The sequence below is a fragment of the Sphingobium xanthum genome (assembly GCF_019737615.1).
Classification (GTDB): domain Bacteria; phylum Pseudomonadota; class Alphaproteobacteria; order Sphingomonadales; family Sphingomonadaceae; genus Sphingobium; species Sphingobium xanthum.
This window is the reverse complement of the sequence record NZ_JAHKKS010000001.1, coordinates 507,798-621,996: the sequence shown is the minus strand read 5'-3', so window position 1 is coordinate 621,996 and position 114,199 is coordinate 507,798. Positions and strand designations below refer to the sequence as shown.

Here is a 114,199-nt window from a genome sequence, read left to right as displayed (position 1 = left end):
GCGAAATCCATCTTGCCCGTGCGCGGATCGGCCGCGATGAAGAGCTGCATCTTCACCACATCGGACATCTTGTAGCCCTGCCGTTCGAGCAGGGTCTTGATCTTCTGCAAGGTGCTGATCGTCTGCGCCTTGGTGTCGCCCATATCCTCGATGCTCTTGACCTCGGTCATCGGCTTCTTGGGATCGACGGGCGACGGCAGCTGACCGGACAGGAAGAAGGTTTCCATGTCGCCGCTCACCAGCACGCCGTCGAGAATCCGCGCGTTCGGATCACTCTTGATCCGGGTGACACCCGCTTGTGCGGGAACGGCCGCTAGAGCGATTGTGCCTAAAAAAGTCAGGAACATCCTGCGGAGCGGAGAAATTGGCTGGTTCAAGCCATTGCGGGCGATGCTTTTCATACAAGTAGCTGGCTAGGGCGCGCACCCCACGCTCACCATACGACAAAATGCGTATGTCCGAATCCGGGCCGCTGCGATCTCCTCATGGTGCGTCGCAGCAAGGTGCCGGCGATCGGGTCGGTCGGCATAAAAAAAAGCGCAGTCGCGGCGCACCAGAAAAAAGCCCGCAGGGAGAGTGCCTAGAAACACAACAAGGGGGACTCTTGCATATGATTACGAACCGCAGGCTGTTTGCCGCCATGCTCCTCGCTTCAAGCGCCTTGCCGACGGCAAGCTATGCGCAGACCGAGGTTCCTCAAGATGCCGCCGTCGAAGAAGGCAGCGAAATCATCGTCACCGGCACGCGCGCAAGCGGTATGATGGCCGCCGAGAGCGCCGCGCCGATCCAACTGCTCAGCGAAGACGCGCTGTCCCGTGTCGGCCAGCCCAACCTCAATCAGGCACTCACGCAGCTCGTACCGAGCTTCCAGGCACAGACCCAGGGCACCGATATGGCGAGCTTCTCGCTCTCGGCGCGCCTGCGCGGCCTCAGCCCCAACCACACGCTTGTGATGGTCAACGGCAAGCGCCGTCATGCCAACGCGATCCTTCAGGTCATCAATGGCGCTTTCGGCGGTTCCGCCGCGCCGAGCATCGACCTCATCCCGCCGGACATCGTCCAGCGCATCGAAGTGCTGCAGGATGGCGCGGCCGCACAATACGGCTCGGACGCGATCGCCGGCGTCATCAACATCATCCTGAAGTCCGACACCGAAGGCGGCGCGATCAAGCTCAACGCCGGTCAGTATTACGACGGAGAGGGCACCAGCTACAGCGCCAGCGGCAATTTCGGCATGTCGATCGGCGACAGCGGTTTCTTCGACATCGCGCTCTACCATCGCCGCAATGAATGGACGACGATCGGCGACGGGCAGATGTCGGTGAAGAACTATAACGGCACGACCGTCACCAACGTGTCGGCCGCCTTCAAGCCGCTGCTCGACGCCTGCAACGCGATCAATTGCACGGCTAACGTCAATGGTGGCCAGCCGGCCTCGAAGCTGACCGTGGCCTTCTACAATTTCGGTTACGATTTCGGCGGCGTCGAACTCTACTCCTTCGGTGACGTGTCCTACCGCCATGGTGACGCGCTCCAGGGCTATCGTCATCCGACCCGTCTCTGCCGTACCTTCAACACGACCCAGAACAGATGGGTTTCCACGACCACCGATCCCACCAACTGCTTCGGCACCACGACCAAGACCGGCCTGATCCCGCATATCGAGGTGATGCAGGACGAATTCTCGATCACCGGCGGCCTGCGGGGCGAGATCGATGGCTGGAACTGGGATCTTGCCAGCAGCTATTCGGAAGACGTGGCGCGAGTTTACACGACACAATCGGTCAATGCGTCGATGTTCGTCGATACCGGCCAGTCGCCGAGCGATTTCTATGACGGCAAGTTCGAGTTCCGCCAGTATGTCGGCACGGCTGACCTGCGCAAGGAGTTCAACGTTGGCTTCGAGGATCCGCTGACCCTTGCCTTCGGTGCGGAATATCGCAGGGAAACCTACATCATTGGCGCGGGCGACGCCGGATCGCTCTACATCGAGGGCGGCCAGTCCTTCCCGGGCTATGCGTTGAGCGACGCCGGCAAGACCAAGCGCACCGCCAAGGCCGTCTATGCCAACATCATCGCCAATCCGGTGTCGGCATGGACCGTCGATCTCGCCGGCCGCTATGAGGACTATAGCGACTTCGGCGATACGCTGATCGGCAAGATCACCACGCGCTACGACTTCTCGGATGCCATCGCGATCCGCGGCACGGCCAGCACTGGTTTCCGCGCGCCGTCGCTTCAGGAAGGCGGCTATTCGGCTACCAACGTCGGCCCGACCGCCGCGACGCTCCAACTCGCACCCAGTTCGCCGGGCTCGGCGAGCGCGGGCTTCGGCGCTCTGGGGCCGGAGAAGTCGGTCAACCTGTCCGCCGGCATCGTGCTGCGCCCCATCCCACGCCTGACGGTGACGCTGGACGGCTACTATATCAAGATCAAGGATCGAATCGTGTCGTCGGGCGGCATCACTGGCCAGCGCTTCGTCAACATTACGTCCGATCCGATCCAGGTCCTGACTCCGCTAATCAATGGCCTGACCCCCTATCAGCTCGTCCAGAACGCTATTGCCGCAAGCGGCAAGCAGCTCGACCCGACAGTGCTGCAGCGGGGCACTCTCGCCATACAGACGTTCACCAACGGTATTGATACCCGCACGATGGGCCTGGAACTCGCGGCCCGCTATCCCGTCGAACTCGGCTTCGGCAAGGTCGATCTCTCGCTCGGTGCCAACTACAATGTGACGGAGGTCACCGACAGCAAGCTGGGCACGCTGTTCAGTCCGACCTCTCAACAGATCATCGAGAAGGCGAGTCCCGACTTCAAGCTGAACTTCGGTGCTCTTTTCACCAGCGGCAAGTTCAGCGCCAACGCGCGCGTCAACTACTACAGCAAGACCAACCAGTATGTTCAGCCGAACGGCGCCGGCACGCGGGGCCCCATTCTGCTGTCAAACGGCCAGTATTACTATAATGCGGAAGTCGCCGCTGCGGCGATAGTCGATCTCGAACTCGACTATGACATCACCGAATTCGCCAACATCGCGATCGGTGCGAATAACTTGTTCAACAAAATGCCTGAAGTTCCGCCGCTCGTCTCCAACTATGATCCGGCCACCTGGCCGACGACGGGCAACTCGCCCTACATCAACAATAGCGGCGCGATCAACGCACCTTATAACTTCGGCGCCTACGGCACGAACGGCGGCTATTACTACGCCCGCGTAAGTCTGAAGTTCTAAGCGCAATCAAGCACATGGCCGTTCCTGCCAGACACAAGGAGATGGATAAGATGACGACGAAGACCAAGAACAGGTTTGGCATGACTGCCGCCATCATCGCGGGAGCGCTGCTCGCAGCGCTCCCCTCCACTGCCGGCGCACAGACCGTCGAGCGCACCTACGGCAATCCCAACTCGCCTATCGCCTCGCTGGCCTTCGTGCCGGCCGGTGCCAACATCATGTTCGTCTCCGGCACGACGCCGTCGCCGCCCGATGCATCCAAGCCGGATGAACTGGGCGACACCAAGGCGCAGACGCTCAGCATTCTCACCAAGATGAAGGCTGCGCTGGAAGCCAAGGGCTGGGGGATGGGCGACATCGTCAAGATGACGGTCTTCCTGGTCGGCACGCCCGCAACGGGCGGCAAGATGGACAGCGCGGCGATGAACGAGGTGTTCCGCACCTTCTTCGGCACGGCCGAGCAGCCCAACAAGCCGACACGCTCGACGATCCAGATCGCCGCGCTCGGCCGGCCCACCATGTACGTCGAGATCGAGGCGATCGCGGCGAAAATGCCCTGACGAAGCGAGAGGCGCCGTTGGGGAACGGCGCCTCCGCACTGGCGGGGTGCAAGAGTTTCAAGGGGACGCAGCGACAATGACGCAGGATGCGGCGCCGACACGGCGCGATCTGCTGGCTATGATCGGCAAGGCGGGTGGCGCCATTGCCATGTATCAGGCGATGACCGCACTCGGCCACGCCGCCGAGACGCAGTTCACCGGCCCGCCCAATCTCACCGGCGCCCCAAAGGGCAAGAAGGTTCTGATCCTTGGCGCCGGACTCGCGGGGCTCGTCGCGGCCTATGAGTTGCAGAGGGCCGGCTACGCCGTCGAAATTCTCGAATATCAAGATCGCCCCGGCGGCCGGAACTATTCCCTGCGAGGCGGCGACAAGGTCGTGGAGGTCGGCGGCGCGACGCAGACCTGCGAATTCGCCCCCGGCAACTACGTCAATCCCGGCCCCTGGCGCATCCCGCATCATCACCGCACGCTGCTGCATTATTGCAAGGCGTTCGGCGTGGAGATGGAGCCGTTCATCCAGCTCAATCACAATGCCTTTGTCCACAACAGCAAGGCGTTCGGCGGCAAGCCCCAGCGCTACAAGGAGCTGGCGACGGACTTCAAAGGCCATGTCGCGGAGCTGCTCGGCAAGTCGCTCAATGCCGGCCAGCTCGATCAGACGGTCACCAGGGAAGACAAGGAAAAGCTGATCGAGGGTCTGCGCGCCTGGGGCGTGCTCGACGGCGACTTGAAATATACGAGCGGCCTTCGTGTTTCGGGTCAGCGCGGGTTCGATCGTCCGCCCGGCGGCGGCGTCAACGGCGCGCCCTCACCCTCCACCATCAATGCCCTCTCGGACGTGCTCGATTCCCGCATCTGGAATCAGATGTCTTTCTTTTTCAACTATGTGATGCAGACGACCATGTTCCAGCCCAAGGGCGGCATGGACATGATCGGCAAGGGCTTCGTCAAGCAGGTCGGCAAGGTCATCCGTCTCAACGCCAAGGTCACGCGCATCGCGCAGGACGACAGCGGCGTCACCGTGTTCTGGGAAGACCGGCAGAGCGGCAAGGCCGGCCAGAGCCGTGCCGACTGGTGCGTCAACACCATTCCGCCGTCGGTCCTCTCGCAGCTCGACATGCAGTGCGGCGCGCCGATGGCGGCGGCGATCAAGGCCGTGCCCCTCGGTCCCGCAGTCAAGATCGGCCTCGAGATGCGCAGCCGGTTCTGGGAAGAGAAATATGCGATCTATGGCGGCCACAGCTTCACCGATCAGGCGATCGGGCTGATCTCCTATCCCAACAACAACATGTTCAAGGATGGCCCGGCGGTTCTGCTCGGCGCTTTTGCCATTGGCGGCGCCGGCAGCCTCCAGCTCACCGGCATGACACCCGCGCAACGCATCGAGGCGGCACTGGCGCAGGGATCGGTCTTCCACCCCGCCGAGTATCGCGGCGCCTATATGAACGGTATTTCCGTCGCCTGGTCTCGCCTGCCCTGGATTCTGGGGTGTTCCTCTTCCTGGAGCGAAGCGAGCCGCGCCACCCACTATCAGAATCTGGTCGCGATGGACGGCCGCATCGTCCTCGCGGGCGAACATGCCTCTTATTATGGCGGCTGGATGGAGGGCTCGCTGCTCTCCGGGCTCGACGCAATTCGGCGCATCCATGAACGCGCCACGGGAGCCTGAAAGCCATGACTGCCAAGATTGTCCTGCCTTTTGCGCTTTCCGCTCTGCTCCTCGCGGGCACAGTCGCCGTCCGCGCGCAGGATGCGCCGGGCGGCGGCCCGTCCAGCGTCGAAGTCGGCGGTGCCGGCAAGGAAGTGTACGAGACCATTTGCCAGGCCTGTCACATGGCCGATGCCAAGGGTGGCGACGGCGCGGGCGCAGCTATCCCGGCGCTTGCCGGCAACGTCAATCTTTCCGACAAGGACATGGTCGTCGGCATCCTGCTCAAGGGCCGTGGCGGCATGCCCTGGTTCAACGACATGCTGACGACGGAGCAGATCGCGGCAGTCGCGACCTATGTCCGCAGTCATTTCAACACTTATTCCGATCCGGTGACGGTCTCCGATGTCGAGCGCGTGGCCGCCGGCGGCAAGGCGTCACCGCGGGATTGCGCCACATGCTGAGGCCGTTGGGGGACGGCACCGGCACTTCTTTCCTTTGGGGGAACAGACATGATTGAAGAGAAGAACGGCCCGTCGCGGCGCGAGCTGCTGACCATGATCGGCAAGGCGGGCGGCGCCGTCGCCATGTATCAGGCGATGACCGCGCTCGGCCATGCTGCCGAGACCCAGTTCACCGGCCCGCCGGCCCTCCGCGGCGCGCGCAAGGGCGCGAAAGTCCTCGTGCTCGGCGCGGGCCTTGCCGGCATGCTCGCCGCCTATGAGTTGCGCAAGGCCGGCTACTCCGTCCAACTGCTCGAATATCAGAACCGTCCCGGCGGCCGGAACTATTCGATCCGCGGCGGCGACAAGGTGGTCGAGGTTGGTGGCGCGACGCAGACCTGCGAGTTCGCGCCCGGCAACTACCTCAATCCCGGCCCATGGCGCATTCCGCACCACCACCGCACGCTGCTGCACTATTGCAAGGCGTTCGGCGTGGAGCTGGAGCCGTTCATCCAGCTCAATCACAATGCCTTCGTCCATCAGAGCAAGGCATTCGGCGGCAAGCCGCAACGTTACAAGGAGCTGGCGGTCGACTTCAAAGGCCATGTTTCCGAGCTGCTCTCCAAGTCGCTCAACGCCGGTCAGCTCGATCAGACGGTGAGCACGGAAGACAAGGAGAAGCTGATCGGCGCACTGCGCGAATGGGGCCTGCTCGACGGCGACCTCAAATATGCGAGCAGCCTCATGGTCTCAAGTGCGCGCGGTTTCGACCGGGCGCCTGGCGGCGGCGTCAATGGCGCCCCGACGCCCTCCACCGTCAATGGTCTCAGCGCGCTGCTTGACTCCAAGGTCTGGACGCAGATGGGCTTCTATTTCAGCCATGTCATGCAGACGACGATGTTCCAGCCCAAGGGCGGCATGGACATGATCGGCAAGGGCTTCGCCAAGCAGCTCGGCAACATGATCACCTATAATGCCAAGGTGACCAAGATCGCGCAGAACGATGCGGGCGTCGCGGTCACCTGGGAGGACATCGGCTCCGGCAAGGTGACCGAGGCGAAGGCGGACTATTGCGTCTGCACGATCCCGCTGGGCGTCCTCAAGCAGATCGATCCTCAGGTCAGTGCGCCGATGAAGGCCGCGATCGGTGCCGTTCCCTATAGCGGACAGGTTAAGATCGGCCTCGAGATGCGTCGCCGTTTCTGGGAGGAGGACTATTCCATCTATGGCGGCCATAGCTTCACGGATCAGGCGATCGGCCTCGTTTCCTACCCGAATTATGACTTCTTCAGCAACAAGCCCTCGGTGCTGCTCGGCGCCTTCGCGAGCGGCGCGGGCGGCTTCCAGCTCGCGGGCATGACGCCGGAACAACGCATCGAGACCGCGCTGGCGCAGGGATCGGTCTTTCACCCTGCCGAATATCGCAAGGAGTTCATGAACGGCACATCGTTCGCCTGGAGCCGCGCGCCATGGATTCTCGGCTGCTGCGGCAGCTGGAACGAAGCTTCGCGGGCGCAGCATTATCAGAATCTCGTCGCGATGGACGGTCGCATCGTCCTCGCGGGTGAACATGCGTCTTATTATGGATGCTGGATGGAAGGCGCCCTGCTCTCCGCGCTCGACGCCATTGAGCGGTTGCACAAAAGAGCGCTGGCGGCCTGAACCGATTTGTAGCAAACTTGTCAAGTTATCCGGGACTGTAGGTGACGAAGTGAGTCAAGAACGCCGGCATCGCTGGATCGCCGGAAATAGCCCCCGCATTGCGGGCTGGGCGGCGCTCCTCGCGCTCCCGGCGCTGGTACAGCTATCCGCCTGTTCCGAAGCGAAGACGCAGGAACAACGTCGCCCGCCGCCCCTGGTGACCGCAGTCAATGCGCAGCCCTATGTGTTTCGCGACGAGTTGCAGGCCGTAGGCTCGGCCCGCGCCAATGAACAGGTGACGCTCGCCGCGAACGTGACCGAGCGCATCGAGCGGCTGCTGTTCGACGACGGAATGTACGTGCGCCGTGGCCAGTTGCTCGCCGTGCTCTCCAACGCGCAGGAACAGGCCGCCCTTGCCGGCGCGCGCGCCAGTGCGAGCGAAGCGGCCTCGCAGCTCGAACGCATCAAGAGCCTCAGCAAGCAGGGCTTCGCCACGCGCTCCCTACTCGATCAGCAACGCGCAGCGCTCAGCGAAGCCAGGGCATCGGAGGAAAGCGTCCAGGCGCAGATCAGCGACCGGATGATCCGCGCGCCCTTCGCCGGCTATCTCTCGCTCCGCAACATCTCGGCAGGCGCCATCGTCAACACTGGCACGCCGCTCGTCACGGTGAGCGACATTTCGCGTATCAAGCTGGACTTCACGGTGCCCGAGACGCAGCTCGCCCAGCTGCGCCCCGGCCTGCCGATCAAGGCCTATGCATCCGCCTTTCCGGATCAGCCGATCGAGGGGACGATCAGCGTCATCGATCCGGTGATCGATCCGCAGAGCCGCGCCGTGATGGTGCGCGCAACTCTCCCCAATCCCGGTAATCGCATCAAGCCGGGCATGCTGCTGACCGTGCGCATCGAGACCGGTCGACGCAGCGCGCTGGCGCTCCCCGAGGCGGCGGTGCTGAGTGAGGGCGAAGACCGCTACGTCTATACGGTGGATCGGGAGCGCAAGGTGAAGCGCACGCCGATCCGAACCGGCTTGCGAGACAATGGCGTAATCGAGGTCAGCGGATTGCCCAAGGGCGCTTTGGTGGTCTCCGAAGGCGTCATCAAAGTATCCGAAGGCCGCACCGTGCGCCTGTCAGGCGAGGAAGGCGCGAAGGCCGATCGCGCAGGCGGAAGCGCACCGAAAGCCGCGGCGCCATGATCCTGTCGGACGTCTCGGTCCGGCGCCCTGTCGTCGCGGCGGTATTTGCGCTGCTGCTTGTCATCGTCGGCCTTGTCGGCTTCCTCAATCTCTCGGTGCGCGAGTATCCGGACACCGATCCGCCGATCGTATCCGTGGAAACGCGCTACACCGGCGCGAACGCCGGCGTGATCGAGAGCCGGATCACACAGCCGCTCGAACAGCGCCTTGCCGGCATCGAGGGCATCGAGACGATCAGTTCGAACTCACGCGACGGCGTCTCCAACATCAACATCGAGTTCCGCGCGGGCCGAGATGTCGATGCGGCCGCCAACGACGTGCGCGACCGTGTCTCGGCCGGCGCTGCTGATCGGCCCATCGATGCCTTCCCGCCCGAAGTGCGCAAGGTGGACAGCGATGCGCAGCCAATCATGTTCTTCGCCGTCATGGCGCCGGGGTGGGACAAGACCAAGCTCGGCGACTATGTCCAGCGTGTCATCATCGATCGGCTTTCGACCATCGACGGCGTCGCGCAGGTCCAGGCCATGGGCCTCGCCAAACCGTCCATGCGCGTCTGGCTGGATGCGGATCGGCTCGCCGCGCTGCGCCTCACACCGCGCGACGTGGAAAATGCGCTGCGCCGTCAGAATGTCGAGCTGCCCGCCGGCCGAATCGAGGCCCGCGCACAGAACCTCTCCTTGCGGGTGCAGCGCGGCTTCACGACGCCGGAGGACTTCAGGGGACTCGTGATCGGCCGTGGCGCCGACGGATACCAGGTCCGTCTCGGCGACGTCGCCCGGATCGAGGAAGGACCCGAAAATCCCTATTCGACCTTCCGCTACAATGGCGGCACCGGCGTCGGTCTCGGCATCGTGCGCCAGTCCGGGGCGAACACGCTCGCCGTCGCGCAGGCGGCCAAGGACACGATCGCGGAACTCAAGAAGGATCTGCCGCCCGGCATCGACATCATGGTCGGCATGGACAGCACCTTGTTCATCGAGCAGGCCATCAAGGGCGTGTGGACCACCTTGGCCGAGGCCGCGCTGCTGGTAACCGTCGTGGTGTTCCTGTTCCTCGGCAGCGCGCGGGCAACGATCATTCCGATGGTCACCGTGCCGATCTGCCTGCTGGCGACCTGCGCGGTCCTGTGGATGACCGGCTATTCGATCAATCTGCTGACGCTCCTCGCCTGTGTTCTGGCGATCGGCCTGGTCGTCGATGACGCCATCGTCGTGCTGGAGAATATCTATCACCGCATCGAGGAGGGCGAGCAGCCGCTCTACGCCGCTTATGCGGGCGCCAAGCAGGTGGGTTTCGCGGTGATGGCGACAACCCTCGTCGTGTGCGCGGTGTTCGTGCCGGTGATGTTCCTTTCCGGCCAGACGGGTCTGCTCTTCCGCGAACTCGCCGTCGCCATGATCGTCGCTCTCGCATGTTCGGGTATCCTCGCGCTGACGCTGACGCCGATGATGTGCTCGAAGCTGCTCAAGAACAGCAACCGGGGCGGCTTCACGGCGCGCATCGATCGGCTGATGACGCGCACCGAGAATGGCTATGCCGGCACGCTCGACCGTATGCTGCGGCGGCCGCTGCCCGTCATTCTCGCCGTGGTTGCGCTTATTGCCGTGGCGACGTTCCTGTTCAGGGGGCTGGATGCGGAGCTCGCCCCCGCCGAGGACGCCGGCCTAGTGCAGGTCCGCTTCAACGCGCCGGAAGGCACCAGCTTCGCGCAGGCCGACGCTTATGCTGGGCAGATGGAGAAGATGCTGCTGCCGATGGTCGGCAAGGGCCCGGTGCGCGGCATGAACGCGCGCGTTCCCATGAGCGGCGGACCGACGGAGGACTTCAACACCGGCCAGATCGCGATGTTCATGCGGCATTGGGATGAGCGCAGCGAAACGTCGGAGGACGTTGCGCGGCAAGTCAACGCGAAGCTCGCCAATCTGCCTTCCGTGCGCGGCAACGCCGTGGTCATGAATCGTCTCGCGCGCGGTAGTCAGCCGGTCAGCTTCGTCATTGCCGGCAACAGCTATGACGAACTGGCCAATGCGCGCGACCGCATCCTCGATGCCGCTCGCGACAATCCCGGGATCGTCAATCTCGACGCCGACTATGTGGAGAACAAGCCGCAGCTGGTCATCGAGGTCGATCGGCAGCGTGCAGGCGATCTTGGCGTGTCGGTGGATGATGTCAGCCAGGCGCTGCAGACGATGATGGGCTCGCGTCGCGTCTCGACCTATGTTCGCGACGGCGAGGAATATTATGTCGTCCTGCAGGCCGAGGCGTTCAATCGCAATGACGAGGCCGGTCTGTCGAAAGTCTATGTGCGCAGCGGCACCGGCGTACTCATTCCGCTCTCCAATCTGGTGATCGCGCGCCAGGCGGCGACGGCGCGCGAACTAGGCCGCTTCAACAAGATGCGCTCGATCACGCTGAACGGCGGCCTCTCGCCAGGCTATTCGCTGGGCAAGGCGCTCACCTTCCTGGAGGACGAGGCGGGGCGATCGCCCGAGGTGCAGGCGATCGGCTATCGCGGCCAGAGCCAATCGTTCAAGCAGACTGGCGCATCCATCTGGGTCGCCTTCGGCCTGACGGTGATCGTCATCTATCTGCTGCTTGCCGCGCAGTTCGAGAGCTTCATCCATCCGGCCGTGATCATCTCGGCCGTGCCGCTCGGCGTGGCGGGCGGCATCATCGGACTCGCGCTCACCGGCACGACGATCAATCTATTCAGCCAGATCGGCATCGTCATGTTGGTCGGCCTCGCCGTGAAGAACGGCATCCTGATCGTCGAATATGCCAATCAGCTGCGCGATCAGGGCAAGGATATCGAGACCGCCATTCGCGAAGCCTCCGCGCGCCGGCTCCGCCCGATCCTGATGACCTCGATCGCCACGGTCGCCGGCGCCTTCCCGCTCGCCTTGAGCCACGGCGCCGGCGCCGCTGCCCGCTCGTCGATCGGCTGGGTGATCGTGTTCGGCGTCAGCATCGCGACCGTCATCACGCTCTATGTCGTGCCGATCCTCTATCGCCGCATGGCGCGTGGCACCCAGTCGCCAGAGACGATCAGCCGCAAGCTGCGAGATCTCATCGCGAGCCGCGGCGCAGCGGCGGGCGGCGCCGCGCAGCCGGCGGAATAATCAGGCCCAAAAACAGTAGCGGCGCGCTGCTCGCCGAGCAACGCGCCGCCACGTGGGAACTGTTGGTTCGTCTTATTCGACGCCGATCTTATGCGAGCCCATCTTATTCGACGATAGCCATCGCCGCGTTCGACCTGGCCTGGAGCGCCGCGATGCGCGTCTCGCTCGTCTGCGCCATCGACTTGCGGCAAGCGAAGTCGGGCGCCATGTCGGCATTGACGCGGTCGCCCGGATTGCAGACGTCAGCTACGGCCCTGGCGACGCGCGCACGGAACTTGGCGACCGACTCTGCGTCGTTGAAATTGATACCCGCAGTCGAGACGCGGACTTCGACATTCTCGCGGGGCTTGGCGAGAGCGGGGGTCGCACCGGCGATCAGGGCGGCGGCGGCGAGGCTGGCGGCGAGGGTCTTCATGGACATGCTCCTACGGACTCTGGTTATTTCTAAGTGGCTGGCTCTTATCGGGCGCCGCCGTTTTCAGTCGGATCGCCCGTCAAGCTTTTTGTGTTGCGCTTGACGGCGCACATAAGGATCGGCCTGTTGCCCGACAAGGGACAATCGTCGCTGCATCGCAGAAATCAGCCATTTTTTGTATGTTGCGCCGCGGCAACAGGCTATGTTGCGCAACATTTTTTTAACGCGATTGCTCGCCTTGCAATCCAGCGCACCGTGCGCGTGCCGTCATACTATACTCAGAAAAAATCACTTGCAGTTCGTGGCGGATCGGACCTCCTTCGCGCATCTGGAACAGGGCCAGAATATTACGCTGAAAATCAATCAAGCCTCTATAAATAAAGGATTATGTGGCAATCAACGAAGTTTACCGCCCCGAGCAAGCGCCGTCGGGTAATACCGGCGAACTTGCCACCGGCCGGTGGCGCCTTCCGGACCGAGCCGATACTCCGCGACTTCATGACACATAGAAGACAGCATTGCCCGGCTTCCGCACCCGGATCGCTTGCATAACTTGCAGTCCGCAAAGGCAAAAAGAACGGAGCGAAAAAAATCCGCCGGCCATCGAGAAAAGATTGAGGAGAGGTGAATGAGCGCGACCCCCGCAGATCCCTGGACCCCGATCGCTGTGCCGAAACAGGCCTCCGCCAAGGAGGGTACCGCCAATATCGGCGCGGCAAAGCTCTGGTATTGGGACACCGGCGGCAACGGCGAGGTCGTGGTCCTCAATCACCCGGCGGCACAAGGCGCCGATTGCTGGAAATATCAGCAGCCCGTCCTGGCCAAGGCAGGCTATCGCGTGATCGGCTGGTCGCGGCGCGGCACCCATCGCAGCGAGCGCGGCCCGGAAGGCGACACGGGTACGGCCGCCAGTGACCTCGCCAGGCTGCTCGACGTCCTCAAGATCGACCGCGCCCATCTCGTCGGCTCGGCCGAGGGCGGCGCCGTCGTCACACATTTCGCGCTGGAAAACCCGAAGCGCGTCCGCGCGCTCATCCTCGCCGGCGCGCGTCTCGGCGTCGCCGAGGAGGATTATCGCGGCATGGACAAGCGCGTCTGGCTCCCCGCCAACCACAATACGCCGGTAACATTCGCCGATATCGGCCCCGGCTATCGCGGCGCCAATGCGGCCGGCGTCAAGGCCTGGGCCGAGATGGCCGGCGCGGCGCACCCGACTGCATCCGCCGTCACCCAGCCCGCCGGCGCACAACCGTTGACATGGGCGCGGCTGCGGACGCTCGATCTGCCCGTCATGCTGCTGACCGGCGATGCCGACCATTATTCGAGCGCCGCGCACAACCGTCTGGTCGCGCAATATCTCCCGAAACGCGAACTGGCCGTGATCGACGAGGCCGGCACCTCGGCCTATTGGGAACAGCCCGACGCCTTCAACGCGGTGCTGCTCGATTTCCTGCGCCGCAACCGTGGCGGCCGGTCGCTCCCCCCGCCCCCTGTCGTGCCGGCCAAACAGCCTTGGAACGTCCCGTCCTCATCCAGGGCGGCGATGCCCGCCATCGTGAGCGGTCCGGTCAAGGTCTGGGAGAAGGTGCCCGTGCCCGAGCAGGTGCCCGCCAAAGCCGGCTGGGCCGATACCAAGCCCGTGCCCATCTGGCACTGGGACACGGGTGGCGACGGTGAAACGATCGTGTTCTGCCATCCCTGGTCGCAGAGCAGCGAGTGCTGGGCCTATCAGCAGCCCTTCTTCGCCAAGAAAGGTTATCGCGTCATCGCCTGGTCGCAGCGCGGTTTCTTCAAGACCGAGAAAGGCCCGGCCGACGATCCGGGCTCGGCCGCCGACGATCTCAACAAGCTGCTCGACTATCTGAAGGTCGACAAGACGCACATCGTCGGCTGCGCGGCGGGCGGCTGCACGGCCATCGCTTACTCCATCGCGCACCCCGAGCGGCTCCACTCGGTGATCGTATCGGGCAGCATCCTGCTCCCCAGCGAACCGGACTATCTGCAATTCATGGCCAATCTCGGCCGCGGTCCCGCCGGCCAGACCAATGTGCCGGTCGAGTTCGGCGAGGTCGGCGCATCCTATCGTGCGGGCAATCCCGAGGGACTCGCAACCTGGCAATTACTGGAACATCTGGCTCACCCGAACGGCTGGCAGACGGGTCAACCCTGGGGGGCGGACCGCAACTGGAAGACCTTCGGCGCGATGACGCTGCCGATCCTCCTCCAGACCGGCGACACGGACATGGGGCCATCCCCGGCGCTCCAGCGCCTGTTCAGCAACAAATTCCCCAATTGGGAACTGCGCGTGATCGAGGAAGCCGGTCACGCGGCCTATTGGGAACAGCCCGATGCATTCAACGCCAGCGTCCTGGAATTCATTTCGCGCCACGGGCGGAAGAGGGTCTGAGGCTTCTCCGCAGCCGCTCGCCGTCATGCCCCCGCATGCGGTGAAGACGTGCATCCAGCAGTTGTCTTGCGCCCGTCACTGATGCAATGGACCGTCAGGTGCCAGTGACCAGGGAATGACGCGATGACTGCAACGGACAAGCCGGTAGTTATATTTGGCGGCGGCGGCTTCGTCGGCCGGCAGGTCGCGCAGGAACTTCTGTCCCGCGGCTATCGCGTGCGGATCGCTCAGCGCACGCCTCGCCTCGCCATGTCGGTGCGCTCGCTCGGCAATATGGGCCAAACGCAATTCGTCTCCGTCGATATCACTGATCCCGATCAGGTCGCCGCCGCGCTGCAGGGCGCGGCCGCCGCAGTCAATCTGGTCGGCCTGCTGAAGGGCGACTTCAGGGCGGCCCATGTCGTCGGCGCCGAAAACATCGCGCTCGCGGCCAGGGCCGCCGGCCTCGACGCGCTCGTGCAGATCTCGGCAATCGGTGCGGACATCGGCAGCCTCTCCGGCTATGGCAAGACCAAGGCGCAGGGCGAAGCGGCCGTGCGCGCGGCCTTCCCCAAGGCGACGATCATCCGGCCGTCGATCATCTTCGGCCGGGACGACGGCTTCACCAACCGCTTCGCCCAGCTGATCGCGACCGGCGCATCTGTGCCGCTCGTTCATATCGTGCCCGTCATTCGCGGGACAACGCGCTTCCAGCCGGTCCATGTCGGCGACGTTGCCAAGGCGATCGCCCTGGCTGTCGCCGAACCGGGCAAGCATGGCGGCGAGACATATGAATTGGGCGGCCCGGACGTGATCACGCTGGCCGAGATCAATAAGTGGATCGCAGCGCAGATCGGCCGCGAATGCAATTTCCTGCCGGTGCCGGATGGCGCGGCCAAGGCGCTCGCAACCGTCACCGGCTTCCTCCCCGGTGCGCCGATCACGCGCGATCAATTCTTCATGCTGCTGAGCGACAATGTCGTCTCGCCCGGCGCGAAGGGCTTCGACACATTCGGCATTCGCCCCGCGCCGATGGCCGCGCTCGCTCCGGCCTGGCTGGAGCAATATCAGCGTCACGGCCGTTTCGGATCGGCTGCGCGCGCCTGATTTGGCCCAACGGCCCCGCCCCCTCGCCTGTTTTCCTGACTCCAGCCGGAGGCTCCCCCGATGGATAGCCAAAGCCTGACTGCCATCCTCCTCGGCATCGTCGAAGGTGTGACGGAATATCTGCCGGTCTCTTCCACCGGCCATCTCATCCTCGCAACCGAGCTGCTCGGCTATGACGCCGCCAAGTGGGCGCTGTTCAACATCGCCATCCAGCCCGGCGCGATCCTCGCGATCGTCGTGCTCTACTGGCGCACCTTCATGGAGGTGCTGACCGGCCTGTTCCGGACCGATCCGCGCGCCCTCGCCTTCACGCGCAATCTCATCGTCGCGTTCATCCCCGCCGTCGTGCTGGGCCTTGCGTTCGGCGACGCGATCGAGCTGATGCTGGAGAACAGCGTCATCGTCGCCATCTCGCTCATCCTGGGTGGCATCGCGATCCTCGTCGTGGAGCGCTATGCCCGGCCGACCGAAAGCGGCGGCGTCGCGGGCGTTACCCTGCGCCAGTCCTGTCTCATCGGCCTCGTGCAATGCATTGCCATGATCCCGGGCGTCAGCCGTTCGGGCGCGACGATCCTGGGCGCCATGGCCTTCGGCGTCGATCGTAAGACCGCGGCGGAGTTCAGCTTCTTCCTTGCCGTGCCGACGCTCACCGGCGCGACCGTCCTCCAACTCGCCAAGCATGGGGGCGGCATGACGGCCGAGGACATGAAGCTCATCGCGATCGGTTTCACCGTCTCGTTCGTCGTGGCGATCGTGGTTGTGAAAGCCTTCGTCGCGGTGGTCAGCCGTATCGGCTTTGCACCCTTCGCCTGGTACCGAATCGCCGCGGGAATCGCCGCGCTGATATGGCTGGGAATTAGATAGGTCCGATACGGCCATTATTAATCGCTGCATTTGTTGCAAGCGCACAAAAATCCGTCATATTTGCACTCCGTTAAGGCAGCATAGCTGACTTAATTGCTGAGAATCGCGTGACTCAGCCGTTTTTTCGCCATAACCGAACGTTCTGCTGACTAGAGGAACGCTTCAATGGCCGAGAATCCAATGCTGAAGTTCGTTGTGCGACCGCAGTCCTATCCGGACAAGCGGGCGGTGAACGAGCGCGCCAGGGACTTCGCCGAAATCTCGAACAGCTTCGCGCCGGCGGGCGCCGAGGATCAGGCCGCACGCTGCTCGCAATGCGGCGTGCCCTATTGCTCGGTCCACTGCCCGCTGCACAACCATATCCCGGACTGGCTGCGACTGACGGCGGAAGGCCGCCTGCGCGAAGCCTATGAACTCAGCAACATGACGTCCACGATGCCAGAGATTTGCGGCCGCATCTGCCCGCAGGACCGGCTGTGTGAAGGCAATTGCGTCATCGAGTTCTCGGGCCATGGCGCCGTCACCATCGGTTCGGTCGAGAAGTTCATCACCGACACCGCCTGGAAGGAAGGCTGGGTCGAGCCCGTGCAGGTCGGCGCGCCCACCGGCTTCTCCATCGGCATCATCGGCGCCGGCCCCGGCGGCCTCACGGCGGCGGAATATCTGCGCATGGCAGGCCATGAAGTGCATATCTATGACCGCTATGACCGCGCCGGCGGCCTGCTGACCTATGGCATCCCTGGCTTCAAGCTGGAGAAGCATATCGTCATGCGCCGCGTCCAGCGCCTCGAGGAAGCGGGTATCCACTTCCATCTCGGCTTCGAGGTCGGCAAGGATGCGACGCTGGCCGAACTGCGCCAGAAGCATGAGGCCGTGCTGATCGCAACCGGCGTCTACAAGGCGCGCGACATGAAGATGCCGGGCGTCGGCACCAAGGGCGTCGTGAAGGCGCTCGATTTCCTCACCGCCTCCAACAAGGCCGGCTTCGGCGATGCCGTGCCGGAGCATGAGGATGGCTCGCTGCTCGCCACCGGCAAGGACGTCGTCGTCATCGGCGGCGGCGACACCGCGATGGACTGCGTGCGCACGTCGGTGCGTCAGGGTGCGCGTTCGGTGCGCTGCCTCTATCGCCGCGACCGGGAGAATATGCCTGGCTCGCAGCGCGAAGTGCAGAATGCCGAGGAGGAAGGCGTCGAGTTCGTCTGGCTTTCCGCGCCGATCGCCTTCGAAGGCACGGAGCATGTGACCGGCGTCAAACTGACGCGCATGCGCCTCGGCCAGCCCGACGCGTCCGGCCGCCGCGCGCCCGAGCCCGATCCCGGCAGCGAGGCGAGCATCCCGGCCGATCTCGTGATCAAGGCGCTCGGTTTCGATCCGGAGGAACTGCCGACGATGTTCGGCGAGCCCTCGCTGGCCGTCACCCGCTGGGGCACGCTGCGCGTCGATCACCGCTCGATGATGACCAGCATCGATGGCGTGTTCGCCGCCGGCGACATCGTGCGCGGCGCGAGCCTCGTCGTCTGGGCCATCCGCGACGGCCGCGACGTGGTCGATCATATCCAGAGCTACCTGACCGCCAAGGCCACTACGCGGTCGCGGGTGACGGCGTGATGCGCCGGATCGCTCTCTTATCTCGCAAGGCCAACGGCCTCGACTTTGCCGACACCGGCGCCGATTGAACGATGAACAGGACCCAGCCCATGCAGAGTCAGCCCCTGCCCGAAACCGAACGCGAGCGCATTGCGCGCGTGGGCATGTATCGCCCAGAGTTCGAGAGCGACGCCTGCGGCGTCGGCCTCGTCGCCGCGACGGACGGTAAGGCCTCGCGCCGCGTTGTCGCCAGCGCGATCGATGCGTTGAAGGCCGTGTGGCATCGCGGCGCGGTGGACGCGGACGGCAAGACCGGCGACGGCGCCGGCATCCATGTCGATCTGCCGGTCCGCTTCTTCGACGATGCGATCTCGGCCTCGGGCCACAAGCCGATGCCGAACCGCCTCGCCGTCGGCATGATCTTCCTGCCGCGCACGGACCTCGGCGCGCAGGAAAGCTGCCGCATGATCGTCGAGTCCGAGATCATCCAGGCAGGCTACAAGATCTATGGCTGGCGCCAGGTGCCGGTCGATGTCTCGGTGATCGGCGAGAAGGCGCAGCGTACCCGTCCCGAGATCGAGCAGATCCTCATCGCCGGGCCGATGCCCGAGGAGCAGGCCGTCGCCGAATTCGAGCGCGACCTCTACCTCGTTCGTCGCCGCATCGAGAAGAAGGTGATCGAGGCGCAGATCAACGATTTCTACGTCTGCTCGCTCAGCTGCCAGTCGATCATCTACAAGGGCCTGTTCCTCGCGGAGAGCCTGTCCGTCTTCTATCCGGACCTTGTCGATGAGCGCTTCGAGAGCCGCGTGGCGATCTTCCACCAGCGCTACTCGACCAACACCTTCCCGCAATGGTGGCTTGCCCAGCCCTTCCGCCAGCTTGCCCATAACGGTGAGATCAACACGATCCGCGGCAACAAGAACTGGATGAAGAGCCACGAGATCAAGATGGCAGCGCTGGCGTTCGGCGAGCAGTCGAGCGACATCAAGCCGGTAATCCCGGCCGGTGCGTCGGACACCGCCGCGCTCGACGCCGTGTTCGAGACGCTTTGCCGCGCGGGCCGCGATGCGCCGACCGCCAAGCTCATGCTCGTGCCCGAGGCCTGGCAGCACAATGACGATGTGCCCGACGCGCACCGGCATATGTACGATTATCTCGCCTCGGTCATGGAACCATGGGACGGCCCCGCCGCCCTCGCGATGACCGACGGACGCTGGGCTGTGGCGGGTATGGACCGCAACGCGCTGCGTCCGCTGCGCTACACGATCACGGCGGACAATCTGCTGATCGTCGGCTCGGAGACCGGCATGGTCGTCGTGCCCGAGAGCTCGGTCACCAAGAAGGGCCGCCTTGGCCCCGGCCAGATGATCGCCGTCGATCTCGACGCTGGCAAGGTCTTCGACGACCGCGCCATCAAGGATCGGATCGCCGCCGAGCGGCCCTATGACGAGTATGTGAAGGGCTTCCGCACGAGCAGCGACCTGCCCGCCCCGGCGGACGATGCACGGCCGCTCTGGGACAAGGCCGAACTGACCCGCCGCCAGATCGCCGCGAACATGACACTGGAGGACATGGAGCTGATCCTCAGCCCCATGGCCGAGGATGCCAAGGAAGCCGTTGGCTCGATGGGCGACGACGCGCCGCTGGCGGTCATCACCGACAAACCGCGCACGATCAGCCACTTCTTCCGGCAGAATTTCAGCCAGGTGACGAACCCGCCGATCGACTCGCTGCGTGAACGCCACGTTATGAGCCTCAAGACGCGCTTCTCGAACCTCGCCAACATCCTGGAAGAGGAATCGCAGAACAGCGACGTGCTGGTGCTGGAAAGCCCGGTCCTGCTTTGCGAGGACTGGTCGCGCCTGAAGAAATATTTCGGCAAGGCCGTCGCCGAAATCGACTGCACTTTCGCCGCCGACGGCCCGCCCGACGCCCTGCGCGCCGCCATCAGTCGCCTGCGTGACGAGGCGGAAATCGCCGTGCGTGCCGGTCAGACCGAGCTGTTCCTGTCCGACGAGAATGTCGGGCCGGACCGGGTCGGCATCGCCATGGTGCTGGCTGCCGCTGCCGTCCACACGCATCTCGTGCGCAAGGGCCTGCGCTCCTATGCGTCGATCAATGTGCGCACGTCGGAGTGCCTCGATCCGCACTATTTCGCGGTGCTGATCGGCGTCGGCGCGACGACGGTGAACGCCTATCTCGCCGAGGTCTGCATCGCGGATCGGCATGCGCGGGGCCTCTTCGGCTCGCACAGCCTCGAGACCTGCCTCACCAACTTCCGCACGGCGATCAACGAAGGCCTGCTCAAGATCATGAGCAAGATGGGCATCGCGGTGATCTCCAGCTATCGCGGCGGCTATAATTTCGAGGCGGTCGGGCTTTCCCGCGCGATCGTGAACGATCTGTTCCCGTCCATGCCGTCCAAGATCTCGGGCGAAGGCTATGCCTCGCTCCAGTATAATGCACTGGAGCGGCACAAGCAGGCCTACAGCAAGGCGATCGTCAACCTGCCGATCGGCGGCTTCTACCGTCAGCGCGCGGGCGGCGACACGCATGCCTATTCCGCCCAGCTCATGCACACGCTGCAGACGGCCGTCGCGACGGACAGCTATTCGCACTATCTGCAGTTCTCGCGCGGCGTATCAGAGCTGCCGCCGGTCTATCTGCGCGACCTGCTGGAGTTCCAGTATCCCGATCACGCCGTACCGATCGATCAGGTCGAGGCGATCACCGAGATCCGCAAGCGTTTCGTCACGCCCGGCATGTCGCTGGGCGCCCTCTCCCCGGAGGCCCACGAGACGCTGGCGATCGCGATGAACCGGATCGGCGCCAAGGCCGTCTCCGGCGAAGGCGGCGAGGATCGCGCGCGCTTCAAGCCATATGAGAATGGCGACAATGCCAATTCCTCGATCAAGCAGATCGCCTCGGGCCGCTTCGGCGTCCATGCCGAGTATCTCGGCGCCTGCGAGGAGATCGAGATCAAGGTGGCCCAGGGCGCCAAGCCGGGCGAAGGCGGACAGCTGCCCGGCTTCAAGGTCACCGAGTTCATCGCGCGCCTGCGTCACTCGACGCCGGGCGTGACCCTGATCTCGCCGCCGCCGCACCACGACATCTACTCGATCGAGGATCTCGCCCAGCTCATCTACGACCTGAAGCAGATCAATCCCCGTGCGCGCGTCTGCGTGAAGCTGGTCAGCCAGTCGGGCATCGGCACCGTGGCGGCGGGCGTCGCCAAGGCGCATGCCGACGTCATCCTCGTCTCCGGCCATGTCGGCGGTACGGGCGCCTCCCCGCAGACCAGCATCAAGTTCGCCGGCCTGCCGTGGGAAATGGGGCTGTCCGAGACCAATCAGGTGCTCACGCTCAACGGCTTGCGCCACAAGGTGAAGCTGCGCACCGACGGCGGCCTCAAGACCGGGCGGGACATCGTCATCGCCGCGATCCTGGGCGCCGAGGAATTCGGCATCGGCACGCTCAGCCTCGTGGCCATGGGCTGCATCATGGTCCGCCAGTGCCACTCGAACACCTGCCCGGTCGGCGTCTGCGTGCAGGACGAGCGCCTGCGCGAGAAGTTCACCGGTACGCCGGAGAAGGTCATCAACCTGATGACCTTCATTGCCGAGGAAGTGCGCGAAGTGCTTGCGCGCCTGGGCTGCCGCAGCCTCGACGAGGTGATCGGCCGCACCGAGTTCCTGAAGCAGGTCAGCCGCGGCGCCGAGCATCTCGACGATCTCGACCTCAACCCGATCCTCGCCAAGGTGGATGCGGACGACGACAAGCGCCGCTTCAACCTGCCGACGCATCGCAACGAAGTGCCCGACAGCCTCGACGCGCAGATGATCGCGGACGCCAAGGCCGTGTTCGAGCGTGGCGAGAAGATGCAGCTCACTTATACGGTGCGCAACACGCACCGCGCCGTGGGCACGCGCTTCTCGGCGATGGTGACGGAGAAGTTCGGCATGTCGACGCTCGCCGACGGCCATGTCCACGTCCGCCTGCGCGGCACGGCGGGCCAGTCGCTTGGCGCGTTCCTGTGCAAGGGCATCACGCTCGAAGTGTTCGGCGATGCCAACGACTATGTCGGCAAGGGCCTCTCCGGCGGCATCATCGCTGTGCGTCCGATGGTCTCCAGCCCGCTCGCAAGCCAGGACAACACGATCATCGGCAATACCGTCCTCTACGGCGCAACGGCGGGCAAGCTGTTCGCCGCGGGACAAGCCGGCGAGCGCTTCGCCGTCCGCAACTCGGGCGCGCAGGTGGTGGTCGAGGGCTGCGGCGCGAACGGCTGCGAATATATGACCGGCGGCACGGCCGTGATCCTCGGCAAGACCGGCGCCAATTTCGGCGCCGGCATGACCGGCGGCATGGCCTTCATCTATGACGAGAGCCGGACCTTCGCGAGCCATGCGAATGGCGAGAGCATTGTCTGGCAGCGCCTCGCCAGCGCGCATTGGGAAGAGGTGCTCAAGAGCCTGATCGAGGAGCATGTCGCGCGCACGGACAGCAGCTGGGCTAATTCCATCCTGCACAGCTGGGACCGCAGCCGCGATCATTTCTGGCAAGTCTGCCCCAAGGAGATGCTCAACCGCCTCGCCCATCCGCTTTCGGACCTGTCCGAGGTTGTCGCCGCGGAGTAAGGTTCCGGGTCCGGAGTAAATCATCACCGTTCGCCCTGAGCTTGTCGAAGGGCGAACGGTTAAATTTGCGCGAACGACCGGCCTGTACGACGATCGCCAACCGTCCCACTATGAAACGCCTTCACGGACACTGTTGCAGCGCGACAAACTTCATGTTTAGCAGATCGTTAACGGCTTGGGCTCCGCCCTTGAGTCGCGCTGTGGGAGGCGATCTTGAAAATTTCGTTGGTGAGCGGGAGCGCAGCCATTGCGCTGACGCTCTCGGCCCTGTCATCGCAGGCGCCCGCAGCGCCGAGCATTGACGCGCCCCAGCCCGTAGCGGAGGCGAAGGTCGATGACGTGCCGGCCCCGCCCATGGCGCTTCTGTTCGGCATCGGCGCTGTCGGTCTCATCTGGGGACGCCGCCTCGCTGCCAATGCCCGCAAGGCGAAGGAACGAGCCAAGCCGACCGAGTGATCGGCGCACCGGAAAGCTGATGCGTGCCTGGCCGCCAAGCGCGGCCTTTTCCATTTATTGTGATGCCATTGGCACGGGCGTCGCCGTGACGTTGCGTTCGACGGGCACGAGGGTCGTGCGCGGAACGGTATCCAACGGCGGCGTCGCCGGGACCGCGGACAATGCCACGGGCTCTTCCGGAAGATAAGGTGGCAACGGGGTGGTGTCCGCGGCGGCGCCCTCGATCCTGTCGTCATAGCGCCGCGCGTCGCAGCCTTCGCAATGATAGCTGGTCGGGCCGTCCCGTTCGCCGAGGCTCGGCCTGGAGACGACTTCGGTCGCCGGTGCCTCCTCCATCGAGTCGAACATGGCATTATATGCAGCGAGTTCGTCGATGCCGGTGATCCTGGGCGCGCCGGCGACGAAATTGCCAAGCGCAAGGCCAGCCACGGCGCCTCCGATGGCGATGGCGCTGATCACGATGAAGCGGCGCTTTGCGACCTGCATGACAGTCTCATAGCAGAGGAACCGCGCCATGGCACGCTCGCCATGACTGCCTCCCCAACGTCCGCCGCGCGATCCCGTTCCTGAGCGGGCAGAATAGGCTTTGCGCGACTCCGGCCGCCCACTATGGACCGGGAGGATGTGGCATCTCTATCAGTTTCCGCTCTGCCCCTTCTCGCGCAAGGTCCGCTTCCTCATGGCGGAAAAGGGTATCGTCTATGACCTGGTGCGCGAGTCTCCCTGGGAAGCGCGCGACGAGTTTCTCGACCTCAATCCTGCCGGCATGACGCCGGTCCTTGTTGCCGACGATGGCTCGGCGACGCTCGCGGACAGCCAGGCGATCTGCGAATATTTCGAGGAGACACTCGAGAATTTTCCGCTGATCTCCGGTTCCACGCTGGCGCGCGCGGAAGTGCGCCGGCTCGTCGCCTGGTTCGATCAGATCGTCTATCGCGACGTGGTCGCGCCCTTGCTCAATGAGCGGATGATCAAGCGGATCGTGTCGCGCGCCGCCCCCGATGCCGGCGCCCTGCGCGAGGCGATGCGCAAGGCGAACACGCATATGGATTATATGGATTATCTGCTCGACCACCGCAGCTGGATGGCCGGCGGGACCATGAGCCTCGCGGACATCACCGCCGCCGCGCATATCTCGGTCGCGGACTATCTCGGCGGCATCGACTGGGAAGGCCACAAACCCACGAAGCGCTGGTATGCCGGCATCAAGTCGCGGCCGTCCTTCCGCCCGCTGCTCGCCGAGCGCATGGAAGTCGTGACACCGCCCAAATATTACGATCAGCCGGACTTCTGACGGCCTCGACAGGCCGTCATCCCGATCTTACTCCTCGACACCTTCGCGCGCGATATAGACGCGGTTGCGGCCATGCTCCTTGGCGAGATACAGTGCGCGGTCGGCGGCCTTGAGCGCGTCGCGCGGCTCGGGATAGGCGAAGACATCGGCTACCCCGCCCGAGAAGGTCACCTGGTTCATGCGCTCGCCGGTCTTGCGGTCGACGAGGTTGCGCTCGGCCATATCGGCACGGGCATCATCCACGATCTTGGCTGCCTCGGCGATCGACGCGCCACGGAACAGCATGACGAATTCCTCGCCGCCGTGACGGGCCACATGACATTTGTCGTCGGAAATCTTGGCGAGCAGCCCTGCCACGAACTTAAGCACCCGATCGCCGGCATCATGGCCATGCGAGTCGTTGACGTTCTTGAAGTGATCGATGTCGCAGAAAGCGACGCAAAGGCCCTCGTCATTCTGCCTGGCCAACGTCGCCTCGTCGTGCAGCGTCGCTTCGAACGCACGACGATTGGGCAGGCCGGTCAGATGATCCTGCTCGGCGGCCTTGCGCGCATTTTCGAGATTCTTCTGCAGCAAGCGCGTCTGCTTCTGCCCCTCGCGCATGCGATGCTCGACCTCGCGGGTCTTCTCGATCATGCTGCGCGTGAGCGAGACGATGCTGCTGATCTTGTCGCTGCCGGGCGCGTCCCGCGTCAGTTCCGCCGCCTGCTTCTGCAGCGCGGCGCCGAAATCCTTCGCCGAACTGGTCGACTGATCGGCAATGCCGGTGAGTTCGTCCAGATTGGACTCGAGCTTGTCCAGCATGGTGTGTAGGGCATCCGGCGTCAGCTCCTCGGCGCGCTGCTCGGCGATGATTTTCTCCGCAACGCCGTTGGTCAGCTTGCCCTTCTCCGTGAGGATGGCGCGCACGGCCTTCTCGATCGCGAGGTCGTTGCCGGTGATATAGTCCAGCGCGAGCCCGAAATTGAGCGGCGTAATGTCCAGATCATGCGCGAAGAGAAAGCTGCCGATATCCTCGTACAGCGTCTTGCGGCGTTCGGCTTCGCGGCGCAGGCGACCATTGCCGCCTTCGCGCGGCGCAGGCTCCGGCGGTGGGGCCGGATCGCTCGACGGTTCGGCCATGCCGAAAATGCGGCCTAACTTGGCCAGTTTACCACCAATACCATCTGGCGACGCTTGTGCGGCGGACATCCCGGAATCTCCTCCAATGCCGACCTTGTAGAGGATGCGTGGTAAACAAAGCCTTGATCGTGAAATATTATGTCACGCTCAAACCGCCGAGAATCTCCCGATTTTCTCTAAGTATCGACATAGAAAGGGGAAAGTTCGAGGTGCTTGCTCCAGCTGACATAGTCATGGTGCGTTAAGCTGGCGGCGGTAATCTCCGCGCCCTGCCCCCGCCAGCGAGCGCATCGATGATCGTCGGACGAACGCTTCCCCTCATCCTCGGCACGCCTTGCTGCCACGCCTGCCAAGTTTCCATGTGACGGCGCAGGCAAGAGACCATAGATTGGCGCTATGACTGTTCATAAATTTGCCCGATGGCTGCTTTCAGCCGGGCTTGCGACGTCTCTGCTCGTCGCGCCGACAACGGCTCAGACGACAGGCACGCCCGCCCTCGATGCGCCTGCATTGTCCACGGCCACGACCTCTGCGGCGCCTGCGCGCCCGTGGTTCTATGAGAAGAGCGACGTGCCGATGGACCCGGCCTGGCGCTTCGGCGAGCTTCCTAACGGCCTTCGCTACGCCATCCGCCGCAACGATGTGCCGGCGGGGCAAGTGTCGATCCGCGTGCGCGTCGATGTCGGCTCGCTGATGGAAGAGTCGCGGGAAGCCGGTTTCGCGCACTTCATCGAGCATCTGTCTTTCCGGGGTTCGCGGGACGTGCCGGACGGCGAGTCCAAGCGCATCTGGCAGCGCCTTGGCGCGGCCTTCGGCAGTGACAGCAATGCACAGACCAGCCCGACCGGCACCGTCTATGCACTCGACCTGCCAAGAGCGGGCGAAAGCGGCATCGACGAGAGCCTCAAGATCCTCGCCGGCATGTTATCCCAGCCGACCATCTCGCAAGCGGCGGTCGATGCCGAGCGCGCCGTCGTCCTGGCCGAGCGGCGCGAGGGCCTGAGCCCGGGCGCGCGCCTGGGCGACGAGATACGGTCCTTCTACTTCGCCGGCCAGCGGCTCGGCATGCACAGCCCGATCGGCACCGAGGCAACGCTGACCGGCGCGACGCCCGATGCCCTGCAGGCGTTCCACGACCGCTGGTATCGTCCGGACCGTGTGGTCATCGCCATTTCCGGCGCCATGGACCCGGCCGTGATGGAAGAGAAGCTGAAGGCCCACTTCTCCGCCTGGACCGCCAAGGGCCCGGCAACGCCGCTGCCGGATTTCGGCAAGCCCAATCCGCAGGCGCCGGCGGTCAAGGTCGTCGTGGAGGGCAGCGCGCCGTTCAGCGTCGGCCTTGCCTATCTGCGGCCCTGGACGTTCAACGAGGACACGATCGCCTTCAACCAGCAGCGCCTCGCCGACCAACTCGCGCTCGAACTCATCAATCGCCGGCTCGATGTCGCCGCGACCCAGGATGCCAGCTTCCTTCAGGCCAGCGTCGCGCTCGACAACAGCTCCCGTTCGGCCAATGCGACCTATGTCACGGTCGTTCCCGTCGGCAACGAATGGGAGAAGGCGCTCAAGGACGTGCGTGCCATCATCGAGGATGCGCGCAAGACTCCGCCCAGCCAGATGGACATCGACCGCGAATTTGCGAGCATGGAGAATATCTACGCTTCGCTCGTCGCCAGCGCGGCGATCGAGGGCAGCGCCCGTCAGGCTGAGGATCTGGTCTCCGCCATCGACATTCGCGAGACCGTGGTCGCGCCCGCCGATCAGCTCGACATCTATCGCTCAGCGCGCAAGTTCATGACGCCCGAGCAGTTGCTGGCGTCCACGCGGCGGCTGTTCTCGGGCACGGCCGTGCGCGCGCTCCTCAGCCTCAAGGCACCCCAGCCCAATGCGCAGGCGCGTCTCGCCACGGCCTTCCGTGCCCCCGTCCAGGCCGCGACCAATGCGCGCCTCGGCGACAAGTCCGTCACCATGGCGGCGCTGCCGGCCCTGCCCCCGGCCGGCAAGGCCATCTCGCGCCTGCCGCTCGGCATTCTCGGCATTCAGGAAGTTGCTTTCGACAATGGCACGCGGCTGCTGGTGCTCGGCAACAAGGCCGAGCCCGGGAAGGTCCGCATCAACGTTCGCTTCGGCCATGGCCGCCAGACCTTCTCGCCCAAGCAAGACGACGCGCTCTGGGCCGCCCCGTTCGCGCTCAGCGCCAGCGGCATCGGCGATCTCGGCCAGCGCGACATGAGCGAGATCATGAACGGCCGCCAGCTGTCGTTCAATTTCTCGATCGGCGACGATGCTTTCTCCTTCGCAGCGGTCAGCAGCCCGCAGGATTATCGCGACCAGCTGCGCCTGTTCGCGTCCAAGCTGGCTTTCCCGCGCTGGGATGACGCGCCGCTCAAGCGCACCATGGCGGCGCTTCAGGCGAGCTACGATCCCGTGCCCGGTTCCGCGTCCGAAGCGATTGATCGCAGCCTCGACTGGATGCTGCGCAACCGCGACGGGCGTTTCGCGCCCGCGACACCGTCCGACGCGGCGGTCCTGACCCTCGACAAGTTCAAGTCCGTCTGGGAACCGCGTCTCGCGGCCGGTCCGGTCGAAGTGCAGATTTTCGGCGATGTCGATACGGAAGAAGCTATTCAGGCCGTCGCGGCGACGTTCGGCGCCCTGCCCGTGCGTCCGGATGCGCAGACCCCGGCCGAGAACCGATCGATGAGCTTCCCGGCACCGGTCTCCTCGCCGGTCGTCCTCACCCATGACGGCCCCGGCGAGCAGGCCGCAGCCGTCATCGCCTGGCCGACCGGCGGTGGCACGACGCGCATCCGCGAAAGCCGCCAGCTCGACATGCTGGCCCGAATCATCAACGATCGGTTGTTCGAGAAGCTGCGCTCCATCGATGGTGCAGCCTATACGCCGAGCGCATCGAGCATCTGGCCCGAAGCCTCCGATGCCGGCGGTTTCCTCTACGTGCAGACCCAACTCAAGCCGGAGAGAATTCCGTATTTTTTCCAGCTTATCAATGAGATTTCGCATGATCTTGCCACAACGCCCGTGGCGCAGGACGAGCTTGATCGACAAGTCGAGCCGGTTCGTCAGCTCCTCAATCGCGCGGCCTACAGCAATGCTTTCTGGATGAACCAGCTTGAAGGCTATACCCGCGATCGCGAGAAGCTCGCGCTCACCCGCAGCCTCGGCACGGACCTGTTGAACGTCACGCCCGCCGACCTCCAGGCGCTGGCAGCACGCTATCTGGTCCCGCAGACGAGCTGGTCGGCGATCGTGCTGGCGCGCGGCATGCCGGTGCCGCTCGTCTCCAAGGATCAGATAGCGCGACAGGCGGCAGGATCGCGCGCGACCGGCAGCACAACGCCCGCAGCGCACTGAGTACTTGCGCCGGGCGCCCTGACTGACCAAATGGGCAAGACACGCCGCCGCGTGATGGCATCTGCGCGCGCGGCCTTTGGCTTCATTCCCGCACGAGTAGCGCGCAATGTTCATCGAGACCGAGCAGACACCCAATCCAGCGACGCTCAAATTCCTGCCCGGGCGGACGGTCATGGCTTCCGGTACGCGCGATTTCGCCAATGCCGACGAGGCGGAAGCCTCGCCGCTTGCCGAGACGCTGTTCGATCTCGGTGACGTGACCGGCGTGTTCTTCGGGCGCGATTTCGTCTCCGTCACCGCCGCGCCCGGCGTCGCCTGGAGCGATCTGCGCACGGATGTGGTCTCGATCCTGCTCGATCATTTCTCGGCCGACATGCCGTTGTTCCGTGGCGGGAGCGCGCATGACATTCGCGTGCCCGGCGAGGAGGCCGGCGATGCGGCCCTTCCCGGTGACGATCCGGCCGATGCCGACGTCATCGCCCAGATCCGCGAGCTCATCGACACGCGCGTGCGGCCCGCCGTCGCCAATGACGGCGGCGACATCGTCTATCGCGGCTTCGAGCATGGCACGGTGTACCTGCGGATGCAGGGCGCCTGTGCCGGCTGCCCATCCTCCACGGCGACGCTCAAGAACGGCATCGAGCAATTGCTGAAGCATTATGTGCCGGAAGTGACGGAAGTTCGCGCGGTCTGACGGAACGGCAACGAAAGCGGGGCGGCTGCATGATCGAGGCGAAGAGGCAAGCGAACGCATGAGCGAGCGCCTGCTCGTCATCGACTGCGCGACACCGGCTCTTTCGCTCGCTCTGTTCGACGGCTTTTCCTGCATCGCGGCGCGTCACGAGGAACTTGGTCGCGGCCATGCCGAGGCGCTGCTCCCCGCCATCGCCGCGCTGCCCGAGGGCGGCCGTTGCGACCGCATCCTCGTCGATATCGGCCCGGGGAGTTTCACCGGCGTGCGCGTGGGACTCGCCGCCGCAATGGCGCTCGGCTTCGCCTGGCAAGTCCCGGTTGCTGGCTATGGCTGCCTCGATCTTGTCTGTGCGATGGCGCGGGCGCAGTTGGTTCCCGACACGCCCTTCGCGGTGGTCATGGTGGGTGGCCATGGCGAGCTGTTCTGGACGCTCTGCCAGCCAGGGGACCATCCGGCCGCCGACCCGCTGGCAGAGATGCGATCGACTCCCATATCCGAGCTGGCCGCGACGCTCGACGTGCCGCTGCTCGTCGGCTCCGGCGCGCAGACGCTCGTCCGGGCAGGCGCCCCCGGCACGGCCGTGCCCATGCTGCCGGATGCGCGCGAGATCTTCCTGCTGCACGAGAGACAACGCAGCCGCCCCGCCAAGCCGGTCTATGGCCGCGGCGCCGATGCCAAGCCCATGGCGGCGCGCCCGGGAGTCGCCGTGCGATGATGGACCTCGGCCTCCAGATCAACGTCAGCATCGATGCTTCCGATCCGGACATTGCGGCCGCGATGATCGTCATGCAGGCTGCCTTTCCCGCCGAGTTCGGCGAAGCATGGTCGGCCCCGCAACTCGCGGCCATGATGCGTCTGCCAGGCTCCATCCTCGCGGTCGGCCGGATCGGCGATGCGCCGATCGGCTTCGGCCTGCTGCGTAGTATTGCGGGCGAAGCGGAGCTGCTCCTGCTGGCCGTGCATCCGGCGTATCGCGGCGCCAGTCATGGCCGGCGTTTACTTGACCGTTGCATGACGGAGGCTGAAGGCAGCGGCGCCCAGACAATGTTCCTTGAAGTGCGGGCCGGCAATCCCGCAATCCACCTCTACAGCAAGGCTGGCTTCCGCCAGTATAATGTCCGACGTGATTATTATCTTGGCATCGACGGTAACCGTTACGATGCACTAAGTTTCAAGATCATTTTGGGACATGATTGAAACGCAGGTGCAGTGCCTGCTTGCCCTTTTTCGTCCAACGGCATAAAAGAAGTCACCAAACTCTCCACGCAAGAGAGTTGCAGGGTCTCGCAAGAACAACACAACTAAAGAAGGATTCAATCATGTCGGACACAAGCGCACGGGACGAAGTGCTCGTCACGTTGACCTCGGACATCGTCGCAGCCCATGTCTCCAACAACAGCGTCGCTGTTTCGGACCTCCCGCTGCTTATCCAGAATGTCTATGGCGCGCTGTCCGGCCTGCAAAAGGAGGCCACTCCGGCCCAACCGAAGCCCGAGCCCGCCGTGTCCATCCGTGCGTCAGTCAAGCCCGACTATATTGTCTGTCTCGAGGACGGTAAGAAGCTCAAGATGCTCAAGCGTCATCTGATGACGCACTATCAGATGACGCCCGACGACTATCGCGCCAAGTGGGGCCTGCCGGCCGACTATCCGATGGTCGCCCCCAATTATGCGGAGCAGCGCCGCACCCTGGCCAAGAAGATCGGCCTCGGCACGTCGCGGCGTCGTTCGCGCAAGTAATTCGGCGTCATCTTCGCCGCTTCTGAGGGGCGCCGCCGGAGCAAGGGACCGGCGGCGCCCTTCTGCATGGGAAATCGGATGCGCTGCCAAATTTGCCGCTTTCCGTTCTCCTGAAATCGGCTAGAGATATGGTCATGACCCGGACCATCGATATCGAGGCGCTGTGCGCCGAGCGCGGCTTGCGGATCACCGACCAGCGCCGGGTGATCGCGCGCGTTCTCTCCGAGAGCGAGGATCATCCGGACGTCGAAAAACTGCACGAGCGCGCCTCCGCGAGCGATCCCAATATCTCGATCGCGACCGTCTACCGCACGGTCCGCCTGTTCGAGGAAGCCGGCATTCTCGAGCGTCACGATTTCGGTGACGGCCGCGCGCGCTATGAACCCGCCCCGGAAGCGCATCACGACCATCTCATCGATGTCGAGTCCGGCCGTGTCGTCGAGTTCGTCGATCCCGAGCTGGAGCAACTCCAGCGCCAGATCGCCGAAAAGCTCGGCTATCGCCTCGTCGATCATCGCATGGAACTGTACGGCGTCGCGCTCGATCGCGACCGCAAGGACTGAGTCGAGGTTCGCGCTTTCGTTCGCCTTCTGCTGCTCGGCGGGCTCACGCTTCGCTGCGTAGTCCCTCACCTGATTGCCCGGCGGAACGGCCGCTCGCCCTGGCCGCAATATTTCCTGCGCCGCGCCACGCATCATGCCGGCTTCGATATCCGCATCGAGGGAACACCGCTGCTCCACGACGTCTTTTTCGTGAGCAATCATCTCAGCTGGATCGACATTCTCGCCATGGGAGGCACCACCGGCTGCGCCTTCATCTCCAAGGATGACGTCAAGGGCGCACCGATCGTCGGCTGGCTCGCGGCGCAGAACAACACCATCTTCGTCGCGCGTCAGCGGCGCGGCGAAGTTTCGGGCCAGATCGATGCCGTCCGCGATGCGCTCGCCGCGCACCAGCCCATCGCCCTCTTCCCGGAAGGCACGACGGGCGACGGCAAGGCGCTCCTGCCCTTCAAGCCTGCCTTGTTCTCCGTCCTGCTGCCCCCGCCCCGCGCGATCCTCATCCAGCCGGTCGTGATCGACTATGGCGATGCGGCACAGCTCGTCGCCTGGGCCGACGGCGAATCCGGTATCGCCAATGCCCGCCGCATCCTCGGCGCGCGGGGAAGACGCACCCTCACGCTGCACTTTCTTGAGCCGTTCGACCCGGGTGACCATCCGGACCGCAAGGCGCTCTCGGCCGAGAGCCGCGCACGGATCGAGGCGGCGCTGGCCGGCGAAATGTGAGATTGCTATTGCGCAACCTCGCACACCTTCTGCCCATTGCGCTTTTGAGCGCATGCAGATTGGAAGTTCCGGTTACGATGTGCGGGATGCCGGACAACTACTCGCTTTGGCAAGGCCTGGAAGTCCGGTGGTCAGGCTACGTCCGCCGCATTCGCACTGACCATGGTGGCTCTGATAGCTTTAGGGACCCCGACTGTGGTCACATAATCCCCATCATTTGGGCCGTAGAGCCCTATCCGATACCGAGGTTCTACTTTCATTCATCCGGCTTCCATGCCGTGGTTCGAGGTCAGACCTTTCTTCAAAATGGGAAACTCACACTGCTTGTTACCAGCGTCGAGCGGCGATCGCGCTTTCTGACAGATGACGAGTTGGACGAGCAGTTTCGACGCATCATCGACGTCAACAATCAAAGGCTCAATCGAGGATTTTCCTTCGTTAGCAAGCCGAAAAGCGCGTTCTAGTCTCACACTTTCTCAGAGATGCAATCGCCTGTATAGGCCCGGCCATGACCCATACTCCGCCCAAGACCTTCCACGTTCGCTCCTTCGGCTGTCAGATGAATGTCTATGACGGCGAGCGCATGGCCGAGCTGCTGACGACGCAGGGCATGGAAGCCGCACCCGAAGGCATCGATGCCGATCTCGTCGTACTGAACACCTGCCACATCCGCGAAAAGGCGGTCGACCGCGTCTATTCGGAAATCGGCCGGCTGAAGCGCGAGGACGGCACGCGACCGATGGTCGCCGTCGCCGGCTGTGTGGCGCAGGCCGAGGGTGCCGAGATCAGTCGCCGCGCCAAGACCGTCGATATCGTCGTCGGCCCGCAGGCCTATCATCGCTTGCCCGGCCTGATCGACGAGGCCGTCGCGGGCCGCGAAGCCGTGGATACGGACATGCCCGCCGCCTCCAAGTTCGAGGCATTGCCCGGTCGCGCCCGCCGCACCGGCCCATCCGCCTTCCTCACCGTGCAGGAAGGCTGCGACAAATTCTGCACCTATTGCGTCGTGCCCTATACGCGCGGCGCCGAGGTCAGCCGGCCGTGGAGCGCCATCCTCGACGAGGCGCGCGCGCTGGTCGATGCCGGCGCCGTCGAGCTCACCCTCATCGGCCAGAACGTGAATGCCTGGACCGGCGAGGACGAAGCGGGCCGCATGCAGGGCCTCGACGGACTCGCTTATGCGCTCGACAAGCTCCCCGGCCTCGCGCGCATCCGCTACACGACCAGCCACCCCAACGACATGACGCAGGCCCTGATGGAAGCGCACCGCGACCTGCCCAAGCTCATGCCGTTCCTGCACTTGCCCGTGCAATCCGGCAGCGACCGCATCCTCAAGGCCATGAACCGCAGCCACAGCCGCGACTCCTATCTGCGCATCATCGATCGCGTGCGCGCTGCCAGGCCAGACATCGCGCTTTCCGGCGACTTCATCGTCGGCTTCCCAGGCGAGACCGAAGCCGAGTTCGAAGAGACGCTCGGCATCGTCCACGAGACGCGCTACGCCCAGTGCTTCAGCTTCAAATACAGCTCGCGCCCCGGCACGCCCGCGGCCGACATGGACGGCCAGATCGCGCCCGAGGTCATGGACGAACGCCTCAAGCGCCTGCAGGCCGCCATCAACGAGCATCAGCTTGCCTTCAATCAGGCGACGGTCGGCAAGCGCACGACGATCCTGCTGGAACGCAAGGGCCGCCATCCCGGACAGCTCATCGGCAAGACGCCGTGGCTTCAGTCCGTCCATGTCGAGGCAGCGCACGCGCGGATCGGCGACCTTATCGAGGTCGATATCCTTTCGGCAGGGCCGAACAGCCTCGCCGGCGCAGTGACGGCGCAACAGGCCGCATGACGCGAGAAGCCGCCGGATTGCTCCGGCGGCTTCGAATTGCTGCGCCTCAGCGCGGGTTCAGCCGAACTGCACCCTGCGCGCGCGGGTGCGCATGGCTGCACCGGCGAGCGCGAAGCCGCCGACCAGCATTGCCCATGTCGCCGGCTCGGGCACAGCGCCGTTCACAGTCCGGAAGGCCACCTCGCCAATGCTGCACGAAACGTAGCCGCCGCCACCCGGCTGCGGGCACTCGCTCATGTCGAGCCGCACATAACGCACTGCCGTCGCCGAGAGGGCGAAGACATCCGCGAGATAGTCGCCGACCGGCGGATTATTGGTCGGCGTGAAACCCGCGCCGAGCAGGCCGAAGGTCACGCCATCCACCGATCCGAGCACATCGAGCAGACCGATGCCGGAGAATTCCTCGTTCCACAGCGCCAGCCGGTCAATGGTGAAGACGCTGCCGAGATCGTAGGTCACCACCGCCGTGGTAGTGCCGGAGTTGCCGAACCATTCGAAGCCCGAATAGATGATCGTGTGCGACGGACTGCCGGCGATATAGGGATCGAAGTCCGTCACCCCGGACACATAGGTCACGCTGAGACCATTCTGGTTGAAAGTATCGACAATCGAGCCGCCGGGATCGCCGGGACCGCTGACGTCGATCACCGCACCGACGGCGCCGATAATCTTCTGCGCCTGGACCGGAGCGGTCAAGCCTGCGAGCAGCGCAAACGCCGCCATCGAATATCTGAGTTTCATCATCCTTCTCCCACGAAGTGATAACTGGGCATCAAATCTCACGTCCGCCGAAGCGGCAGGATGCTGAGGCGTTTGACGCCTTCTTGCGGAGCCAGAAAATGGGTTGCTTCCGCGCATCGGTCACGGCCCGATACTCGCATTATCTCATGCCGCCTCATGGTTAACAAGCGCGCAGACGGTCTCTCGTCCGGAAACGGGAACTGACCGGCGAGACTCTCCGGGGCCAATAGGCTATGGCTGTTCGCGAGTAGCCGATAGTCTCCGCAAAAGACCGTCTCGCCTCTTTGCGCGATACGCGGGGCGCAGCCCGCTGCATGAAATTTCAAACAAAAGGGTATCGCGCAATTCGTATGAAATTCTCCCGAATTTTCAGCCTGTCCGGGCATGATCTCGCCATCGATCTTGGCACCGTGAACACACTTGTCTATGTCGCCGGGAAAGGCATCGTGCTGAACGAGCCGTCCGTCATCGCGATCGAGACGATCCAGGGCGTCCGCCAGATCAAGGCGGTGGGCGATGAGGCCCGGCTGATGCTCGGCAAGACGCCCGAGGGCGTGCGCGCCTTGCGCCCGCTGCGTGACGGCGTCATCGCCGACATCGACATCGCCGAGCAGATGATCAAGCGCTTCGTGGACAAGGCGCTGGGCGGCTCCAGCCTGCTCCAGCGGCGCAACAATATCGTCGTCGCCGTGCCGTCCGGCTCCACCATGGTCGAGCGCCGCGCCATTCGCGATGCGACCTCCAATGCCGGCGCCTCCCGCGTCCAGCTCATCGACGAGCCGATGGCTGCGGCGATTGGCGCGCACCTGCCGGTGACCGAGCCGATCGGCGCGATGGTCGTCGATATCGGCGGCGGCACGACCGAGGTCGCCGTGCTTTCCCTGCGCGGCATCGCCTATTCCGGCTCCGTGCGCGTCGGGGGCGACAAGATGGACGAGGCGATCGCCTCCTACATCCGCCGCAATCACAATCTCATGATCGGCGAGATCACCGCCGAGCGCGTGAAGATGGAGCTCGGTCGCGCGACGATGCCGGACGGCGCCGGCCTGACCCTCGGCGTCAAGGGACGCGATCTCGTCAATGGCCGCCCGGCCGAGATCGAGATCAACGAGGCGCAGATCGCCGATGCGCTGCGCGAGTCGGTCGGCCAGATCATCGGCGCGGTCATGAACGCGCTGGAAGAAACGCCGCCGGAGCTTTCCGCCGACATCATCGACGAAGGCATCACCCTCACCGGCGGCGGCGCGCTGCTGCGCGGCATCGACGAGGCGATTGCGGAGGCGACGGGCCTGCCGGTCAAGATCGCCGACAATCCGCTGATATGCGTCGCCATGGGTGCCGGCGCGGCGCTGGAGGATGTCACCTACGACGGCGTACTGGCTTCGGCCTGATCGGCCCGAACAATCCGGGTTTGGCTTCGAAGGTTTGGATAGTTCGGGACGACCGGCTATGACGACTTTTTTTGCCGTTCGCACGGCACAGATCCTGCCTGATTACCGACATTCGGGATTAAGGCCCAAGCTGAGCTAATTATACAATCGATCCCGAACTTCACATTTTTTAATGAATAAATTTACCATCCACGTTGTGCCATTCCGGGTTCACTGATAGTCCCATGCCATGGGGCCAGGAACATGAACGCATATCAAATAATTGTGGTCTTCTTCGGGATTTTTGTATTGGCGATAAGCATAGCTGCCGTTGTAGTGATCGCTAGATCAAGGCATTTCAGGCTCAAACCACTTTGGATATTGGGTTCCCTATTTGGCTTTCTAGGCCTAGGTATAAACTGGACTACGCCTGATGATTTGATCCTACTATTCGGTGTTTCGATCCCAGTCATAAACCTGTTTAAAGTGCTTCCGTCAGGCCCAGTAGTCTTGAAAACCTTTTTCCCCCTTATCGCAGTGGTGGCATTGATAAGGCACGTGTATCTCGAGGATGGAGCCACCAGTTAGCGGCAGCTTTTCCTTTCGCTGCCCAATAGCGGACGTTCCGCTCCCCACCCACATCAGCCATTGCTGCATTTGCCCGCCATGTGGGCATTTCACATGCGCGTTCCCGGAAAGGCCTCTTGGCAGCAAGAACGCCGCTCCGCTAACCTCTCCCGCAGGCCGCCACCAGAGCGCGGCCGCTCAGGAGAGAGCCATCATGTCCCTTCGCGCCGGATCGATCTGCGCCGCCGCCCTCATCGCGCTCGCCGCGCCTGCCCAGGCCGAATGGGTCGCAAGCTGGACCGCCGCGCCGCATGCGCCCGTTACGACGCAGGGCATGTTCGCCGCCGCGACCTTCGAGAATGTGACGCTGAGCCAGATCCTGCGCGTCACCGAGGGCGGCACGAGGCTGCGCCTGCGCTTCTCTAACCGCTACGGCCCGCATCCGCTCGAAATCGCCTCGGCGCGCGTCGTGCGCATCGACGACAAGGGACAGGAAATCGCCGGCAGCGCGCGCATGTTGACCTTCGGCGGCGATCCCGTCGCCGTCATCCCGCGCGGCGCGCCGTTCGTCAGCGATGCGGTCGCGCTCGACGTGCCGGACCTCGCACGGCTCAAGGTCGAATTCTATCTCCCCAAGGCAACCGGCCCTTGCACCTGCCACCTCACCGGCCTCGACGAACTCGCCGTCTCCCCGCCGGGCAATCATGTCGGCAAGCCGTTCACCCCGGCGTCGAAAGCCATGTTCCGCGCCTTCCTCAGCGCCGTGGAAGTGGACTCGCCCGATGCGCGCGGCACCATCGTCACCTTCGGCGACTCCATCACGGACGGCGTGGGATCGACACCCGGCGCCAACCGCCGCTGGCCCGATATCCTCGCCGATCGCCTTCAAGCCGCCGGCCATGAATGGGCCGTCGCCAATGCCGGGATCAGTGGCAACCGTATCCTCAGTCCCGGCATGGGCGAGGCCGCCCTCGCCCGCTTCGACGAGGACGTCCTCAGCCTGCCCAACGTCAAATATCTCATCATGTTCGAAGGCGTGAACGACATCGGCAACCGTTTCCGCCGCGCGACGCCCGGTGAGGGCGGACAGCCGCCGTTCGTACTCGATCAGCCCGAAATCACCGTCGAGCAGATGATCGCCGGCTACAAGCAGCTCATCGCCCGCGCCCACGAGAAGGGCATCAAGGTCATCGGCTCGCCCATCGGCCCCTACAAAGGCGCGGCCTATTGGTCGCCCGAGGGCGAGGCGGCGCGTGATCGCATCAACTACTGGATCCTCACCAGCGGCGCGTTCGACGGCATCGTTCGGCTCGACGCGGCCTTCGCCGACCCATCCGACCCCCAGCAGATGCGGGAGGGCTATCATATGGGCGACCATCTCCATGGCAGCGACACGGGCCTCAAGGCCGTCGGGGAGTCGATCGACCTCGGCCTATTCAAATAGGGCTTCCGGCACGAGCAAGCGGCTCTTCCCCCAACGGCGTATCCAGACCGATAAATCAGCAAAAAGCTGAAGCGCGCTGGAGGGAGAGACGATGGCGACGATGGAAGCGGCCGTGCGGCCGGAGCTGCTCGATGCGAGCGATGCCGATATCGACGGGGCCGTGGCCTATACTGAGCCGATGGTGCTGCGCGGGCTCATCTGGCTGCTGACCAACGACCCCGAGATCGCAGCCACGCCGGTCAAGCCCGTCACGCTCGGCTATATGGAGCGCTTCGCCCTGGCCGACGACGACGACGTCGCCCTGATCCGCCGCAAGGCCGCCGATTTCCTCAAGGCCTATCGCGATGCCGGTGCCGGCCCGATCGGCTATGATCCCGCCCGCGTGCGCCAGGCCATGGACCTCACCATGGGCGAACCCGTGCCGGACGAGGATTTCGGCATGGCGAGCGAGGAAATGGCGCTCGATCCCTGGGCCCGCGCCCTGCAATGGCAAGCGACACCCGACCCCAGGGCGCTGGACGCCTTCACCGTCACCGTCATCGGCACCGGCATGGGCGGCCTCAACGCCGCGCTGCAGCTGAAGCGCGCCGGCATCAACTACACGATCTTCGAGAAGAACGACGGCGTCGGCGGCACCTGGTACGAGAACCGCTATCCCGGCGCCCGCGTGGACTCTCCCAGCCGCCTCTATTCGCACATTTACGGCGTCAATTTCCCCTGCCCCTATGCCTTCGCGCCGCAGGAGCAGAACCAGAAATATTTCGACTGGGTCGCCGACGAATTCGACCTGCGCGACGAGATCGTCTTCAACACCGAAGTGAAGACGCTCACCTGGGACGAGGCCGCGTCCGAATGGGAAATCGAAATCGACGGACCGCAGGGCAGGCGCACCCATCGCTCCAATGCCGTCATCACCTCGGTCGGCTTCCTCAACCGGCCCAACATGCCGACCATCGAGGGTATGGAGCGCTTCAAGGGGCCAGCCTGGCACACGGGCCACTGGCCGGTCGGCATGGACCTCACCGGCAAGAAGGTCGCGGTGATCGGCACCGGCTGCACCGGCTATCAGCTCGTCCCCGAGCTGGTGAAGGACGCCGCCCACGTCACCGTCTTCCAGCGTACGCCGCAATGGCTGATGGCGATCCCCGGCTATCTCGGCAAAGTGCCCGAGCAGCTCCTCTGGCTCGACCGCAACCTGCCCTATCACAGCAATTTCCTGCGCCTGCGCAGCAGCTATCGCACCAGCGACGATTTCGTGCGCATGACCGAGATCGATCCGGACTTCGACGATCCCTACAGCGTCAACCCGACCAACAAGCGGCTGCGTGATCAGGCCGTCGAGTTCCTTCAGGAGAAGCTCGGCGACCGCAAGCTGGGCGACAGGACGCTCGTCGAGATCATGACGCCCAAGCACCCCGTCTGGTCCGCCCGCGCCGTGCTGGTCGATAGGGAATATTGCATCCTCGACGCGCTCATGATGGACAAGGTCACGCTCGTGACCGACGGCGTCGCGCGCATCAACGAGGGCGGCATCGAGGACGGCGCCGGCACGCAGCACGATGTCGACATCATCGTCTATGCGACCGGCTTCAAGGCCAACCAGTACCTCTACCCGATGCAGATCACGGGACGCGACGGCCTCACCATCGACCAACTCTGGGCCGAGGGCGGCGCCCGTGCCTATATCGGCTCGATGATGCCCGGCTTCCCCAATCTCTGGTCGATCTACGGGCCGAACACCAATGGCGGCCTGCAAGTCGCCGCCTATCACGAGCTGACGACGGCCTATGCGCTCCAGTGCATCGAGAAGCTGATCCTCGAGGGCAAGGACTCGGTCGAGGTGAAGGAAGCGGCCTATTGGCGCTACAACGAGCTCGTCGACGAGAAGAACGCCCAGCGCGTCTGGAGCGACCGCCGCGCGCATAGCTATTATTGGGAAAGCGGCCGCTCACCCGGCATGAACCCGTTCAGCGGCACCGAGAACTGGAATTTCCTCCGCCGCCCTGATTTCAACGATCTCGACGTGCGGTGAGTTAGTCCCGGCACCACCCCCTTCCCGTCACCCCAGCGAAAGCTGGGGTCTCAGGCGGCAGCAGCGCGCCCGACCGGACGAGACCCCAGCGTTCGCTGGGGTGACGGCGAGAGAGCGGACCTAATTCTGCAAATACACCATCTGCGTCTGCGTATATTCCAGCAGCCCATGCTTCCCGTCCGCGCCGCCGATCCCCGACTTGCGCATCCCCGCATGAAAGCCCTGCATCGCCTCCATATTCTCCCGGTTCACATAGGTCTCGCCGAAATTCAGATCCGCCGTCGCCTTGAGAATATTCGACAGACTCTTGGTATAAATCGATGAAGTCAGGCCGAAATCGCTGTCGTTGGATTTCGCGATCGCCTCGTCCAGATCGTCGACCACATGGATCGGCAGCACCGGCCCGAAAATCTCCTTCTGGATCATGTCGGAGGATTGCGCGCAGCCGGTGAGCACTGTCGGCTCGAAATAATGGCCGCCGCCGACCTCGCGATGCGCGCCGCCGGTCAGCAAGGTCGCGCCTTCCGCCATCGCCGCCTCGACCATCCCGGCCACGCGCTTCGCCGCCTTCTCGTGGATCAGCGGCCCCATATCGACCGCCGCATTGCCGAGCGGATCGCCGAAGCTCAGCTGCTCCATCGCCGCGACGAACCTGTCGGTGAACTCGTCCGCGATGCCGCGCTGGACATAGACGCGCTCGGCGCAATTGCAGACCTGGCCGTTGTTGAGGATGCGCGAGATGCGGATCGCCGGGATGGCGATATCGAGATCGGCATCGTCCATCACGATCGCCGGCGCCTTGCCGCCCAGTTCCAGATTGACCTTGGTGACGTTCGCCGCCGCCTGCTTCATGATCTCGATGCCGGTCGGCACGCTGCCGGTGAAGCTCACCATGTCGATGCCCTTGTGGCTCGAAATTGCCTCGCCGACCGTCTTGCCGGTGCCGTGGACGATGTTGAACACGCCCGGCGGCAGATCGCATTCGTCGAGCAGCCGCGCGAAGAAATCGGCATTGCCCGGCGTCTCCTCGCTCGGCTTGATGACGATGGTGTTGCCGGTCAGCAGCGCCGGCGCCATCTTCCGTGCGATCAGGAAGAACGGGAAATTCCAGGGCAGGATGCCGCCGATCACGCCCATCGGCTTGCGCAGCATCAGGATGGTCTCGCCGCGCCGGTCGCTCGGCACGATCTCGCCTTCGATGCGCAGCGCCCATTCCGCCATATAGTCGATGAAATTGGCGGTCGTGCTCACCTCGGCCCGTGCGAGATCGAGCAGCTTGCCGACTTCCTCGCTCAGGGTCCGCGCCAGCGCCTCGTGATTGTCGCGCAGCTTGGCCGCGATCCGCTTCAGATAGGCCGCGCGCTCGCCATTGGTATGGGCGCCCCAGCCCGCCTGCGCCCGCCGCGCGGCGCCAATCGCCTCATCGACGACTCCGCGCGAGGAATCCGGGATTTCCGCGATCACCGTGCCGCGCGCCGGATTGAGCACCGGAATCGCCGCGGCGCCGCTTGCCGGCACGAAACGACCGTCGATATAATTGGCAAGCATCGAGCACCCTTTCCTTAACATGTTATGGAATCGGACTATAGCGAGGCCCAAGGATAAGTCACGCCCATGGCGAGACTTTCGGCAAAAGCGGTAGCGTCAAAGGACCACATGGTTATGATCGAGCGAGCGGCCGGCAACAGGCCGATCCATGCGATCAGGAGGAGATGATATGGCGACGAACTGGCACCGCAGGGACGTCATGACCATGGCCGGCGCCGCCGCCCTCGTCGGCATCGATGGCCACGCCCTCGCCGCCACCCCGCCCGATCTCGTCATCAAGGGCGGCCGCGTCATCGATCCCTCGCGCAAGATCGATGCGACGCTCGATATCGCGGTCTCGCGCGGCAGGATCATCGCGCTCAGGCCGAGCATCGCCCCCGGCAAGGCGAAAACCCTGGACACGACCGGCAAGATCGTCGTCCCCGGCCTCATCGACATCCACACGCACGCAACGGTCGATCCCACCAGCTCGGCCCTGATGCTCGCGGACGGCGTCACCGGCTGGATCGAGACCGGCTGGCAAGGCGCCGAGACCGTCGAGTCCGGCGTCGCCGCCGTGAAGGCCTCGCCGCAGAAAGCCGCCTTGCTGCTCAACATCGGCCGCAAGGGCGTCATGATCGGCACCGGCGAGACGATGGACCTCAGCCTCGCCGACGTGCCCGCCGCCCGCGCCGCCATCGCCGCGCATCGCGATGTCGTGGTCGGCGTGAAGGCCCGCCTCTCGCGCAATATCACCGGCGATCACGACCTCGAAGTGTTGCGCCGTGCGCAGGAAGCGACGCGCCCTTTCGGCATCCCGCTGATGATCCACATCGGCCAGACCTACACGCCCGCCGGCAAGCTGTTCGAGCTGCTGAAGCCCGGCGACATCGTCACGCACATGTTCGCGCCGCCGCCCAATGCGATCATCGATGCCGACGGCAAGCTGATCCCCGAGGCGCTCTCGGCCCGCCAGCGCGGCATCCTGTTCGACTGGGGTCACGGCACGCGCGGCCATATCACTTGGGATGTCGTCGATCGCTGCGTGCAGCAGGGCTTCCTTCCCGACACGCTCTCGACCGACTGGACGCTCGGCGGCGCGAAGCTGGACATCAACATGCCAACGATCATGTCGGACATGCTGAGCTTCGGCGTCCCGCTCGATCAGGTCGTGGCCATGGCGACGATCAACGCTGCCCGCGCTTTCCCGCTGTTCAAGGGCCGTGGCACGCTGGCGCCCGGCGCGGTTGCGGACATCGCCGTTCTGGAGCTGCGCGACGGTATTTTCGACCTGATCGACAATGCGAACGGCAAGCGCCCGGCGACGCAAAAGCTGTTTGCGACCGCGACGGTCTTGGGCGGGAAGCTGGCCTCGCCGGTCTAGGTCCGTTTAGAATTAGGCTGTCCTACACGGCACGCCCAATGCCATGACGGCGTCATGCAGATGCGTAAAAGCATAGTCCGCCACCTGATCGACCCAATCGATCAATCAGTCGCCTATGCCGTTTTATTTTGTGCCCGACCCCCGAACTTTCCGAACCTTCGCAAGAATATTGCGCCAATTTCCCGATCATGGACAAAGCGCAGCGCCGCCAGACTTAGCGCTTGTCCCCCCGCTCCTCTCTCTGGCATGTAGATCGTCGATGACAGCATATCCCATCGCGCACCGCGCAATGAGTCGCTCAAGGAAGCCAGTTCTTGGCTAAGCGTCACGCCCCGGCCGAAGCCGGCGAGAGAGCCCGGCTGGAGCTCGTTTTCGACAAGCCCTATCTGCTCGGCGCCCTGTTCGGCGAATATGACCAGAATCTGGTGGCGATCGAGAACCGGCTCGGCGTCTATATCGCCGCGCGCGGGCAGAAGCTGCAGATCGAGGGCGAGGCGGAAGCCGCCGCCCGCGCGCGCGACGTGCTGCAGGGTCTCTACAACCGCCTCGCGGTCGGTCAGCAGATCGACACCGGCGCGGTGGAAGCCGTGATCGCCATGTCGGCCGAGCCGACGCTGGACGGCATTATTCGCCACGACGTGTCGGAGCCGCCCAAGGTGATGATCCGCACGCGCAAGAAGACGATCGTGCCGCGCTCGGCCAATCAGGGCCTCTACATGGAGGCGCTCGGCCGCAACGAGCTGATCTTCGCGCTCGGCCCGGCGGGCACCGGCAAGACCTATCTCGCCGTCGCGCAGGCCGTCAGCCAACTGATTACCGGCTCGGTGGATCGTCTGATCCTCTCGCGCCCGGCCGTGGAAGCGGGCGAAAAGCTCGGCTTCCTGCCCGGCGACATGAAGGAGAAGGTCGATCCCTATCTCCGCCCGCTCTACGATGCGCTGCACGATACATTGCCGGCCGAGCAGGTCGAGCGCCGCATTGCCTCGGGCGAGATCGAGATCGCGCCGCTCGCCTTCATGCGTGGCCGCACGCTCGCCAACGCCTTCATCATCCTCGACGAAGCCCAGAACACGACGATCGCCCAGATGAAGATGTTCCTCACCCGCTTCGGCGAAGGCAGCCGCATGGTCATTTGCGGCGACCCCAAGCAGGTCGACTTGCCGCAGCCCGGCGCATCGGGCCTCGCTGATGCTGTCGAGCGCCTGGAAGGGATCGAGGGCATCGCCGTCAGCCGCTTCACCACCGCCGACGTCGTGCGCCACCCGATCGTCGGCCGCATCGTCGCGGCCTATGAAGGCCCCAATGCTTGAGGTGATCACGGATACCGGCGCCCTCTGGACCGACGAGACGAACTGGGATGCACTCGCGCAAAGGGCCGTCCATGCCGCCCTGCTCCAGACCGCCGATGCCGACTTGCTGGACAAGGACATGGCCGTCGAGGTTTCGATCAAGCTCTCCGACGATGCCGAGGTGCGGCAGCTCAATGCCGCCTATCGCGGCAAGGACAAGCCGACCAACGTCCTCTCCTTCCCGATGGTCCAGGCCGATCTGATCGGCGCGCTGGACAATACGGACGACGGAGAAGTGTTGCTGGGCGACATCATCCTTGCCCAGGAAACCTGCGCGCGGGAGGCGCATGAGCGCGGCATTTCGCTGGCGGATCACACCGCGCATCTCATCGTCCACGGCACGCTGCACCTCGTCGGTCACGACCATGAGAACGATGCCGAGGCCGAGGCGATGGAGGCGCTCGAAATACGCGCTCTTGAAACGCTGGGTCTGCCTGATCCATATGGGGACCGGGGCAATGGCCATGCCGGCCCGATTGACGAAACAGGGATTTGACCAGAACGATGTCCGAGACAGCCACGCCATCCCCCTCGAAAGAAGGCGAGAGTAGTAGCGAAGGCGGGCGAATATGGCGGGGCCTGCGGGCCCTGCTGTTCGGCGAACAAGAGACGACGAGCCTTCGCCAGGAGCTTGAGCACGTCATCGAAACCTATGACGAGCAGGAAGCGCCCGCGCCCGCCAAGGGCGATCTAGCGCCGATCGAGCGTCAGATGCTCATGAACATGCTCCACTTCAGCGAGCATACGGTGGACGACGTGGCCGTGCCGCGCGGCGAGATCATCGCCATTTCGCAGGATGCGAGCTTCGCCGAGCTGATGGCGCTGTTCGTCGAGTGCGGGCACAGCCGCATCCCGGTCTTCCAGGAGACGCTCGACCACATCACGGGCATGATACACATCCGCGATGCCTTCGCGATCCTGGCGAAAGACGAGCCGCATCCGGAAAGCCTGGAAGGGCTGATCCGCCAGCCGCTTTACGTGCCCCAGAGCATGGGCGTGCTCGATCTGCTGCACGAGATGCGCGCCAAGCGCACGCATCTCGCCATCGTGCTGGATGAATATTCCGGCACGGACGGCCTGCTGACGATCGAGGATCTGGTCGAGGAAATCGTCGGCGATATCGAGGACGAGCATGACGACGAGCCGGAGGCCATGCTGGTCCCGCTCGAGGATGGCATCTGGGATGCCGACGCCCGCGCCGAGCTCGACGATATCGCCAAGGAGATCGATCCGCGGCTCGCCGAAACGGATTCGGACGTCGACACGATCGGCGGCCTCGCCTTCGTCATCGCCGGCAAGGTGCCGTCGATCGGCGAATGCCTGACCCATGAGGAAAGCGGCTGGCGCATCGAGATCGTGAGCGGCGACAGCCGGCACGTGACCCGTGTGCGCCTCCACCCGCCGGAAGAAGTGGAAGCTGCGCTGGAGGATTAGGCCGCGCGCGCAGGCATCAGTTGGCCCCCGCTGTCGAGATCGAGTTCCCGCAGCATCCGCACCAGCCAGCGTGCGTCGTCCTCCGCCCGGTGGCGGCGCGTGCGCTGTAAGTCGGCCTCGGCAATGGCCTGCCTCAGCCGCTGCGGGTCGATCTCGTGGAAGGCCTGCAGGTCCGCCAGGCAATGCACCGGCAGATGCTCCGCCTCGCCCGCTGCGTCGAACAGCGTGCGCGACCAGTCGTCGTCCAGATAGCTGTCGGCGATCACGTCGCTCGAGCCGACAGCCATGCGCAGCAACCGCACGACGTCCTGCACCGGCAAGCCCTCGCCGTTCAGCTTCTCGGTCGTGAGGCCATGCAGCGCCTGCGCTTCCTGCGTCCAGTCCCAGCCCGCCCAGCTTTCATGCGGCTGGATCAGCCACGAGCGGCTCCAGCCGTGCGAACTTGCAATGCCGACCTCGATCGGAAACGACCTGCCGAATTGCGGCAGGCAGCTTGCCTCAAAGTCTATGGCGATGAAGGACATGCACGCTTCCTCGGGCTGACGAACGGCCTCTCGCCGTCCGAGCCCCCATCCTCTCGTTCCTGCCCGCAGTCCGGCCGTGGTTGGCTTCTGTCCTCTGGTCCTGCGAAGGCGCGCGGAGACTAGCGTGATGAGGTTAAGATTTGACCTAAGGTAGCCAGGCGCCCTGGCGGGCCGTTCAGGCCGTTGCGAGCGAGCGCTCGTCCGTCCGTCCTTCGGTGCATTCGCCGGTCACGACGGAGACCATCGAGCGCGCGAGCGAGGCGACTTCCGTCCCGATGTGATTTTCGGGCACCGAGACCGCAACCGAGAAGCGGCCACAGCCATCGCCAATGCAGGTCGTGAGGCGCAGCGCAGGCTTGGCGGCGGCGAGCGCGGTGTCCTGCGTCGATGCCCAGCTGAGCGAAACAGCGCCGTGATCGCGATCGAGCTTCCACGCACCGTCGAGCATCTCCGCACCCAGGATCGCGAGCGCAACGGGCACGCCGGTCATCAGCGCCCTGCCGAGACGGCTATCGAAAATATCACGCGCCATGGATCGATGCTCCTCCCACATCTTCAGTGCAGGTGACATGGCGAAACCATGCTGACTGCTGGCTGAACAAATGGTTGTCGCGGCGGCGTCAGTTATCAGCGGAACGAGAGGAGCGACCGCGCCAGCCTCAGAGCGGCATCAGCGCACCGACGACCTGGCGTTCCTCCTGCCGCAGCACACCCCAGGCCCGGGCGGCGGCTCGGCTGTCCATGACCTCGACGCCGAGGCCGCGCGCCTCGATCACGCGGACCAAGCTGCGCGGCGGCTGCAAAAGCCGGACGCCCGTGCCCAGCAGCAGGAATTCCGGTATCGGATCGAGATCGAGCAGGGGCGCGATCATTGCCGGCTCCAGTTGCTCGATACCTTCGGGCGCGTCCCATGCGATGACGCCGCCCGGATCGATCAACAGCCCGCGCGCATAAACGCGCTCGCCGACGCGAAAGCCATGCCCGGCAAAGCCCGTGATGATCGGGCCTTGTGGTATCTCCTCACGACGCAGTTCCATGCTGGAGGCCGGCGGCGTGTCAGCCCTCGTTGCGAGGACCGACGCGCTCCGCATTGGCGGCGATGCCTTTCGTCACCTTCTTGTCCGTCAGGTTCGGCTTGAGGCCGAGCGTGATGAGCAGCGAGGACGAGACATAGACCGACGAATAGGTGCCGACCACGATGCCCAGCATCATCGCGGCGGTGAAGCCGCGCAGCACATGGCCACCGAAGATGAGCAATGCGCCCAGCGCCAGCATGATCGTGAACGAGGTCATGATCGTGCGCGGCAGGGTCTCGTTAACCGAGAGGTCGATGAGTTCCTTCATTCCCATCTTGCGGTATTTGCGCATATTCTCGCGGATACGGTCGTCGATCACCATCTTGTCGTTGATCGAATAGCCGATGATCGTGAGCACCGCCGCGACGATGTTGAGATCGAAGACGAGCTGCGTCAGCGCGAAGAAGCCCATCGTCATCAGCACGTCGTGGACGATGGCGACGGCGGTCGAAACGCCGAATTGCCATTCGTACCGGAACCACGAGAAGATCGCGATGCCGATGATCGCCAGCACCACCGCCAGCACGCCGTTCTGGATCAGTTCGCCCGAGACCTTGCCCGACACGGTCGAGTAAGTGCTGAACGTCGCGCCGGGGAATTCCTTCGCCAGCGCGGCCTTCACCTTCTCGACCACGACATTGGTCGCGGCCGGATCGGACGAGTCCGGCAGCGGCAGACGGATCGAGACCGTATTCTGCCCGCCGAGCTGCTGCAGCGTCGCTTCGCCGAGGCCGAGGCCGTTGACCGTCGAACGAACCTGATCGAGCGGCGGCGGCGTGGCGAACTTCTCCTCGATGGAGACGCCGCCGACGAAGTCCACGCCCAGATTGAGGCCGCGTGTATAGGTGACCGTCACGGCCGCCACGGTCAGCAGCGCCGTAATGATGAAGGCGATGTGGCGGACACGCACGAAGCCGATGTTCGTATTGTCCGGCACAACGCGCAGCGGGCCCATCTTGATCTGGGTCGGGCGCTTGCGGCGCAGCCAGGTCGTCGCGAGCAGGCGCGTGAACGTTACGGCGGTGAACACGCTGGTCGCGATGCCGATGAGCAGCACGATCGCGAAGCCCTTGACCGGCCCCGAGCCGAGCACGAGCATGATGCCGCCGGCAATGGCATGCGTCACGTTCGCCTCGAAGATGGTGCGGCTGGCTTCCTTGTAACCGAACTCGATCGCCTGGACGACGCCGCGGCCGCGTCGCAGCTCCTCGCGGATGCGCTCGTATATGAGGACGTTGGCGTCCACCGCGGTGCCGATTGTCAGAACGAAGCCGGCAATACCGGGGAGCGTCAGCGTGGCATTGAGCAGGCCCATGACGCCCAGGATGACCAGCACGTTGATGGTCACGGCGATATTGGCATAGACGCCCCAGCGGCCATAGACGACGAACATGAAGGCCGCGACAAGGACGACCGCGAGGATGGAGGCCGTCACGCCCGCCTTGATCGAGTCTGCGCCAAGCTCGGGGCTGACAGTCGATTCCTGCACCACCTTGAGCGCGACCGGCAACTTGCCGGATCGCAGCGCGATGGCGAGCTGGTTGGCACTCTCGACGGTGAAATTGCCGCTGATCTGCGCGGATCCGCCAAGAATCGGCTCGTTGATGTTCGGCGCCGAGAGCACCTTACCGTCGAGCAGCATGGCGAACGGCTTGTTGACGTTCTGCTGTGTGGTGCGAGCAAATTTGTTGGCGCCCGAGCCATTGAAGCGGATGTTGACGACCGGTGCGTTGCTCTGCTGGTCATAGCCCTGCGTGGCGTCGATCAGTTCGTCGCCCGAGACCATGACCTGCCGCTTGACCGCGATGACCGGCACGCCCGCCGGATTGTCCGGATAGGGCACGATCTCGCTGCCGATCGGCGCGATGTTCCGCGCGAGATCGGCCGGATTGGCAGAGGTATCGACCAACTTGAACTCGAGCTTGGCGGTCTGACCGAGCAGGTTCTTGAGCTCGGTCGGGTTCTGGAGGCCGGGCACCTGCACGACAATGCGGTTGGCGCCTTCGCGAATGACGGTCGGCTCGCGCGTGCCCATCTCGTCGATGCGCTTGCGGATGACTTCGATCGCGACCTGCATCGCCTGCTCGGTGGCATTGGCGAGGCCGGCGTCGGTCGGCGTCACGACGATCGTGTTGCCGTCCCGCACCTCGACATTGAAGTCGCGCTGGCCCGTCATCCCGGCGCCCTGCGTCAGCGGCCGGATGCGCTCGACGGCCGCATCGACCTGGCTCGGGTCGCGGACCATGAAGCGCAACTGGTTGTCTCGCGTCGAGACCTCGCCGATCGCGATGCGCGTCTCGCCACGGCGCAGTTCCGTGCGGACCTGCTCTTCCATGTTGGCGATGCGCTGCTTGGCAACGTCTCCCGTCTCGGCTTCGAGCAGGATGTAGCTGCCGCCGGAGAGGTCGAGGCCCAGATTGACCTTCGCCTGCATGAAGGCAGGCAGCCGGTCCGTGACCTTCTCGGGAAGGAAGCTCGGCACCGCATAGAGGCAGCCGACGAGCAGCGTCAGGCAGATCGCCCAGATTTTCCAGCGCGGGAAGTCCAGCATGGGACGCTCAGTCGTTGGCGGGCTTGGCGGTCAGCGGATCGACGACATCGCTGAGCGTGCCCTTGACCGCCTTGACCTTGACGTTCGGTGCGATCTCGACATCGACATAAGTGTCGTCGACGCGCAGCACCTTGCCCACCAGACCGCCGCCGGTCACCACCTGATCACCCTTCTTGACGGCCGCGATCTTGGCGCGGTGGCGCTTCATCTGCTGTTGCTGCGGGCGGATCAGCAGGAAATAGAAGACCGCGAACAGCAGGATCAGCGGGATGAACTGGACGATCATGCTACCTCCGGACGAAGCGGGGGCAGCAGCGGCGAGAGCGAAATTGGCGAACATTGCAGTCCTTGAGCAGCGCAGTGATGCGGGGTGAGGAACGGTTCGGCTCGTCAGATCGGCAGCCGAGCGCCTTGGTTCAAGGGCGCGCGGCTAGCATATCCCCTGCGCGCAGGCAACCGGCATCGGTGTTCCCGCCGTCCCGAACCGCGCCGAATCGCCTGCCGCGATTCGCGTCGATTCGCACACCGGATGGGCGAAAAAAGAGCGTGACAGCAATGGCGTGCTCACGCCACATAGCACCATGTCGAAGCCCGAAGTGATCAACCGGCTGACCGAGCGGCAGCGAGCTTGTCTGGAGCTCGTGGCGCTCGGTTTCACGTCGAAGCAGATCGCCCGGAAGCTCGGAATCTCGCACTCTACCGTGGATAATCACGTGCTGGCAGCCACGCAGTTGCTGGGCGTCGCGGATCGGCGCGAGGCCGGGCGGCTCGTCGCGACTTATAGGCAAGAATTGCCTAGGCATGCGGCGGAACTTACCGATAACGAAAATTCCGCCATTGTGGACCTGCAGGGGACGTGGACACATCCGAGCTCTGCGGGACTGAAGTTGCTGCCACCGGTGGGAGGCGAAGTGAATGAGCAGACTCTGGGTCACAAGACCGTCCAGATCGTCTCGATCGCGTTTCTCTCGACCGTGGCTGTCATCGCGATGGCCCTGCTGATCTCCGGCGCGTTCAAAGCCTTTAGCTAACCGATCAACGAACTTCGCATGACATAAGGCGCGTTCCCGCGCCGTGGAGGACTTATGCTCAAGATTCAGGAAACCGCCGGCCTCGTCGTCGCCGAAGACACGAAATCGACCATCGCCGCGATCGACCGCGCGATCCTCTCGGAGACTCGTCTCACCAGTTCGATCCTCGAGGTGAGCGAACAGTCCGGCCTGCCCATGACCCAGAGCCAGAAACTGCTCGAAGGGATGGTGCGCGGGTTCGACAAACTCGTGGCCGGCCGCGCCGACATGCTCGCCGTGGTCCGGCATCTCACCGCGATCAAGGGCGGCAGCAATCTCGAGGTCATCGATTATGGTTGCCCGGATGGCCTCGGCGTCGCGCGCGCTCCCGCGCCCGCCATCGCCGAACTTGAGCACGCCCGGTAAAGACGGCAAGGCCCCACCAATGCCGTCGCCAGACAGGATTGCGTCAGGAACGAAAGCTTCGCATCGATCATGATCGCAATCCTGTTCTGGTCCATGAGTCTCTCCGCCTGCATATACGCGCTGTTGCTTGGCGGCTGGGAAGGTCGGTGGACCACGCTCATCATCATTCTCGCCTCGCTCGCGACACTGCTCGCGAACCATCTGATGCGCTCCTACTGGTCCCATCTCTTCTGGGTCGATACCAATCTGGCGGTGCTGGCGATCGATCTGGTGACGTTCCTTGCCATGTATGTGATCGCGGCGAAGAGCATGCGCTGGTGGCCCATCTGGGTCGCCGCCTTCCAGCTCAATAGCGTGGTGGCGCATGTGGCGACGACCGTGGACCCCGCCTTCTCGGCGATCGTCTATCAGGGCTATGAGGGGATGTGGGCGATCCCGGGACAGCTCGTCATGATTTTCGGCATCTATCGAGATCGCCTACGGAAAACCCATTATGACCTCGCGTGACACCAGGCTTGGCGACAAGACGGACCCGCCCATTCCTTTTCTCGATTCCATCCGCGCGCAGATCGCCAGGATTCCGCATGCCGGCCATGAGGACAATCCGCTGGCGTTCAGCCGCGGCGAGATCGACTATTTCTCCGCCGCACGCATCTTCGTGACCTTCAAGGTCAAGCTGGCCGAACATTTTCCGGAGCCCATTCCGTCCGAGACGTTCGACTTCCTGGTCGATCTCATGATTCATGAATGGCTCAGTCGTCGCATGGGCACGGAGCGTCCGGCGGATTTCGGCGTGTCCCGCTCCGCGTCGCTCTCGCCGCGCATCCAGCATGCCAGGACGCTCGGCTTCGTCACCATCGAGCCTGACGCGGAGAATGAGGATCTGCGGACGATCGCCCTCACCCGCAGCGCCCGCGCGCGGCTCAATGTCTTCTTCGATTATATGGCGAGCTATATCACGGTGCTATGAGCCGTGACGCTCGCCGGGTCCGGCGATGCCCTACCCGGCATCGTGCGCATCGCCGGACCTCCCCTTGCAACTTCCGTCCGATACGCCTAGGAGGCGCCCTCCGGTCGGGACGTAGCGCAGCCTGGTAGCGCATCACACTGGGGGTGTGGGGGTCGGAGGTTCGAATCCTCTCGTCCCGACCAACGATTTTAATGACCTGGCCAGCACTTATCCCGCCAGTTCGCGGGACATTCTCCTCGATGGCGCGCTGGTGGTGCAGTTCTTTGAAAGAAAAATGCATCCCGCAGCAACAAGGTGCATCAAAAATTTCCAGCCGAGGCCGACGGATTCGCAAAGCCCGATGACCTCATTCGCGCGGGGGTTGAAGGCTCTTGAGCTATGGCATGGAAACGGAAAGTTGCTGCTCCGGGCGCGACGATAGAGCGTCGTGCGAGATTTGAACCCCGTGAGACTGAGAACATCGGCACCAATGAGGCGTTGGTTTCGATCAACGTCATGACAGCGTCCGCTCAGACGCTGTGACGGAGGCAGGTATCTCAGGAGACTGAAGCTTCGCGGCTTCGATCGCGAAGACGCTCGCCAATTCTGTTCGGCAGTTTCGAAAATTTTAAGGCCGAAACGCTGCTCTAGTCTGATGGAATCGAAGTTCGTTTCATCATACTAGAATGGTGGTCACCGTATCGGTGAAGCCATACGATCTGCATGTTTGGAATATGCATTTTGCTTAGCTCGCCGACGCCAGCTGAGTGATTGTTGGAGCATCTACGCAGCCAGCCGGGTCAAGGAAAAGTCCGGACGGGGCCAGCCGAGAGCGTTGGCATCGCGAGGGCGCTGCGGCATAGCATCGTTGCATTCGTCCGCGACGCAGCTCCCGGAAAGCGCGGCAGGACGGGCCAAGGGGAGAGGATATGAGACAGCGTCTGCTCAGCGCATTGGCGGCGATCGCCGCGCTCGGCGCCTTCGGGGCATCGGCCTTTCATGCGACCGCGCAAAATGGCGGCAATGCCGGCCTCACGCACCAGCGGATGCTCGATGCGGACAACCAGCCCGGCCAGTGGGGCAGCTACAGCCGCACCTATGACGAGCAGCGCTACTCGCCGCTCACGCAGATCAACGACAGCAACGTCCAGCGCCTCGGCCTCGCCTGGTACGACGATCTCGATACCTATCGTGCCGTGCAGGGAACGCCTTTGGTCATTGACGGCACGCTCTACAACGTCACCATCTTCAACGTCGTCACCGCCTATGACGCGAAGACCGGCAAGAAGCTCTGGACCTTCGATCCGAAGGTCGGGAAGGAATGGGCGCGCCTGGCCTGCTGCGGCCCCTCCGCGCGCGGCATCGCGGCCTGGGGCAACAAGATCTACATCGGCGCGCTCGACGGGCGGCTGATCGCGGTCGACAAGGACACGGGCAAGGAGGCCTGGACGCAGCAGACCTTCCCGCCGGGCTATGAATATTCGATCACGGGCGCGCCGCGCGTCTATGATGGCAAGGTCATCATCGGCAATGGCGGCGCGGACTATGGCTCGCGCGGCTTCGTGACCGCCTGGGACGCCGAGACCGGCAAGAAGCTCTGGAAATTCTACATCGTGCCCACGGACCCGGCCAAGGGTCCGGACGGCGAAGCATCGGACAGCGCGATGAAGATCGCGGCGCCGACCTGGCACGGCAAGTTCTGGGAAGCGGGCGGCGGCGGCAATGCGTGGGACAGCTTCGCCTATGATCCCAAGCTCAACCTCGTCTACATCGCCACCGGCAATGGCAGCCCGCACATGTGGCATTTCCGCAGCGAGGGCAAAGGCGACAATCTCTTCCTCTGCTCGATGGTCGCGGTCGATGCGACGAGCGGCCAGTATAAGTGGCACTACCAGATGGTGCCCGAGGAGGACTGGGATTACACCTGCACGCAGCCGATCGTGCTCGCCGACATCAAGATCAAGGGACAGGTTCGCAAGGTCGCGATGCAGGCGCCGAAGAACGGCTTCTTCTATGTGATCGACCGCACCAACGGGAAGCTGATCTCCGGCGACAACTATGTCTCGGTCAACACATGGGCGAGCCATGTCGATGCGAAGACCGGCCGTCCGGTGCTGCAGCCCGGCGCGCATAACACGACCACGCCGCACCTGATGAGCCCGAGCTGGATGGCCGCGCATAGCTGGCAGCCGATGAGCTACAGCCCCAAGACCGGCCTCGTCTACTGGCCCGCGCAGGAGCAGGGATCGGTCTATGCGCGCGCGGCGGACGGCAAGTACCAGTACGCCAAGGGCCGCAACAACACCGGGCAGGACTATACGAGCCATCCGGACCTGCGGAAGAAGCTGATGGCCGAGGCCGTCGCGACCGAGAAGGCCTATCTGATCGCCTGGAACCCGGCGACCCGCAAGGAAGCCTGGCGCGTCCCTTATGACAATCCCGGCTCAGGCGGCGTGCTGACGACAGCGGGCAATCTGCTGGTGCAAGCGACGGTCAACAAGACCATCGCCATCTACAGCGCCGACAAGGGCAAGAAGCTCTGGGAAATGAACGTCGATCAGGGCGGCCATGCCGGCGCGATCACCTATATGATCGACGGGGTGCAATATATCGCGATCAATGCGGGGTGGAACGGATCGCCCGCCTATAACCTCACCAGGAACGGCCCGTTCAAATATGCGACCGCCAAGCTGCTGGTCTTCAAGCTCGACGCCAAGGGCGTGACCCTGCCGCCGATGAAGGCGGAGACCGAGGAAGCCTGGCTGCCGACCGAGCGCGTGCCGACCGAGACCTTCCGGCGCGGGGCGGAGCTCTTCACCAGCAATGGCTGCAATCGTTGCCATGGCGACAATGCGGTCGGCGGCATCCGGGACCTGCGCAAGATGGGCAAGGCGGCGCACGACCAGTTCCTCGATATCGTGCTCAATGGCGCGCGGGCAGAAAAAGGCATGCCGGGCTTCGGCAGCGCCTTGACCGAAGCGCAGGCGAAGGACATTCACGGCTATCTGATCACGCGCGCGCAGGAAGACTGGTAGGACCGGCGCGCCACGCACTGTGGGGGTGCCGATATGAATTTGCGCGAGGAGCCGACGCCCGGTGAGCGACCGCGGCGGGATGCTCATGTCCGCTCGCTCCGGCCCGATGACGTGGCGCTGATCCAGATGATCAAGGATATCTGCCTGCGGGAGGACTTCTCTTCGCACTACACCGCGCAGCACATCGCGGTGCTGGCAGGCGCGAACAGCGAGCGCGCCTTCGAGCGGGCGCTGGCGCGAGGCGATCAGTTCCTCGTTGCCGAAATGCAGGGTATGGTCGCCGGCTATGCGTCATGGGCGGAGGGCGAGATCCTCTCGACCTTCGTCGTGCCGCCCGCGCAGGGCCAGGGCATCGGCTCCCTGCTGGTCGATGCCTGTACGCTCGATGCCCGGACCGCCGGCCGGCCGATCCTTCGCGTGCGCGCAACGCTGAATGCCGTGGACTTTTATCGCTCGTTCGGCTTCCTGCCGACCGAACCCGGCTTCCACGAGATCGGCGGCACCCGCATCCCCTATCAGCTGATGGTTCGATAGCCCCAATGATCTACCTCATTCGCCACGGCGAGACCGAGTTCAACGTCGCGCGCCGGTTTCAGGGCGGGCTGGATTCCCCGCTGACGACACGCGGCGCGGCGCAGGCCCGCGCGATGGGCAAGGCCCTGCGCGACCTGATCGACCCGCAGAATGTGGCCCTGTTCAGCAGCCCGCGCGGGCGAGCGTTGCAGACGGCGGGCTATATTGCAGAGGAAGCCGGCATCGCCTCCGCGCCGATCATCGATGATGGCCTTGCCGAGATCAGTCTCGGCTCGTGGGACGGGAAGACCGGGGCGGAAGTCGATCGGGAGACGAACGGCGGCTGGAGCAAGCTCGCCAGCAACAGCTGGCATTTCCAGACGCCGGACGGCGAGCGCTATGAGGGCTTCGAGGCGCGGCTGGCGGCGGCGCTCCAGCGTGTGGCCGATCATACGGCGGCAGTCCGAGTCGTGGTATCGCATGGGGTTGCCAGCCGGGTTTTGCGCAAGCTCCACGCCAGCCTGCCGCAGGAGGAGGCGTTCAATCTGACGGTGCCGCAGGGGGTGATTTACCGGCTCGATCCGGGCGCGATTGTCGAGATCGATTGCACTGCGGCGATCGTCTGACGGGCAAATGCCTCCATTGGGGGATTTAGCGGTTACCCGGGCAATTTGCGGATCACGCGATTTCAAGGGGTTGGCCTCCTAACTTCTCCAAGGTCGCGCATATCGCGCATGGTGATTCCGCAAAAGTCGGCGCGGGGCCGAGAACGGCCCGCCGGTTTGGCGGTTTTCTGGACGATGAGAAGGAGCGGAAGCTCGCGCGGTAGTTCTGCGCGAGGATGGAAGGCTGCCATGGAATGTGGGCTGTAGGACAGGCAATTCCTTGTGCTCCTGCGAAAGCAGGAGCCCGGGGCTCAATCGACGAGCATAGCCGCCTTGGGCTCCTGCCTTCGCAGGAGCACTGCTGGGGTTGGGTTGAAGCAGCCATCAGGCGGACATGCCCTCGGGAACGACGTCCCTCTCGCGACGTTCTGAAATCATCAGATCCGCATCGAGAGAGGCCGCCCGTGAACCAGCACACCGCCATCGCCAAGACGCCGCGCAAGACCGTGAAGACCGCTGCCCCGCAGCCGCGACTCAAGAAGGTCGCGCAGACCGTGAAGCGTGCCAGCGCCGCCGCCGCTCGAACCGGCGCCAAGGCCGCGCAGCCGCTCGTCCAGTCGCTCAAGCACGAAGAGCCGAGCACGCTCGCCAAGATGGCAGTGGCCGCCCTCGCCCCCAGGATCGCCAATGCGGCGCTGCGCTTCGTGATCCGCAATCCGCTGGTCACCGCCGCGGGCCTCGTCGCGTTCGCCGTTTTCGCGACGATGGATGACGAGAAGGCAAGCGCCTAGCGATTGTCAGCTGTTCGCCACGCCTTCGGCAGAAGCGCTCAGCGGCTCTTCGTGAACTGCCGGACGCCGCTCAGTGCGGCCCGTCGCCCGTGCTTTCGCGCGAGCGGCCCCAGTCCTCGTTGGAGCGGGCGATGATGTAGCCGTGGATGGCATCCACCTCGTCGGGCTTCAGCAGGTCGGCGAAGCTGGCCATGCCCTTGTCGGCGTAGATGCCCTTGAGCACGATGTCGTTGAACTTGCCGTGGGTCTCGCGGGTCATCTTGCGCAGGTCCTTGACGCCGCCGATCACCTGATCGCCGTGGCAGACCTGACAGGTCTGCGCATAGAGCTGGGCGCCGCGCGTGATCGTTGCCTCACTGGCGGTCAGCGGCGGTGGCTCAGGCGCCTTTTCCTCGGGCTTGAGCGCGGGGAGCTGGACGGTGCCGCCGAGCTTGAAGACGACGAGGCGGGCCGAGGCGCGCGGCATTTCGATGCCCTGCCCGCGCTCGACCTGCGCCGCGCCGCCGCCCCAGCCGGCATTGACCGCGATATATTGCACGCCATCGAGCATGTAGGTGATCACGCCGCCGACCGGTGCGCTCTGGATCGGATAATCCCACAGGGTCTTGCCGGTGCGGGCGTCGAACGCGGACAAGGTCTGCTTGGTGGTGCCCTCGAAGACGAGATCGCTCGCCGTGATCATCACGCCGCCATTGCCGTGGCGCGGCAGCGGGATCTTCCAGGCCGGCTTCTGCGTCGCCGGATCCCAGGCGAGGAGGAATGCCTTGTCCATCGCGGCGACCTCCTTCATCAGCTCGATCCGCTTCTTGAGCGCCTCGCCGGTATAGCCGCCCCAGCCCGCGTTCGAGCGGAACGGCTTGGGCACGAAGTTGCGATCCAGCGCATAGACCATGCCGGACTCGTAGAGCGGCAGATAAGCGAGCTTGGTGCGCGGGCTGTAGCCCATGGGGAACCAGTTATGCGCCCCGCCCGGCCCCGGCATCACCAGCACCGGGTCCTGATCATAATGCACGGCGGGATTGATGTTCGGGCGGCCGGTTTTGGGATCGATGCTTGTCGCCCAGTTGACCGGCGCGATCTTCTCGGCCGAGATGAACTGGCCGGTCTTGCGGTCGATCACGTAGAAGAAGCCGTTCTTGGGCGCCTGCATGATGACCTGGCGCATCCTGCCCTTGATCTTCAGGTCCGCGCTGACGATCGAGGAGGTGCAGGTGTAATCCCAGTCCTCCTCGGGCACCATCTGATAGTGCCAGGCATATTTGCCGGTCTCGGCGTGCAGCGCGACGATCGAGCAGACGAACAGATTGTCGCCCCTGCCGGCGCTGCGATGATACCAGCTGAGCGGCGAGCCGTTGCCGGTGCCGACATAGACGAGCTTGAGCTTGGGATCGTAGGAAATGCTGTCCCACGGATTGGCGCCGCCGCCGAGCTTCCAGTAGTCGCCCGACCAGGTCTTGCGGATCATCTCCATGACCGGATCGGAGGCCTCGCCGTCCGCGCCCTTGGCGGGATCGCCGGGAGTCAGGAAGAATTTCCAGAGCTTCTTGCCGGTGTCCGCATCATAAGCCGAGACGAAGCCGCGAATACCGAGATCGCCGCCGGCATTGCCGACGACCACCTTGCCATCGAACACGCGCGGCGCGCCGGTGATCGTATAGGGCATGTCCTTGGGGACGGTCTGGGTCGACCAGAGGGGCGCGCCCGTCCGTGCATCGAGGCCGATCAGGCGGCCGTCGAGCGTGGCGATGATGATCTTGCCGTTCCACATGGCGAGGCCGCGCGCCACCGGCTCGCAGCAGGTGTAGCGGCCATATTCGCGCGGCACCTTGGGATCGTAGGTCCACAGCCGCTTGCCGGTGCGGGCATCATAGGCGACCGCGATGTTCCAGGGCAGGATGTTGTAGAGCACGCCATCGGCATAGATGGGCGTCGCCTCGACGCCGCGGAACGTGTCCAGCTCGTCATACCAGGCGATGCCGAGGCGGCTGACGTTCGACGCGTCGATCTGGGTCAGCGGCGAATAGCGCTGGGCGCTGTAGGTGCGCCCGTCATGCAGCCAGTCATTGCCGTCCTTGTCCTGCGCGGCCATGCGCGCGCTGTCGACGGCGGCGGGCTGCTTCCCCTCCTGCGCGACGGCGAGACCGAGACCAGACAGGCACAGCGCCAGCGCGCCGATCAGCGCGGCCGGCTTCTTCCAGATCGTCATCCTCGTCATTCCCTGGGCGGTTCACCGATCGGCTGCGAGCCGTCCACAAGCCGGCCGATCGTTGACCAGTCCTGCTGCACCTTCGTACCCGGCGGCGCGGCATGCGCGCCGATGTCCGCCTTCTCGATCGGGAAGGACTTGCCGGTCACCGGGTTCGGATAGTGGAACGGAATGATGTAATAGGCCGGATAGGTCAGATAGACGAAGGACGGCGGCAGATCCGGCGGCGGATCGAACTTGTCGGGCCAGGTGTTGTTCATGGCCCATTTCCCCCAGCCGTCCCAGTTCGTGTACATCGTGAACGGCCCGGTCAGGCGGCTGATCTTCCAGACGCCTTCCTCCTTGCGATACTGGTTCTCATAGAGCGGGAGGCCCCAGCCGCCATTGCTCATGACGAAGGCGCGCGAGCGGATCCAGCCGGTCTTGCCGTCCGCGCTCACGTCCGGGATGGGCTGGAACTGCATATGATTGGCGAGCGAGCCGGGCTTGGTGCCGTCCTTGCCAAACGCGGTCTGCATATATTCGAGCACGCGCTTCTTGCCGAGGAAGAGCCCCTTGCCGCCGATCTCCAGCGTCGCGTCCTCGGTGAACAGCTCGGAGAGCGGCACCCATTGGCTCTTGTCGACGAAATAGCCATAGCTGCGCTGGAGCCGCTCGATGGCGTTCAGATCCTCGAGGCGCGTGATGCGCTTGTCCAGCTCGGCGAGCTTGTCCTGCGCGGACTGGGCGATGGCGGGCGCTGCGCCGAGCAGCGGCGAGGCGGCGAGCAGGGCCGCGGCGACATGCGAGCGTGTCATCATTGTTGCCTCATCCCCCTTGCGGCGCTGCTTTCTTCGCGCGGGCCGCTGTCCATGCCGCGATCGGGCCGGCCGACAATGTCGTCGCCCGCCATCGGCAGGGTCTTGAGCGACTTGCCGGTGACCGGATGATCATAGCTGAAGGCCGGCAAATAGGCGTTCGGGAAGGAGCGATAGACTTCCGTCGGCGGCTGATCCGGCGGGAAGAGCGCGCTCGGCCCGTCCATCTGGATCGCATATTTGGCGAAGCCGAGATCGTAATCGGTCAGCGCCGTCATGTAGAAATGCAGCTTGGAGAGCTTCCAGGCGCCGCCTTCCTTCACATACTCATTCTCATAGATGCCAACGCCCCATTTGCCGTTCTGGCCGGGCTCGGAGAGCATCACCATGCCTTGCCAGCGGCCGGTCGCGGTCTGGCCGTTCGGCGCGACGACGACGATCGGCTGGAGCATCATGTGATTGTTGAGGCGGCCCTTGGCGAGGCCCTGCGGCCCGAACAGGAGCATCGCCTGCTGGATGCGCGCGGGGCCGACATAGACGCCGCGCTGGCCATATTCGAAGCTGCCGCGCGCGGTGAACAGCCCGGCTGCCTGGTTCCACAGGCCCTTGTCGAAATAATATCCGAAGGTCGCCTGCAGGTTCTCGATGGCGTCCTGATCCTCGAGCAGCATCACGCGATGCTTGTAGGCCGCGAGCTTCGAGCGGACGTCGTTCTGCGCGGCGGCGGGCATGGCCAGCGGCGCGGCGAGGCCGAGCAGGAGTGCGGCCTTGATGAGAGTGCGCAGGCTCATTTCGGGGCCTCCGTGATGGTGCGGCCGGTGACCGGATTGGGACCATGGAAAGCGGGGATCTGCGTATCCGGGAAGGATTTGCCGCCGCGCACGGTCGACGGGCGATCGGGCGGAAAGGCCTTGCTCGCAGCGCTTTGCGCCACGCCCTCGCCCGCCTTGAGCCGCGCCCAGCCCTTTTCGACCGGCGCGACGAAGTTGACGAAGAGATGGAGCGACTTGATCTTCCAGATCCCGTCCTCCTTCACATAGTCGTTCTCGTAGATGCCGTCGCGCCACTCGGCATGCTTCTTGTGCTGGCCGAGCATGCCGAGATCGCGCCAGCGCGCCTTGGCGCTGCGCCCGTCGGCGGCGATGTCGACGACCGGCTGGAGCGTCACCCACTCGTTGAGCTGGCCGTAGATGAGGCCGTCCTGATTGCCGTGGAGGCGCTTCAAATAATCCCGGATGCGGGCCTTGCCGACATAGACGCCATCGACGCCGATCTCGACCGTGCCGTTGTCCGTGAAGAGATCGGCCGCGTCGTCCCACAGGCCGCGATCGACATAGAAGCCGAAGGCGCGCTGGAGCTTCTTGACGGCGCGGGCGCCCTCCAGCTTCTGGACGCGCAGGGTGAGCGCGGCGATCTCCGCGTCGACATTGCCCTGCGCGCAGACCGGGGTCGTAGCCAGCAGGCCCGCCCCGATCATCGCTGCGATGACAGCTCTCATTTCAGCCCTCCGATCTGCACGGCGCGCAAGGTGAAGGCGCCGGGATCCTGCCCCTTGAGCGCGGGATCGAACAGGAAGCGCCCCTTGCTCTCGACCGCGTAGGCGACATTGCCGATGCTGGTGACGCCGGGGACGCCGTCCATGCCGTCCTTCAGCACCTTCATCGTGACGATGTCGCCCTCGATGGTCAGCAGGCTGATCCGCCCCGCCGGCCCTTCCGCCTGCAGGAAGCGATTGCCTCCGATCGACCGAAGCCCGTCCGGGCCGCTGAGCGGCTGCGAGACGGTGAGTTTGGTGAGGCTGGCGAAGCTGCCGTCCGCCTTGCGGTTGACGCGCAGCATGGTGTTCTGACGCACATTGTTGACGTAGAGCGTGCCGTCCTCGCTGAAGGCGATGCCGTCCACGCCCACGAGTTGCGCCTTGTCCTCGACCAGCAGCGCGACTTCGCTCGCGCCCGGCTTCAAGGTGAAGATGCGGCCGTTGCTGGTCTCGGCGATGAAAGCGGTACCGTCCTCGGCGATGGTGATGTCGTTGCAGGCACTGGCCGGCTGCGGCAGCTCGTAACGCTGCTTGAAGGCGCCGGTCTTGAGATCGAACGCGACCAGCGCGGACACCGCGCCAGCCTTGCCCATCGGGATCGAGCAGGCCCAGAGCGTATTCGCCTTCTCGTCGGCGAGGACGCCGAGTACGGCGTTCAGCTTGTTGGTCTCATCCGGGCGGATCCAGGCGATCGCCTTGTCGGCGCCGGGAAGCGCCCGGTAGATCGTGCCCTTGAAGCTGCCGGCATAGAGATTGCCCGCAGCGTCCGCCGAGGCGCTCTCGGGGAAGGCGCCGGTATCGTCGAGCACCACGTCCCTGGCCGGTTTGCGGGCGAAGGGCGCGGGCGTCAGATACTGGACTTCGTTGGTGACGGACTCGATCCGGGCGATCTTGCCGCCCTCGATCTTGAACACGCTCACGAAGCCCATGGTGCGCGGATATTTGGCTTCGGCCGGATAGGTGGAGCCATCCTGCGCGGTGAAGCTGATCTTGGCGGCGGGCATGTCGCGATAACCGATGGCGGCGACGAGACCCCGCGCCTCGTCGATCGCCAGCACCTGATGGCGCAGATCCTCGAGCTCACCGTAGAGGCCGCGCCGCAGCGAGGCTTCGCAGCTGGCTTGCGCGCCGGCGGTTGCAGGAAGATTGCCGGTCATGCGCACGGCATTCTCGATGACTGCGCAAGCGGGATCGAACGCGACGCCGATGGTCGCGCCGTTGGACTTCATAGCCGCGAAATAGGCATCGACGATTGCCGTCATCTGTCCGCGCGGCAGGCGGGCCTTGGCGGGGACGTTGGCGGCATATTTCTTGTCCGGCGCATAGGTCACGGGATCGCCGAAGGGCTGGCGCCCTTCCTTGCGGCGGATCACGGACTGGACCTGCGTGATCTTGCCGCCCTTCACCTGCATGTCCATCGCATAGAAGCCGGGCTGGCCATGATCGTCGATCGAGCCGAGCCAGACGACGCGGCTGGTCTGCGGATCGGCGACGATGAGCGGCGCTTTGGCGCGGCCCTTGATCGTCACCCAGCTGCTCTCGCCGATGCGCACCTTGGTGCTGTTCTCGGCATAGCCGACGGCATCGCCCCACGGCAGGCCGCGCGGATCGCTCTTGATCATCGCGTCCATGAAGCGATTGGCGAGATCAGTCATGCAGGCCACGTCACAGTTTTGCGCCTGTACGGTGGTGGGCATGAGGGCAAGGCTGGCCGCTGCCAGCGTGAAGCGGATCATCGACCGGCTCATTCGCCTGCCTCCCCATGCTCGCGGCCTGTGGCCCAGGGATTATGCTGGAAATAGGGGACGTAGGTGAAAACCGCCTCGATCTCCTGAATCTGCCCGTCGCGCACGCGGAACGCTTCCAGCAGGGAAATGCTGTTGGGCCATTTGAGCGCCGTCTTCATCTCGCGCCCGTCGGTCAGCTTGTAGGTGATGACCTCGTTGTCATGATCGAAGAAGCCGGAAGCGACGACGACGCCGCGCTCCTCATCGACCAGCGGAAAGCGCCGCTCGCGGATGCGCTTGTTGATGCGGTAGATGCCCAGCTTGAACTGCGGGACGCAGCCGAGCGCGATCGCCGTGGCATTGCCTGCCCCGCCCCCGCTCTGCGGCGCGGCGGTGGTGCTGATGCCGTTTTCGAGGCGCCCGCAATCGTCCGCAAAGGGTGCGAACACCGTGCCGTCATTGCGCTCGACCGTGTTGAAATAGCTCTGCGCGACCGCGATCAGCCGCGCGCGCGAGACCCGCCGCTCGGGCGGAAGAACCTCGTTGAACGCGGGGTGATGCTGCACCTTGTCCGGATCGCCAAAGGGCGCCGGCAGGCCAGTCTTGCGATGCACGACGGTCTCGACCTCGTCAATCTCGCCGTCCTCGACATGGATGCGCATCGCATAGATCGCTGCCTCGCCATGTTCCCAGACGACGCCGAACCAGGCAGCCTGACCGGTCAGCGGATCGGCCGCTTCCATGCCGGTCGGCGCGACCTTGCTGATGGAATTCCAAAGACCCTTGCCGATCGGCACGATCACATTGTTCTCGGTGAACTGCACATCGTCCGCGAATTTGGCGCGTTTGGGGTCCTTCCTGCCCAGCGCGTCCATATAGTCGCGGGCATGGCCGATGAGGCAGGCGCGGTCGCAGGTAGGGATGTTGACGGCGCTTTTCTCGCCCGGCGCCTGCGCACCCGCCGGCATCGCCCCCAGAACCGCCGCGCTCGCGACGGCCAGCAGCCGGCCACGCCAGCGATGAAGCTTGTTTCGCACCAGGTTTCCCCTCCCTCATGTCCGCGCCAGCCTCGCATGCCCGGTTCCGCATCGCGGTCGGGCTTGGCAGAGTCGCGAGGCAAACCATGAGCCAGCGCACAGTGCTTGTCACGTGACGGGAGTGGATGAAGGCAACGATTTCCACATGAGCCGACACGCGCGTCCGGCTGGATCAATCAGGGTGCTGCTGCGTGCGCACGACCGGGCGCAACCTTCTGCAAAATAAACCCATTGGGTGTGGCTTGGGCCGGCTCAGAAGCCGACATTGTCGCCGCCCTTGAGGCCGAGCATCTCACGCGCTTCGGCCGGGGTGGCGACCTCGTAACCGAGATTCTCGATCACGACGCGCAGCTTGCGGACCTGCTCCGCATTGGACTTGGCCAGCTCGCCACGGCCGATGAAGAGGCTGTCCTCAAGGCCCACACGCGCATGGCCCCCGTTGATGACGCTCAATGTACCAAACGGCATCTGCATGCGCCCGGCGGCGAAGGCCGAGAACATGTAATCCTCGCCAAACAGCTTGTCCGCGACCGAGACCATATAGGCGAGATTGCCCGGATCGGCGCCGAGGCCGCCCTGCACGCCGAACACGCCCTGAATGAAGAACGGCGCCTTCACGAGGCCTTTGTCGGCGAAATGGGCGAGATTGTAGAGATGGCCGATGTCATAGCATTCGAACTCGAACCGGGTGCCGAAGGCCTGACCGACCTCGGTCATGATCCGTTCGATATATACATTGTCATTGTACATGATGCGGCCGCGCGAGCCCTCGACATACTCCTTCTCCCAGGGGTGCTGCCAGTTCTCGACGCGCTTGCCGGCGGCGCTGAAGTCGAAGATCAGCGGTCCCATGTTGAGCGAGCAGACCTCGGGCTTGAAGGTCTTGGCGCCTTCGAGCCGGTCGTCCAGCGACATCATCGCGCTCCCGCCGGTCGAGATGTTGATCACCGCGTCGGTCGACTGCTTGATGCGCGGCAGGAAGCGCTCGAAGTCCGCCGCCTTGGGGCTGGGGCTGCCGTCCGCCTCGTTGCGGGCATGGAGATGCAGCACGGTCGCGCCGGCTTCCGCCGCTTCGATGGCCGATTGCGCGATCTGCTCCGCCGTGATCGGCAGATAGGGCGACATGGACGGGGTGTGGATCGACCCCGTCGGCGCGCAGGTCAGAATGACTTTCTTCGAACGGCGCATTTTGGCCTCTCCTTTCGTGCAAATTCCTCCCCGAGATTGCTCGGGGAGGGGGACCTCCGGCGAAGCCGGTGGTGGAGGGGAAAATCCAGCGTTGCGCCATTTCCCCTCCACCGCCTTCGACGGTCCCCCTCCCCAAGACGAGCTTGGGGAGGATTTTAATCAAAGCCCCGCATGGCAAACATATTTGAGGTTCAGATACTCGTCCAAGCCATGGGCCGAGCCTTCCTTGCCGATGCCCGACAGCTTGACGCCGCCGAACGGCGCATAAGGGGTCGAGATCAGGCCGGTGTTGATGCCGACCATGCCGCTCTCGATGTCGCGGCTGGCCTTGTGGATCGTCTCCCCACTCGTCGCGCAAACATAGGAAGCGAGGCCGAACGGCGTGTCGTTGGCGAGGCGGATCGCATCGTCATAGGTCTCGAAGGCGACGATGCCGGCGAGCGGTCCGAAGGTCTCCTCGCGGGTCAGCAGCGCATCGCTCTTCACGTTGGTGACGAGCGTGGGCGGCGCCAGACGGCCCTCGCCCCGGCCGCCAGCGAGGATACTGCCGCCACCGGCCAGTGCCTCGTCCAGATGCTCGTTGACCTTCTCGACCGCGGCCTCGTCGATCAGCGGGCCGATGTCCGTATCCATCTCCAAACCGTCGCCGAGCTTCATCGCCGCGACGCGCTGCGCAAAGGTCTTGGTGAAGGCGTCGTAGATGTCTTTCTGGACGTAGATGCGGTTGGCCGCGATGCAGCTTTGTCCGCAATTGCGGAACTTGGCGATCATTGCCGCGTCGACCGCCGTGCCGAGATCAGCATCGTCGAAGATCAGCATCGGCGCATTGCCGCCCAGCTCCATGGAAAGCCGCTTCACGGTCGGCGCGCAAGCTGCCATGAGTTGCACGCCGATCTCGGTCGAGCCGGTGAAGCTCAGCTTGCGGACGATGGGCGATTTCGTGAACAGATCGCCGATGAGGCTGGCGCGGCCGGTGACGACGCTGAACACGCCCGCCGGGACGCCCGCTTCCTCGGCGAGCTGCGCCAGCGCCAGCGCGGCAAGCGGCGTCTGGCTGGCGGGCTTGGCGATCATCGTGCAGCCGGCGGCGAGCGCGGGCGCGAACTTGCGGGTCAGCATCGCCAGCGGGAAATTCCACGGCGTGATGGCGACCGAGACGCCGAGCGGCTCCTTCTCGGCATAGAGCTTGCGGCCCGGCACCGGCGCGGGGATGATCTCGCCGAGCGCGCGCTGGCCTTCCTCGGCATAGACCTCGACAAAGCCGGCGCCATAATCGACCTCGCCATAGGCTTCCTTGAGCGGCTTGCCGTTTTCCAAGGTGATCAGGCGAGCGAGATCGTCGCGATGCTGGTTGATGAGCTCGAGCAGCTTGCGCAGGATCTTGCCGCGCTCGCGCGCCGGGGTGCGCGACCAGGCCGGGAAGGCGCGCTGCGCGGCGTCGATCGCCTGCTGGATCTGCGCGGCTTCGAGCGCGGGGATGGTGCTGATGACGCCGCCGGTGAACGGATCGGTCACATCAACCGTCTTGCCGTCCGTCGAGTCCAGCCATTTGCCGTCAATATAGGCCGAAGACCGCAGCAGCGGCTTGTAGGTAACGGATGCGTTGCGCTGGCTCTGGTCCACAAATGGCTCCGATGTCTGTCTCGGCCGCCACAGAACGGGCAGCGCGGAAATGCCGGGGGTCCGGCAATGCGGCGGTTCTAGCGGCAGGCGCCGCCGGGCGACTTGTCCACGGCGGTAGCCAAGGTTGCGCGGTGCGGCAAGCCAGTGCCGCGTCCACCGAGATAGCATCGGGTTATACTGAAAGCCCGGCCGGGCTAGAGATAGGCGACCTCCCTGGGCTGATCCCGCCAGGCGTCATTGCGGCCATCGGAATAGCTGACCGGGACGGCCGCCAGTTCCTCCGGCGTCAGCTCGTCGAGGCAATTGACCGCGATCGCGATGAAGGCACCGCCGATCTCGGGTATGTCGCCCTCGCCGAACGGGGCACAACCGCAGCGCGCGCAGAAACGATGATGCATGCTGTTCGTGCCGAACTGATAGTCGCTGAGCTTGTCCTCGCCGCGCAGCAGGCGGAAGTCGTGCGGCCGGACGATCACGCTCCAGGCGCGGCGCTTGGTGCAGATCGAGCAGTTGCAGCGGCCCGAGCCGGCGGTGAGATCGATCTCCGCCGCGAAGGTGACATCGCCGCAATGGCAGCTTCCGAAGTAGGTCTTGAGCATCGTCGAATCTCCCTGTCCTTGTGCTGCCGCCGTCCTACTGCCATGCTGCTGACAGCATGATGTCAGCAGCATGGCAGTAGAAGATCGACCGATGCGCAAAGCCGACCGCCTGTTCCAGATCGTTCAGATCCTCCGCCGCACCGGGCAACCGGTTACGGCCGACGCGATTGCCGAGGAACTGGAGACCTCCAAACGATCCATCTATCGCGACATTGCCGCTTTGATGGGCCAGCGCGTGCCGATCCGCGGCGAAGCGGGTATCGGCTATGTGCTGGAAGGCGGCTTCGATCTGCCGCCGCTGATGCTCACTGCGGACGAGATCGACGCGGTGGCGCTCGGCGCGCATTGGGTGGCGGAACATGGCGATCCGGCGCTGGGCCGCGCCGCGAAGGATGTGCTCGCCAAGGTCGCGGCGGTATTGCCCGAGGACCTGCGGCCTCTCCTGATGGACAGTCCGGCGCGTGCGGGCCGGGCCTGGAACAAGGTGCCGGACGGGCTGGACGTCGCACAACTGCGCGTCTGGATCCGCACCGGGCGCAAGCTCGCCATCGCCTATCGCGACGAGACCGAGCGCGAGACGCAGAGGACGATCTGGCCGCTGCTGATCGGCTATCGCGATGCCACGCGACTGCTGGTCGGCTGGTGCGAGCTGCGCACGGGCTATCGCACTTTCCGGCTCGACCGTATCCTGCAGGCCGAGTTTCTGGACGCGCCGATCCCGCAGCGACCGGCTCTGCTGCGGGCGCAGTATCTCAAGTCGCTGGAGATCTGCGACTAAGCCTCCGGCGGCACCGGATATTCGTCGGCATTGAGCACCCAGCCGTCCATCTTCGAGAAGTCGTGGCGCGGCGGCGCGAAGATATCGACCAGGCGATTATCCTCTGGCGCGGTGCAGGCCGATGTGTGGATCGACCGAGCGGGAATGACGCCGACCGAGGGCGCCGGGCACACGACATGCTCGTCGTCGATCCATTCGGACTGCTTGGACGTCCAGGGCCAGCGCAAATGGTGCGTATAGGAGCCGCCAAGCGCGAGCGAGCATTGCTCGAAATCATCATGATGATGCGGCGAGAGCGCCTCGGGATCGCGCGGACCGACGGGATAGAAGACATTGACCATGAAGGTCGTGCAGCGCCACATGCGGCCGAACCGGCCTTTCACCTCGGGCACGTCCAGGCTGTAGACGCGGATCTTGTAGCCGGCCGGCGGCTCGGGCCACTTCACGAACGGCGGAATATTCGGGTGCTGCTCGGCATACATTGCCGCGTTGGAGCAGAGCGCCGCCAGATCCTCATTGTCGCGCGAGAACATGCGGACGATCTCGCCGCCCCTGGGCAGGGTGATGCTGCTGTCGCCCGGCGGCATGATGACGAAGCTGTAGCCGGGGATGCTCTCATTCTGGCCATTGGCCGAGAGTGTGGCGGGCACGTCCTGCTCCTCGACCAGCAGGATATATTCGTCCACCTGCCCCTTGCGCTCGAAAGTCGCGCCGGGCTTGGCCAACGTGTAGGCGATGATGAAGTTCTGCCCGCGCGCCAGCCAGGTCTTGCCGGTCTCGTCGTCGATCTGCGGCGCGGTCTCGCCGAACAGCGCATAGCTCGACCGGCCGAAGCCCTTGAGCGCGGCGGTACCGCCAGCCACGGCGCTGCCGCTCGCGAGCGCCGAGCGCGGATCGTCGGAGGTGTACATGGTGTTGGCGGTGGACATCGGGCTGACTCCGGACGTTGATCGAAACTGGTCGCACTATGCCGTCCGATCTATCGGCAAACCAGCCCGGGGAGCTTGACCAAGTCGGCATAGCAGATTGACCTCGCGCCATACTGGGAGCGCCGGACCAGGAGCGGCAACGCATTGACCGCGCGCCCTTTAGCGGCAAGGAGGGAGGCAATCACGCAACCGAGGAGCGACGACCCGTGTCCAAAGTCTGGCTAGGCCTTGCCGTCGTCTCGGCGGTCGCCCTGTCCTTCACGGCGATCGCGCAGAACGAGACCGGCGGTCCGGACCTGTCGCAGGACCCGCAATGGCAGAACCAGCAGATGCTCGCGCTCGCCAAGCTGCGCTGGCAGGACGGCTGGCGCGTGCTGCCCGGCGGGCTGCGCTGGCGGCCGATCAGCGGCGACGGCTCCGGCCGGCATCCGACCGTGAGCGACGTCGTCACGCTTCATTATGAAGGCAGGCTGGTCGACGGCACAGTGTTCGACAGCAGCTATGCGCGCGGCGAGCCGGCGACTTTTCCGCTCGGCCGGCTGATCAAGGCCTGGCAGATGGCCGTGCCGCAGATGGGCGTGGGCGACACGATCGAGATCGCCGTCCCGGCCGACCTCGGCTATGGCCCGCGCGGCAAGGACGAGATCCCGGGCAATGCGACGATGTTCTTCAAGATTGAGCTGCTGGCGATCCGCTGACGGGATCCGTGAAGCCCGAGTGATCCGGAGTCAGCTCTCGGCGATGGCCGGCTTGACGCCGGGGGCTTCCGCGCCCTCCAGATCGTCCACGCCGACCAGCGCGCGGCCGGCCGTCTCGGGCAGCAGGAAGGTCGCGAGGATCGAGCAGCAGGTCGCCCCGATCGCGAACATCGCCATGGACGCGCTCAGCGCGACGCCGGTCGCCGCAACCATCGCGACGGCGGTGAAGAAGACCGCGCTCCCCGCCCGGCCGAAATTATAGGCGAAGGCCTGGCCCGTGCCGCGCATCTCCGTCGGGAAAAGTTCGGTGAAGTAAGGCCCGAAGGAGGCATAGGAGCCGAACTGGAAGAAGCCATAGACGAAACCCGCCGCCATCAGCGCCGGTACGCTCGAGCCGAGCGGCGCGAACAGATAGAAGGAACAGGTCAGGATGAAGCCGACCCCGAACAGGCGGAACACCATGCGGCGGCCGATCCGGTCGCTGACATAGGCATTTGTGAGAAAACCGAAGAAGCCGCCGGCGCTGTTGAACAGAACGCAGAAGCCTGCCGTCGCCATCGACAGGCCACGCTCGGTCGTCAGGAACGAGGTCAGGAAATTGGCGATGGAAAAGCCCGCCCCCTGAACGCCCAGCGCCAGCAGGGCTGCGAAGATGGTGGTGCGCAGGATATTGGGCTTGAAGATGTCCGAGAGGCGCGTGTGTCGGCCAAGCTCGCGGTTACGCTTCGCGGCCGCCTTGAAGACCTCGCTGTCGTCCGAATCCCGACGCACGAAGAAGATCAGGACGGCCGGCGCGATGCCTACCCAGAAGACGATCCGCCAGCCGAGCTCGGGATCGAACATGGCCGCGAACGGCCCGGCTAGCAGCGCCGCGATGCCCGCGCCCACTGCCGCGCCGCTCTGCACGGTGCCGAGCGCCTTGCCGCGATGCTTCGGGTTGATCATCTCGCCGAGCAGGACGGCACCCACGGCCCATTCCGCGCCGAAGCCGATGCCCTGCAGCACGCGCAGGATGAGGAGCTGCTCATAATTCTGCGCGAAACCGGACGCGAAGGCGAAGAACGAGAACCAGGCGATGGTGATCTGCAGGATACGCGCGCGGCCATAGCGGTCACACAGCCAGCCACCGAGCCAGCCGCCGATCGCCGCGGCGAAGAAGTTGGCGCTGGCGATGCTGGTGGCTTGCGTCAGCGTGAGGCCGAGGCCGACCATCAGCAGCGGGATCAGGAAGGAGTAGACCACGGAATCGACCGAATCCATCGTCCAGCCGGCAAAGCATGTCCAGAAGACGCGCCGCGTCTTCTTGTCCGCTTCCCTGTACCACTGCGTCATGACGTGCGACCCTCCCAGTCTCTTTCCGGCAGGCTTTTCTTCAGCCGGAAAGCGCGGCGACCCTGCGCCCGGCCGCCCGCCGCCCGCTTGCTCAAACCGGCACGAGAAGTTGTTGCGGGTTTCGACGACCGCTGGCGCTGCCTTTCGGATGCGCGGGGACCATGGAACACGCCATGAGAGGCAGCGCGAGGCCGTCAGTCGTGCGTGACGGCCATCACGAAGTCGCTGACCAGCGGGCCGAGCGTATCGTCCGCCGTACCGATCGCCATCACTGGCGACACATGATTATGGCCCGGCAGCCAGTGGATGCGCGGAATATCGCCGCGCGCCTTGCCGAACGCACCGACAAGCAGCGCGGCCTGTCGCCGGAAATCGATGCCATCGAGTTCGGAAACGGCGAAGCAGAGCGGCACATTGGTGACGACCAGACCCTGGATCGTCGAGCAATCCGGATAGCGCGTCGTATCCGTGCCGTAATAAGCCAGATGATAGGCATTCGGTGACGCGGTCGAGAGCTCGTAGGTGCCCGAGACCAGGATCGCGCCGGCCACGCCGACGCCGTTAGCCGGGTGAAGCTGCGGCAAGGCCAGATAGGTTGCGATATGCGCCGCGCCGGCCGATTGGCCCATGACGATGATCCGCCCGGGATCGCCGCCATAGTCCGCGATATTCTCGCGCAGCCACGCAATCGCCGCCCCGACATCCTCGCCGCCGGCGGGCCACATATGATCGGGCGCGAGGCGATAGTTGATCGTCACGCCGATCCAGCCCTGATTGGCCGCGAACAGTCCGACATTCTCGTAGAAAGGAAGCTTGGGCAGGCTCTTGTCGCCCATCACATAACCGCCGCCATGGACGAAGACGAGCACCGGCTCGTTCTCGGCATCGGGCCGGCGGAAGATATCGAGGCAATGACGCGGATGGGGACCATAAGCCAGATCGCGCACGATCTCGGGCTCGTCGCCGGGCGCGTTATATGCGGCAACGAAATGCCTCTGCGTGCGCTCGATCAGTCCATATGACAGCTCGCAGCCCAATGATTTCAGAAGCTTGCGAGTCCGTGCCTGCATATCGTGCCCCTCGTACATCTGTCGTGCGATGCGGCACCTCCCACACGCCGCCAGACTTGCCTGTCACGTCCGCGCTTATGTCGCGCAATCCGTCAGACGACCATGAAACTTTCGGCGCGACCGGGCAAGCAACGCAATCACAGGACAAGCAAATAGTTTGACCGGGCGCGCGCGCCTGTGGCAAGCGCCGGAAACGCGGACATGCGCGGGTGTAGCTCAATGGTAGAGCAGAAGCTTCCCAAGCTTACGACGAGGGTTCGATTCCCTTCACCCGCTCCATCCCCGCGCCACCATCACCGACAATCCAGGAGGACTCGCCGGATCCGCGTCGAGGAGCGATCCTGCTATCGTTGACTTTGTCCAATGCGGACGCCAAAGCCGGACGGGACCCCAGGCTGAGAGATCGAAGGAACGATGATGAGGATCGCCGGGGGCAAGCGAAGTGCGCTCTATTTCGTGCTCGTCACGATCTTCATCGATGCGATGAGCTTCGGCCTCGCCAATCCGGTGCTACCGCGCCTGATCATGGACATCGGCAAGGTCGATGTCAGCCAGGCCATCGCAATCACGGGCGCGATGACGGTGACGCTCGCCAGCCTGCAATTCTTCATGGGGCCGCTGCTCGGCAATCTTTCCGACCGATACGGACGGCGGCCGATCCTGCTCGTCGCGCTCGCGGGTCTTGCCGGCAACTATGTGCTGATGGCCATGGCGGACAGTATTGCCCTGCTCTTTGTGGGGCAGATGCTCGCGGGCATCTTCGGCGGCACGATCGGCACCTGCCAGGCGGCCATCGCCGACCTCACCGCCAAGGAGGACCGCGCGCATAATTTCGGCCTGATCGGCGCGGCCTTCGGACTCGGCTTCATCGTCGGCCCGGCGCTCGGCGGCCTGCTCGGCGAATTCGGTCAGCGCATGCCGTTCATCGCGGCGGCCATCCTCACCTTCATCAGCTTCGCCTTCGGCTATTTCAAGTTCCCGGACACACTCCGCCCGGAGGATCGCCGCGCATTCAACTGGCGGCGGGCCAATCCGCTCGGCGCCTGGCAATCGATGCGTTCCATGCCGGGCATGGGGCCGGCCATCCTCGTCATCATGCTCTGGAACATCGCGGGCGCGGTCTATCCGCTGACCTGGGCTTATTACGGCATTGCGCGGTTCAACTGGTCGAACGGCATGATCGGGCTGTCCCTCGCTATCGTCGGCTTCGTGACGGCGATCAGCCAGGCCTTCGTCACTGGCCGCTTCGTGCGCCGCTATGGCGAGCGCAAGGCAGTGATCATCGGAATGGCGGGCGGCATCCTGACGCATCTTGGCTATGCCTTTGCCACGCAGAGCTGGGTCGCGTTCGTCTTCCTGATCGGTTTCATTCCGCAATCGCTGGTCGGCCCGGCGCTGATGGCGATCGTATCCAGCCGGGCAAGCGCGGATCGTCAGGGCGAAGTGCAGGGCATGGCGGCCATGGCGCAAGGCATTGGCGGCATCGTCGCGCCGCTGCTGATCACGCCGGCCATGTCCTATTTCACGTCGCCCGTCGCGCCGTTCCAGTTTGCCGGAGCCGGCTTCATCGTCGCCGTGATGTTCGCGCTGGTCGCGTTCGGCCGGTTCATGAGCCTGCCACGCAGTACGGTGAATGCCAGCAAGCTGGAGCCGGCGCCGCTCATTCACTAGATCGCGGTTCGGGCCTGCGGATGCGGGAGGGCCTCCGCAGGCCCCGGCACCGCGCTTATCCCACCGTCACAGTGCCATAACGATAGCCGCGCTCGGCCATCTCACGGACATAGTGGGTGCGTTCATGCGAAAGTTCGTGGCGAAATTCATCCCACACCTCGCGGACATCCTCGGTATCGCTGGCGCCGCGCAGATCGCTGGCCAGTTCCTTGCGCGCCTCGTTCACATTGGCGCGATAATTGAACCAGAAGCGGTTCTCGACACCGCCGATCGGGCTGACGATGATCTGCCGCTCTTCTTGGCGCGCCATGCGCTCCTCGTCAGTCACGATACGGCTGTTGATGGCGCTGACGGCACCGGTGGCGGCGCTCAGGGTCAGCGCGGAAAAGATGATTGCCTTGAACATTTGTTGTCTCCTTCCAGGCGAGGTGACATGATCCTCGCTCGGTCTGACAACGAACGGCGCCGCGGTTTACATCCCAAAAAAGTCGATTTTTTCTCAGCGGCGCCAGCCTGAATCGCGAGCTTTTTGCTCATCCACATCATCAAGAGCGCCATTCAAGGCCATGTTTTGACTGGCTTCCATGATATCACGACCGGCGGAACCGGCTTGACGATATTGTCCCTGGACCGTGCCTGCGCCGCGACGGGATTGCAGGCGCTCGATCGCCCATCCTGTACCATTATGGCACGCAATGCCGGCGGCCGCGGTTTCCTCGAAGCTGCGGCAGTAGCGCCCGGCGCGATCCTCGAAGCTGAGCAGGATGCGCACATCCTTGCCTTGCTGATCGGAGGCGAGCTGAGTGGTCAGCGCCGTATCGAGCGCGCCACTCGCAATGAGCTGACCGTCTTCCTCGGCGATCGTCCCGCCGTTCTCGCCGCGTGGTATCTGCGTGCCGAGCACCAGGCCCAGCGCCAGCGATACCGCCAGCGCGCCACCCGTCATCCAGCGCCGCTGCGGCGCCATAGCCGGCTTCGCAGCTTCGCGCGCGCGCCGGACGGCAGCGAGATCGACGACCTTGTTTTCATCATCGCGCGTGCCGAGCAACGCAGTGAGCTGCTTCGGCACCGGCGCATCCAGCATCGGCGCGAAATGGGCACGCAGCTGATCGCGCAATGCCCGGTGCGCCTCGATCTGCTCGACGATCGAAGGATCGGTTTCCATCGCTGCCTCGACCTGCGCGGCCTCCTCCGGACCCAGCTCCCCATCCGCATAAGCCGCGATCTTTTCGGGATCGATCGTCATGCCGCTTCTCCCAATATCTGCTGCAGCGCGTCCCGCCCGCGGATCAGCCGCGAGGTGAGCGTGCCGATCGGGCAGCCGACGATATCCGCCGCCTCGCGATAGCCATAGCCCTCGACCATGACGAGCAGGATTGCCTCGCGCTGCTCGTCCGGCAGGGTGGAAAGCGCGCGGTCGACCATGGAGAGCTCGACACGTGCCTCCTGCTCGCCGGCCATGCCGACGTCCAGACCTTCCTCCTCATGGGCGAAGGTCCTGGCCCGGCGGCTGCCGGCGCGCGTCTCGTCGATCCAGATATTGCGCATGATCCTGTACATCCAGCTGTCGAGCCGCGTGCCTTCCGCCCACTGGTCGCGGGACTTGAGCGCGCGCTCGATGGTCATCTGGCAAAGGTCGTCACCGGCGGCGACGTCACGCGCCAGCCCCGCCGCAAACCGGCGCAGCCGGGGCAGCAGAGCCACGATGCCGTCCTCAAATGCCGAACTCAGAGCCTTTGCCCTTTCTCGTGGATGAAACGAGTGGCCTCGCGCGTTTCATCCATACATAGTTGTCGAAGTTGCAAAAAGGCATTCGCACGATGCGCCGCTATCTGGCTCCCCTGTTTCTGATCGGCCTCGGCACCAGCGCGCTCGCGCAGATCGGACTTCCGCAGACCGGCCCGGTCGTCGGCGGCGGCGTGGTGGAGACGATCGGCGGCACCGTCGACCGGACTTTGGCGCGCACGCGCGACCTCGATCTGACAGCTCCAGTCCGATCGGTCGCGCAGCTCGCGCGCGATCGGGTGCAGCGCATCCAGCGGCTCGTGCGCGCCAATCCCGAGCGGATCGAGCTGGATGATCAGGGCGAACCGGCGCGACGTGGCATCGTGCTGCTGCTCGATACGGATGCCGCTTCGCTCGATGCCGCGCGCAAGCTCGGCTTCACGGCACGGACGGTCGATGGGCTGGACGAATTGGGCATCGGCGCGGTGGAACTGACAGCGCCGTCCGGCATGCCTCTCTCTCGCGCGCTCCAGCAATTGCGCGGCGCCTTGCCCGGCAAGACGCTGAGCGCCGATGTGCTGCATTTCGAAGGCGCATCGGCAGCGCGTGCCTCATCCGGTGGCGCGAAGGTGATCGGTCGCCCCATCGGCACTGCCGTCGGCATCATAGACGGCGGCGTTGGTCCCGCCGTCTCGGTGATCGAGCAAACGGGCTTCGCGACCGGCGCGCCCTCCCCGAGCGATCACGGCACCGCCGTCGCCGGGCTGCTGCGGGACGCCGGGGTCCGCTCCCTCTATGCGGCTGATGTCTATGGTCGCGATCCTGCGGGCGGCGGCGCCCTCGCCATTGCCCGTGCGCTCAACTGGCTGGCAGGCAAGAAGGTGCGCGTCGTCTCGATGAGCCTGGTCGGGCCGCGCAATCCTCTGCTTGAGCGCGCGCTTGCAACGCTCTCGGGGCGCGGCACCGTCATTCTCGCAGCCGTCGGCAATGACGGCCCCTCTGCCCCACCCGCTTATCCCGCCTCCTATCCGGCCGTGCTTGCCATCACCGGTGTCGATGGCCGCAATCGCGCGCTGATCGAGGCCGGGCGCGCGCTGCATCTCGACTATGCCGCGCCGGGCGCGGACATCAGAGCGCTGAATGCCAAGGGCGCAGCGCGATCGGTGCGCGGCACGTCGTTCGCCGTTCCGATGGCCGCCGCCCGCGCCGCTGCCGCTATCGATGCCGGAAGGCCGGTGCGCGCGACGCTCGATGCCGAGGCGCGCGATCTGGGCAGAAAAGGGCCTGACAACCAGTTTGGGCGCGGCCTTCTCTGCGGAAATTGCGGCCGCTGACGAAAAAATCGTCGAACCATGGATGAAAGCGAAAAGCCCCATCGTTTGTGTTCATGAGAGCGCCGAAACGGCGTTCCGAGGACAGACGAAAGGAATTCATCATGAAGGCACTTCTGACCACGGCGGCCGCGATCGCACTCGCCGTTTCTCCGGCTTCGGCGCAGCTGTTGGGCGGCGGCGGCCTGGGCGGCTCGCTCGGCGGCACCATCGGGGGCACGCTGGGTGGCGCCGGTTCGCTTGGCGGCGCGGGCTCGATCGGTGACACCGGCTCACGCCTCGGTGGTATGACCGAAGGCACGCTGCGCGGTCGCGGCGAAACCAGCGGCAGCCAGCGCGTTGATCGCAAGAGCGGCACTGTCTCGGCCGATCGCTCGGTCGCAGGTTCGCTCGATGGCGCCGTCAGCCAGACCATCGACAGGCCCCGTCGCTCGGTGGAGGCCAGCGGCTCGGGCAATGCATCGGGCAGCGCCGGTGCCGGCGGCTCCGCGCAGCTTGTCGGCACGGATGCCGTGCGCGACACGGTCGGCAGCACCCGCTCGACCGTTCGCGAGACGGCAGGCAGCGCCCGTTCCACGGTCCGCTCGACCGCTGACTATGCGGGCACAACCGCACGCGGCACCGTCGATGGTGCCCGCAGCACAGCCGTGAACGGCGTCGCCATGGCGCGCGGCGCGGCCGAGGCTTCGACCGCCAATGCCGTCTCGGCCACCAGCAACCAACTCGCCATCGCGGGCAGTGCCGCCGCCAGTGCGACCGGCGCCGTCGCGGTCGAGCCGGGCATGCTCGTCCAGTCCGCCAAGGGCCGCACGATCGGCACGGTCCACGATGTCGTCACGGACTCGCGCGGCCGCGTCCAGGCGCTGGTCGTCGAAGCCGATGACCGCCTCGCCCGCATTCCGGCCGGCAATTTCTCCGGCAATGGCGAAGTGCTGTTCACCGGCATGAGCAAAGGCGAGATCAAGCAGGCCAGCAAGAGCCAAGCCGACGAACAGCCGGCGAGCTGACACCCTCCCACTCCCACAGCTCGCCTTGGCGGCCCGGCATCGCAAGACGATGCCGGGCCTTGGCATTTGTGGAGCAATCGCTTCCTGTCCGTTCCCCGGCGAAGGCCGGGGTCCATGCCTATACGATACGCGTGCGGTAGCGCGCATTCGTCGCTTCGCGCCGAGTCTGGACCCCGGCCTCGGCGTAGCCGAGTTTATCCTAAGCGCCTGCCTTGGCAGGCAGTCGAAGGGCCGGGGAACGGCTGTAAGTGCAAGCCCGCTAAATCCCGCCCTCGACCGTCGCGAAGCCCGCAGCCTCAAGCGCCGCCGCCAGATCGGCCGCGCAGGCATCGAGCCGGCTCTGGTCGGTCGAGCGGATCACGAAATTGGCGCCGGTCTTGCCCTCTCGGAAGAAGGGATAGCTGCCAATCTGGCAGCCCTCATGGGATTTCTCCTGCGCGCGCAGCAGGTCCGCGATCTCGCTCTCCGCCGCCCAGGAGCCGATCGTGCGCGACACCAAGGGATCGCCGCCTTCCAGCGAGCCGGTCAGCGCGTCCAGCATGCCGGCCGTGATGTGCGGCACGCCGGCCATGATGTAGAGATTGCCCATGCGGATGCCCGGCGCGCCCGAATAGCTGTTCGGGATCAGATCGGCGCCCGCGGGCACGCGCGCCATGCGCAGCCGCGCCTCGTTGAGACCGCCGCGCGGCGCGTAATAAGCATCGAGGATCGCCCGCGCATCGGGGTGGATCACTACTTCCACGCCGAGCGCCTGCGCGATCGCATCGACCGTGATGTCGTCATGCGTCGGGCCGATCCCGCCGGTGGTGAACACATAGTCGTAGCGCGCGCGCAATGCATCGACCGCTGCCACGATCGCGTCCGTATCGTCGCCGATGATGCGAACTTCCGTCAGGCGGATGCCCTGCACGTTCAGCCAGGTGCCGATCTGCGCGACATTCTTGTCCTGGGTTCGGCCCGAGAGGATCTCGTCGCCGATGACAATGATACCTGCCGTCCAAACCCGCTCGGTCATGAACCTTGTCTCTCCATGCGCACCCACCCTCCCTGCCTAGCCGTCATCGCGCGGCGCGCCAAGCCGGGCTGCGCCAAAGCGCGAACCATCGCGCAACCGGCACGGCTTCTTGCGTGAAACGAACTCAGCCCTCCCCCGCCGCTCGCCGCTCGATCAGGACCTTGAGCCGGGAAAAGCGTTCGGGCGGAAGAAGTTCGGCGGGATTGTAGGTGGTTTCGAAATGCGGAATGTCGGCGGGCAGTGCCGTCCAGGGCATTTTGTGTGCCACGAAGATGACGGCATCGGGCCGGAGTTGCCCCGGATCGTCGAGCGTGCCGACGCGAAGGCCCAGCCCCAGCCGGCCAAGGCGCGGATAGAAGCTCCACATCGCCGTGCCGCAGACAGTGCAGCGACAGATGACATGATCGCCCCCGCTGCCGGCCTTGACGACATGCTCGCCGAGTACGCCTTCGAGCAAGGTCAGCGCCTCGCTTTCGAGGAAAGCATTGACGACGGACGTCGATCCCGTCTGCCGCTGATACAGCGTGCAATGGCAATTGTTCACGAAGATAGGGGGTGCATCGATGCGATAGCGCACCGCGCCACAGCCGCAGCCACCCGTCATGTCCACCACGTCACTCATCGTCCTGTCCCCCAGTTCAGCCGCAACCCCCTCGCCATCGGGCCGCGAAACGCCTATATCGCCCCTATGACGACCTATATGACACCGACGGCGGAAACCGCCACCGTCCGCACGTCCGCGATCAAGCTTCACGGGCCGGAGGGCTTTGCGGGCATGCGCAAGGCCGGCGCGCTCGCCGCGTCGATCCTGGATGCGGTCGCCGAAATTGTGCGTCCGGGCATCCCGACATCGCAGATCGACGATTTCGTGCGCCAGATGATGCTGGACGCAGGCGCGGTCCCCGCGACGCTCGGCTATCATGGTTATCAGTATAGCTGCTGCATCAGCCTCAACAACGTCATCTGCCACGGCATGCCGGGCGACAAGGCGCTGCGCGAGGGCGACATCCTCAATGTCGATGTGACGCCGCTGGTCGATGGCTGGCATGGCGACACGAGCCGCATGTATCTGGTCGGCGACGTGCCCATCAAGGCGCGGCGTCTCGTCGATGTGACCTATGAATGCCTGATGCTGGGTATCGAACAGGCCAAGCCAGGCAACACGCTCGGCGATGTCGGTTATGCGATCCAGACTCATGCCGAGCGGCATCGCTATGGCGTGGTGCGCGATTTCTGCGGCCATGGCCTCGGCCGCGTCTTCCATGACGCGCCGGAGGTCGTCCATGTCGGCCGCCCCGGTACCGGCCCGGAGTTGCGCCCCGGCATGATCTTCACGATCGAACCGATGATCAACGGCGGCAAGCCCGGCGTGAAGATGCTGGAAGACGGCTGGACGGCGGTCACGCGCGACCGCGCGCTCTCCGCGCAATTCGAGCATTCGATCGGCATCACCGAGACCGGCTGCGAAATTTTCACGCTGAGCCCGAAGGGGCTGCATCGACCGCCTTATTGAGGCGCCACTAGGTGATAAGTTCTGCCTAAATTTTAGGCAAATTCACCTCAAAATGCCTGAAATCCGGGCAATATCGACAATCCTCCGCAAAGCCGCCAATGCTTGGCTGGTGATTCGCGAGCCGGCGCTGTAGCGTTTAGCCGTGCGCGGTCGTGCGCATCGACGAAGCCTTGGTTCGGGCGAGTCGATGGCGGCGTCTCCGGGGCTTCCCCGCCGCGCTTCACGCGAAGCAAAGGGGTGCGTTGGAAATGAAAAAGGTCGAAGCAATCATCAAGCCCTTCAAGCTCGATGACGTGAAGGAAGCGCTGCACGAAGTGGGCGTCTCCGGCATCACCGTGACCGAGGCCAAGGGCTTCGGACGGCAGAAGGGCCACACCGAACTATATCGCGGCGCCGAATATGTCGTCGACTTCCTGCCGAAGGTGAAGCTCGAAGTGGTGGTCGAGGACGGCATCGTCGAGCGCGTGGTCGAGGCGATCTCGGGCGCCGCGCGCACCGGCCGCATCGGCGACGGCAAGATTTTTGTCATCCCGGTCGAGAAGGCGGTCCGCATCCGCACCGGTGAGCTGGACGAAGCCGCCATCTGATTTTCCCGCAGTCGCAACACTCATAGACAAGAGAAGGTACGCTCGACATGGCCAACAGCCCCAAAGACATTCTCAAGATGATCGAGGAAAAGGAGATCGAGTGGGTCGATCTTCGCTTCACCGATCCCAAGGGCAAGTGGCAGCACTTGACTATGGTCTCCACGGTCCTCGGCGAGGATGAGCTGGAAGAGGGCCTGATGTTCGACGGCAGCTCGATCGAGGGCTGGAAGGCCATCAACGAGTCCGACATGATCCTCAAGCCGGATCTGGACGCAGTGTATGTCGATCCGTTCAGCGCCACACCGATGCTGATCCTGTTCTGCAACATCGTCGAGCCATCGACGGGCGAACTCTATGGCCGCGACCCGCGCTCGACCGCCGTGCGCGCCGAGGCCTATGTGAAGGCCGCCGGTTTCGGCGACACCGTCTATGTCGGCCCGGAAGCCGAGTTCTTCATGTTCGACGACGTGCGCTTCAACAACGACTACAACGAGTCCTTCTACAAGATCGACGACATCGAGCTGCCGACCAACACCGGCAAGGAATATGAAGGCGGCAACCTCGCGCACCGTCCGCGCGCCAAGGGCGGCTATTTCCCCGTCGCGCCGGTCGATCCCTGCACGGACATCCGCGCCGAGATGGTCTCGACCATGCTCGAAATGGGCCTGCCCTGCGACAAGCACCACCATGAGGTGGCCGCTGCCCAGCATGAGCTCGGCCTCACCTTCGGTACGCTGGTCACCACCGCCGACCGCATGCAGATCTATAAGTATGTCGTGATGATGGTCGCGCAGGCCTATGGCAAGACGGCGACGTTCATGCCCAAGCCCATCGCGCAGGACAACGGATCGGGCATGCACACCCACATCTCGATCTGGGACAAGGGCAATCCGCTGTTCGCCGGCAATGGCTATGCGGGCCTCAGCGACATGTGCCTCTACTTCATCGGCGGCGTCATCAAGCACGCCAAGGCGCTCAACGCCTTCACCAACCCGACGACCAACAGCTACAAGCGTCTGGTCCCGGGCTTCGAGGCGCCGGTGCTCCTTGCCTACTCCGCGCGCAACCGCTCGGCTTCCTGCCGTATTCCCTACGGCTCGGGCGCCAAGGCGAAGCGCGTCGAGTTCCGCTTCCCGGACGCGATGGCCAATCCCTATCTCTGCTATTCGGCGCTGCTGATGGCAGGCCTCGACGGCATCGAGAACAAGATCCACCCCGGCGAGGCGATGGACAAGAATCTCTACGATCTGCCGCCCGAGGAACTGAGCCAGGTGCCGACCGTCTGCGGTTCGCTCCGAGAGGCGCTCAACAGCTTGGAAGCCGATCACGACTTCCTGCTCAAGGGCGACGTCTTCTCCAAGGACCAGATCGACGCCTATATCGAACTCAAGTGGCCGGAAGTGTATCGCTGGGAAATGGCACCCAGCCCGGTCGAGTTCGACATGTACTACAGCGCCTGATCCTCAGCGATCAGTCGAGAGACAGAAAGGGCGTCCGGAGCGATCCGGGCGCCTTTTTCTTCGGGTATCAATTCCGGAACACCATCACCGGAAAGGTTAACACGCCAACGACCGGGCGCCCCTGCTTATCCGTCGCCGGCTTTGCCAGAACGCGCCCAAACAATGGCTTGCAACCAAGAGCTTCCAGTTTGGCAGCGTTGCTCTCGCTCAGCAGAGCGCAGCTGCCAACCTTGCCCTGCAGGTCAATGGCCACCTTGAAGCGTAGATTGACGTTGACCCCGCCCGCGGCGCGCGCGATCTCATAGACTTGCGAGTTGCTCAGCCATCGCTCGGGGTCCGAGAGCGGGACTGCAGGCATACCGCCCGGCTCGAACTGCGCAGGATCGGCGCCGAGGGCAATCAACTGCTCGGCAATGCAAGCATGGATTGCCTGGACCCCCGCGTGCATTCCGCCAGATGCCAGCGGGCCGATGCTCCCACTCTTGAACCGCACGCTGAACGCCGGCGCCTCCGCCAAGGCAATCGCATCTCCCAGCGTGAGACTGCTCAGGGTGACTGCATTCGGTAGCTCACCTGAAAGTCGACGCGGAAATCCCGTCACCGCCACCGCCGTTTTTGCTTCAGACACGATTTCCGCCGGAAAAGCCTGGCTTCCGCCCAGTCCTTTCGGCCAGCGCGGCATTTCCTTCGCCGCGATGACCAGCCGGAGTCCCCCGCCCGGTTCGCCTTCGAGCATGAGGAAGCGTGCGACTTCACCGGTAGCCATGCCCGACACCGCGCATCGCTCTGCGGAGTTATGGCTTTGCCAGTCGCCCTCGCCACCTGCAGCATGACCTGCGTGGGGCGTTAGGCCGACAAGCGTCAGACCCATGAGAAGCCGAACCAGAAATCCTCTCGTCATCATCCCCCCGAGTACACGCACGCCTCGCTCAATAATCCTTCGACACCCGCGCCGCCACACTTTGCCGCCCGACTGTCGAGACGCTGGAGAGCAGCGAAAGCCAGCGCGTGATCTGATATTCGACGCGGGTCGCGCTATAGCCCTGCCCGTCGGTGATCAGCTCCACATAGAGATCGTTGCCGATATTCTTGCCGGCCGCGACAGCTGTCTTGGCGCCTGTCGTCGGATCGGCGGCGATGATACGCAGGCGCGAGAGGCCGGTGGCGCGGCGCACGGCATTGATCGGATCGAGTCCGCCACCCCCACCCTGGAACGCCGCTACCGCCGAGGCGAGCTGGAGCGCTTCGGGAGCGGAGAGATTGGCGATCGACGTGCCGAAAAGCAGCCGCGCGAGCAGTTCATCCTGCGGCATTGCCGGGATGCTGGAGAAGGCAATGATCGGGCGCTGGCTGTTGCCCGTGACGGTGATCGTCGCACTCAGATCCTGCACGTCCGCGACCGCGCGGATATCGAGCAACGGATTGACAGGGCTGGAGCCGGTGAAGGTCAGGCGGCCCTCGCGCAGATCGAAGCGCTTGCCGGCAAAGTCATAAGTGCCGCGAATGAGCGTCGCCGTGCCCCGGAAGGACGGCGCCGTGACCAGTCCGCCGATCGTCACATTGGCCGACCACTCGCTCTGCATGCCGAGACCCTCGACCATCAGATCGTCCGGTACCCTTGCGCGCACATCCAGCCGCCAGGGGGCGAAGGCCGTGCGGCGCTCCACTTCTTCACCGGAGCGATTGATCTCGACAAGGCGGAGCTGCGGTATCTGCGTCGATGCGGCAGCGCGGCCAAGCACGAAACGGCTCTCTTCGACATCGAGATCGCCGGAAATCACACCGCCACTGCCCGAGGAGCGGATCTGCAGCGGCCCGGTCACGGTCGCGCCGACATCGTCACGATCGAGCAGAACGGCGCGCTCGGCCCGCAGATTGATATCCATGCCAATGCCGCGTTCGGCGGAAATATCGAAGGTCGCCGTCCCCGCGACCGAGCCATTGCCCGCTGTCCGCCCCTGAAGATCGTTGATCGTCAGCCGCGCGCCGCTGAAGGTGCCATGGGCCCTGACGCCGGTCAGCGACATGCCGGTCACCGAACTCGCGATACGCGCATTCTCCGCCGCTACCGTACCCTCAATTTGCGGATCGGACAGCGTGCCGCCGGCATTCGCGTTCACCTGCACCTGCCCGCCGAGCGTAACGATCTCGACATTGGTGAGGCGCCACAGGGTTTCGGCATCGCCTGCATATCGCAATTGCGCGCGGAGCGGCGCGCGGAACAGCCGCTCGCTGAGCGATCCGGAGCCGAGCGGCGCGACGAGCGCCTGCGCGCGGCCGATCACCGTACCGCCCTTGGCGAAGACCGCGCGAGCGGCAAGGCGCTGGCTATCGAGCACGGCATTGAGACCGATGTCGATCGGCGCAGAACTGAGCGCCAGGCCGGATCGTGTCAGTCCCTTGACCCGCAGGTTCATCTTGCCGCTCGGCACACCGCCGCGCGGCCAGTCGAACGCGAGCGTCCCGTCCGCCGTGCCACCAAGGCCGAGATCGCCGTTGGCGAGATCGAACAACGCCAGTGGCAGGCCCTGCATCTGTGCCTCCAAATGCGTCGCGGTCGCGCCGAACAGGCCGGCGAGCCGCACGCCGCCGCCCTGCATGCGCATGGTCACCGGTGCCAGCCGCCAGCCGTCGTCCTCGCGCGTCAGCACGGCCGATCGATCGAGCCGCAGGGCGCGCTGGTCGACCGATCCCTGCAAATCGATGCGGATACGGTTCTGCGTGATCGCCGCGCGCGACTGGAGATCGAACAGCCGCCCATTGCGCCCATTCATCGAGACGGTCGCCGACCCCTCGCCATTCATCAGATTGAGCGCCGCGGCGAACCGCCCGATCCGCAACGAGCCGACGCGCATGCCCCGTCCCTGCGCGCTGCCGACGATGGAGACCGCGCCCGGCCGCAGCAGGATGTCGCCGCGGATCGTGCCGCGATTGACCGTGATCGACGGCGAGCCTGTAAAGTTGGCGCCGCCCAGATCGACATTAAGCCCGAGCTTCTGCACGCCCTCCACTACGGAAAGCGCGATCTGCCCCTCCGCAGGCCCGGACAGGGTGAGCACACCCTCCAGTCCGCCGGCCATGGGCACCAGATTGCCCGCCACGACCACGTCGCTGACGCCCAGGCCCGTGATGGCGATGGTCGGCTGCCCACCGGGAGGCAGCAGGATCGCGCCATTGCCCTTGAACGGGCCGAGCATCGATCCGCCATCGACCGTCACGGCGTAGCCCTGCGCATCCGGGGTGAGACGCGCATGCACATTTGAGAGACGCAATGCCGGCAGCGGACTGTTCAGCACGAGATCGACCATCGGGCGATTTGGACTGCCCGTCAGCATGACGCGCAGTTGCCCGTAGGCGCGATGCCGCCCCGCCCCTTCGATCCGGAGCGTGCCCTTTGTATCGACGACGCCGCTCCCCGCAAGCGTCAGGCCCGGCGAGGCCAGCCGCAGATTGCGCAGCGCGATGCGGCCTTGCCCGGCCATGGCGAAGTCGCTGTTGATGATCGGCAGGCCTTCGCCAAGGCTGCGCAGGAAGCCGTTATCGAGCCGCCGCATCGTCGCGCGGCCGGAGCCGCTCACGCTGACGTCGCGCTGCGGCGCCTTGGCGAACCGCATCACCGCCGTCAGATCGAGCTGGCCAAGGCCGCGAAATTCGAGGCCAGTGAAGCCGCCCTTCAGATTGGCGGCGAAGTTGCCTGCCATGTCCGCCTGCCCGTCGAGCTGGCCGGTGAAACCGCTGGAGCGGATCGCCGTCGGCGCGAAGCGCAACCGGTTGCCGTCGCGCTCGATCCGCCCGTTGACCGAAAGGTTGCGCAGTCGCTCGTCGATCTGCGCGTTGCCGATCGCCAGCGAGCGCGCCGTGAGCCGGATGGGGAAGCTGCCCCTCTCACCAGCCAGCCGCCCCTCTCCCGCCAGCCGCAGATCGCGCAGCGCGATGCTGCCTTGCCGAAGATCGGGTGTGGTGAGCAGATAGCCGATCTCGAGATTGTCGAACGGCCCGGCAAGCCGCGCGCGAAGCAATACTGGCCTGCCGGTCAGTCCCGGCGCAAGGCGACCGGGCTGAGCGATCAGCGCATCGAGCCGCATCTCGTCGAGCCGGTTGCGTGCGAGATCGATGCCGCCAGTCGCCTTGAGCCGCAGCGCGGAAAGCCCAAGCGAGGCCGTGCCCTGCACCACCCGGCTCTCGAAGCGCAAATCGGCCTCGAGCAGGCCGCTGCCGTTGCCGAGGATAGTGAGCGGCCCGAGCAAGGCCAGCGGTCCGCGCGCCCGATAGCGCCCTTCCTCGACCGTCAGCGCAAGATTGGCGGCGACGTCGCGGCCATCGAGTGCGATGAAGCGGCCGCGCCAGCGGTGCCAGTCGCCATTGCCCCGGACAGTGAGACCCACCGGCCGTCCCGTCCTGGCCATGCTCGAGAGGATACCTCCCCTCGGCCCAGCAATGACGGCGTCGATGTCGAAGCGGCGGTCATCCGGCCGGCTGTCGAGCGCGATGCGGACGACATCGGCGGTGTCGGCAGACCAGGCCAGCAGATCGACGACGGCGCGGCCGGAGCGGATGTCGGCCTTGCCGACCGCGCGAACCGTCCGTCGCCCGCCCGCGATCCCGGCGCCGAGCCCGAGCCGGTCGATCTTCAACTCCGCGAGCCGAATGTCGAAGCCGGGCAGGATCGACTCCTTCGCTTCGGTCGGGCGGAATTGCGGCAAGCGCGTGAGATCGGCGGAATGGATGTGCAGCCGGTCGATATCGAGGCGGTTGGAAAGCCAGCCAAAGGGATACCAATTCAGATCGGCGCGGGCGATCCGTGCGAATTGCCCTCGCGGATCGGAAAACCTCACGTCGCGCAAGGTCATCGACTTGAAGACCCGCCCCTCGATCGACCCGACCGTGACGCGCAGGCCCGTCACCGGCTCCCATTGCGCGATCTGACGGATCAGGAAGCGATGCCCCGCCTGGCTGTCGATCCAGCGCGCGCCGCCCCAGATCGCCAGCAATAGCACGACAACCAGCGCCAGCAGCGAGAGGCCGAGCCACGATCGGCGCCGCTTGCGTGGCGCGGGAGCCGTTGGGGCGGACGCTGGCATGGGCTCGTCCGCCATCAGAAGGCCTGCCCCAGCGACACATAGACGCCGATCCGCGAATCCCCCGGCTGTGGGTTAAGCGGCGTGCCGACGTCGATGCGGATCGGCCCGAAATTGCTGTAATAGCGCAGGCCCAGCCCGGCCCCGACCCGCAACTCGCTCAGGCTCGGCCAGGGATCGGGGGAAATGGTGCCGGCGTCGATGAACGGCACGACGCCGAACTGGTTGAGGCTGCCGAAACGGAAGCGCGCCTCGAGTGCGAGTTCGCCCAGACTGCGGCCGCCCTCAGGCGTGTTGTTGAGGTCGCGAGGCCCGATCGCCTGATAACCATAGCCGCGCACCGAACCGCCACCGCCCGCATAGAAGCGCCGCGTGGGCGCGATGCGGTCGGCCGATGCGCCGACGATCGTGCCGAGCCGCACGCGGCCCGCTAGGGTCAGCCGGTCGCCCATCGGGAGGTAATAGCTGCCATCGACCTGAGCGCGTATATAGCTGAATACGCCTGACTGCAGGGAAAGCTCGGGCGAGATACGGCCGCCCAGCCGGAAGCCCTTGCGGGGATCGAGCAGATCGTCGCTTGCGTCATAGGTGATGCCGGTCGGCAGCGCCGCGATCACATAGGTGCGGCGCCGCGCGACCGGCGGGCTGCCATAATAATCCCGCTCGTCGCTGACGCGCAGCTCCGCGCCGAGCGACCAGGTCCAGTCCTTCTGGAAGATGATGTTGGTCTGCCGCTCGAAGCTGCCGGCAAGGCCCGCCGTGACCGCCTGATAGGCCGGCTGATCGACATTGGCGGCGCTCAGCTCGACGTTGAGCACGCGGTCGCGCCGGCCAAGATTGTTGCGACGGAAGGTCGCGGTCAGGCTCTGCTCCTGCGTGCCGATAACGCCGCGCAGAGTGATGCCACCTTCAGGAGGGAAGAAATTGCGATGCTGCCAGCTCGCCTCCACGCGCGCGCCCTCGCCCGTGCCGTAGCCGATCTCACCCGAGATGGTGCGCGGCGGCGCGGGCGCCATGCTGACGGCGAGATCGACCGTCTCGCTGTTCTTGCCTTCTTCGGGCGTGATCGTGACTTGCGAGACGAGCCCGGTCGCGATCAGCGCACGGTTGAGATCGGTGATGTCGCTCTGGTTATAGGGCTCGCCCGACCGGAAACGGCTGATGACGCCGACGTGGCGCGCATCGAACGGCGCTTCGGTATTGACCTTGATCTCGCCGAACCGCCGGAACCCGCCGGTCTCAACGCCGAGATTGAGCACCGCGTCGCGCTGCTGATGATCGACCGTGAGCACCGGCTCGCGCACGTCGGCAAAGGGATAGCCGCCTTCGCCCAGGCCGAGGCGCAGCTTGTCCGTCGCGGCAAGGATCGCATCCGTATCGGCCGGATCGCCCGCCTTCACCTCGAACAGCGCGCGCAGGTCCTGCCCCAGCGGACTGCTTCCGTCGAGACCATGCACATCGACCAGCCGCAACGCATAACGCGGGCCGGGATTGGCGCCGAGAATGGCGTTCACACTTGGATCCGTGCCCGGATCGACGCCGAAGCGCAGTCGCGTGTTGCTGTCATAATAGCCGCGCGAGCGCAGCAGCTCATCGACCAGATCAACGTCGCTCTGCCCGCGGCGGCGGATCTGCGCGATATTGGCGCGCTCGCCTTCGCCCTGCTTGAGGATGGAGAGCGCATCGAACCGGGTATGGAAGGTCGTATCGGCCGCGTCGCCCAGGCCGTCCAGCGTCGTGCGATAGCGCAGCGGGGCGCTCGGATCGAGCGAGACAAGCGCGTCACTGTCCGAAGGCGAGCGATCCTCGGCAAGCTGCTCCTCTTCGAGCAAAAGCGGCGGCAGCGTCGGGTCGGCCTCTCCCGCATCCTCTCCGGTGGCGGCGGCTTCCTCGGCGGCGGAGGGCAAGGGCGTTGCCGGCGCATCGAGATCGGGCCAGTCGAGACCGATATCGGGCATATCGCCGACGTCGAGCGGATCGGCCTGTTCGGCTGACGGCGGGCTGGCCAGTGTCTGTGCGTAAGGTGACGATAGCGGCAGCGGGAGCAGCGCGATCACAGCACTCCACAGCACTCTCCGGCCATGAGAGGGAGAGCAGCAAGAGCGCAACCGTCGCAACATGACTTCTGTCTATGGGTTCGCCGCCCGACTGCAAGCCGCATTCCGACAGTTGAGCCGGTTTTTAGGGCCGCAATGCAGGCATTTGCGGCGACTGGCGTGGATCGCGCCCTTGCCGGAGCGTCAGAAGGCGCGTTCGAGCCGAGTCAGCAGGTCGCGCGCGGGGTTGAGCGGCACGAGCCTCGTTCCGCGCGACCGTCCGAGCAGCTGGGACTCGAGGCGCGCGACACGATCATACAGATCCTCACTCGCCTCAATCAGCGTCTTCATGTCGAACGAGAAGCGATCGCCGATACCCGGCGCCGTGACCGCCGCGTCGCCCAGCCGATGGCGCTCCTCGCCGCGCACCGACTCCGGGAGCTCGCCGTTCAGGATGGCGCGTTGCGTCAGCAGCCAGGCGATGACGTGCATCAGGCGCGTCGTCACCTTGAGCGATTCGCAGGCGAATTCGACCCGATCGATCTGCGCAAGCAGCGCACGATGCTCCTCGGCGCGATGATCGAAGAACGACCGCGCTTCGTCGGCAAGCACCATGGCCTCGACATAAAGGCTGTCGATCAGCTTCCGGTCGAATTGGTTCAGCAGGGTTGTCGAGTCGCTCATCCCATTGTGCTGCCACAGAGCCGCACATGAGTCGCGCCGATTAACTTCGATTAAACCATGTCGGGCAGCCCGCCCGTAGCCCCGTATCAAAATGGATCAGAAAAGGGAGACCCGCAAGCGCCGCTCGACTCAGGCGATAATGTCCGGAATCAGGCTGTTTTCCAGCATTTGAATCTCATCGCGCAGGCGCAGTTTACGTTTCTTCATGCGGGCAAGCTGGAGCTGGTCTGGCTGGGACAACTGGCTGAGCGCGGTGATCGCGCAATCCAGGTCACGATGCTCGAGACGAAGAAGCTCCAGTCGCTGCTCGATTTCTTCGACCGACAACACCGACTCGAGTCCTCCAATGGCATGGTTGCGCGCGTATCATCGCATCGCGGCACGGGAGCCGCAACGGGCAAGCGGGTAACAAAAATTCGTGGTGAATAACTTTTCTTCCGGAAACCGGAAATCTCCGGCATGTCGCAGGGCAAGATTGTTTAACGATCGAACAAGATACCGCGCATCATGCCCCGCTTCGTCGCACGAACCGAAAATAGGCGCAGACAGCGATTCCGAAAAGTGATCTACTCTCCCTCCATTGTCGCAATGGCTAAGGAGGACAGTATGGACACAGGCCATGTTTCCGCACTTCACGCCAAACATGCCGGGCTCGAAGCCCGGATCCGGGACGAGATAGCGCGTCCAGCGCCCGACGACATTCTCGTCGCGACGCTCAAGAAGCAAAAGCTTCAGATCAAGCAGGAACTCGCGCAGTCAAGCGCCTGACAAAGCGTTGTCCGGGCATGTGAGCGCCGATCCGCGCAGCATGCCCGAAAACTCCACTGAGAGAGATTGACCGGCGCCGATGAGCGCAGCCCGCCCGCTTTGCGGGAAAATGCGATGTGTCGTCCAGTCCAGGTCGGAACCGTCCGCGGCACTTTCATGAGCGCGGCCGGAGTCCTTCGGGTGCTCGTGCGGGAGGCGCCTTCCGGCAAGGCGCGCGCCCGCAGGAGTTATCTTGTTCTTTCAGGCGATCTCGCGTCCGATCAGCATCGGCCCGACCTTGCGCGAGGAGCCGTCGAAGAAGCCGGCCTCGCCCGACCATTCCCTCGGGTTGCGAAAGGTTCCGAACAGCATGTCGAAGACCGGGATATCCCCGTAATTATAGGCGTGGAGCCCGCGCTCGTGATGCACCGAATGGCTCTCCGGCCGCGTCACGAAATAGCCGATCCAGCGCGGCGTGCGCATATTCAGATGCTGGAACATCGAGCAGAAGGTTGCCGCCACCGCGATGATCAGCGCCGCCTCCGCCGTGAGGCCGATGCCCAGCACCAGCGCGAAGCTGCCGAGCAGCGCCCAGCCGATCATGTCGAACGGATGGAAGTAGAACGCTCCCCAGATGTCCACGCGCTCGGCACTGTGATGCATCTGGTGGAACCAGCGCCAGATCGGCTGCACATTGTGCATCGTGCGATGCCAAGCATAGATCAGGAACTCGTAAAAGAAGAAGCCGACGGCGAGTTGCACCCAGAATGGCCAGGCGGACCCGTCGATCAGCTGATATTGTCCCAGCAGGCCGTCCCACAGCAGCGGCGCATAAGTCGCCACCGCGAAATAGGTCAGGGTGAAGGCAACGCCCTTGGCTCTCCACATCGGCACATCCGGAAAGCTGCGCGCCCGGATGACGAAATCGAGCAAGGCAAAGGCAACGAACATCGACAAAGCGATCAGGTGATAGACACCGACCATCCAACATCTCCCTGAAAATGGTTATGGCGGCCCTGTCGCATGCGTGCGCTGGCGCCGTATAGCATACTCGCGGTCGGTTTTCCTCCGGCCCGTCATGCGCTATGGATTTTCCCCGATCATCGCGGGGGAAGCGACCGATGAACGGCCAGGCACTCGGTAAAGGCGAACGGACGCGCGAGCGCATTCTCGACGCTGCTTACATTGCGATCATCCAGAAGGGATTTGCCGGCACGTCGATCGATGAGCTGGTCGAAATCTCCGGCATCACCAAGAGCGGCTTCTTCTATCATTTCAAGGACAAGGGAGATCTGGCGCGGCAGCTCCTCATCCGCTTCCTCGCGGAGGACGACGCAGTCATGGACGCCATGACGATCCGCGTGCAGGAGACGGTGGATGACCCACTGGAGCGGTTCGTCCATTTCATCGACCTCTATTGCGAGATGATGGACGAGATGCGGGAGCTTCATCCCGGCTGCCTCGTCGCAGCGATCGTCTATCAGGAGCAGGCGTTCGACCGCGAAGTCCGGCGACTGACGCGCGAGGCCGCCATTCGCTGGCGGGAGCGTTTCATCGGCTGGTTCGACATGATCGACACGCAATACCGTACCGTCATGGCAGTCGATCGCGCCGCGCTCGCCGACGGTTTCAGCGCCGTGGTCGAAGGGTCGATCGTGCTGGCCAAGGCCCTCGACGACCCGCATCTCATCGGCCGCCAGCTCCGCCTGTTCCGGGATATGGTAAAAGCGAGTTACGGCGTGGAATGGCGCGCCGCCGGGTCATCCCCGACGCATGATGTCCAGGCCGAGCCACAAGTTCCGCAGCCGAGCAACTGAACCGCTTAGCTGACCGGAATTTCGTCACGCCGCATGATCAACTGAGCGGTCATGAAGCGCCCGTGCGTCACCGTCGCGACGACAGCCGGGCCAAAACCCAGCGACGTAGCGAGCGTCTCGACAGCATCGAGCCGATATGCGTTCATCTGCATGAACGGCTCTCCGACGGGGCGCCCGCGCGCACGGTTGAACAGCGCGTGCAACCCAGGCACATGCCGCTGCGCCCAATAGCGCAACGCCTGCGCAGGCGTGTCCCGTCGATCGATGCAAAGGTCCAGCGCTGCGACACCGCCACGATCGACCTTGTCGAGCATTGCCCCCAGCACGCGCATCCCGCGCCGCACCGGAATGTGCTGGAACACGATGAACGACATCACGAAGTCGAAGCGACCACCTGCTTCGCCGAGCGCGTCGTCCGACCGCGCGAAACACAGGTTGGCGAGGCCGGCAGCGTCGGCATTGCGCCGTGCCTCGTCCAGCATGGCCGGCGCGATATCCAGGGCGACGACCTGGCCGAAGCGTCGCGCGAGCGGCAGGCTGAGCCGTCCCACGCCGCATCCGAAATCCAGCGCCCGATCCCGCGGGACCGGTCCGAATTCGCGCTCCGCCGCCGCGAGCCGCTCGGCGACCTGGGCGTCTCCGAGATGCCAGAATTCCTCTCTGTTCTCCGCGAACGACGCCTTTCGGAACCGGTCAGCCGCCAGCACACCGAAATAGGGTTCCGTCTCGCCCCAGCGCTGCCAGGCCCGGTCGCTGTCCGTCCACGCCATCATTGTTTGCCGCGCAGGCGGACAGCCGCCTCAGTAAACGCGCTTCTTGGGCGCGATATACTCGATGTCGTCGGTCAGCGTATAGTCATGCACCGGTCGGCTATCGAGCGTCACCGTGCCGCCCTTGCCGCCCCAGCCTTCGAACCAGCTGATCGTGTGCTTCATCCAGTTCGCGTCGTCGCGATCGGGATAATCCTCGTGCATGTGCGCGCCGCGGCTTTCCTTGCGGGCATGCGCGCCCTTGATGGTGCAGCTGGCCTGGCTGATCAGATTGTCCAGCTCCAGCGTTTCGACAAGGTCCGTGTTCCAGATCATCGAGCGATCGCTGATCGCGATGTCGGTCATACCCTCGTAGATCTTCTCGAGCTTTCCGATGCCCTCCGCCATCAGCTCGTCGGTGCGGAACACGGCAGCGTGCTTCTGCATCGTGTGCTGCATCTCGAGGCGGATCTTCGCCGTGGGCGTGCCGCCCTTGGCATTGCGGAAATGATCGACGCGCGAGAGCGCGAGATCGGCCGAGTCCGCCGGCAGCGGCTTGTGCGCCACGTTCGGCTTTACGATCTCCGCAATGCGCTTGCCGGTCGCGCGGCCGAAGACCACGAGGTCGATCAGGCTGTTCGAGCCGAGGCGATTGGCGCCATGGACCGAGACGCAGGCCGCCTCGCCCACCGCGAACAGGCCCGGCACGACCGTGTCCGGATTGCCGTCCTTCAGCGTCACGACCTCCCCATGATAATTACAGGGGATGCCGCCCATATTATAATGCACGGTCGGCACCACCGGCAGCGGCTGGCGCGTCAGGTCCACGCCGGCAAACACCTTGCCCGATTCCGTGATGCCTGGCAGCCGCTCGGCCAGCACCTTGGAATCGATATGATCGAGGTGCAGGTAGATATGGTCCTTGTTGGCGCCGACGCCGCGGCCCTCGCGGATTTCCATGGCCATGGAGCGCGACACGACATCGCGCGAGGCCAGGTCCTTGGCGGACGGGGCATAGCGCTCCATGAAGCGCTCGCCTTCCGAGTTGGTCAGATAGCCGCCCTCGCCGCGCGCGCCCTCGGTGATGAGCACGCCCGCGCCGTAGATGCCGGTCGGGTGGAACTGGACGAACTCCAGATCCTGCAGCGGCAGGCCCGCGCGCAACACCATGCCGCCGCCGTCGCCGGTGCAGGTATGGGCGCTCGTGGCCGAGAAATAGCAGCGTCCATAGCCGCCCGTCGCCAGCACGACGGCATGGCTGCGGAAGCGATGGATCGAACCATCTTCCATGCACAGCGCGATGACGCCGCGGCACTCGCCATCCTCCATGATGAGGTCGAGCGCGAAATACTCGATGTAGAAGTCGGCGTCATACTTCAGGCTCTGCTGGTAGAGCGCGTGAAGCATGGCGTGGCCGGTGCGGTCAGCGGCGGCGCAGGTGCGCTGGGCCGGCGGGCCGGCGCCCATATTCTGCATCATGCCGCCGAACGGGCGCTGGTAGATCTTGCCTTCTGTCGTGCGGCTGAACGGCACGCCGGCATGCTCCAGCTCATAGACGGCAGCGGGCGCCTCGCGGACCATATATTCGATCGCGTCCTGGTCGCCGAGCCAGTCGGAGCCCTTGACGGTATCGTACATATGCCAGGTCCAGTGGTCCGGCCCCATATTGCCGAGCGAGGCGGCGATGCCGCCCTGCGCCGCCACGGTGTGCGAGCGCGTCGGGAAGACCTTGGTGATGCAGGCGGTCTTGAGGCCGCTCTCGGCGATCCCCATCGTCGCGCGCAGGCCGGAGCCGCCCGCGCCGACAACGACGGCATCATAGACGTGATCGACGATCTTGTAGGCGTCCGACATTTAGAGCGCGCCTCCGGCAAAAGCGATCCTGGCGACCGAGAAGAGACCGACGGCAGCGCAGCCGATCACGAAGAAGTTGAGGACGATCAGCACGGCGAACTTCAGGCCATCATCATGCACATAGTCCTCGATGAGCACCTGCAAGCCGAGCCGGATGTGCCAGAAGAGGTTGACGATCATCAGCATCAGCGGCACCGCGACGATCGGCTGGCTGATCCAGCCCGTGACGGCCGCATGATCGTGCGCCGGCAGCAACGCCAGGCCGATCAGGAACCATGTCACCAGCAGAGCATTGCCCACAGCCGTGACACGCTGGACAATCCAGTGATGCGTACCGTTCCTGGCCGATCCGAGACCGCGAACGCGGCCGACTCCGGTTCCGTTGCCCATCAGTGCTTCCCCACCAGCAGCCAGGCCCAGAAGGCGATTGTCGCGATCACCGCCGCGACGATCACGACGAAGGACCAGCGCTTGTTGGTCTGCAATTCATATCCCGCGCCCATATCCATCACGAGGTGGCGCAGGCCGGAGAAGAAATGCTGGAAGAAGGCCCAGCTGAGGCCAATCAGCACGATCCGGCAGATGACATTGGCGATCAGGCCGGTGATGTCGGCTGCATCGGCCTCCCACACATAATATTGGAAATTGGCATAGGATACCGGGCCGCTCGCCGCTGCATAGAGCCACCAGGTGAGGCCGAGGCCGCCCAGGATCGCCAGCCCGTCTCCTGTCGCGCGGTGGAGGATGGAGATCAGCATGTGCGGACCCCATCGCCAGATGGAAAGATGCGGAGAAAGCGGCCTTTGCCGGGATTGCGCCATGTGTCAGCGGCCCTGATCGTGTGAAGTTCGCGGCCCCTTTAGCGCAAAGCCGCCGCACTGCAAACGTTCTGGGGCATCTTGCCGCACTTCCTCCGGCCGTTGCGCATCAGCAATAACCGGCGATTAACGAAGAAAGACTATCACGCTTCCCGAAGCACCGTGCACACGCCGCCCTGGCAGAGGATCTGTTCGATCATGACCGCGATTATCAGCGACACCATTTCCATGGCCGACCGTCTTCGGGAATTCGATCCGCAAGGTCGGCTCCCGGCGGCCGCGGCACGAATCATGGAAGCGCTTGGTGATCGCATCGATGAACTGGGCGATATCGCGTTCGATGCCTATATAGCCAACGCCGCCGGCGTTTCCCACAGCCCTGCTGAACTCGATCAGATTCGTCAGAACGCACGCATGTTCCATCGGCATCTGTTCGGGGACATCACCGGAGAGCGCTGGGGCGAGCTGGCGCGCGAGTTCCTGCTCGGCGCGGCTAATCGCGGCCTGTCGATCCGTAAGCAGATCTTCACGATCAACAGCGTGGTCGACAAGACGCGCGACATCTTGAGCAACGTTATCGAGGATCTCGCGGAGCGAGCTCAGCTCATGGGGCACATGCGCTATATTTCGCTGATCCAGGTCGAGGTCTGCTGCGCCGCTTATGCCGACTTCATCCGCAGCCAGGATCGCGTCGAGCGCGATCGCCAGCGTGCGGAATTCTCCGACCTGCTGACCACGCAGATCGACCGTGCCGCCGACCTCGGCGACCGTTTGCGCGATCAGGCTCGCGAGGCCTCCAGCGCGACGCGCGGGATGCTCGACAAGGCCAGCGAAGTCGCGGCGGCTGCCGAGCAGTCCGCCATCGCGATGCGCGAAGCCGCGCACACCAGCTCCGGCCTCATCCGCGCGATCGAGGAAGCCCGCACCGAAGTCGATCTCTCCGCCGAGGTCGCCTCGCGCGCCTCGCAGCAGGCCGGCGAGGCGGTGACCATGTCCGCCACGCTTTCCGATCATGCCCAGTCGATCGAGTCGATCCTCGGCCTCATCCGCGACATTGCGGGCCAGACCAATCTGCTCGCGCTCAACGCGACCATCGAAGCTGCCCGGGCCGGTGACGCTGGCCGGGGTTTCGCGGTCGTCGCGCAGGAAGTGAAGTCGCTCGCCAGCCAGACGGCGCGCGCGACCGACGACATCGCCCAGAAGATCGCCGCCATCCAGAACGCCACGCGCCAGTCGGTCGAGACCAACGAGCGCATTCGCGCAACCGTCCAGGATGTCCAGACCATGGGCATGCGCATCCGCACCGCGATGGACGCGCAGTCGCAGACCGTCACGATGATCACCGCCGCGGTCGATGAGACCGCCCTCGCCGCCGATTCCATGTCCTCGAACATCTCGGCGATCCGTCAGGACACCGAGATCGTCGCTTCCGAGATCGACGATCTGGAGAGCGGCTTCACCGAGGTGCGCAATCATCTCGGCGGCTTGCGCGCCCGCTCGCTCAATTTCGTGCAGAGCGTCGGCCCCGATCAGCGACTCGCCGGCTGATCGCACGCACGCGGGCCTGACAAGCGGCACCGAACGAGCGGATTGCCTCTCCCAAAATCGGCCAGATGCTCTAGAGCGGCGGCTATGGCCAAACGTTCCTCCCCTCCCGCCGCGCCGCAGGCGTGGCAGATGACCCTTCCCTGCACGCGCGCCACGGGCGAGAAGGTGCAGGAAGATGCCGACAGTCTGTTCGCCGCCTGGCCGACACCGCCCGCGATCATCGCCAGCGAGCCGGACGAAACGCGGCCCGACGAGTGGCAGATCGACATCATCTTCGAGGAGAAGCCGGACCAGGGCGCGATCAACGCGATCGTCGCCCTGTTCCCCGGCAGGGCGCCCAAATTCAGACTGGAGCCGGTGCCCGAAACCGACTGGGTCACGCAGAGCCAGGCCGGGCTGGACCCGATCACGGCCGGCCCCTTCCATGTGCGCAACGATCCGCGCGACCCGCTGCACCCCCATCTCACAAATTTCCTCATTCCCGCCAGCCGCGCATTCGGCACCGGGCAGCACAAGACGACCCATGGTTGCCTGCTGACGCTCGCGCGGCTGCATGAGCGCGGCCATCGCTTCGGCAATGTCGCCGACATCGGCACCGGCACCGGCCTGCTCGCCTTCGCCGCTCGCACGCTCTGGCCGCTTGCGCATTTCCTCGCGTCGGACATCGACCCTGTCTCGATCGACGTCTCGGCCGAGAATGCCGCGCTCAACGGCGTGCCGCTCGGTGGCGGTCAGGGCCAGATCCAGCTCGTCGCGGCGCCGGGAGTCGGTGATGCGCTGATCCAGGGCCTCGCGCCCTATGACCTCATCATCGCCAATATTCTCGCCGGCCCGCTGATCGAACTGGCCCCCAGCCTCGCGGCGCAGCTCGAGGAAGGCGGTTCGCTCATCCTCGCCGGGCTGCTCGACACGCAGGCAGACCGGGTGACCGCTGCCTATCGCGCCCAGGGCCTGCTGCCGATGGGCCGCATCGACAATGGCGACTGGCCGACGCTCCACCTTCGCAAACGGCGCCGCTTCGGCTGGCGCCGCCCCAATCGCTGGCATGCCGAGAAGGTGGGCGATGCGCCGGGCTACGGGAGCTGGTGAAGGCCTTGCGTCAGGCTACACGAAAAAATTTCTAAGGCCTGTCGATTCCCGTCTGCCTCGTTCGTCGTGGTATCGAGGGCCGATGACGGCCTTCCTCAGATCAGGAGACAGACGATGCGTGTAATGGTTTTCGTGAAAGCGACGGAAGACAGCGAGGCTGGCATCATGCACCCCGAATGGATGAGCGAAATGCTGGTCAAGATGGGCAAGTATAATGAGGAACTGGTCGCCGCCGGCATCATGCTCGCGGGCGATGGCCTCAAGCCCTCTTCCTTCGGCAAGCGCGTCGCGTTCGACGGGCCGGACCGCACCGTGATTGACGGCCCGTTCGCCGAAACGCGCGAGCTGGTCGCCGGCTACTGGCTCTGGGAAGTCAAGGATATGGACGAGGCCGTCGCCTGGGTGAAGCGCTGCCCGAACCCGATGTATGGCCCTAGCGAGATCGAGATCCGGCCTTTCTATGAGCTTGCCGACTTCGCCGAGCACATGACGCCCGAGGCGGAGCAGATCCACGAGGGTCTTGCCGCGAAACTGTCGGACAACTGATTGCCTGACCGCTCGAAAGCCCCATGCTTGCCTCCTTGGTCCCCTTGACCGAGTATGCCGGCATGGCGGAGAGCGAGACTCATCAGGCGATTGAGGCGGTCTACCGGATGGAGCGCGCGCGGCTGATTGCCGGGCTTGCCCGCATGGTCCGCGATGTCGACCGCGCCGAGGAGCTGGCGCAGGAAGCCCTGCTCATCGCGCTGTCGGAATGGCCGAGGTCCGGCGTCCCGAACAATCCGGGCGCCTGGCTGATGGCCGCCGCCAAGCGCCGCGCGATCGACGGCATGCGCCGCGAGACGATGCGCGCGCGCAAGCATGAGGAGATCGCGCGCGAGATCGACGGTGAGACGGACAGCACGATCGAGGAGATCGAGGCGGCCATGGACGACGATCTGGGCGACGAGCTGCTTGGCCTCATCTTCACGGCCTGCCATCCGGTCCTCTCGGCCGATGCGCGCGCCGCGCTCACCCTGCGCCTCGTCGGCGGCCTCACCACGGACGAGATCGCCCGCGCTTTCCTCTCGGCCGAGCCGACGATCGCCCAGCGCATCGTCCGCGCGAAGAAGATGATCGGCAATGCCGGGCTCGCCTTCGAGGTGCCGCGCGGCGCCGAACTGGCCGTCCGCCTCCCCTCGGTGCTGGAAGTCATCTACCTCATCTTCAACGAGGGCTATGCCGCCACTGCCGGCGAGGACCTGATCCGCCCCGCCCTCTGCGCCGAAGCACAGCGCGTAGGCCGCATCCTCGCCGGGCTGATGCCGCAGGAAAGCGAAGTGCTGGGCCTGCTCGCGCTCATGGAAATCCAGGCATCCCGCCTCGCCGCCCGTACCGGCCCGGATGGCCGCTTCGTGCCCCTGCCCGAGCAGCACCGCGCCCGCTGGGACCGGCTGCTGATCCGGCGCGGCCTCGAAGCCCTGCTGCGCGCCGAAGCCCTCGGTGGCGCCGATGGCCCCTATGCCCTACAAGCCGCGCTCGCCGCCTGCCACGCCCGCGCCCGCACGGCCGACGAGACCGACTGGCGCCGCATCGCCGCGCTCTATGATCGCCTGCGCGAGATCATGCCCTCACCGGTCGTGGACCTGAACCGCGCCGTCGCGCACAGCATGACCTATGGCCCCGAAGCCGGTCTCGCGCTGGTAGACGAACTCGCCGACGCAGCGGCGCTCCGCAACTACGCGCCGCTCCCCGCCGCGCGCGGAGACTTCCTCTTCCGCGCCGGCCGCCTCGGGGAAGCCAGGGCGCAATTCGAGGCAGCAGCCAGCCTCACTCGCAACGAGACCGAGCGCGCGTTTCTGCTGGAGCGGGCTGGGCGTTGCGGGTCGTGAGTTCCCCTCCCTTTCAAGGGAGGGGAGCCTAATTCTTCCCCCGCGCATAAGCCTACGTACCGCGCGTAAACAACCGGTCCTCCGCCAGCACGGCGTCCGGCGCGAGATCCTCCAGCGTCTCCAGCGCTGCGTAGACCGGCGCGAAATCGGTCTCCACCGTCGCCTTCAGCAGCGCCTCGAAGCTCGGAATGACAAAATAGCTCTGCTGATAATCATCGATCCGATAGTCCGTCCGCATCACGCGCAGCAGGTCGAAGGCAATGCGGTTCGGGCTCGGATCATCCAGCGCGAACAGGCTCTCGCCATGACTGGAGACGATGCCCGCGCCGAACAGCCGCAGCCCGCCCGTCTCCTCGATCAGCCCGAACTCGACCGTGTACCAGTAGAGCCGCGCCAGCTTGTGCAGCGCCCCGAACTGGAGGCTGCGCAGGCCGCCCTTGCCATAGGCCTGCATATAATCGGCATAGACCGGGTCGGCGAGCATCGGCACATGGCCGAACACGTCGTGGAAGACATCCGGCTCCTGCAGATAATCGAGCTGATCCGGCCGGCGGATGAAATTGCCCGCGACGAAGCGGCGATTGGCGAGATGATCGAAGAAGACCTCGTCCGGCACCAGCCCCGGCACCGCCACCACGCTCCAGCCGGTCAGCGCGCCAAGCCGCTCGGACAGTTCCGCGAAGTCCGGTATGCCCGGCCGGGAGAGCCGCAGCACGTCGAGCCCGCGCAGATAGGCCTCGCACGCCCGGCCGGGAAGCTGTGCGGACTGACGGGCGAACAGTCGGTCCCAGGTGCGATGATCCTCCGCGCCATAATGCGCCCAGTCCTGCGGGACGGTCCAGTCGGCCGCGGCGCCCTCGGGCGGCGTCTCGTGGATGTGCAGACTCTCCATGGCCGCGACTGTAGCACCGCGCTCGCGCGAGGGAAAATTTCAGACTTTCCCCAACGTCATCAATCGACTGGACCCGGCCGCCCCTTGACACCATCCGCTCCCCGGCGGACCATCGTGGACCAAATCAACCCGGGAGAGAGTCGGCATGTGCGACAATGATATCAATCAGGGCCTGATCGAGGACTGGAGCCTCACCCGCCGCGCCTTCGTGGCGCTGACCGCCGCGACAGGCTTTGCCAGCGCGGCCTGCGCCGCCGAGAAGGTCGTCGAGAAGGAGGTCACGGTGAAAACGCCGGACGGCGAGTCCGACTCCGTGCTCTTCCACCCGCCGGGCAAGGGCCCTTGGCCCGCCGTGCTGATCTGGCCGGATATCATGGGCCTGCGCCCGGTCTTCCGCGAAATGGGCCGCCGCCTCTCCGCGCAGGGCTACACCGTGCTGGTGGTCAATCCCTTCTATCGCAGCGCCAAGGCGAATGCGATCAGCGCCGATTTCAGCAATCCCGCCGACCGCCAGAAGCTGTTCGGCTATCGCGGCGCGATGAGTGACGCCGGCGTGGACAATGATTCTGCGGCCTATGTCGCCTTCCTCGACGCACAGCCCGAGACGGACAGGAAGAAGAAGGTCGGCGTGCAGGGCTATTGCATGGGCGGCCCGCTCTCCTTCCGCACGGCGGCGGCCGTCGCGGGCCGGATCGGCGCAGTCGGCAGCTTCCACGGCGGCGGCCTCACCACCGATCAGCCGAACAGCCCGCATTTGCTGATCCCGAAGACCAATGCGCATTATCTCGTCGCCGTCGCGAAGAACGACGATGCCAAGGAACCGAACAGTAAGGACATCCTCAAGGCCGCCTTCGCTGCCGCCGGGAAGCCGGCAGTCGTCGAGGTCTATGCAGGCGACCATGGCTGGTGCGTGCCCGGCAGCCAGGTCTACAACGAGGCCGAAGCCGAACGCGCCTGGGCCGCGCTCAGCAAGATGTACAAGGAAGCGTTGGTTTAAAGCCTTCTAAGCCCCTCCTCTTCAGAGGAGGGGTTGGGGTGGTGCTGGACGGTTCGCTCGATTGCTGAGCAAGCGATGTTGCACAGCCCCTACTCCGCGCTCTTCACGATCTCCGCCCAGGCCCCCTCATCGATAACCTCGATGCCAAGCTCGGCCGCCTTCTTGAGCTTCGACCCCGCGCCCGGCCCTGCCACCACGAGGTCCGTCGCCGCACTCACCGATCCCGCCGCCCGCGCCCCCAGTGCCTCGGCCTGCGCCTTGGCTTCGTCGCGGCTCATCGTCTCCAGCTTGCCGGTGAAGACGATCGTCTTGCCCGAGACCGCGCTGGCCTTCACCTCCACCACATAAGGCGGCGGCGAGACCTCGCTCAGCAGATCGTCCCAGACGGCGACATTGTGCTCCTCATGGAAGAAGTCCCCCAGCGCCTCGACCACCGCACCGCCGATCCCGTCGATCGCGATAAGCTTCGCCCTGGCCGCTTCGTCCCCGCCATGCGCGGCCTGCGCAGTCTCGCGCAGTGCAGGCAAGGTTGCAAAGGCCTTGAGCAGATCGCGCGCCGTCACCGCACCGACATGCCGAACACCGAGACCGAAGAGCAACCGCGCCGCATCCGGCTGCCGATGATTTTCGATCGCACTCAACAGGTTATCGACCGACTTTTCCTTCCAGCCTTCGCGGCCGAGCAGCTCGGCGCGATGATCCTTCAGCCGGAAAATGTCGGCCGGCCCTTTCTCCAGCCAGCCAAGCTCGAAGAACTCGCGGATGGTCTTGTTACCAAGCCCATCGATGTCCATCGCCGCCCGCCCAACGAAATGATTGAGCCGCTCGATCCGCTGCGCCGGGCAGATCAGCCCCGCCGTGCAGCGCACGTCCACCTCGCCTTCCTCGGCAACCGCCTCGCTGCCGCATTCCGGGCAATGATCGGGGAAGGCATAGGCGTCGCGCTTTTCCTCGCGCGTCAGATTGTCGACCACCTGCGGGATGACATCGCCCGCGCGCTGCACCACGATCCGGTCGCCCGGCCGCACGCCGAGCCGCGCAATCTCGTCACGATTGTGGAGCGTCACGTTGGAGACGACCACGCCGCCCACCGTCACCGGCTTCAGCCGCCCGACCGGCGTAAGCTTGCCCGTGCGACCGACCTGGATGTCGATGGCCTCAAGCGTCGTCTCCGCCTGCTCGGCTGGGAACTTATGCGCGATGGCCCAGCGCGGCGCCTTGGCGACGAAGCCCAGCCGCTCCTGCCAGTCGAGCCGGTCGACTTTGTAGACCACGCCGTCGATATCATAGGGCAAGTCCGCCCGTGCGGCCTCGATCGCCTTGTAATGCGCGAGCAGCGCCACACTGTCCGCGCACTGCGCCAGCCGCGGCGAGACCGGGATCCCCCAGCTCTCGATCGCTTTCATGACGCCAAATTGCGTCTCCGCCGGCACGGCCGAGACCACGCCCCAGCCATGCGCGAGGAAGCGCAGCGGACGGCTGGCGGTCACGCTCGCGTCCTTCTGGCGCAGCGATCCGGCCGCCGCGTTGCGCGGATTGGCGAACTGCCTCACGCTCTCGGGATCGAAGGTTTCGCCCCGCGCCTGCGCCGCGGCCTCGCCCTCGCGCATCAGCCGGGCATTCAGCGCCACGAACGCGGCCTTCTCCATATAGACCTCGCCGCGCACCTCGACGATGTCCGGCGCATCCTCAGGCAGAGACTGAGGAGTATCCGCTATATATCTGACATTGGCTGTAACATCTTCGCCGATCTCACCGTCGCCACGCGTCGCGGCGCGCACCAGCGCCCGCGCCTCATAACGCAGCGAGAGGGACAGCCCGTCGATCTTGTCCTCCGCCGTCATGGCGATGGCTTCGCCTTCCGACAGGTTCAGATAGCGCCACACCCGCGCCACGAACTCCTCGACGTCCTCGGCCGCAAAGGCATTGTCGAGGCTCATCATCCGCTTCTCGTGCCGCACCTTGGCGAGCGCCGAGGCAGCGACCGAGGCGCCCACCACCTTGTTCGGACTGTCCGCGCGGATCAGCTGCGGAAACGCCGCCTCCAGCGCATTGTTCTCCCGCACCAGCGCATCATAGTCCGCATCGCTGATCTGCGGCGCATCATCGGCATGATAGAGCTTGTTGTGACGCGCGATCTCCTTTGCGAGGCGCATCAGGCGATTGGCGGCATCGGCTTCGGAAAGGCTGGAGAGGTCGGTCATAGTGGCGAAGGGCGTCTTTCACTCCCCTCCTCTTTAGAGGAGGGGTCGGGGGTGGTGCTTCTATCCCACCGCTCAGGAAGACTGTCGAGCGTCAGCACGATCGCTTCCAGCACACCGTCGAGATTTTCGATCACCTCCCGATTGCCGAACCGCAAGGACCCGAAACCTCGGTCAGCGCGTAGAGCCTTGTCTCTGCCAGCATCGGATTGCGCTTCGTGCGTGTCGCCATCGACCTCGATGGCAAGCCCCTTTGCCGGGCAGAAAAAATCGACAATCCTACCGCCGGTCGTTGCCTGCCTTCGGAATTTATAGCCGTTGAGTTGAGAGGCGCGCAGTTGGCGCCATAAAAGCCGCTCTGCTTCGGTCGGCTCCCGGCGCATCCGGGCAGCGCGCGCAAGCATAGTCGATCGATCAGCGCTCATCCAGCACCACCCCCAACCCCTCCTCTAAAGAGGAGGGGAGCTATTCGCCTCACCCCGGCACGAACTCCGCGCGCACGCCGAAGCCCGCCATCATCGGCCGGCCATATTTGATCGCCTGCTGCACGATCGGCAGCTTGAGCGAGGCGGCGTGATCTTCCCTGGTCATCCACAGCTCGGTGATCCAGATGCTGTCCGCATCCGCCGCATCCGCGCCCACGATATAGGCGACATTGCCCGGCATCTCGGCGCTGCCCTCGAGCAGGATCGCCATCAGATCGTCGCGCTTGCCCGGCACAGCCTTGATCTGGCCGATCAGGCCATAATGCGGCTTCTCGTCTTCCATGCCCGTCTTCCTCGTGATTGCAGCGGCCGCCGGTCCTGCCAGCGCCAGCAAGGCGGCAGCAAAACCGCCCGCAACGACATCCCGGCGCGCCGCGCTCATCCCGCCCCCAGCAGGATCGCGAAGCCCGCCCCGGCGAACAGCAGTGTGAGATTGGCGATCATCGTGATGCGCATCAGTCCGTCGGTCAGCCGACGCCGTATCGCCGCGATGACCAGCCACAGCGCCAGCACCAGCAGCGCGCAGACCAGCACCGTCGCCAGCAGCCAGACCAGCGCCATCTGACCGCAGATCGCGCCCCAGGCCAATGTCCCGACCATGACGATGAACGACAGCGCCAGTGACCCCACAACCAGCCAGAGCGCGCTCATCAGAGCCAGGAACGTGCGTGGCATCAGGATATTCCGGCTGCGAATTGTGAAAGGTAGGCACACGCGATGAAGGTGGAAAGCGCCGCCATTTTGGCGAGCCTGGCAGGCACAAAATTGCTCGTTTGCCGAGCAGCCAGCACCAGGCCCGCGAAGATCGCCAGCCATGCCAGACTGAGCAGCACCAGCGGCCAACCAGACACCTGACCACCGCCCATTGCCATCAGCAACATGTAGCCGAAGATGACCGCCGGCCACAGGAATAGAAGCACGAAAAACGCGCAAAGAAGGAGGTAACACAACGCCCGCTCCGCCAATTCTGCAATTGCCCGAGTGGTGGCTCCCATCAAACCCCCTCCAGCAGCCGGTCGGCCTGCGCCCGCGCTTCGTCGGTGATCGCCGCGCCGGATAGCATGCGGGCGATTTCCTCACGCCGCTCGGCCTCGTCCAGCGGGTGGACGCCGGTGCGCGTGATCGTCCCCTGCGAGCTTTTGGCGATGAGCAGATGCCCCGCCCCGCGCGCCGCGACCTGCGGCGAGTGCGTCACCACGATCACCTGTGCATCGCCTGCCAGTCGCGCCAGCCGGTCGCCGATCGCGCCCGCCACCGCGCCGCCCACGCCCCGGTCGATCTCGTCGAAGATCATCGTCCCCGCGCTGCCCTGTGCCGCAAGCGCGACCTTGAGCGCCAGGATGAAGCGCGACAGCTCGCCGCCCGACGCGATCTTGGTGAGCGGCGCGAAGGGCGCGCCCGGATTGGTCGAGATCATGAACTCGACCCGGTCCTGCCCCGCCGCGCGCCATTGGCCCTCGGGCAACAGCTCGACATCGGTGCGGAAGCGCGCCGCATCCAGCTTGAGCGGCGCCAGCTCGTCCAGCATCGCCGCGTCCAGCCGCGCCGCCGCCTTGCGCCGGCTTTCGCTCAGCGCCATGGCCGCCGCCTCATAGGCGCCGCGCGTCGTCACCACCTCGGCCTCCAGATCGCGCAGCCCCTCTTCCCCGGCATCGATCCGGGCAAGCTGCGCGCTCATCTGCTCGGTCAGCGCGGCGAGATCGTCCGCCGCCACCTGATGCTTGCGCGCCAGCGCCCGCAGATCGAACAGCCGCGTCTCGATCGCGTCCAGCCGCGCCGGATCGACCGCCAGCGCCTCGCTCGCCCGGGCAAGCTGATCCTCAGCTTCCGCCGCCTCGATCACGGCGCGATCGAACGCCGCCAGCGCACCGGCCAGAAGCTCATGCTCCGGCCCGATCCTGTCGAGCCGCCGCGCCGCCTGCCGCAGCTTGGAAAGCGCCCCGTCCGATCCGCCGAGCAGCGTATCGAGCGCCGCCATATCCTCGGTGAGCTTCGCGCCTTTCTGCATCGTCGCCCGCTCGGTCGCGAGCGCTTCCTCCTCGCCCGGTTCCGGCGCGAATTTGCTCAGTTCCGCCACGGCATGCGCCAGATAATCGCGCTCCTTCGCGGCATTCTCCAGCGCATCGCGCGCCGCCGAGAGCCGCGCCTGCGCCTCCTGCCAGCGTGCATGCGCCCCGCTCACCGCGCCGCTGTCCAGCCCGCCAAAGGCATCGAGCAGGTCCATATGCCCACGCGGATTGAGCAGGCCGCGTTCGTCATGCTGGCCATGAATCTCGACCAGATGCGCGCCCGCATCGCGCAGCAGCGCCGCCGAGCAGGGCTGATCGTTGAGGAAGGCCCGGCTCCCGCCATCGGCCTTGAGCGTCCGGCGGATCAGCAGCGGCTCGCCCGGCTCCTGTTCGATCTCGTTCTCCGCCAGCAGCGCCGCCAGCGCCGATCCGGCCGCCGGCGCATCGAAACTCGCCGTCACGCTCGCCTGATCGGTCCCCGCGCGCACCAGCCCGCTGTCCGCCCGCATGCCGAGCGCCAGCCCCAGCGCGTCGAGCAGAATCGACTTCCCCGCCCCCGTCTCGCCGGTAAGCACGGTCAGCCCCGGCTCGAACGCCAGATCGAGCGCTTCGATGAGCACGATGTTGCGGATGGCAAGGCCGGTGAGCATGTCTGCGCCTGAACTAGCCCAGCCTAGCGGGGAGTGTCACGCGGGATTGCGCCCCCTGCCCGTCGATCCCGATTGCGGCGCGCTTGGCCGACGGCAGCGTCGCTCCCGGCCCCGCGTCCCGTTCAGGCGCTCGGCGCGTGCTCGCCCATCAGCTTGTAGGCACGCTCATACCATTCCGATCCGGGATAATTCTTGCCCAGAACGGCGGCAGCGCGCTTGGCTTCCTCGGGAATGCCGAGCGCCAGATAGCATTCGACCAGCCGCTCCAGCGCCTCGGCCGTATGGCTGGTGCGCTGATAGGTATCGACCACCTTGCGGAAGCGCAGCGTGGCGGCGATCCACTCGCGGCGGCGCTGGTAGAAACGGCCGACTTCCATTTCCTTGCCGGCAAGATGGTCGGCAACGAGGTCGAGCTTGAGCCGCGCGTCCGAGGCATAGCGCGAATCGGGGAAGCGGCGGACCAGCTCGCTCAGCGACTCCTGCGCCTGCAGCGTGATCTTCTGGTCGCGCGTCACGTCGCTGACCTGCTCATAATAGCAGAGCGCGATCAGATAATAAGCATAGGGTGCGTCGCGGTTGCCCGGGTGGATCGAGAGGAAGCGCTGCGCCGACTGGATCGACTTGGTGTAATCGCGCGAGGCATAATAGCTGAATGCGCTCATGAGCTGCGCGCGGCGCGCCCAGGGCGAATAGGGATGCTGGCGCTCCACCTCGTCGAACAGGATCGCCGCCGCGTCGAACTGGCCGCGATCGAGGCGCTGCTTGCCCGCCATGTAGAGCGTGCTGACATCGCGCGCGACATATTGCGTGTCGGCACGGTTGTTGTTCTTCGCGCAGCCGGCGATCAGGAGCATGGGGATGAGGCCGGCGGCCAGGATGGCGCCGCGGCGCAGCTTCGGAGCGTTCATGCGCGCCCTCTTAGCGTGGCGCATCGGGGCCGCCAAGCGATTGATGCAGGGGACGCCGCGCGCCGTTCGTTGAGCCGGTTCATCATGCGAAAACGGCGTCCGGCGCTTGAATGGAGGCTGAACGAGAGCTGTTACCCAATTTGTCGTGCCGCCGCCCGGAGTGGGAGGATAAGGCGACGGCACGACGCCCTGTTAAGGGGAATTCGGCCGGCGCATCGCCAGATCCTGGATGTGAGAGCCAGCGTGGGGGGTGGCAGTCACAAAGACCATGACGATGCGTCGACCTGCGAAGCTGTCAAACGTCCGGGTAGTCGCTGACAAAACTCCGCATCCTAGCGGACCCGAGGGGCGTCAGCCCAACTGTCCGTCGATCCGGCTCAACGCCGGTTATGACGGCCAGCCCGCTTTGGACCAGTTTTTCGATGACCACGCTCGTCTCTTCCTTGCTGAGCAGATTGCCCACGGCCAAAGCCGTGTCGCTCACCTTGCTGGACTGGAGCTCACCGACCAAAAGGGACAACATCACGTCCATGGCACTGTCCGCCATGACGGGGGTGAAGAAGTGCTTGCCGCGCAGCCGGCCCAGCATGTGCAGGCGCGTCGCCTTCGCCTCGAGAGAGGCATCGGGGCGCGTTGCTGTCACGGGCGCTTCCGGGGCATCCGGATGGCCGGACGCCGGGTGAGTGCCGCGGGGCACGGAGTTCGACACGTCAAAGAACCTCTTGTTACGAACAAATGAGGCACCCGCACGAGAGGCTTCTCTCGCGCACGCGCCCTGTCCGATTTATTGGTATTGAGGGTCCAATAACCGCATCGAGGGCGGGATGCATGTCCCGTAACCACAGGACAAACGCGCTCAAAATCCTGAAATTTCACGCTGTTGAAAGTCATTATCACCGCCTTGGGTGGGCCAGCGCGCCGTGTCGGTCAGAAATCCGTTCTCCGCGTGGGTTCAGGAAAACGGCAACCGACGGGCGGCACGCTGGCCCGCGAAGCTCATCAGATGTCCGGGTAGTCGCTGATGAAGCTTCGCATCCTTGCAGACCCGAGGGGCGTGAGCCCGACTGTGCGGCGGTCCGGATTGTCTCCGGTGACGACCGCCAGCCCGGCATGGATGAGGGAATCGATCACGCGGCGCTCCTCCTCGCCATCAAGCAGGGCGACGAGTGCCAGATTCGCTTGCGTCAGCGGCACGGCCTTGAGCTCGGCGAGGAACAGGGAGAGCATGACGCCCATGGTGCCGTCCGCCATGACGGACCGGCGGAAATACCGCTCGCGCTGCTTGACCTGGTCGAGCAGGCGCTGAGCCTTGGTTTCGAGCTTGCGCTCGCCGGTGCCGCCATGCAGCGGCCCGTCATCGACGCGCAAAGCGCGCGCGCCATCATTTGCTCCAAAAGTCACGTTGGAATTCCCGGAAACAGGAGGGACGAATTGCTCGTGTCCAGCGTCTCGCCGCATGGCAGCGTCAGCCGGTGCGATGGCAAATAGCTTCCGTTAACGTGAACGTCATGTCCCGCAAATGACCGACATAGGTGCGACCCCTGGTTTTGCGCTCCGAGGCCGTTCCGGTCCTTCGGAGCAATTTTTTCTCATGCCCGGTGAGGGGCTTGTGCCTGTCCCGCACGCGGGAAGTCAACAGCAAAGGCCGTACCGGTTTGTGCGTATTGTCCGGTTTTCGAAACGACTGTCCCGAATTGAATCAGTGGCCACGCATTTTCCGCGCCTTGCCGCCGATAAACGGAAAACATTCTTATTCCGTAGCGTAAACTGGCAAACCGCCCCCCTTGAAGAGCCGCCACGCCGCCGCAAGACGCCGCAGGCCGCGTCACGCCTCGCCGTCGAGCGATGCACCACGTCGCTGACCGGACAGCACGCCGAAATCCTGCGATCGATCACCGGCCCTGGCCACGATGATGCCTTCGGCTTTCAGCCCACGCCGCAAAAGCTCGCGCACGGCGGCCGCGCGCGTCGGCATGCGGCGCTGGAAGCGCCAGTCATCGATCGCCGAGAGCTCTTCTTCCGTGAGCATGATCTGCAATCGCTGTTCTCGCGTCAAACCAGCCAAGTCGTCCTCCGTTGCTCCACAGCCCGCGCGCCGGAAAACGGCGGATCGGGCGAAGGCATCACTTACTCATTCTGCCACTTTTGCGGCCTTCTCTATAACTGCACAAAGGGCTTAAAGTTCCCGTTGGCCTTATTGGGCTGCAAGCGCGTTCTCGGCGGATTTACTTGGACGCACCGTCGGCGCAGGAAGAGATTGCCAGAAAATAACGGGCGCAAAGGTAGTCCCCATGAGATCGTTCACGCTCATCTTCGATCCCGATGAATTCGGTTATCAAAAGCGCATCGAGTTCGACGGGCCGGATCCGGCCTATGTCTTCCCGCTGCTGGAGCGCGAGGACATCGGCCGGCTGGCGACGATCTGGGAGGGGGAAAAGCGTCTCGCAAGCGTGCGGCGCACCCGGTCGGGGGCGTGGCACATCAATCCGTCGCGACAGGGTGCGTCTGGAGCCAATGGCTCCGGAGGCGCCAGCGCCTGAGCGCGGCGCCTCCGGTCAGTCGGATACGAGCCGACTGGAAACGAAGTCTTCCGATTATCCTGTCGCCCTCATGCGCCGCATGCTAGCAGGATGCATCGGATTGCCGTCGAACCGCATGATCCGACAGAGAGACAGATGTGCTCCCGCGTCAGGTGGAGCCCACTGCATGAAATTCGATCTGCTGACCGTTCAGGCCCTGCTCGTGGCGATCGGTATCCTGGTGATCTATTTCGGTCAGCGTGCGCTCTATGCCTGGCGCGATGCGCGGCGACACCGGAGCGCCGCGCGAGAGGAGCAGCCACCCCTCTGAACTGCACCGGTGCCTGTCATTCCGCGACCAGGGTAGCGGCTTCCTTGTCGCGAACGGCCTGCCGCCGCGTCTCGTCCATGCGCTCATGCCGCGCCGCCATCGTCCGCCACGCCGCTTCGGCACGCAGACAGCGCTCCTTCACGTTCGGCAGCTCGGCTTCGGCGGCTGATTTCGCGCTTTGCGTGGCCTGGTCCAGGCAGAAAAGATAATTGGCGGACATAGCGGAAATCTCCTGGATCGATCGGACGGACGTCAGTCGATCATCTGGGCGACCAGTTCGCGCAGCTCGGTGGCCGACAGCGCACTGGACGGGATGATGGGCATGGCGGAGCGGATCGGCGCCGGGTTTCGGCGAGCAGCCCGTCGGCCATGAATGATATTGTCTCGTTGCATAAATTCACTCTGGGGCTGCCGGCGTGGACGCCCGCGCCCTCATTCTTGTCATGGTCAGCGTCGCAGGCATCGGTTCTGTCGAACGCCCGGATCTGAAGGGTTATCTCGATAGGTGATCCGGCCTTTTCCAGACCAAAAGGCGTCATCCCGCCCTGCACGCTATCGTCCACGACGGTGCGAATGCGGCCACGCCGCATCCGTCCCGCCGTACAGGCGATGATCCTGTGACCATTTTCGAGATGGACGCCGAAACGCCCTTCCGGAAAAATCTCGTCGATCAGGCCGCCGAGGACAAGGTCGGCCTCTCTGGCCAACGGATCAGTCGGCGGCTTCGAGATTGACCGCCGAAGGACGGCCGCGCTTGTCGTTCTCGACTTCGTAGCTCAGGCGCTGATTTTCGCGCAACGTCGTGAAACCGGCGCGTTCGACAGCGCTGATATGGACGAAGCTGTCCTGGCCGCCCTCTTCGGGGACGATGAAACCGAAACCTTTTTCGTTGTTGAAGAATTTGACTTTGCCGATCGGCATGAAACCATTCCTTTTTTCAAATAAAATATCATCCGCCGAACAATAGTCCGGCAGAGCTGGCCGAGTGACAAAGGAAGATTTCGCCGGGGGCGTCAAAATCCGTCGCAGGCGACGTTAGCCTTTTTCATATGCACCCCGGAGATCAAAAAGTCAATGCCGCGGCCATGATTGATCCGGAGGCC

The 114,199-nt window shown here is 64.8% G+C and carries 106 protein-coding genes, 2 tRNA genes and 1 pseudogene (1 of these 109 running past the window's edge); 57 read left to right on the top strand and 52 right to left on the bottom strand.

Annotated features, from left to right (window positions below):
* On the bottom strand, positions 1-347 hold the 5' portion of the coding sequence (locus KM135_RS02990; protein WP_221712457.1) for a RidA family protein. 289 nt of this gene lie to the left of the window's left edge; the window shows 347 of its 636 coding nt (coding positions 1-347); it begins with the start codon at positions 345-347; its stop codon lies beyond the left edge, outside the window.
* A 293-nt stretch (positions 348-640) separates the two neighbouring features.
* On the opposite strand from KM135_RS02990, the gene KM135_RS02985 reads away from it, so the two are divergent.
* From KM135_RS02985 to KM135_RS02955, 7 genes are all read left to right on the top strand, one after another.
* Positions 641-3,235: a TonB-dependent receptor plug domain-containing protein gene (locus tag KM135_RS02985; RefSeq protein WP_221712456.1), complete on the top strand. Its 2,595-nt coding sequence runs from the start codon at positions 641-643 to the stop codon at positions 3,233-3,235.
* Positions 3,236-3,285: 50 nt separating this feature from the next.
* Entirely contained in the window at positions 3,286-3,795 is a 510-nt protein-coding gene (locus KM135_RS02980) for a Rid family hydrolase (RefSeq protein WP_221712454.1), read from the top strand.
* A 76-nt stretch (positions 3,796-3,871) separates the two neighbouring features.
* Complete coding sequence (locus KM135_RS02975; protein ID WP_221712451.1) at positions 3,872-5,464, top strand: flavin monoamine oxidase family protein; 1,593 nt, start codon at positions 3,872-3,874, stop codon at positions 5,462-5,464.
* Between the two features lie 5 nt (positions 5,465-5,469).
* Positions 5,470-5,907, top strand: a complete 438-nt coding sequence (locus KM135_RS02970; RefSeq protein WP_221712449.1) for a c-type cytochrome — start codon at positions 5,470-5,472, stop codon at positions 5,905-5,907.
* A 48-nt stretch (positions 5,908-5,955) separates the two neighbouring features.
* Complete coding sequence (locus tag KM135_RS02965) at positions 5,956-7,548, top strand: flavin monoamine oxidase family protein (RefSeq protein WP_221712447.1); 1,593 nt, start codon at positions 5,956-5,958, stop codon at positions 7,546-7,548.
* A 49-nt stretch (positions 7,549-7,597) separates the two neighbouring features.
* Positions 7,598-8,725 carry an efflux RND transporter periplasmic adaptor subunit gene (locus KM135_RS02960; RefSeq protein ID WP_343228133.1) on the top strand — a complete coding sequence of 376 codons (1,128 nt, stop codon included), beginning with the start codon at positions 7,598-7,600 and terminating at the stop codon, positions 8,723-8,725.
* Positions 8,722-11,844 (top strand): efflux RND transporter permease subunit, encoded by a 3,123-nt coding sequence (locus KM135_RS02955; protein WP_221712443.1) that lies wholly within the window; start codon positions 8,722-8,724, stop codon positions 11,842-11,844. Before KM135_RS02960 ends, KM135_RS02955 begins: the two co-directional genes overlap by 4 nt.
* Before the next feature lie 103 nt (positions 11,845-11,947).
* Here the strand turns inward: KM135_RS02955 and KM135_RS02950 are convergent, their stop codons facing one another.
* The gene (locus KM135_RS02950) at positions 11,948-12,259 is read right to left on the bottom strand and encodes a UrcA family protein (RefSeq protein WP_221712441.1); all 312 of its coding nucleotides are present in this window, start codon (positions 12,257-12,259) and stop codon (positions 11,948-11,950) included.
* Positions 12,260-12,292: 33 nt separating this feature from the next.
* Between KM135_RS02950 and KM135_RS02945 the strand changes: the two genes are divergently transcribed.
* The 7 genes from KM135_RS02945 (at position 12,293) to KM135_RS02915 (ending at position 23,302) form a co-directional block, all read left to right on the top strand.
* Complete coding sequence (locus tag KM135_RS02945) at positions 12,293-12,640, top strand: hypothetical protein (protein ID WP_221712439.1); 348 nt, start codon at positions 12,293-12,295, stop codon at positions 12,638-12,640.
* 247 nt (positions 12,641-12,887) lie between these two features.
* On the top strand, positions 12,888-14,666 hold the full coding sequence (locus tag KM135_RS02940; RefSeq protein WP_221712437.1) for an alpha/beta fold hydrolase: 1,779 nt from the start codon (positions 12,888-12,890) through the stop codon (positions 14,664-14,666).
* 123 nt (positions 14,667-14,789) lie between these two features.
* Entirely contained in the window at positions 14,790-15,752 is a 963-nt protein-coding gene (locus tag KM135_RS02935) for a complex I NDUFA9 subunit family protein (RefSeq protein WP_221712435.1), read from the top strand.
* 60 nt (positions 15,753-15,812) lie between these two features.
* The gene (locus KM135_RS02930; protein WP_221712433.1) at positions 15,813-16,616 is read left to right on the top strand and encodes an undecaprenyl-diphosphate phosphatase; all 804 of its coding nucleotides are present in this window, start codon (positions 15,813-15,815) and stop codon (positions 16,614-16,616) included.
* A gap of 165 nt (positions 16,617-16,781) precedes the next feature.
* Entirely contained in the window at positions 16,782-18,227 is a 1,446-nt protein-coding gene (locus tag KM135_RS02925; protein ID WP_221712431.1) for an NAD(P)-dependent oxidoreductase, read from the top strand.
* Positions 18,228-18,316: 89 nt separating this feature from the next.
* Positions 18,317-22,846 (top strand): glutamate synthase large subunit, encoded by a 4,530-nt coding sequence (gltB, locus tag KM135_RS02920; RefSeq protein WP_221712430.1) that lies wholly within the window; start codon positions 18,317-18,319, stop codon positions 22,844-22,846.
* 228 nt (positions 22,847-23,074) lie between these two features.
* Positions 23,075-23,302, top strand: a complete 228-nt coding sequence (locus tag KM135_RS02915) for a hypothetical protein (RefSeq protein ID WP_221712428.1) — start codon at positions 23,075-23,077, stop codon at positions 23,300-23,302.
* 54 nt (positions 23,303-23,356) lie between these two features.
* Here KM135_RS02915 and KM135_RS02910 read toward each other — a convergent pair whose 3' ends face one another.
* Positions 23,357-23,788: a hypothetical protein gene (locus KM135_RS02910; RefSeq protein ID WP_221712426.1), complete on the bottom strand. Its 432-nt coding sequence runs from the start codon at positions 23,786-23,788 to the stop codon at positions 23,357-23,359.
* 136 nt (positions 23,789-23,924) lie between these two features.
* Here KM135_RS02910 and KM135_RS02905 point away from each other — a divergent pair, with 136 nt between their 5' ends.
* Positions 23,925-24,596, top strand: coding sequence for a glutathione S-transferase family protein (locus tag KM135_RS02905; RefSeq protein WP_221712424.1), 672 nt, complete (start codon positions 23,925-23,927; stop codon positions 24,594-24,596).
* A 27-nt stretch (positions 24,597-24,623) separates the two neighbouring features.
* Here KM135_RS02905 and KM135_RS02900 read toward each other — a convergent pair whose 3' ends face one another.
* A complete protein-coding gene (locus KM135_RS02900) occupies positions 24,624-25,787 on the bottom strand; it encodes a GGDEF domain-containing protein (protein ID WP_221712422.1) in 1,164 nt (387 codons plus the stop codon).
* A gap of 327 nt (positions 25,788-26,114) precedes the next feature.
* On the opposite strand from KM135_RS02900, the gene KM135_RS02895 reads away from it, so the two are divergent.
* The 8 genes from KM135_RS02895 (at position 26,115) to miaB (ending at position 34,655) form a co-directional block, all read left to right on the top strand.
* Positions 26,115-29,090, top strand: coding sequence for a M16 family metallopeptidase (locus KM135_RS02895; RefSeq protein ID WP_221712420.1), 2,976 nt, complete (start codon positions 26,115-26,117; stop codon positions 29,088-29,090).
* Between the two features lie 106 nt (positions 29,091-29,196).
* A complete protein-coding gene (locus KM135_RS02890; RefSeq protein ID WP_221712418.1) occupies positions 29,197-29,784 on the top strand; it encodes a NifU family protein in 588 nt (195 codons plus the stop codon).
* A 58-nt stretch (positions 29,785-29,842) separates the two neighbouring features.
* Positions 29,843-30,499, top strand: a complete 657-nt coding sequence (gene tsaB, locus KM135_RS02885; protein WP_221712415.1) for a tRNA (adenosine(37)-N6)-threonylcarbamoyltransferase complex dimerization subunit type 1 TsaB — start codon at positions 29,843-29,845, stop codon at positions 30,497-30,499.
* Positions 30,496-30,981 (top strand): GNAT family N-acetyltransferase, encoded by a 486-nt coding sequence (locus KM135_RS02880; RefSeq protein WP_343228132.1) that lies wholly within the window; start codon positions 30,496-30,498, stop codon positions 30,979-30,981. The genes tsaB and KM135_RS02880 overlap by 4 nt, the downstream gene beginning before the upstream one ends.
* A 122-nt stretch (positions 30,982-31,103) precedes the next feature.
* Positions 31,104-31,523, top strand: a complete 420-nt coding sequence (locus tag KM135_RS02875) for a Ros/MucR family transcriptional regulator (protein WP_221712413.1) — start codon at positions 31,104-31,106, stop codon at positions 31,521-31,523.
* A gap of 134 nt (positions 31,524-31,657) precedes the next feature.
* Positions 31,658-32,086, top strand: a complete 429-nt coding sequence (locus KM135_RS02870; protein WP_221712411.1) for a Fur family transcriptional regulator — start codon at positions 31,658-31,660, stop codon at positions 32,084-32,086.
* A gap of 27 nt (positions 32,087-32,113) precedes the next feature.
* Positions 32,114-32,809 (top strand): lysophospholipid acyltransferase family protein, encoded by a 696-nt coding sequence (locus KM135_RS02865; RefSeq protein ID WP_221712531.1) that lies wholly within the window; start codon positions 32,114-32,116, stop codon positions 32,807-32,809.
* A gap of 496 nt (positions 32,810-33,305) precedes the next feature.
* Positions 33,306-34,655 carry a tRNA (N6-isopentenyl adenosine(37)-C2)-methylthiotransferase MiaB gene (miaB, locus tag KM135_RS02860; protein WP_425516991.1) on the top strand — a complete coding sequence of 450 codons (1,350 nt, stop codon included), beginning with the start codon at positions 33,306-33,308 and terminating at the stop codon, positions 34,653-34,655.
* A gap of 57 nt (positions 34,656-34,712) precedes the next feature.
* Here miaB and KM135_RS02855 read toward each other — a convergent pair whose 3' ends face one another.
* The gene (locus KM135_RS02855) at positions 34,713-35,399 is read right to left on the bottom strand and encodes a PEPxxWA-CTERM sorting domain-containing protein (protein ID WP_246605669.1); all 687 of its coding nucleotides are present in this window, start codon (positions 35,397-35,399) and stop codon (positions 34,713-34,715) included.
* A gap of 347 nt (positions 35,400-35,746) precedes the next feature.
* On the opposite strand from KM135_RS02855, the gene KM135_RS02850 reads away from it, so the two are divergent.
* The 3 genes from KM135_RS02850 (at position 35,747) to KM135_RS02840 (ending at position 40,809) form a co-directional block, all read left to right on the top strand.
* Positions 35,747-36,787: a rod shape-determining protein gene (locus KM135_RS02850; RefSeq protein WP_246605668.1), complete on the top strand. Its 1,041-nt coding sequence runs from the start codon at positions 35,747-35,749 to the stop codon at positions 36,785-36,787.
* A 760-nt stretch (positions 36,788-37,547) separates the two neighbouring features.
* A complete protein-coding gene (locus KM135_RS02845) occupies positions 37,548-38,777 on the top strand; it encodes an SGNH/GDSL hydrolase family protein (RefSeq protein WP_221712406.1) in 1,230 nt (409 codons plus the stop codon).
* 91 nt (positions 38,778-38,868) lie between these two features.
* On the top strand, positions 38,869-40,809 hold the full coding sequence (locus KM135_RS02840) for a flavin-containing monooxygenase (RefSeq protein ID WP_246605667.1): 1,941 nt from the start codon (positions 38,869-38,871) through the stop codon (positions 40,807-40,809).
* Between the two features lie 120 nt (positions 40,810-40,929).
* Here the strand turns inward: KM135_RS02840 and aldA are convergent, their stop codons facing one another.
* Positions 40,930-42,357: an aldehyde dehydrogenase gene (aldA, locus tag KM135_RS02835; protein WP_221712404.1), complete on the bottom strand. Its 1,428-nt coding sequence runs from the start codon at positions 42,355-42,357 to the stop codon at positions 40,930-40,932.
* A gap of 169 nt (positions 42,358-42,526) precedes the next feature.
* On the opposite strand from aldA, the gene KM135_RS02830 reads away from it, so the two are divergent.
* From KM135_RS02830 to KM135_RS02815, 4 genes are all read left to right on the top strand, one after another.
* Positions 42,527-43,720, top strand: a complete 1,194-nt coding sequence (locus KM135_RS02830) for an amidohydrolase family protein (RefSeq protein ID WP_221712402.1) — start codon at positions 42,527-42,529, stop codon at positions 43,718-43,720.
* Between the two features lie 314 nt (positions 43,721-44,034).
* Positions 44,035-45,030: a PhoH family protein gene (locus tag KM135_RS02825; RefSeq protein WP_221712400.1), complete on the top strand. Its 996-nt coding sequence runs from the start codon at positions 44,035-44,037 to the stop codon at positions 45,028-45,030.
* A complete protein-coding gene (ybeY, locus tag KM135_RS02820; RefSeq protein ID WP_221712399.1) occupies positions 45,023-45,565 on the top strand; it encodes an rRNA maturation RNase YbeY in 543 nt (180 codons plus the stop codon). Before KM135_RS02825 ends, ybeY begins: the two co-directional genes overlap by 8 nt.
* An 8-nt stretch (positions 45,566-45,573) precedes the next feature.
* Positions 45,574-46,503, top strand: coding sequence for a hemolysin family protein (locus KM135_RS02815; protein WP_221712397.1), 930 nt, complete (start codon positions 45,574-45,576; stop codon positions 46,501-46,503).
* Here the strand turns inward: KM135_RS02815 and KM135_RS02810 are convergent.
* The 5 genes from KM135_RS02810 to yajC all read right to left on the bottom strand — a co-directional run bounded on the left by KM135_RS02810 (position 46,500) and on the right by yajC (position 50,994).
* A complete protein-coding gene (locus tag KM135_RS02810) occupies positions 46,500-47,027 on the bottom strand; it encodes a 3'-5' exonuclease (RefSeq protein WP_221712396.1) in 528 nt (175 codons plus the stop codon). The genes KM135_RS02815 and KM135_RS02810 overlap by 4 nt on opposite strands.
* Before the next feature lie 175 nt (positions 47,028-47,202).
* Positions 47,203-47,559 (bottom strand): hypothetical protein, encoded by a 357-nt coding sequence (locus KM135_RS02805; protein WP_221712394.1) that lies wholly within the window; start codon positions 47,557-47,559, stop codon positions 47,203-47,205.
* Between the two features lie 127 nt (positions 47,560-47,686).
* Entirely contained in the window at positions 47,687-48,064 is a 378-nt protein-coding gene (locus KM135_RS02800) for an Mth938-like domain-containing protein (RefSeq protein WP_221712393.1), read from the bottom strand.
* A gap of 19 nt (positions 48,065-48,083) precedes the next feature.
* A complete protein-coding gene (gene secD / locus KM135_RS02795; protein WP_221712390.1) occupies positions 48,084-50,654 on the bottom strand; it encodes a protein translocase subunit SecD in 2,571 nt (856 codons plus the stop codon).
* Between the two features lie 7 nt (positions 50,655-50,661).
* Positions 50,662-50,994 (bottom strand): preprotein translocase subunit YajC, encoded by a 333-nt coding sequence (gene yajC / locus KM135_RS02790; RefSeq protein ID WP_221712389.1) that lies wholly within the window; start codon positions 50,992-50,994, stop codon positions 50,662-50,664.
* 241 nt (positions 50,995-51,235) lie between these two features.
* Here yajC and KM135_RS02785 point away from each other — a divergent pair, with 241 nt between their 5' ends.
* From KM135_RS02785 to KM135_RS02745, 9 genes are all read left to right on the top strand, one after another.
* Positions 51,236-51,685 (top strand): helix-turn-helix domain-containing protein, encoded by a 450-nt coding sequence (locus tag KM135_RS02785; protein WP_221712388.1) that lies wholly within the window; start codon positions 51,236-51,238, stop codon positions 51,683-51,685.
* 54 nt (positions 51,686-51,739) lie between these two features.
* Entirely contained in the window at positions 51,740-52,090 is a 351-nt protein-coding gene (locus tag KM135_RS02780) for a hypothetical protein (RefSeq protein ID WP_221712387.1), read from the top strand.
* Positions 52,091-52,159: 69 nt separating this feature from the next.
* Entirely contained in the window at positions 52,160-52,597 is a 438-nt protein-coding gene (locus tag KM135_RS02775) for a hypothetical protein (protein WP_221712386.1), read from the top strand.
* The gene (locus tag KM135_RS02770; RefSeq protein ID WP_221712383.1) at positions 52,584-53,060 is read left to right on the top strand and encodes a hypothetical protein; all 477 of its coding nucleotides are present in this window, start codon (positions 52,584-52,586) and stop codon (positions 53,058-53,060) included. Before KM135_RS02775 ends, KM135_RS02770 begins: the two co-directional genes overlap by 14 nt.
* Positions 53,061-53,165: 105 nt before the next feature.
* Positions 53,166-53,242, top strand: a tRNA-Pro gene (locus KM135_RS02765).
* A gap of 726 nt (positions 53,243-53,968) precedes the next feature.
* Positions 53,969-56,074: a PQQ-dependent dehydrogenase, methanol/ethanol family gene (locus tag KM135_RS02760; RefSeq protein ID WP_221712382.1), complete on the top strand. Its 2,106-nt coding sequence runs from the start codon at positions 53,969-53,971 to the stop codon at positions 56,072-56,074.
* Positions 56,075-56,107: 33 nt separating this feature from the next.
* Positions 56,108-56,608, top strand: coding sequence for a GNAT family N-acetyltransferase (locus KM135_RS02755; protein WP_221712378.1), 501 nt, complete (start codon positions 56,108-56,110; stop codon positions 56,606-56,608).
* Between the two features lie 5 nt (positions 56,609-56,613).
* Positions 56,614-57,213 (top strand): histidine phosphatase family protein, encoded by a 600-nt coding sequence (locus KM135_RS02750; RefSeq protein ID WP_221712377.1) that lies wholly within the window; start codon positions 56,614-56,616, stop codon positions 57,211-57,213.
* Positions 57,214-57,656: 443 nt separating this feature from the next.
* Complete coding sequence (locus tag KM135_RS02745; protein ID WP_221712376.1) at positions 57,657-57,983, top strand: hypothetical protein; 327 nt, start codon at positions 57,657-57,659, stop codon at positions 57,981-57,983.
* Between the two features lie 70 nt (positions 57,984-58,053).
* Here KM135_RS02745 and KM135_RS02740 read toward each other — a convergent pair whose 3' ends face one another.
* From KM135_RS02740 to KM135_RS02700, 9 genes are all read right to left on the bottom strand, one after another.
* Positions 58,054-60,189, bottom strand: a complete 2,136-nt coding sequence (locus KM135_RS02740; RefSeq protein ID WP_221712375.1) for a PQQ-dependent dehydrogenase, methanol/ethanol family — start codon at positions 60,187-60,189, stop codon at positions 58,054-58,056.
* A gap of 5 nt (positions 60,190-60,194) precedes the next feature.
* Positions 60,195-60,989, bottom strand: a complete 795-nt coding sequence (locus KM135_RS02735; RefSeq protein ID WP_221712374.1) for a nuclear transport factor 2 family protein — start codon at positions 60,987-60,989, stop codon at positions 60,195-60,197.
* A complete protein-coding gene (locus KM135_RS02730) occupies positions 60,986-61,777 on the bottom strand; it encodes a nuclear transport factor 2 family protein (RefSeq protein ID WP_221712373.1) in 792 nt (263 codons plus the stop codon). Before KM135_RS02730 ends, KM135_RS02735 begins: the two co-directional genes overlap by 4 nt.
* The gene (locus tag KM135_RS02725; RefSeq protein ID WP_221712371.1) at positions 61,774-62,484 is read right to left on the bottom strand and encodes a nuclear transport factor 2 family protein; all 711 of its coding nucleotides are present in this window, start codon (positions 62,482-62,484) and stop codon (positions 61,774-61,776) included. The genes KM135_RS02730 and KM135_RS02725 overlap by 4 nt, the downstream gene beginning before the upstream one ends.
* Positions 62,481-64,271 (bottom strand): SMP-30/gluconolactonase/LRE family protein, encoded by a 1,791-nt coding sequence (locus KM135_RS02720; RefSeq protein WP_221712369.1) that lies wholly within the window; start codon positions 64,269-64,271, stop codon positions 62,481-62,483. Before KM135_RS02720 ends, KM135_RS02725 begins: the two co-directional genes overlap by 4 nt.
* On the bottom strand, positions 64,268-65,287 hold the full coding sequence (locus tag KM135_RS02715; protein WP_221712368.1) for a DUF8021 domain-containing protein: 1,020 nt from the start codon (positions 65,285-65,287) through the stop codon (positions 64,268-64,270). The genes KM135_RS02720 and KM135_RS02715 overlap by 4 nt, the downstream gene beginning before the upstream one ends.
* 252 nt (positions 65,288-65,539) lie before the next feature.
* Positions 65,540-66,475: a 3,5-dioxohexanoate:acetyl-CoA acetone transferase gene (gene kce / locus KM135_RS02710; RefSeq protein WP_221712366.1), complete on the bottom strand. Its 936-nt coding sequence runs from the start codon at positions 66,473-66,475 to the stop codon at positions 65,540-65,542.
* Between the two features lie 159 nt (positions 66,476-66,634).
* A complete protein-coding gene (locus tag KM135_RS02705; RefSeq protein WP_221712364.1) occupies positions 66,635-68,098 on the bottom strand; it encodes an NAD-dependent succinate-semialdehyde dehydrogenase in 1,464 nt (487 codons plus the stop codon).
* 194 nt (positions 68,099-68,292) lie between these two features.
* Complete coding sequence (locus KM135_RS02700; protein WP_221712362.1) at positions 68,293-68,697, bottom strand: GFA family protein; 405 nt, start codon at positions 68,695-68,697, stop codon at positions 68,293-68,295.
* A gap of 91 nt (positions 68,698-68,788) precedes the next feature.
* On the opposite strand from KM135_RS02700, the gene KM135_RS02695 reads away from it, so the two are divergent.
* The gene (locus KM135_RS02695; protein ID WP_221712360.1) at positions 68,789-69,475 is read left to right on the top strand and encodes a helix-turn-helix transcriptional regulator; all 687 of its coding nucleotides are present in this window, start codon (positions 68,789-68,791) and stop codon (positions 69,473-69,475) included.
* Here KM135_RS02695 and KM135_RS02690 read toward each other — a convergent pair.
* Positions 69,472-70,404 (bottom strand): cupin domain-containing protein, encoded by a 933-nt coding sequence (locus tag KM135_RS02690; RefSeq protein WP_221712359.1) that lies wholly within the window; start codon positions 70,402-70,404, stop codon positions 69,472-69,474. The two genes, KM135_RS02695 and KM135_RS02690, sit on opposite strands and share 4 nt — an antisense overlap.
* Positions 70,405-70,610: 206 nt before the next feature.
* On the opposite strand from KM135_RS02690, the gene KM135_RS02685 reads away from it, so the two are divergent.
* Positions 70,611-71,102, top strand: a complete 492-nt coding sequence (locus tag KM135_RS02685; RefSeq protein WP_221712358.1) for an FKBP-type peptidyl-prolyl cis-trans isomerase — start codon at positions 70,611-70,613, stop codon at positions 71,100-71,102.
* A gap of 30 nt (positions 71,103-71,132) precedes the next feature.
* Here the strand turns inward: KM135_RS02685 and KM135_RS02680 are convergent, their stop codons facing one another.
* Positions 71,133-72,434: an MFS transporter gene (locus tag KM135_RS02680; protein ID WP_221712357.1), complete on the bottom strand. Its 1,302-nt coding sequence runs from the start codon at positions 72,432-72,434 to the stop codon at positions 71,133-71,135.
* Positions 72,435-72,628: 194 nt separating this feature from the next.
* Complete coding sequence (locus tag KM135_RS02675) at positions 72,629-73,504, bottom strand: alpha/beta hydrolase (protein WP_221712356.1); 876 nt, start codon at positions 73,502-73,504, stop codon at positions 72,629-72,631.
* Positions 73,505-73,709: 205 nt separating this feature from the next.
* Here KM135_RS02675 and KM135_RS02670 point away from each other — a divergent pair.
* Together KM135_RS02670 and KM135_RS02665 are read left to right on the top strand one after the other, a co-directional pair.
* Positions 73,710-73,783 (top strand) — tRNA-Gly (locus KM135_RS02670).
* 135 nt (positions 73,784-73,918) lie between these two features.
* Entirely contained in the window at positions 73,919-75,175 is a 1,257-nt protein-coding gene (locus tag KM135_RS02665) for a TCR/Tet family MFS transporter (protein WP_246605666.1), read from the top strand.
* A gap of 55 nt (positions 75,176-75,230) precedes the next feature.
* Here the strand turns inward: KM135_RS02665 and KM135_RS02660 are convergent, their stop codons facing one another.
* The 3 genes from KM135_RS02660 to KM135_RS02650 form a co-directional block, all read right to left on the bottom strand.
* Entirely contained in the window at positions 75,231-75,581 is a 351-nt protein-coding gene (locus KM135_RS02660) for a hypothetical protein (protein WP_221712355.1), read from the bottom strand.
* Positions 75,582-75,674: 93 nt separating this feature from the next.
* Entirely contained in the window at positions 75,675-76,421 is a 747-nt protein-coding gene (locus KM135_RS02655; protein ID WP_221712354.1) for an anti-sigma factor family protein, read from the bottom strand.
* Complete coding sequence (locus tag KM135_RS02650; protein WP_343228131.1) at positions 76,418-76,879, bottom strand: RNA polymerase sigma factor; 462 nt, start codon at positions 76,877-76,879, stop codon at positions 76,418-76,420. The genes KM135_RS02655 and KM135_RS02650 overlap by 4 nt, the downstream gene beginning before the upstream one ends.
* Before the next feature lie 116 nt (positions 76,880-76,995).
* Here KM135_RS02650 and KM135_RS02645 point away from each other — a divergent pair, with 116 nt between their 5' ends.
* Both KM135_RS02645 and KM135_RS02640 read left to right on the top strand, forming a co-directional pair.
* Positions 76,996-78,234, top strand: a complete 1,239-nt coding sequence (locus KM135_RS02645; protein WP_221712353.1) for a S8 family serine peptidase — start codon at positions 76,996-76,998, stop codon at positions 78,232-78,234.
* Positions 78,235-78,335: 101 nt separating this feature from the next.
* Positions 78,336-79,238, top strand: coding sequence for a hypothetical protein (locus KM135_RS02640; RefSeq protein WP_221712352.1), 903 nt, complete (start codon positions 78,336-78,338; stop codon positions 79,236-79,238).
* A 259-nt stretch (positions 79,239-79,497) separates the two neighbouring features.
* Here the strand turns inward: KM135_RS02640 and KM135_RS02635 are convergent, their stop codons facing one another.
* Both KM135_RS02635 and KM135_RS02630 read right to left on the bottom strand, forming a co-directional pair.
* Positions 79,498-80,253 carry a competence/damage-inducible protein A gene (locus tag KM135_RS02635; protein WP_221712350.1) on the bottom strand — a complete coding sequence of 252 codons (756 nt, stop codon included), beginning with the start codon at positions 80,251-80,253 and terminating at the stop codon, positions 79,498-79,500.
* Positions 80,254-80,377: 124 nt separating this feature from the next.
* Positions 80,378-80,875 carry a GFA family protein gene (locus tag KM135_RS02630; RefSeq protein ID WP_246605665.1) on the bottom strand — a complete coding sequence of 166 codons (498 nt, stop codon included), beginning with the start codon at positions 80,873-80,875 and terminating at the stop codon, positions 80,378-80,380.
* Positions 80,876-80,941: 66 nt separating this feature from the next.
* Between KM135_RS02630 and map the strand changes: the two genes are divergently transcribed.
* From map to glnA, 3 genes are all read left to right on the top strand, one after another.
* Positions 80,942-81,766 (top strand): type I methionyl aminopeptidase, encoded by an 825-nt coding sequence (gene map / locus KM135_RS02625; RefSeq protein ID WP_221712349.1) that lies wholly within the window; start codon positions 80,942-80,944, stop codon positions 81,764-81,766.
* Positions 81,767-82,014: 248 nt separating this feature from the next.
* On the top strand, positions 82,015-82,353 hold the full coding sequence (locus KM135_RS02620) for a P-II family nitrogen regulator (protein ID WP_221712347.1): 339 nt from the start codon (positions 82,015-82,017) through the stop codon (positions 82,351-82,353).
* A gap of 47 nt (positions 82,354-82,400) precedes the next feature.
* Positions 82,401-83,813, top strand: coding sequence for a type I glutamate--ammonia ligase (gene glnA, locus KM135_RS02615; RefSeq protein ID WP_221712345.1), 1,413 nt, complete (start codon positions 82,401-82,403; stop codon positions 83,811-83,813).
* Between the two features lie 67 nt (positions 83,814-83,880).
* Here glnA and KM135_RS02610 read toward each other — a convergent pair whose 3' ends face one another.
* From KM135_RS02610 to KM135_RS02590, 5 genes are all read right to left on the bottom strand, one after another.
* Positions 83,881-84,579 carry a hypothetical protein gene (locus tag KM135_RS02610; protein WP_221712344.1) on the bottom strand — a complete coding sequence of 233 codons (699 nt, stop codon included), beginning with the start codon at positions 84,577-84,579 and terminating at the stop codon, positions 83,881-83,883.
* Between the two features lie 163 nt (positions 84,580-84,742).
* Positions 84,743-88,894: a translocation/assembly module TamB domain-containing protein gene (locus KM135_RS02605; RefSeq protein WP_221712342.1), complete on the bottom strand. Its 4,152-nt coding sequence runs from the start codon at positions 88,892-88,894 to the stop codon at positions 84,743-84,745.
* A gap of 14 nt (positions 88,895-88,908) precedes the next feature.
* The gene (locus tag KM135_RS02600; RefSeq protein ID WP_343228130.1) at positions 88,909-90,963 is read right to left on the bottom strand and encodes an autotransporter assembly complex protein TamA; all 2,055 of its coding nucleotides are present in this window, start codon (positions 90,961-90,963) and stop codon (positions 88,909-88,911) included.
* A 168-nt stretch (positions 90,964-91,131) separates the two neighbouring features.
* Positions 91,132-91,611, bottom strand: a complete 480-nt coding sequence (locus KM135_RS02595; RefSeq protein WP_221712339.1) for a DUF1465 family protein — start codon at positions 91,609-91,611, stop codon at positions 91,132-91,134.
* A gap of 129 nt (positions 91,612-91,740) precedes the next feature.
* Positions 91,741-91,938 carry a YdcH family protein gene (locus tag KM135_RS02590; RefSeq protein WP_221712524.1) on the bottom strand — a complete coding sequence of 66 codons (198 nt, stop codon included), beginning with the start codon at positions 91,936-91,938 and terminating at the stop codon, positions 91,741-91,743.
* Positions 91,939-92,217: 279 nt separating this feature from the next.
* Here KM135_RS02590 and KM135_RS02585 point away from each other — a divergent pair, with 279 nt between their 5' ends.
* Complete coding sequence (locus KM135_RS02585) at positions 92,218-92,379, top strand: YdcH family protein (protein WP_221712523.1); 162 nt, start codon at positions 92,218-92,220, stop codon at positions 92,377-92,379.
* Positions 92,380-92,619: 240 nt separating this feature from the next.
* On the opposite strand, the gene KM135_RS02580 is transcribed toward KM135_RS02585, so the two are convergent.
* Positions 92,620-93,342 (bottom strand): sterol desaturase family protein, encoded by a 723-nt coding sequence (locus tag KM135_RS02580; protein WP_221712337.1) that lies wholly within the window; start codon positions 93,340-93,342, stop codon positions 92,620-92,622.
* Positions 93,343-93,479: 137 nt separating this feature from the next.
* Between KM135_RS02580 and KM135_RS02575 the strand changes: the two genes are divergently transcribed.
* Positions 93,480-94,175: a TetR/AcrR family transcriptional regulator gene (locus KM135_RS02575; protein ID WP_221712335.1), complete on the top strand. Its 696-nt coding sequence runs from the start codon at positions 93,480-93,482 to the stop codon at positions 94,173-94,175.
* Between the two features lie 5 nt (positions 94,176-94,180).
* Here the strand turns inward: KM135_RS02575 and KM135_RS02570 are convergent, their stop codons facing one another.
* The 4 genes from KM135_RS02570 to sdhC are packed head-to-tail and all read right to left on the bottom strand — an operon-like array spanning position 94,181 to position 97,599.
* Positions 94,181-94,948: an SAM-dependent methyltransferase gene (locus tag KM135_RS02570; RefSeq protein ID WP_221712334.1), complete on the bottom strand. Its 768-nt coding sequence runs from the start codon at positions 94,946-94,948 to the stop codon at positions 94,181-94,183.
* 27 nt (positions 94,949-94,975) lie between these two features.
* The gene (gene sdhA, locus KM135_RS02565) at positions 94,976-96,778 is read right to left on the bottom strand and encodes a succinate dehydrogenase flavoprotein subunit (RefSeq protein ID WP_221712332.1); all 1,803 of its coding nucleotides are present in this window, start codon (positions 96,776-96,778) and stop codon (positions 94,976-94,978) included.
* A complete protein-coding gene (sdhD, locus tag KM135_RS02560; protein WP_221712330.1) occupies positions 96,779-97,168 on the bottom strand; it encodes a succinate dehydrogenase, hydrophobic membrane anchor protein in 390 nt (129 codons plus the stop codon).
* Positions 97,168-97,599 (bottom strand): succinate dehydrogenase, cytochrome b556 subunit, encoded by a 432-nt coding sequence (sdhC, locus tag KM135_RS02555; protein ID WP_221712328.1) that lies wholly within the window; start codon positions 97,597-97,599, stop codon positions 97,168-97,170. The genes sdhD and sdhC overlap by 1 nt, the downstream gene beginning before the upstream one ends.
* A 195-nt stretch (positions 97,600-97,794) precedes the next feature.
* Here sdhC and KM135_RS19975 point away from each other — a divergent pair, with 195 nt between their 5' ends.
* The 4 genes and pseudogenes from KM135_RS19975 (at position 97,795) to KM135_RS02535 (ending at position 102,104) form a co-directional block, all read left to right on the top strand.
* A complete protein-coding gene (locus tag KM135_RS19975) occupies positions 97,795-99,144 on the top strand; it encodes a methyl-accepting chemotaxis protein (protein WP_221712327.1) in 1,350 nt (449 codons plus the stop codon).
* An 84-nt stretch (positions 99,145-99,228) separates the two neighbouring features.
* Complete coding sequence (locus KM135_RS02545; RefSeq protein WP_221712325.1) at positions 99,229-100,233, top strand: 50S ribosomal protein L11 methyltransferase; 1,005 nt, start codon at positions 99,229-99,231, stop codon at positions 100,231-100,233.
* Between the two features lie 114 nt (positions 100,234-100,347).
* Positions 100,348-100,704: pseudogene (locus KM135_RS02540) on the top strand (YciI family protein); the annotation flags it as partial.
* Between the two features lie 119 nt (positions 100,705-100,823).
* Positions 100,824-102,104, top strand: coding sequence for an RNA polymerase sigma factor (locus KM135_RS02535; protein ID WP_246605664.1), 1,281 nt, complete (start codon positions 100,824-100,826; stop codon positions 102,102-102,104).
* Between the two features lie 52 nt (positions 102,105-102,156).
* On the opposite strand, the gene phhA is transcribed toward KM135_RS02535, so the two are convergent.
* Entirely contained in the window at positions 102,157-102,996 is an 840-nt protein-coding gene (phhA, locus tag KM135_RS02530; protein ID WP_221712320.1) for a phenylalanine 4-monooxygenase, read from the bottom strand.
* Positions 102,997-103,141: 145 nt separating this feature from the next.
* Here phhA and KM135_RS02525 point away from each other — a divergent pair, with 145 nt between their 5' ends.
* The gene (locus KM135_RS02525; RefSeq protein ID WP_221712318.1) at positions 103,142-103,993 is read left to right on the top strand and encodes a dienelactone hydrolase family protein; all 852 of its coding nucleotides are present in this window, start codon (positions 103,142-103,144) and stop codon (positions 103,991-103,993) included.
* 89 nt (positions 103,994-104,082) lie between these two features.
* Here KM135_RS02525 and ligA read toward each other — a convergent pair whose 3' ends face one another.
* The 10 genes from ligA to KM135_RS02475 all read right to left on the bottom strand — a co-directional run bounded on the left by ligA (position 104,083) and on the right by KM135_RS02475 (position 112,275).
* Positions 104,083-106,197: an NAD-dependent DNA ligase LigA gene (ligA, locus tag KM135_RS02520; protein ID WP_221712317.1), complete on the bottom strand. Its 2,115-nt coding sequence runs from the start codon at positions 106,195-106,197 to the stop codon at positions 104,083-104,085.
* Entirely contained in the window at positions 106,194-106,619 is a 426-nt protein-coding gene (locus KM135_RS02515) for an endonuclease domain-containing protein (RefSeq protein ID WP_221712316.1), read from the bottom strand. The genes ligA and KM135_RS02515 overlap by 4 nt, the downstream gene beginning before the upstream one ends.
* 49 nt (positions 106,620-106,668) lie before the next feature.
* Positions 106,669-107,061: a putative quinol monooxygenase gene (locus KM135_RS02510; protein WP_221712315.1), complete on the bottom strand. Its 393-nt coding sequence runs from the start codon at positions 107,059-107,061 to the stop codon at positions 106,669-106,671.
* Entirely contained in the window at positions 107,058-107,354 is a 297-nt protein-coding gene (locus tag KM135_RS02505) for a hypothetical protein (protein WP_221712314.1), read from the bottom strand. Before KM135_RS02505 ends, KM135_RS02510 begins: the two co-directional genes overlap by 4 nt.
* Complete coding sequence (locus KM135_RS02500) at positions 107,354-107,674, bottom strand: hypothetical protein (protein ID WP_221712313.1); 321 nt, start codon at positions 107,672-107,674, stop codon at positions 107,354-107,356. Before KM135_RS02500 ends, KM135_RS02505 begins: the two co-directional genes overlap by 1 nt.
* Positions 107,674-109,338, bottom strand: coding sequence for a DNA repair protein RecN (gene recN / locus KM135_RS02495; RefSeq protein ID WP_221712312.1), 1,665 nt, complete (start codon positions 109,336-109,338; stop codon positions 107,674-107,676). Before recN ends, KM135_RS02500 begins: the two co-directional genes overlap by 1 nt.
* 122 nt (positions 109,339-109,460) lie before the next feature.
* Positions 109,461-110,246, bottom strand: a complete 786-nt coding sequence (locus KM135_RS02490; RefSeq protein ID WP_221712311.1) for an outer membrane protein assembly factor BamD — start codon at positions 110,244-110,246, stop codon at positions 109,461-109,463.
* A gap of 295 nt (positions 110,247-110,541) precedes the next feature.
* Positions 110,542-110,889 carry a hypothetical protein gene (locus KM135_RS02485; protein ID WP_343228129.1) on the bottom strand — a complete coding sequence of 116 codons (348 nt, stop codon included), beginning with the start codon at positions 110,887-110,889 and terminating at the stop codon, positions 110,542-110,544.
* Between the two features lie 356 nt (positions 110,890-111,245).
* A complete protein-coding gene (locus KM135_RS02480; protein ID WP_343228128.1) occupies positions 111,246-111,647 on the bottom strand; it encodes a hypothetical protein in 402 nt (133 codons plus the stop codon).
* Between the two features lie 424 nt (positions 111,648-112,071).
* A complete protein-coding gene (locus tag KM135_RS02475) occupies positions 112,072-112,275 on the bottom strand; it encodes a hypothetical protein (protein WP_221712310.1) in 204 nt (67 codons plus the stop codon).
* A 262-nt stretch (positions 112,276-112,537) separates the two neighbouring features.
* Here KM135_RS02475 and KM135_RS02470 point away from each other — a divergent pair, with 262 nt between their 5' ends.
* Complete coding sequence (locus KM135_RS02470) at positions 112,538-112,786, top strand: hypothetical protein (protein WP_221712309.1); 249 nt, start codon at positions 112,538-112,540, stop codon at positions 112,784-112,786.
* A gap of 166 nt (positions 112,787-112,952) precedes the next feature.
* Positions 112,953-113,096, top strand: coding sequence for a hypothetical protein (locus KM135_RS02465; protein ID WP_221712308.1), 144 nt, complete (start codon positions 112,953-112,955; stop codon positions 113,094-113,096).
* Between the two features lie 16 nt (positions 113,097-113,112).
* Here the strand turns inward: KM135_RS02465 and KM135_RS02460 are convergent, their stop codons facing one another.
* The 3 genes from KM135_RS02460 to KM135_RS02450 all read right to left on the bottom strand — a co-directional run bounded on the left by KM135_RS02460 (position 113,113) and on the right by KM135_RS02450 (position 114,017).
* The gene (locus KM135_RS02460; protein WP_221712307.1) at positions 113,113-113,316 is read right to left on the bottom strand and encodes a hypothetical protein; all 204 of its coding nucleotides are present in this window, start codon (positions 113,314-113,316) and stop codon (positions 113,113-113,115) included.
* Between the two features lie 32 nt (positions 113,317-113,348).
* The gene (locus tag KM135_RS02455) at positions 113,349-113,489 is read right to left on the bottom strand and encodes a hypothetical protein (RefSeq protein WP_221712306.1); all 141 of its coding nucleotides are present in this window, start codon (positions 113,487-113,489) and stop codon (positions 113,349-113,351) included.
* A 318-nt stretch (positions 113,490-113,807) separates the two neighbouring features.
* Positions 113,808-114,017: a cold-shock protein gene (locus KM135_RS02450; protein WP_221712305.1), complete on the bottom strand. Its 210-nt coding sequence runs from the start codon at positions 114,015-114,017 to the stop codon at positions 113,808-113,810.
* Positions 114,018-114,199: the final 182 nt, after the last annotated feature.

What these genes read in the sequence shown, in the direction of transcription:
- KM135_RS02985 (WP_221712456.1), top strand. Translation starts at nt 641, where the DNA reads ATGCTCCTCGCTTCAAGCGCCTTGCCGACGGCAAGCTATGCGCAGACC.
- KM135_RS02980 (WP_221712454.1), top strand. Translation starts at nt 3,286, where the DNA reads ATGACGACGAAGACCAAGAACAGGTTTGGCATGACTGCCGCCATCATC.
- KM135_RS02975 (WP_221712451.1), top strand. Translation starts at nt 3,872, where the DNA reads ATGACGCAGGATGCGGCGCCGACACGGCGCGATCTGCTGGCTATGATC.
- KM135_RS02970 (WP_221712449.1), top strand. Translation starts at nt 5,470, where the DNA reads ATGACTGCCAAGATTGTCCTGCCTTTTGCGCTTTCCGCTCTGCTCCTC.
- KM135_RS02965 (WP_221712447.1), top strand. Translation starts at nt 5,956, where the DNA reads ATGATTGAAGAGAAGAACGGCCCGTCGCGGCGCGAGCTGCTGACCATG.
- KM135_RS02955 (WP_221712443.1), top strand. Translation starts at nt 8,722, where the DNA reads ATGATCCTGTCGGACGTCTCGGTCCGGCGCCCTGTCGTCGCGGCGGTA.
- KM135_RS02950 (WP_221712441.1), bottom strand. Translation starts at nt 12,259, where the DNA reads ATGAAGACCCTCGCCGCCAGCCTCGCCGCCGCCGCCCTGATCGCCGGT.
- KM135_RS02940 (WP_221712437.1), top strand. Translation starts at nt 12,888, where the DNA reads ATGAGCGCGACCCCCGCAGATCCCTGGACCCCGATCGCTGTGCCGAAA.
- KM135_RS02935 (WP_221712435.1), top strand. Translation starts at nt 14,790, where the DNA reads ATGACTGCAACGGACAAGCCGGTAGTTATATTTGGCGGCGGCGGCTTC.
- KM135_RS02930 (WP_221712433.1), top strand. Translation starts at nt 15,813, where the DNA reads ATGGATAGCCAAAGCCTGACTGCCATCCTCCTCGGCATCGTCGAAGGT.
- KM135_RS02925 (WP_221712431.1), top strand. Translation starts at nt 16,782, where the DNA reads ATGGCCGAGAATCCAATGCTGAAGTTCGTTGTGCGACCGCAGTCCTAT.
- gltB (WP_221712430.1), top strand. Translation starts at nt 18,317, where the DNA reads ATGCAGAGTCAGCCCCTGCCCGAAACCGAACGCGAGCGCATTGCGCGC.
- KM135_RS02910 (WP_221712426.1), bottom strand. Translation starts at nt 23,788, where the DNA reads ATGCAGGTCGCAAAGCGCCGCTTCATCGTGATCAGCGCCATCGCCATC.
- KM135_RS02905 (WP_221712424.1), top strand. Translation starts at nt 23,925, where the DNA reads ATGTGGCATCTCTATCAGTTTCCGCTCTGCCCCTTCTCGCGCAAGGTC.
- KM135_RS02900 (WP_221712422.1), bottom strand. Translation starts at nt 25,787, where the DNA reads ATGTCCGCCGCACAAGCGTCGCCAGATGGTATTGGTGGTAAACTGGCC.
- KM135_RS02895 (WP_221712420.1), top strand. Translation starts at nt 26,115, where the DNA reads ATGACTGTTCATAAATTTGCCCGATGGCTGCTTTCAGCCGGGCTTGCG.
- KM135_RS02890 (WP_221712418.1), top strand. Translation starts at nt 29,197, where the DNA reads ATGTTCATCGAGACCGAGCAGACACCCAATCCAGCGACGCTCAAATTC.
- tsaB (WP_221712415.1), top strand. Translation starts at nt 29,843, where the DNA reads ATGAGCGAGCGCCTGCTCGTCATCGACTGCGCGACACCGGCTCTTTCG.
- KM135_RS02880 (WP_343228132.1), top strand. Translation starts at nt 30,496, where the DNA reads ATGATGGACCTCGGCCTCCAGATCAACGTCAGCATCGATGCTTCCGAT.
- KM135_RS02875 (WP_221712413.1), top strand. Translation starts at nt 31,104, where the DNA reads ATGTCGGACACAAGCGCACGGGACGAAGTGCTCGTCACGTTGACCTCG.
- KM135_RS02870 (WP_221712411.1), top strand. Translation starts at nt 31,658, where the DNA reads ATGACCCGGACCATCGATATCGAGGCGCTGTGCGCCGAGCGCGGCTTG.
- KM135_RS02855 (WP_246605669.1), bottom strand. Translation starts at nt 35,399, where the DNA reads ATGATGAAACTCAGATATTCGATGGCGGCGTTTGCGCTGCTCGCAGGC.
- KM135_RS02850 (WP_246605668.1), top strand. Translation starts at nt 35,747, where the DNA reads ATGAAATTCTCCCGAATTTTCAGCCTGTCCGGGCATGATCTCGCCATC.
- KM135_RS02845 (WP_221712406.1), top strand. Translation starts at nt 37,548, where the DNA reads ATGTCCCTTCGCGCCGGATCGATCTGCGCCGCCGCCCTCATCGCGCTC.
- KM135_RS02840 (WP_246605667.1), top strand. Translation starts at nt 38,869, where the DNA reads ATGGCGACGATGGAAGCGGCCGTGCGGCCGGAGCTGCTCGATGCGAGC.
- aldA (WP_221712404.1), bottom strand. Translation starts at nt 42,357, where the DNA reads ATGCTTGCCAATTATATCGACGGTCGTTTCGTGCCGGCAAGCGGCGCC.
- KM135_RS02830 (WP_221712402.1), top strand. Translation starts at nt 42,527, where the DNA reads ATGGCGACGAACTGGCACCGCAGGGACGTCATGACCATGGCCGGCGCC.
- ybeY (WP_221712399.1), top strand. Translation starts at nt 45,023, where the DNA reads ATGCTTGAGGTGATCACGGATACCGGCGCCCTCTGGACCGACGAGACG.
- KM135_RS02815 (WP_221712397.1), top strand. Translation starts at nt 45,574, where the DNA reads ATGTCCGAGACAGCCACGCCATCCCCCTCGAAAGAAGGCGAGAGTAGT.
- KM135_RS02810 (WP_221712396.1), bottom strand. Translation starts at nt 47,027, where the DNA reads ATGTCCTTCATCGCCATAGACTTTGAGGCAAGCTGCCTGCCGCAATTC.
- KM135_RS02805 (WP_221712394.1), bottom strand. Translation starts at nt 47,559, where the DNA reads ATGGCGCGTGATATTTTCGATAGCCGTCTCGGCAGGGCGCTGATGACC.
- KM135_RS02800 (WP_221712393.1), bottom strand. Translation starts at nt 48,064, where the DNA reads ATGGAACTGCGTCGTGAGGAGATACCACAAGGCCCGATCATCACGGGC.
- secD (WP_221712390.1), bottom strand. Translation starts at nt 50,654, where the DNA reads ATGCTGGACTTCCCGCGCTGGAAAATCTGGGCGATCTGCCTGACGCTG.
- yajC (WP_221712389.1), bottom strand. Translation starts at nt 50,994, where the DNA reads ATGTTCGCCAATTTCGCTCTCGCCGCTGCTGCCCCCGCTTCGTCCGGA.
- KM135_RS02785 (WP_221712388.1), top strand. Translation starts at nt 51,236, where the DNA reads ATGTCGAAGCCCGAAGTGATCAACCGGCTGACCGAGCGGCAGCGAGCT.
- KM135_RS02780 (WP_221712387.1), top strand. Translation starts at nt 51,740, where the DNA reads ATGCTCAAGATTCAGGAAACCGCCGGCCTCGTCGTCGCCGAAGACACG.
- KM135_RS02775 (WP_221712386.1), top strand. Translation starts at nt 52,160, where the DNA reads ATGATCGCAATCCTGTTCTGGTCCATGAGTCTCTCCGCCTGCATATAC.
- KM135_RS02770 (WP_221712383.1), top strand. Translation starts at nt 52,584, where the DNA reads ATGACCTCGCGTGACACCAGGCTTGGCGACAAGACGGACCCGCCCATT.
- KM135_RS02760 (WP_221712382.1), top strand. Translation starts at nt 53,969, where the DNA reads ATGAGACAGCGTCTGCTCAGCGCATTGGCGGCGATCGCCGCGCTCGGC.
- KM135_RS02755 (WP_221712378.1), top strand. Translation starts at nt 56,108, where the DNA reads ATGAATTTGCGCGAGGAGCCGACGCCCGGTGAGCGACCGCGGCGGGAT.
- KM135_RS02750 (WP_221712377.1), top strand. Translation starts at nt 56,614, where the DNA reads ATGATCTACCTCATTCGCCACGGCGAGACCGAGTTCAACGTCGCGCGC.
- KM135_RS02740 (WP_221712375.1), bottom strand. Translation starts at nt 60,189, where the DNA reads ATGACGATCTGGAAGAAGCCGGCCGCGCTGATCGGCGCGCTGGCGCTG.
- KM135_RS02735 (WP_221712374.1), bottom strand. Translation starts at nt 60,989, where the DNA reads ATGATGACACGCTCGCATGTCGCCGCGGCCCTGCTCGCCGCCTCGCCG.
- KM135_RS02730 (WP_221712373.1), bottom strand. Translation starts at nt 61,777, where the DNA reads ATGAGCCTGCGCACTCTCATCAAGGCCGCACTCCTGCTCGGCCTCGCC.
- KM135_RS02725 (WP_221712371.1), bottom strand. Translation starts at nt 62,484, where the DNA reads ATGAGAGCTGTCATCGCAGCGATGATCGGGGCGGGCCTGCTGGCTACG.
- KM135_RS02720 (WP_221712369.1), bottom strand. Translation starts at nt 64,271, where the DNA reads ATGAGCCGGTCGATGATCCGCTTCACGCTGGCAGCGGCCAGCCTTGCC.
- kce (WP_221712366.1), bottom strand. Translation starts at nt 66,475, where the DNA reads ATGCGCCGTTCGAAGAAAGTCATTCTGACCTGCGCGCCGACGGGGTCG.
- KM135_RS02700 (WP_221712362.1), bottom strand. Translation starts at nt 68,697, where the DNA reads ATGCTCAAGACCTACTTCGGAAGCTGCCATTGCGGCGATGTCACCTTC.
- KM135_RS02695 (WP_221712360.1), top strand. Translation starts at nt 68,789, where the DNA reads ATGCGCAAAGCCGACCGCCTGTTCCAGATCGTTCAGATCCTCCGCCGC.
- KM135_RS02690 (WP_221712359.1), bottom strand. Translation starts at nt 70,404, where the DNA reads ATGTCCACCGCCAACACCATGTACACCTCCGACGATCCGCGCTCGGCG.
- KM135_RS02680 (WP_221712357.1), bottom strand. Translation starts at nt 72,434, where the DNA reads ATGACGCAGTGGTACAGGGAAGCGGACAAGAAGACGCGGCGCGTCTTC.
- KM135_RS02675 (WP_221712356.1), bottom strand. Translation starts at nt 73,504, where the DNA reads ATGCAGGCACGGACTCGCAAGCTTCTGAAATCATTGGGCTGCGAGCTG.
- KM135_RS02665 (WP_246605666.1), top strand. Translation starts at nt 73,919, where the DNA reads ATGATGAGGATCGCCGGGGGCAAGCGAAGTGCGCTCTATTTCGTGCTC.
- KM135_RS02660 (WP_221712355.1), bottom strand. Translation starts at nt 75,581, where the DNA reads ATGTTCAAGGCAATCATCTTTTCCGCGCTGACCCTGAGCGCCGCCACC.
- KM135_RS02655 (WP_221712354.1), bottom strand. Translation starts at nt 76,421, where the DNA reads ATGACGATCGATCCCGAAAAGATCGCGGCTTATGCGGATGGGGAGCTG.
- KM135_RS02645 (WP_221712353.1), top strand. Translation starts at nt 76,996, where the DNA reads ATGCGCCGCTATCTGGCTCCCCTGTTTCTGATCGGCCTCGGCACCAGC.
- KM135_RS02640 (WP_221712352.1), top strand. Translation starts at nt 78,336, where the DNA reads ATGAAGGCACTTCTGACCACGGCGGCCGCGATCGCACTCGCCGTTTCT.
- KM135_RS02635 (WP_221712350.1), bottom strand. Translation starts at nt 80,253, where the DNA reads ATGACCGAGCGGGTTTGGACGGCAGGTATCATTGTCATCGGCGACGAG.
- KM135_RS02630 (WP_246605665.1), bottom strand. Translation starts at nt 80,875, where the DNA reads ATGAGTGACGTGGTGGACATGACGGGTGGCTGCGGCTGTGGCGCGGTG.
- map (WP_221712349.1), top strand. Translation starts at nt 80,942, where the DNA reads ATGACGACCTATATGACACCGACGGCGGAAACCGCCACCGTCCGCACG.
- KM135_RS02620 (WP_221712347.1), top strand. Translation starts at nt 82,015, where the DNA reads ATGAAAAAGGTCGAAGCAATCATCAAGCCCTTCAAGCTCGATGACGTG.
- glnA (WP_221712345.1), top strand. Translation starts at nt 82,401, where the DNA reads ATGGCCAACAGCCCCAAAGACATTCTCAAGATGATCGAGGAAAAGGAG.
- KM135_RS02610 (WP_221712344.1), bottom strand. Translation starts at nt 84,579, where the DNA reads ATGGCTACCGGTGAAGTCGCACGCTTCCTCATGCTCGAAGGCGAACCG.
- KM135_RS02605 (WP_221712342.1), bottom strand. Translation starts at nt 88,894, where the DNA reads ATGCCAGCGTCCGCCCCAACGGCTCCCGCGCCACGCAAGCGGCGCCGA.
- KM135_RS02595 (WP_221712339.1), bottom strand. Translation starts at nt 91,611, where the DNA reads ATGAGCGACTCGACAACCCTGCTGAACCAATTCGACCGGAAGCTGATC.
- KM135_RS02585 (WP_221712523.1), top strand. Translation starts at nt 92,218, where the DNA reads ATGGACACAGGCCATGTTTCCGCACTTCACGCCAAACATGCCGGGCTC.
- KM135_RS02580 (WP_221712337.1), bottom strand. Translation starts at nt 93,342, where the DNA reads ATGGTCGGTGTCTATCACCTGATCGCTTTGTCGATGTTCGTTGCCTTT.
- KM135_RS02575 (WP_221712335.1), top strand. Translation starts at nt 93,480, where the DNA reads ATGAACGGCCAGGCACTCGGTAAAGGCGAACGGACGCGCGAGCGCATT.
- KM135_RS02570 (WP_221712334.1), bottom strand. Translation starts at nt 94,948, where the DNA reads ATGATGGCGTGGACGGACAGCGACCGGGCCTGGCAGCGCTGGGGCGAG.
- sdhA (WP_221712332.1), bottom strand. Translation starts at nt 96,778, where the DNA reads ATGTCGGACGCCTACAAGATCGTCGATCACGTCTATGATGCCGTCGTT.
- sdhD (WP_221712330.1), bottom strand. Translation starts at nt 97,168, where the DNA reads ATGGGCAACGGAACCGGAGTCGGCCGCGTTCGCGGTCTCGGATCGGCC.
- sdhC (WP_221712328.1), bottom strand. Translation starts at nt 97,599, where the DNA reads ATGGCGCAATCCCGGCAAAGGCCGCTTTCTCCGCATCTTTCCATCTGG.
- KM135_RS19975 (WP_221712327.1), top strand. Translation starts at nt 97,795, where the DNA reads ATGACCGCGATTATCAGCGACACCATTTCCATGGCCGACCGTCTTCGG.
- KM135_RS02545 (WP_221712325.1), top strand. Translation starts at nt 99,229, where the DNA reads ATGGCCAAACGTTCCTCCCCTCCCGCCGCGCCGCAGGCGTGGCAGATG.
- phhA (WP_221712320.1), bottom strand. Translation starts at nt 102,996, where the DNA reads ATGGAGAGTCTGCACATCCACGAGACGCCGCCCGAGGGCGCCGCGGCC.
- KM135_RS02525 (WP_221712318.1), top strand. Translation starts at nt 103,142, where the DNA reads ATGTGCGACAATGATATCAATCAGGGCCTGATCGAGGACTGGAGCCTC.
- ligA (WP_221712317.1), bottom strand. Translation starts at nt 106,197, where the DNA reads ATGACCGACCTCTCCAGCCTTTCCGAAGCCGATGCCGCCAATCGCCTG.
- KM135_RS02515 (WP_221712316.1), bottom strand. Translation starts at nt 106,619, where the DNA reads ATGAGCGCTGATCGATCGACTATGCTTGCGCGCGCTGCCCGGATGCGC.
- KM135_RS02510 (WP_221712315.1), bottom strand. Translation starts at nt 107,061, where the DNA reads ATGAGCGCGGCGCGCCGGGATGTCGTTGCGGGCGGTTTTGCTGCCGCC.
- KM135_RS02505 (WP_221712314.1), bottom strand. Translation starts at nt 107,354, where the DNA reads ATGCCACGCACGTTCCTGGCTCTGATGAGCGCGCTCTGGCTGGTTGTG.
- KM135_RS02500 (WP_221712313.1), bottom strand. Translation starts at nt 107,674, where the DNA reads ATGGGAGCCACCACTCGGGCAATTGCAGAATTGGCGGAGCGGGCGTTG.
- recN (WP_221712312.1), bottom strand. Translation starts at nt 109,338, where the DNA reads ATGCTCACCGGCCTTGCCATCCGCAACATCGTGCTCATCGAAGCGCTC.
- KM135_RS02490 (WP_221712311.1), bottom strand. Translation starts at nt 110,246, where the DNA reads ATGAACGCTCCGAAGCTGCGCCGCGGCGCCATCCTGGCCGCCGGCCTC.
- KM135_RS02475 (WP_221712310.1), bottom strand. Translation starts at nt 112,275, where the DNA reads ATGCTCACGGAAGAAGAGCTCTCGGCGATCGATGACTGGCGCTTCCAG.
- KM135_RS02470 (WP_221712309.1), top strand. Translation starts at nt 112,538, where the DNA reads ATGAGATCGTTCACGCTCATCTTCGATCCCGATGAATTCGGTTATCAA.
- KM135_RS02465 (WP_221712308.1), top strand. Translation starts at nt 112,953, where the DNA reads ATGAAATTCGATCTGCTGACCGTTCAGGCCCTGCTCGTGGCGATCGGT.
- KM135_RS02460 (WP_221712307.1), bottom strand. Translation starts at nt 113,316, where the DNA reads ATGTCCGCCAATTATCTTTTCTGCCTGGACCAGGCCACGCAAAGCGCG.
- KM135_RS02455 (WP_221712306.1), bottom strand. Translation starts at nt 113,489, where the DNA reads ATGCAACGAGACAATATCATTCATGGCCGACGGGCTGCTCGCCGAAAC.
- KM135_RS02450 (WP_221712305.1), bottom strand. Translation starts at nt 114,017, where the DNA reads ATGCCGATCGGCAAAGTCAAATTCTTCAACAACGAAAAAGGTTTCGGT.